This is a genomic window from Roseobacter sp. TSBP12 (genome assembly GCF_009129705.1).
Taxonomy (GTDB): domain Bacteria; phylum Pseudomonadota; class Alphaproteobacteria; order Rhodobacterales; family Rhodobacteraceae; genus Celeribacter; species Celeribacter baekdonensis_A.
The window spans coordinates 1-98,402 of sequence record NZ_PYIB01000014.1 but is presented as its reverse complement, the minus strand read 5'-3'; the positions used below and the strand labels follow the sequence as shown (position 1 = coordinate 98,402).

The window sequence follows — 98,402 nt, the reverse complement described above, 5'->3', positions numbered from 1 at the left end:
CAGCCCGAAGCCGCCCAGCCGGGTGCCCCCGTGCCACCGCCGGTCTATATCATCGGCACCGAAGTCCCGGTTCCCGGTGGCGCGATGGAGGCTCTCGACACGCTCGAAATTACCTCCCCCGCCGCCGCCCGCACCACCGTCGACATACACCGGGCGGCCTTTGCCCAGGCGGGTCTTACCGCCATTTTCAATCGGGTCATCGGCCTCGTGGTGCAACCCGGCGTGGAATTCGGCAATCACAATGTGATCGACTACGCCTCCCCCGCCGCCCGCGCCCTGAGCGCCGCGCGCGCCGACTTGCCCGGCATGGTTTTCGAGGCCCACTCGACGGACTATCAAACTCCCGCGGCCCTGACCGCCCTTGTGCGCGATGGATTCGCGATCCTGAAAGTCGGTCCCGGCCTGACCTTTGCTCTGCGCGAGGCCCTATACGGGCTTGACCTGATCGCCGAAGAACTCCATCCCGGCGTCCGACCGATCTGCCTGCGCGCCACTCTGGAGCAGGTTCTGCTCGACCACCCGGCGTATTGGCTGTCCTATTATGAGGGCACCCCGGAGGAGCAACGCCTGCTGCGGCATTTTTCGCTCAGCGACCGCATCCGCTATGTCTGGCCAGACCCAAGGGCCGACGCCGCTGTGACCACCCTGCTTGAAATGCTCGGTGCGGATGCAATCCCGGAGCCGCTGATCAGCCAATATCTGGGCCAGATTGCCGCCAGAGTTCGCGCAGGCCACCTTGCCGCCGACGCAAACACCCTGTTGCTGGCGAGCATTGAAACCGCCCTCGCCCCCTATATCGCCGCAACGCAGGAGCTGCAGGGCAGATGAAACGCCTTTTCATCGCCTCACACGCTCCACTCTCGTCACCTTGACCTTATTTGGCGCACATGCAGATGGCGGCAAATATGGGACACACCTTTGAAGGCCAACACGCCATATGCGGCTGGAGAAACACCGCGCAAACGGTCACTTCCATCCCCCCTCCTCGCGCACCTCACGCATGATTTCGACGATCAGGCCCCCAATCGTGCGCACCGCGCCTTTGCGCCGCTGTTCACGGCTTGTCGCGACACATTAGGGCCATGTCACCTCTGGGTCGGTGACCGGGCGCGCATCGAGTGTCCCCTGATGTTTTTCGACGATCAAAAAGCGGAATGCCCAGATCCCGTTCAAGGCCGGCGATCTGGCGGCTGAGCGGGGGGTTGGGCAATACGCAACCGGCCCGCAGCCTTGGAAAAGCTTTGTTCCTCGGTCACACAGACGAAATGGCACAAAGCGCGCTTCGTCAGAGGCCAGGAACAACGCGGCATTGGCGGTGTCGCACCCGTCGCCCATCCAGCCCATCGGGTTGCGTTTGAGGCGGCTTTCCAAAAGCTTATCGACATCCCCTGGAGGAGCCGCCGACATTGTTGACGAGGATGCCAACGGTGCCAAAACGAACGGTCCACACAGGCGGTCACCATGGCCTCAACCGCTTTTCTGTCGGTGACATCACACAGGTAAGGTTCGACCTCGCCCGCCACGGCTTTGACCCGCTCAAGGGTTTCGACCATCGTGTCGGATTTGAGATCAACGGCAAAGATTTTTGCGCCTTCCTCTGCAAACGGCACGCAAGCCGCACGACCGTTGCCCCAGCCCTGACCAACACAGCCCGCGCCGGTGATGAGTGCGATTTTTCCTACGAGACGACCAGCCATCAAATATTCTCCTTGAAACCGTAAAGTTGAGCAGGGTTGTCGACCATCAGCGTGTTCAAAAACGTATCGGTCGGCGCGATGTCCGCGAGCAGATCAAACAGATCACCATCATCTGGCGGATCTGCGAGAAAGTTCGGGTGCGGCCAATCGGTGCCCCAACCGGTGCGGTCCGGAAACCATTCAACGATGGTGCGCGCGAAGGGGATTGCATCCGCATGGGGCGGATCTTGGCGTGAGATGCGTTCAGAGCCGGAGACTTTCGATCAGATATGATCATGGTCCAACAGCCGGCAATCCCCATCTGGTCATGCAGGCGGAACAAATCTTCGGCCACCGCCTCAGCGGGTTTGAATTTGCCGGCCCGGAGTGGTCAGGACTTGACCTTCCTAAAAATTTGATCATATTTTTGCACAAGTTCTCGTCCACGCTCGGAGTTGCGCACAAACTGCCGTGCTGGCTCCTTTTATGTGTGGCGATACTGTGGCCGCATGCCACCACCGCATTCCGACCCGGCCTGAGTGTTCGGGCGTGATCATCAAAGGACATTGATCGCATGAGTGACAATCATTTGCCCACCGCAGAGCTTCAGGCGCTCGACGCCGCCCATCATATGCACCCGTTCACCGACAGCGCGGAACTGGCCAGGAAAGGGGCGCGGATCATCACCTCCGCCAAGGGCGTGTGGCTGACCGACAGCGACGGCGAAGTGATCCTTGATGCGATGGCTGGTCTTTGGTGCGTCAATATTGGATACGGGCGTCAGGAATTGGTCGACGTCGCCGCCCGCCAGATGTTGCAATTGCCGTTCTACAACACCTTTTTCCAAACCTCGACCGTGCCCGCGATCATGTTGGCCAAACGTCTGGCCGAGCTTGCGCCGGGGGATTTGAACCATGTGTTTTTCAACGGCTCTGGTTCGGATTCCAACGACACAAACCTGCGCATGGTGCGCCATTATTGGGCCGCCAAGGGCCAGCCGGAGCGTTCCATCGTCATCTCGCGTTGGAATGGCTATCATGGCTCGACCATGGGGGCGGCCTCTTTGGGCGGGATGAAGGGCATGCATGCCCAAGGCGGTTTGCCGATCCCCGGCATCGTGCACATTGATCAGCCCGATTGGTGGTCCGAAGGTGGCGATATGACACCCGAAGATTTCGGGCTGGAACGGGCCCGTCAACTGGAGACGAAAATCCTTGAGCTTGGCGCGGATAAGATCGCAGCCTTTATCGCGGAACCGGTGCAGGGCGCAGGCGGTGTGATCGTGCCCCCCGTCACCTACTGGCCTGAAATTCAAAGGATTTGTAAGCAATATGGCATCCCGTTGATCGCCGACGAAGTGATCACCGGCTTTGGCCGCACCGGCAACTGGTTCGGCTGTCAAACCATGGGCTTCACCCCCGACATCATGACCTGCGCCAAGGGCATCACCTCGGGCTATATCCCCTTGGGCGCGTCCATTGTCTCGAACGAGATTTTCAACACGCTCGATGCCGCCGACGAATTCGCCCATGGCTATACCTATGCAGGACATCCGGTCGCCTGCGCCGTGGCACTCGAAAACCTGCGACTGTTGGATGAGGACGGCATTGTTGAACGCGCCGGGTCTGAGATCGCGCCCTATCTGAAAGAAAAATGGGAAAGCCTGACCGATCACCCGCTGGTCGGAGAGGCGAAAATCGTCGGTCTCATGGGCTCCATCGCCCTGACGCCAAACAAAGCCACCCGCGCCAAATTCGCAAGCCCCACAGGCACTGTCGGCTATTACTGTCGCGAGCGCTGTTTTGCCAATAATCTGGTGATGCGCCATGTTGGCGACCGGATGATCATCTCGCCGCCATTGATCATCACCAAGGCGGAAATCGACATCCTGATCGACCGCGCGCGGCTCTCACTGGACGAAACTCTGGCCTATCTCAACGCGGAGGGGCTGAACGTTTCAGCATAACTTTATGGACATTCTCACCATCAACGACACGCCCGGCCAACACCCCCGCTCCTTTTACGCCGCCACAGCCGAAGCGCCCGGTCCTTACCCTGCGGCCGAAGGCGCGATCAAGGCCGATGTCTGCGTCGTTGGCGGCGGCTACGGCGGGCTGTCTGCGGCGCTGCATTTGGCACGTCAGGGCTTGGATGTGGTGCTTTTGGAGGCCTCGCGGGTCGGCTCCGGCGCCTCTGGCCGCAATGGTGGTCAGGTCTCCACCGGGCAGCGGTTGGAACAGGGCGATCTTGAGACGCTCGTCGGTCTCGACACGGCGCGTGTGCTTTGGGACATGGGATCTGAGGCGGTCGATCTGGTCAAGGCGTTGATCCATGAGGATGGCGATGGCTGTGGCTGGACCGATGGCGTCATTCACGCCAATCACCGCGCCCGCTATGGCGCCCATTCCAAGGCGCATGTCGAGCATCTCAACAGCACCTATGGCTATGACAAAATCCGCTTTCTCTCGCGCGACGAGATCCGTCATGAGGTCGGCAGCCCGGGCTATCATTCCGGGTCGCTGGACATGGGATCGGGGCATTTACACCCGCTGCGCTACGCCTTTGCCCTGGCGCGTTTGGCCGAGGCGGCAGGCGTGCGGATGTTTGAAACCTCGCGCGTCACCAAGGTGGACACAGCGGCGAAACCACGGGTTCACACCGGGTCTGCCATGATCGAGGCCGATCATCTGATCGTGGCGCTCAACGGCTATCACAACAACCTGTTGCCCACGGTCAGCCGTCGGGTGATGCCGATCAATAATTTTATCGCGGTGACGGACCCCCTGCCCCAAGATCTCGCCAACAGCTTGATCCCAAACCGCTATGCCGTGGCCGACTCGCGCTTTGTGATCAATTATTTCCGGCTCTCCGAGGACAATCGGATGATTTTCGGCGGTGGCGAAAGCTACGGCTATAAATTCCCATCTGACCTGCGTGCCAAGGTGCGCGGGCCAATGTTGGAGGTATTTCCTCAACTCAAATCGGCCAAAATCGACTATGCTTGGGGCGGCACTTTGGGCATCACCATGTCGCGCCTGCCGCATTTTGACCGGCTTGGCCCCTCTGCCCTCTCCATTGCCGGATTTTCCGGTCAGGGCGTGGCGCTGGCAACTCTCGCAGGTAAAATCGCCGCCGAGGCCATCGCCGGTCAGGCCGCGCGGTTCGATGTCATCAACCACCTGCCGACGCCGCGGTTTCCGGGCGGTCCAAAGCTGCGCACACCGCTTTTGGTTGCGGCGATGACGTGGTATGCTCTGCGTGACAAGTTTTAAGAAATTCAAACAGATATGAGGCTCACATGACGGAATTGAAAACGGATCGCTTCTATATCGGCGGGCAATGGGTCGTACCTCAGGGGGGTGAGACGCTTGATGTGATCAACCCGGCGACAGAGGAAATCTTTGCCTCTGTCGCCATGGGCACCACCGCTGATGTGGACGCCGCCGTGGCCGCGGCCAAAGCCGCCTTCCCAGCCTTTTCACGCACCACGAAAGCGGAGCGTCTGGAGCTTTTGGCCGCAATCCGCAGCGCCTACCAAGCGCGGTATGACGAAATGGCCCAAGCGATTTCCGAAGAAATGGGCGCGCCGATTTCGCTCTCGGACCGGGCGCAGGCTGCGGTTGGCATTGGCCATTTGGACGGTGTGGTCAAGGCGCTTGAATCCTTTGAGTTTGACCACAAAAACGCCGTGGGCGATATGATCCTGCATGAGCCGATTGGTGTTTGCGGGTTCATCACGCCATGGAACTGGCCGATCAATCAAATCGCGCTCAAGGTTATTCCAGCCCTTGCGGCGGGTTGCACGATGGTGCTCAAACCCTCCGAGTTGACGCCGATGAGCGCGCTTTTATACGCGGAGATTTTGGCAGACGCCGGTGTGCCCGCAGGCGTGTTCAACCTTGTGAACGGTGACGGCCCGACTGTCGGGGCGGCGATTTCCAGCCACCCGGATGTGGCGATGATCTCCTTTACCGGCTCGACCCGGGCTGGCGTGGAAATTTCCAAAGCCGCCGCCGCCACGGTCAAACGTGTGACGTTGGAATTGGGCGGCAAATCCCCCAACATCCTGTTGGACGATTGTGATCTGGACGCGGCGGTCAAACGCGGCGTGCGCCATTGTTTCCAAAACACTGGCCAAAGCTGCAACGCGCCCACGCGGATGTTGGTGCCCGCAAGCCAATATGAGACCGCGATGGAGATTGCCAAAGAGGCCGCGGAGGCCACCACTGTGGGGCTGCCGTCCCTGCCCGGCTCCCACATCGGTCCGCTGGTGTCACAGATGCAATATGACCGGGTGCAAAGCCTGATTCAGGTCGGGATTGAGGACGGTGCGCGCGTGGTTGCGGGTGGCCTTGGCCGTCCCGAGGGATTTAACCGTGGCTATTTCTGCCGTCCCACCGTGTTTGGCGATGTGACCAATGACATGCGCATCGCCCAAGAAGAGGTGTTTGGTCCGGTTTTGGTGATGATCGCCTATCAGGACGACGCGGACGCCGTGCGCATCGCCAATGACACGCCTTACGGGTTGGCCGCCTATATCCAGACCGGCGACGAGTCCCGCGGGTTGGCCATGGCGCGCGACATTCGTGCGGGTATGGTGCATCTCAATGGCTCGGACATTTCTTATGGCTCGCCTTTTGGGGGCTATAAACTGTCAGGAAATGGGCGTGAAGGCGGCGTCTACGGAATCGAAGATTTCTGTGAAATCAAGGCAATATCCGTCTAAGCTCAGGTTTCGCCCAAACTGCACCTACACCAATGACGCGCCGTCCGAAAGGATGGCGCGGACGTTTTCCATCCCCTGCAACACATCAGCCCGGATTGCCTCCGCCGCCGCATCCGCGTCGCGCATCCGCAGCGCGGCAATGGCGGCCATATGCATATCCGGCAGGTTTTGTGTGCCAAACCGCGTACACATCACCCGCAGCGCCGGGGCCGAACGCAGCCACAACGCATCGACAATGGGTCCAATCACTTCGGCCTGTGCCGGGGCGTACAGGGCCATGTGAAACCGGTGGTTGTGGATCATGTATCCACGGGTGTCACCCGCGCGCATCGACTCGTCAATCGCCTCATCTATCTCTTCCAAGGCTGTTATGTCCTCCGCGGAAATGCACATCGCCGCACGCCGCGCCAATTCGGGTTCCAGGCCACAACGGGCGAGGATCAACTCGTCCACTTGCGCCAGAGTCAGTACGGGCACCGTCACCCGGCGGTTGCCATGGAAAATCAAAGCGCCCTCAGAAGTCAGCCGACGAATGGCCTCACGCACGGGCGTCATGCCGGAGCCGAGTTGGTCAATCAGCCCCTGGATGGTGACAGGTTGGCCGGGCACCAGATCGCCAGAAAGGATCAGATCACGAATCCCGCGATAGGTGCGCAGGTGGGCAGGTTCCTTTACTTGGATGGCCGTCATCATCGTCTTGATCCTTCGCGGTGCATCTGTCTCTCATTTGATCCCATAAAGGGTTTCGTGAAAAACGTGAATCAAAACTTTGCCGTCACCGGCGAAGAACGGCGGGGTGTTGCCAGTCTTTGCATCAAGTGATGCCATGCGCGGCACGTCGCCAGAGCACACGCCCCTCAAGACAAAAACACCGCCCCTTTGCTGAAGGGCGGTGTGTGTTTATTTTGCAAGAACGGGGGGCTTAGCCGAGCGCGTACCCTGCCCCACGCACGGTGCGCACCGGGTCGATGCCGCCATATTGGCACAACGCCTTGCGCAAACGGCCGATATGGACATCGACGGTGCGGGTGTCGACGTAGATGTCGCGGCCCCAGACCCGATCCAATAGCTGTTCGCGCGACCAGACACGGCCCGGTTTTTCCATGAAAGTGGACAACAGGCGGAATTCGGTCGGCCCAAGTTTCAAAGAGCTTTCGCCACGCGTCACCCGATGGGTTTCGGAATCAAGGCGGATGTCTTCGAATTCCAACACCTGCCCCGCCGCCGCCGGACGCACGCGCCGCAATTGCGTGCGCACACGTGCCATCAGTTCGATCACCGAATAGGGTTTGACGACATAGTCGTCCGCGCCGGTCTCTAACCCCCGCACCCGGTCCACTTCTTCAGAACGGGCCGACAGCATGATGACCGGAATGTCGCGGGTGTCCGCACGGGTTTTCAAACGGCGGCAAATCTCGATGCCGGACACGCCAGGGAGCATCCAATCAAGCACGATGATGTCGGGCTGATCTTCGTCGACAAACAACAGGGCATCATCGCCATTCTCGGCTTTCGAGACGACAAATCCTTCGGCTTCGAGGTTATAGGCCAAAACCTCTCTCTGGGCAGGTTCGTCTTCGACCACCAGAACGCGGGGTTGATCAGCGGCCATTATTCGCCCTCCACATCCATCATTTTCTGTGAGGTGATGTCGCCTTTCGGACGCGCATCCTCGGGCAATTCGCCGGTGGTGAGGTAGATCACCTGTTCCGCGATCGAGGTGGCATGATCGCCCATGCGTTCGATGTTTTTGGCGATGAAATGCAGGTGCATACAGGCGGTGATGTTGCGCGGATCTTCCATCATATAGGTGAGGAATTCGCGGAACAGCGCATTGTACATCTGATCGACATCGAGGTCGCGGTGACGGACTTCGTTGGCCATGCCGACATCGCGTTGGATATAGGCATCAAGCGCCAGTTTGAGCATTTCCTCGACCTCGCGCGCCATACGACGGATCGAGGTGGCGGCCCCCGTGATCGGGTTCATATTGACCAAAACCCCGGTGCGTTTGGCGAGGTTTTTGGCGTAATCGCCACAGCGTTCAAGGTTGGTGGAGATTTTCATCACCGTCAACACCGTGCGCAAATCGCTTGCCGTCGGAGAGCGCAAGGCGATGAGGCGCGCGGCCTCCTCGTTCACTTCCTCTTCCAGCTTGTCGATGGCCTTGTCGGATTTGTGAACCTTTTCGGCCAGCTCAACATCGCGCTCTTCAAGCGCTTGAGCTGCGTCTTTGATGCTGGCTTCAACCAGTCCGCCCATTTTCATGATCAGGGCCTGAATGGCCTCCAGATCACGATCAAAAGCAGAGGCAATATGTTTGTTATCGTTATGCATTTCTATCTCCCTTAGCCGATCCGGCCGGTGATGTAGCTTTCAGTGCGCTCATCTTTCGGGTTGGTGAAAATTTGTTGGGTATCGCCGTATTCAACAAGGTTGCCGAGGTGGAAAAACGCGGTCTTTTGGCTGACGCGCGCGGCTTGTTGCATCGAGTGGGTCACAATCACCACAGAGAAGTTTTCGCGCAGCTCGTCAATCAATTCCTCGACTTGCAGCGTGGCAATCGGGTCAAGGGCGGAACAGGGTTCGTCCATCAACAGCACTTCGGGTTCGGTCGCCACGGCGCGGGCAATGCACAGACGCTGTTGTTGCCCACCCGAAAGGCCGGTGCCGGGGGCCTGAAGACGATCTTTGACCTCGTCCCAAATCGCCGCACGACGCAGGGATTTTTCAACGATCACGTCCAAATCCGCCTTTGATCCGGCCAGCCCGTGAATGCGCGGGCCATAGGCGACGTTGTCATAGATGGATTTCGGGAACGGGTTGGGCTTTTGGAACACCATGCCCACTTTCGCGCGCAATTGCACCGGATCGACGCGTTTGTCGTAAATGTCCTCTTGGTCGAGCAAAATCTTGCCCTCCACCCGACAGACATCAATCGTGTCGTTCATCCGGTTCAAACAGCGCAGGAAGGTGGACTTGCCACAGCCCGACGGACCGATAAAGGCGGTGACGGTTTTATCTTTGATCTCGACGTCCACGTCTTTGATCGCGTGGGTGTCGCCGTAAAAAACCTGTACGCCTTTGGCCGAGATTTTGGTGTCGTTCATGTCCACGTCTCTTTTCACAATTCGCATATCGTTCATGGCTCAGACCTCATTACCAGCGACGCTCAAAGCGGCGGCGCAGAATGACGGCGATGATGTTCATCGTCATCAGGAACAAAAGAAGGATGATGATGCCGCCCCATGCCCGTTCATAATAGGCGGGATCGGCACGTTTGGCCCATTCGTAAATCTGGGCCGGCATCGCGGAGTTCGGATCAAGAAAGCCGGAGGCGATCCCGTCGGGCATGTTGGAGGCGATAAAGCCCACCATCCCGATCAACAGCAAAGGTGCGGTTTCGCCCAAAGCCTGAGCCAGACCGATGATGGTCCCGGTCAAGATTCCCGGCATCGCCAAGGGCAGCACATGGTGGAACACCGATTGCATTTTCGAGGCCCCAACCCCCAAAGCGGCATCGCGGATCGAGGGCGGCACAGCTTTCAATGAGGCGCGGGTCGAAATGATGATCGTTGGCAGGGTCATCAGCGTCAACACCAAACCACCGACCAAAGGCGCGGATTGCGGCAGGTGTACGAACTGGATGAACACGGCCAGACCAAGGATACCGAAGACGATCGAAGGCACGGCCGCGAGGTTCGAGATATTGACCTCAATGAGATCGGTAAAGCGGTTTTGCGGCGCGAATTCTTCGAGGTAGATCGAGGTGGCCACACCGATGGGCAGCGACAGCAAAAGCACCACGATCATCATAAACAGAGAGCCCATCATCGAGACCCCGATCCCGGCCTGTTCCGGGCGGCTTTCGGAGGCATCGGAGCCAAAGATGAAATCAGCGTTAAAGGTGGTTGCCATCAACCCGGCCTTTGCCATCGCATCAGCGATGTCGAGATGTTCGGCATCGAGGTTTTTGTCGCGGATCAAAGCATCGCGGGTCACGCGGCCTTTGAAATAGCCATCAACCCGCGAGGAGGCCAAAAGGCGGAACTCGACCGATGTGCCGACGAGCGAGGGATCGGCCAAAACCGTATCGCGCACCTGGGCAGCCACAGAGGAGGACAGGAGTTTTTCAACATCCTTTTCCTTTTTGAACGGGATGGCGATCCCCGCGTCTTTCAATGCCGTGACCAAAGCGTTGGTCACCACCGGCTTGTAGCCAAAGGTGGAGACTTTCGACATTTCAGCGACATCGCGGTTGCCGGTTTTGTCCAAAGCAGACTCGGTCAACTCCACCGGAATGGTGATGAAGGTCTGTTTGAACGCCGGAATACCGTTGGAGAAAATCGCGACAAGCAAAGCGATAAGGAAGAACAAGCCAACCGCAATCGCGGCCACGCCATAGGCTTTGAACCGGACCTCGGATTGGTTGCGCCGTTTGGTGCGTTTGGTTTCGTCATAGAGCGAGGAGGTGCTCTTTTGCGGGGTCGGTTGCGTATTTGCGGTCATATCGGACATTAGTCATACTGCTCCCGGTATTTGCGCACGATATAGAGCGCGAAGATGTTAAGCGCGAGGGTGATCACAAACAACGTCATCCCCAAGGCAAAGGCCACGAGGGCTTCGGGCGAGGAGAAATCGGCGTCCCCCGTGAGCTGCGACACGATTTTGGCGGTCACGGTGGTCATCGCCTCAAACGGGTTGGCGGACAGGCGCGCGGCGGCCCCTGCCCCAAGCACCACGATCATGGTTTCCCCGATGGCGCGCGAGGCGGCCAAAAGGATCGCACCGACGATACCCGGCAAAGCGGCCGGCAGGATCACCTGTTTCACCGTTTCGGATTTGGTCGCACCAAGGCCTAAGGAGCCATCGCGCATCGCCTGAGGCACGGCGTTGATGATGTCATCAGACAGCGAGGAGACGAAGGGGATCAACATCACCCCCATCACCAGACCTGCGGTCATCACGGCGGTGCCGCCCTTCATCCAATCAACGCCAAGCGCGCCACCGTCACCGAACAGATTGACCAAAAGCGGCCCGACCGTCAGCAAAGCGAAGAGACCGTAAACGATGGTCGGGATGCCTGCGAGCACTTCGAGCAAAGGTTTGGCGATCGCACGCACTTTCGGACCGGCGTATTCCGACAGGTACACCGCGGCGAAAAGCCCGATCGGAACCGCCACCGCCAGCGCGATGAAGGAAATGTAGAACGTGCCCCAGAACAGCGGCAGGATACCAAGCTCGGAACCGCCGCCAAAGGAGGGCGACCATGTCAGCCCGAAAAAGAAATCCTTGGCCGGATAGAGTTTGAAAAACTCGATGGTATTGGAAAACAGCGACAGCACGATGCCAAGCGTGGTGAGGATGGCGATGGAGGCTGCGCCGATCAACAACGCCAGAACCACTCTTTCGACCGAATTGCGCGAGCGTTGCTCTTTGTTGGTGCGCAGATAGGACAGCACAAAACCCAGCACAGCCGCGCCCAAGACCAGCGCAGTCATCAACCAGAGACCGCCATTGGACAGGGTGCGATATTTCTGTGCGGCTTGCAAAACATAGGGTTCCACATTCGACCCAAGCGCCACACCGACCGCGCCCAGACGCGCACGCACATCGGTGAACTCGGAGCGAATATCGCGGGCTTGCTCATGGGTCATCGCCCCTTCGGCGACCGCCACATCAAGCCCCTCCGCCACCCGGCGCACATCCGACATCACAAGATTCAAAGAGCCAGCGTCCGTATAGGCGCGCTCAGGGATCAAAGAGGTCACCTGGCTTTGAATGACCATCGGTTGCGCGATCAACCAGATCACCATGACGGCAAAGCCGGGGATCAAAGTCGCGAACAAAACGTTGGCACCATAATAATTGGGCAAAGAATGCAACTGACGGATATCGCCATGTGCATCTTTGAGCGCACGCATGCGCCCCAGTACAAATCCGATAAGGCCAAGGGCCAGAACCAGAACGAAAAGCCACAGAATGGGCATAAGGCGCTTCCTTGCAGATTTTGCAGAACAGGTCAGAGCGGGCAAACGGACGGAGTGTAACGCCCGTTCGGATGAAAAGCGGCGCGAGGAGTCCCGCGCCGCTCCAATGTCAGATCAAAGCCACAAGGCTTAGTTCATGGTTGCTTCGTCGGATACAGCCGCTTGAACCGCAGCCAATTCCGGGTCAGACACGAGACCGTATTCGGCGAGCGGGCCGGACGGGCCAGCCATGTCGTCGGAGACGAAGAACTCAGCATATTCTTTTACGCCAGGGATCACGCCGATGTGGGCTTTCTTCACGTAGAAGTACAGCGGGCGGGACACAGGGTATTCACCGGTCGCGATGGATTCGGTGGACGGAACCACACCGGACATGGTCGCAACTTTGAGTTTGTCGGTGTTGTTTTCGTAGAATGCGAGACCGAACACGCCGATGCCATTGGTGTTGGCGTCGATGCGAGCGAGCGTTTCGGTGTAGTCACCGTCGATGTCGGTGGACACGCCATCGGTGCGCACTTTGAGGCACTCATCGCCTGCGTCCATGCCAGCAGCTTCGAGCAAAGCCGCAGCGCCAGTGGCTTCACAACCCTCGGCAAGAACTTTCTCTTCGAACACTTCACGGGTGCCGTGTTTGGTGCCCGGAATGAAGGTTGCAATTTCAACAGCCGGGAGATCGGCGTTGAATTCATTCCACATTTTGTAGGGGTTGTCGACCAGCGCGCCGTCTACGACCACTTTCGGAGCCAAAGCGTTGAACCAATCGGACGGGGTAAAGGCGGTGAAGGCCGGGCCGTTCAGCTGGGAGGCGAACACGATGCCGTCATAACCGATGCGGACTTCCATGATGTCGGTCACGCCAGCTTCAGCACAAGCAGCAATTTCTTTTTCGCGGATTTTGCGCGATGCGTTGGCAATGTCGATGGTGTTTTCGCCAACGCCTTCACAGAAGCGTTTGAGGCCAGCGGAAGAGCCGCCGGATTCAATGACCGGTGTCGGGAAATCAAAGTTTTCGCCAAAGGCTTCGGCTACGATCGAGGCGTAGGGAAGAACGGTGGAGGAACCGGCGACTTGCACCTGGTCACGAGCGGCGGCAGCAGTGGCCGAAACGGCAGCGATCGCGATCGCAGAGGCGGTCAGTTTCACAAAGGACATCATTTGCTCCTGAATTTGCTTTATGTCCGAGAGCGACATTGCTCCCTCAACGGCGGGTTTAGGGGGGTCTCGCAATGGTTTTGTGAAACTAATGTAACAGTTTGATGACAGATGCCGGGAAATTCCTAGACATCTTGGCAATTAGCTAGGTAAAGCCGTAAAAAACACCGCCAATGTGACAGTGCGTTAGGAATTGTGACAGCCTGTTCACCCCTGATTTGCGGGGAAAATCCATAGATTTGGCTTACTGATAGGGCAAAATGACCGAAAAACAGCTGCCCCGCCCGGTGTGGCTTTCGATCCTGAGCCGTCCGCGGTGGCGGTTTAGAATATGTTTTACAATCGCCAAACCCAGCCCGGTTCCGCCCATTTCACGCGAGCGATGCGAATCTACCCGGTAGAACCGTTCGGTCAGGCGGGGGATATGTTGCGAGGCGATGCCATCGCCTTGGTCCGACACATCCACCCGCACCGCTTGCGAACGCATCGTCGGTTCGACCGCATGTGAGGTCAAACAGATGTGCACCTCTTTGCCCGCACCGCCATATTTGATCGCGTTCTCGATCAGATTGGTGAACACTTGCGTCAATTGGTCAAAATCGCCGGGCACCTCTTCGACCCCCTCCACACCCTCAAGCGTCAAGGTCACATTGCGTGCCCGCGCCACAGGGTGCAAGGTCAGGACCACAGAGCGCAACAGTGCCGAAATATCCACCCGATCCGTCGGACGCACACGGCGTTCGGCCTCAACCCGGCTCAGCGACAATAAATCGCCGACAATCCGGTTCATCCGCTTGGCTTCGCGGTCCATGATCTCCAAAAACCGGGTGCGCGCAGCGCTGTCATCGGCGGCCGGGCCCAGCAGAGTTTCGATAAACCCGAGCACCGCTGTCAATGGCGTGCGCAGTTCGTGGCTGACATTGGCCACAAAATCGCGGCGCATGTGGCCAGCCTCCTGGACTTCGGTCTTGTCCTCAAAGGCGACCGTCACACAGGCAAAATCGCCGACAATCACCGGGCGCACAAACACGTCATAGACCAAATCGCGCTGACTTTCCGTCACGCGATACACCGCCTCGGCGGGTTCTGAGAGGCGCAAGACGTTTTCAATCGCGTCCAACAACATGGGTTGACGCAACACCGTGATGTAATGCCGCCCGACCATGGCGTCGGAAAACAGGGTGGCAGCGAGGGCATTGGCGGCCAAAACCCGTTCGTCGCGCCCAATCACCACCACAGGCAGGGGCATCGCGCGCGCCATTTCGGTCACCACATCTTCCCCAAAGGCCATTTCTTTTATCACGCTGCGCATGGGATCACTTTCATTGTCTGCGTGGGCCTACCCACATCATGTAACCTGTCTGTGACAACGGGGGCTGTCAAACGGGTGCTTGCTCAAATTCCGTCTCTCAAATTCCCATTTTGCGAATTATTTCGGTTTTGATAAAAAGATTGTTGCAATTTCGATACTTTACCCGTTTGCTCGAAGAGGACATGAGAGCGTAAACATACAGGACCCCTGCCATATGGGTACCGTTCGACAGAACATTTTTGGCGACATTATCGCTCTGAACCGGGACACACACCTGAACTCTTCAGGCATGGTCTTGATGGTGGGCGAGCCACTGCTGATGCAAACCCTCAAAAAGCATTTCCCTGAACGGTCCGGCGTCTTCTTTATCGAATTTGCTGATCTGTCTCGTGAAATCTTAACTGCAATCAACCCGGATAGCGTCGTGGCCCCGGCCATTTCGGCGCATTTTGATTGTCTGGAATTGGCGGCGTTCCTCAGTTCCGTCGATTACAAAGGCCTGTTGCGCGTCATTGCCAAAGACCTGCCGAGGCCGGAGATTGTGCGCAACGAAGTGCGGCAGCATTACCCGCATTTGGACTTTGACATCATCATCCCGGTGCGCCCCGTGCCGCGCAATGCCAAGGTGATGCACTAACAGGGTGATGCGTCAAAAGACCCTATGAAAGGGCGGAAAAGCCAAACCACCCAGACGAATCTGGATCACGGGCTCAGCCAATCGCGACCAATCCGTCCCGAAACCGGCGGGCATTTTGTTGATAATGCAGCGCAGAGGCGCGCAGACCGGCGATCTGTGCCTCTGTCAGCATCCGCACAACCTTGCCCGGCGCGCCCATGACCAGCGATCCATCCGGGATCTCTTTGCCCTCGGTGATCAAGGCCCCTGCCCCGATCAAACAGTTTTTGCCAATCCGAGCCCCGTTCAACACGGTGGCCCCCATCCCGATCAGGGAATTTTCGCCGATCACACAGCCATGCAACATCGCCTTATGGCCAATGGTACAGCCCGCGCCGATCACAAGCGGATAGCCCATGTCGGTGTGCAACACGCAGTTCTCCTGGATGTTGCTGCCCGCGCCGACCTCAATCGCCTCATTGTCGCCGCGCAAAGTGGCGCCGAACCAAATATTGGCACCCTCTGCCAAAATCACCTTACCGATGACATTGGCGTCGGGCGCGACCCAGTAGTCGCCATTTTCCGGCAACACCGGCGCGTGATCCTCAAGTGTATAGAGTGTCATCCTTCGACCTCCTGAAATTCGGACTGAAGATGGCGAACGAAATTCATCAGCCCCGGTTGTTGTGCTCGACGCAGCCGTTCGGCGGTGATGATGGTTTTCAGACGCTCAAACGTGGTCGTCAGATCGTCATTGACCAACACATAATCATAGCCATCCCAATGGCTGATCTCATCCCAGCTTTTTTCCATCCGTTTGGCAATCACCTCGTCGCTGTCCTGGCCACGGGTTTCGAGGCGGCGACGCAATTCGCGGATGGAGGGCGGCAGCACGAAGATCGACAGCACATGATCGCGTAAAACGGAATTGGCGATCTGTTGCGCGCCTTGCCAATCGACATCGAACAACACATCGCGGCCGGTCTCGATCGCGGCGCGGACGGGGGCCGACGGGGAACCGTAGAAATTGCCGAACACATGGGCGTGTTCCAACATCTCGCCGTCGTTGACCATGTCTTTGAACGTGGCCTCATCGACGAAATGGTAATCGACCCCGTCCACCTCTCCTGGTCGCGGCGCGCGCGTTGTGGCGGAGATGGAAAATCGCAACGAGTTGTCCCACTCCATCAAGGCCCGCGCGAGCGTGGATTTTCCCGCCCCTGAGGGAGAGGATAAGATGATGAGAAGACCGCGCCGCTCCGCTTCCATGAAATGCTCCTTTTGTCGTCGCTCTTCCTATATCGGGCGGAGCGCGGCTTGGCTACTGCTTGGCGATTGTGACGCAATCATGTCGGAATGCGCCAAACTGAGTCTCAAATGCTGCAACTGCACGCCATAATCTTGCCCATATTCCCGATCTTGCGCCCCGCGATCTGTCAGCTTTAGCAATAAATTGTGGCAGGGCCGTTGTGCTAAACTGGCGATACATACAATTTTACAGAAGTGATTGGCGCGCGGATCGAACTCTGGACGCCCCAAAGTTATACTTTTCAACAGTATGTTTTTGAACGATTTTTCATAATTTTATCCATAGAATCCACATGCAGACGTTAAACTTTTGGTCACCATGCCCGCGTTCTCTTCTGCGGATGTTAACCATTGGTTAGCTTTTTACACCAAATCGGGCAAACTCGTGGCATATTCAGGTCAAGCCAGCGGTGAAACACTGCAGGCAATGAAATCAGGCGGGACGGTGCCAGAAGAGACCGAACGGCAAGGCACGGCCCGCAGTGGAACGTACAATCGGTGGCGCGATCTGAGCGCTCGCGAGAATAGGTGATGAGATGAAAATCGAATATGTCAGCGGCTCCAATGTTGTATCTCTTATGCCGCGTCGTAACGACATGCATTTCCCGGCCCTCAAAACGGTCGAAGCCTATTGGGACGGCCTGCGCAATGGCCGCCCCGTCCCCGCCCGTTCCGAAATTGATCCGCGCGGCATGCAATCGGCGCTCGAATACGCCTTTATCCTGGAACGGATCGCTCTGGGCGTGGCGCGGTTCCGCTTGGCCGGGATGCATCTGACCGATCTGATGGGCATGGAAGTGCGCGGGATGCCGTTGACGGCAATGTTTGTCCCCGAAAGCCGGGCCAAGATTTCCGAAGCTTTGGAAGCGGTGTTTGAAACCCCGCAAATCACCGTTATCACGCTGAAAGCCGAACGTGGCATTGGTCGCGGCGCGATGGATGCACAGCTTTTGCTCTGCCCGCTCAAATCCGATCTTGGCGATGTGAACCGCGTCTTGGGCTGTATCCAGTCCAAAGGCGACATTGGCCGTCAACCGCGCCGCTTTGAAGTGGTCGATGTGCAAAGCCGCCCCCTGCTCTCGGACAACCCGACCGAGCAAAGCTTTGCCACCACCCCGGCAGGCACCCCGGTGCCGGCAGGTTTTGCCGAGGCGAAAAAGGCCTATGACGATCATACCGCGAAAGGCACAGATAAAAAAACCGACCATCCCCAAGCCTCGATCCCGCAGCGTCCGAAAGGCAAACCGGTTTTGCGCCTGATCAAGGCCGAAGAGTGAAGAAATCCAGTCATCGTGGGGGTGATCGGCGCGGCACATCGGTGTCGCGCCTTTTTATTTGCGTGGCGCTGTGCTTGGGTGGGGCATCTGCCTTGGAGTGCCGCATGACCCACATCACCTATGCCATCGAGCCCGACCTGTCCTCAGAGGATTTTCTCGCCGTGCTGTACGGCTCAACCTTGGCCGAGCGGCGTCCGGTCGATGACCCGGCGCGGATTGCCGGGATGTTGGCCGGGGCGGATCTGATTGTCACCGCGCGCGACGAGTCTGGGCGCTTGGTCGGTGTGGCGCGTTCGATCACCGATTGGCACTTTTGCCTCTATTGTTCCGATCTGGCCGTGCTCACCGACATGCAGGGCCATGGCATTGGCAAGGCGCTTTTGGCGGAAACGGTCAAAGCCGCGCCCAAGGTCAAAACCCACCTGCTGCTCTCGGCGCCGAAAGCGATGAGCTTTTATCAAGCGGCGGGCTATGAGGCGATTGAAAACGGCTTTGTGTTTCATCGCGGCTGAGGAATTTCAGGCCGTTCAAAAGCAAAAAGCCGGACATGAAGTCCGGCTTTCAACGTATTGATTTTAAAAGAGTTACGCGGAAACGGCGATTTCTTCCGGCGCTTGACCTTTTTGCAGCTCTTCGGCCACAAGGAACGCCAATTCCAGCGCTTGCGAGGCGTTCAGGCGCGGATCGCAGGCGGTGTGGTAACGGTCCGCGAGGTTCTCGTCAGTCACCGCGCGCAAACCGCCGGTGCATTCGGTCACGTCCTTGCCGGTCATCTCGAAATGCACACCACCGGGAATGGTGCCATGATCACGGTGCACGGCAAAGAACTCCTGCACCTCGGCCAGAACCATATCAAACGGGCGGGTTTTATATCCGCTGTCAGATTTGATCGTGTTGCCATGCATCGGGTCACAGGACCACACCACCTTGGCACCTTCGGCTTTGACCGTCTCGATGAGACGCGGCAGATGGTCCGCGACTTTGCCCGCCCCAAACCGCGCGATTAGGGTCAAACGGCCCGCCTCGTTTTCCGGGTTCAGCTTAGACATCAAGACCTTAAGGTCTTCGGCGGTGGTAGTGGGGCCACATTTCAACCCGATCGGGTTTTGCACACCGCGGCAGAATTCCACATGCGCACCGTCCGGCTGACGGGTCCGATCACCGATCCAGATCATGTGACCCGAGCCCGCAATCGTTGCCCCCGTGGTGCTGTCCACACGGGTCAGCGCCTCTTCATATTCCAACAAAAGCGCCTCATGCGAGGTGTAGAAATCCACCGTATGCAGGTCGTGATTGTTCTCGGATGTGATCCCCGCCGCCTTCATGAAATCCAGGGAATCTTGGATGCGATTGGCCATATCGCGGTATTTCTCGGCTTCGTCGGCCTCCGTGAAGCCCAGAGTCCAAGCATGCACCCGGTGAATATCGGCAAACCCGCCTTTGGAAAAGGCGCGCAGCAGGTTCAGCGAAGCGGCGGCTTGGGTGTAGGCCTGCAACATCCGGTTCGGATCGGGGATGCGCGCTTCGGGTGTGAAGTCAAAGCCGTTGATGATGTCACCGCGGTAGCTCGGCAATTCGACGCCATTGGACGTTTCTGTCGCGGCCGAGCGCGGCTTGGCAAATTGCCCCGCCATGCGACCGACCTTGATCACCGGCACTTTCGCGCCAAAGGTCAGCACCATCGCCATTTGCAACATGACTTTGAACGTGTCGCGAATCTGATCGCCGCCAAATTCGGCAAAGCTTTCGGCGCAATCGCCGCCCTGCAACAAAAACGCCTCGCCGCGAGAGGCTTTCGCCAGATCGCGTTTCAGTGTGCGCGCCTCCCCCGCAAAAACGAGCGGCGGATATTTGGCAAGCTGAGCCTCAACAGCATTCAGCGCGGCCTCGTCCGTATAGTCGGGCATTTGCACACGCGGTTTGTTGCGCCATGCGGTTTTCACCCAATCCGTCATCGTTTTTACTCCAGGTGGTGCCTGCGCGACTTTGCGCAGGGGCAATTTCATCCTCCAACGCGCGCGGGCCCTGTTAGCGCCCACAGCGTTTGAGCTTTATAAACTTTCTGGCCTGTGGATGGAAACCAAAAACGACAGGATTTTATGCGTCATTCTGCGGCTGTTGGTCAAAAAACAGGCAACGTACCCCAGCAGGGCTACGGCATTTGGGGTGACAACAGCGCAATGAGTCGCCTTATCTCCCGCCTTTCCCCTAAATCCTTGCCAAAAGCGGACGATTTTTTCGCGACATCACGTCTTTTTGGGCATTGGCTTGATTTCTGATCCTCAAACCCAACGGCATATCTTTCCAATTGGTAAAAGCCGTTCTAGTCTTCGCCCCAGACTACGAAAAAACAGGGAGTATACCATATGAAGAAGCTGCTTTTGGCGTCCACCGCCGCAACCCTTTTCTCCGCTGCGGCCTTCGCAGAAGAGGTCAAGGTCGGCGTGATCCTTGGCTACACGGGCCCGATTGAATCGCTGACCCCCGACATGGCCGCAAGTGCGGAATTGGCCTTTAAAGAAATCAGCGACAGCGGGATGTTTCTGGACGGTTCGACCATCACCCCCGTGCGCGCCGACAGCACCTGTGTGGACGCCGCCGCGGCTTCTGCGGCTGCCGAGCGTTTGATCACCTCTGACGGTATCGTGGCCATCATGGGTGCGGATTGTTCCGGCGTGACCGGCGCGGTCTTGTCCAACGTGGCTGTGCCGAATGGCGTGGTGATGATCTCTCCCTCTGCCACCTCGCCGGGTCTGACCACGGTCGAAGACAATGACCTGTTCTTCCGCACCTCGCCGTCTGACGCGCGCCAAGGCGCTGTTTTGGCAGATGTTTTGGAAGAAAAAGGCATCACATCGGTGGCGGTGACCTACACCAACTCCGATTACGGCAAAGGCCTCTCCGATGCGTTCGAGGCCTCTTATGATGGCGAAATCACCATCAACACCTCGCATGAAGACGGCAAAGCCGACTATTCCGCCGAAATCGCCGCACTGGCCTCTGCTGGTGGCGAAATGCTTGTCGTGTTGGGCTATGTCGACCAAGGCGGCAAAGGCATCATCCAAGCCTCCGCTGACACCGGCGCGTTTGACATGTTCCTTTTGGGCGACGGCATGTACGGCGACAGCCTGATCGCGGATCTGGGTGACGTGGTCGAAGGCTCCATCGGGATCGTGCCATGGGCCGAAGGTGCGGGCACCGACGCATTCAACGCTTTGGGTGAAGCGGCGGGCATCAACGTCTCCTCCGCTTACACCCGCGAATCCTATGACGCGGGCGCTTTGATCGCTTTGGCCATGGCCAAAGGCGGTGCGGCAACCAAAGAAGCCGTGGCGGCCAACGTCTTGGACGTGGCCAACGCACCGGGCGAGCCGATCTTGCCGGGCGAATTGGACAAGGCGCTCAAAATCCTCTCCGAGGGTGGCGACATCAACTATGTCGGCGCAACCAATGTGGAATTGATCGGACCGGGCGAGGCCGCTGGCTCCTACCGCTATTACACGATCAAAGACGGCGGGTTTGAAACCGTTTCGATCCGCTAAACGCAACATCTGATATGGCCCGGAGATCTGTCACTTGACGCTCCGGGCCATATTTCTTATCCGGTCCCATTCGCTTAACAGCCGGATCAAAAACGGGGATACACCATATGATCGAAGTGCGTGATCTGCACATGCATTTCGGCGGTTTTCGTGCAGTGGACGGGGCTTCGCTTACGCTTGAGCAAGGCACGATCACCGGGCTCATCGGGCCCAATGGCGCGGGAAAAACGTCGCTTTTCAATTGCATCGCCGGGGTTTTGACCCCCACCTCTGGACAGGTTTTGTTTGACGGTGAGGACATCACCGGGCTCAAACCGCACCACCTTTTTGCCAAGGGCATTTTGCGCACGTTCCAGATCGCGCATGAGTTCTCAAGCATGACGGTGCGCGAGAACCTGATGATGGTGCCTGCGGGGCAAACCGGCGAGACGCTGGTCAATGCGTGGTTTAAGCGCAAACAGATCGCCGCCGAGGAACGCGCCCTGCGCGAAAAGGCCGATGAAGTCCTTGAGTTTCTGACCATTTCCCATATCGCGGATTTGAAAGCGGGCGAGATTTCCGGCGGTCAGAAAAAGCTTTTGGAGCTGGGCCGCACGATGATGGTTGATGCCAAAATGGTGTTTCTCGATGAGGTCGGCGCGGGCGTCAACCGTACGCTGTTGTACACCATTGGCGATGCGATCAAACGGCTCAACGTGGAGCGCGGTTATACATTTTGCATGATTGAGCACGACATGGAGTTCATCAAACAGCTTTGCGATCCTGTCATTGTGATGGCCGAGGGTAAAGTGATGGCGACGGGCACGGCAAGCGAGATCATGAGCGATGAGGCGGTGATCGAGGCCTATTTGGGCACCGGCGTGAAAAACAAGAAACCGGAGGGCGCGCAATGACATTCCTCCACGCAAGCGAGATGCGCGGCGGCTATGGCTCCGGCGCGGATATTCTGCACGGCTGTACCCTGACCGTGCAAAAAGGCGAGATTGCCGTCATCGTTGGCCCTAATGGCGCGGGCAAATCCACCGCAATGAAGGCGGTGTTTGGCATGTTGAACCTGCGCGAGGGCCATGTGCATCTGGGCGGCGAAGACATCACCCAATTGTCCCCCCAAGAGCGCGTCTACAAAGGCATGGGCTTTGTGCCACAGACCCACAATATTTTCCCGACCATGACGGTACGCGAGAATTTGGAAATGGGCGCGTTCATTCGCAATGATGACATCGAAGAGACGATTGAACAGGTCTATGAGCTGTTTCCGGCGGTGAAAGACAAGCGCAACCAGAACGCAGGCGAACTCTCTGGTGGTCAACGCCAACAGGTCGCTGTCGGTCGTGCGCTGATGACCCAACCGAAATTGTTGATGCTCGATGAACCGACCGCAGGCGTGTCCCCCATCGTGATGGACGAGCTGTTTGATCGGATCATCGAGGTCGCCCGCACCGGGATTTCCATCCTCATGGTCGAACAAAACGCCCGCCAAGCGCTTGAAATCGCGGATAAAGGCTATGTCCTTGTCCAAGGCGCCAATGCTTATACCGACACGGGGGCCGCCCTTTTGGCCAACCCCGAAGTCCGCCGCACATTCTTGGGGGGCTAACAGATGGATATCCTCAACGCCCTCGTGGCCTTCGCCAATTTTGTCCTTATCCCTGCCACAGCTTACGGCGCGCAGCTTGCGCTGGGGGCTTTGGGCGTGACGCTGATCTACGGCGTGCTGCGGTTCTCAAACTTTGCCCATGGCGAAACCATGTCCTTTGGCGCGATGGTGGTTGTGCTGGTCACGGCGCTGTTCCAAAGCTGGGGCATTTCTCTTGGGCCGCTGCCAACCGCCCTTCTCGCCCTGCCCTTTGGCATAGCGGTCACGGCGCTGTTGCTTTTGACCACCGACCGCGTGGTCTACAAGTTCTACCGTAAAGTCAAAGCCGCCCCGGTCATGTTGGTGATCGTCTCCACCGGGGTGATGTTTGTCATGAACGGCGTCGTGCGCATGGTCGTGGGCACAGAAGACCGCCGCTTTGCCGATGGCGCACGCTTCTTGGTAAATGCCCGCGATTTCAAGGCCTGGTCGGGCTTGGACGAAGGTCTTGCGATCAAAACCACCCAAGTGATCACCGTCGTCGTCGCCCTGATCACTGTGGCCGCGTTGTTTTGGTTTTTGAACAAAACCCGCACCGGGAAATCCATGCGCGCCTTCTCGGATAACGAAGATTTGGCGCTTTTGTCGGGCATCAACCCGGAGCGCGTGGTGACGATCACATGGCTCTTGGTCGCAGCTCTCGCCACCATCGCGGGTGCGCTTTACGGTTTGGACAAATCGTTCAAACCCTTTATTTATCAACAGCTTCTCTTGCCGGTCTTCGCCGCCGCCATCGTCGGTGGCATCGGCAATCCACTGGGCGCGATTGCGGGCGGGTTTGTCATTGCCTTTTCCGAGGTGACCCTGACCTACGCCTTCAAAAAGGTGATCACCTATCTCAGCCCGGACAGTTGGAGCCCAGACGGTTTGGTGCAGCTTCTGTCGACAGATTACAAATTCGCCGTCTCCTTCGCCATCCTGATCATCGTGCTGTTGTTCAAACCCACGGGTCTCTTTAAGGGGCAATCGATATGACAAAACCCGACATGAAAAAATCGAGAGCACCCCAGTATTTCTTGGCGATGGCGCTGCTGATCTCGGCGGTTGGCCTGTTGCAATCGTGGAACTCCGCGCTGTCCATCCTCAACATGGGGCTGATCTCGGCGATCATGGCCTTGGGGGTGAACCTGCAATGGGGCTATGCGGGGCTGTTTAACGTCGGCGTCATGGGCTTTGTCGCCTTGGGTGGCTTGGCCGTTGTGCTGACCTCGATGCCCCCGGTCCCGGCCGCGTGGTCTGCGGGCGGCGGACGCATCGTCGCCGCGCTTGTGGTCGGTGTCGCGATCATCGCGGGTGCTGCCGTGTTGTGGAAAAAGATGCCAAAGGGCCGGACGCGCGGTTTGGTTTTGACCGCCTTTTTGGTGGCTGGTTTCTTCCTGTTCCGCTTCCTGTTGGACCCGGCGGTTGCCGCGATTGAAGCGGTTGATCCGGCGGTCTCCGGCTATCTTGGCGGGCTGGGCTTGCCTGTCATGCTGGCCTGGCCTGTGGGCGGGATCTTGGCGGCGGGCGCGGCTTGGCTTGTGGCCAAAACCGCACTGGGACTGCGCTCTGATTATCTGGCCATCGCCACATTGGGCATCGCGAGATTATCCTTGCGGTGATGAAAAACGAAGATTGGCTGTCGCGCGGCGTCAAAAACGTCAACGGGTTGCCCCGTCCTGTCCCGAATGAAATCGACCTGCAAAACGCGCAATGGTTTTTGGACATGATGACCCGGTTCGGCATGGACCCAACCACAGGCTCGTCGATTTTCGTCAAACTTCTCTATGCCTTGCTGTTTCTGGCCGTGATCATTCTGATCGTCACGGCAATGGAATTGGCGCTCAAAAGCCCCTGGGGGCGGATGATGCGCGCGATCCGTGACAACGAGGTCGCCGCCGAAGCCATGGGCAAAAACGTCACCGGGAGGCACTTGCAAATCTTCGTGCTGGGGGCCGCGATCATCGGCGTTGCGGGCGCGATGATGACCACGCTCGACGGTCAGCTCACCCCCACCACCTACCAACCGCTGCGCTACACCTTCCTCGTTTGGGTCATGGTGATTGTCGGCGGATCGGGCAACAATTGGGGCGCGGTTTTGGGCGGCATGTTGATTTGGTTCCTGTGGATCGAGGTCGAGCCAATTGGTGCATGGATCGTTAATGTGATCACCTCGGGTATGGACGATGGCTCGGCGTTTAAGGCTGGATTGATCGAACGCGTGGCCTATATGCGCTATTTGACCATGGGCGTGATCCTTTTGGTCGTGCTGCGGTTTTCACCGCGCGGGTTGTTGCCAGAAAAATAGGTCGGCCAAAATAGGGGCTCAAAATGCGCTTGCTTGCGGGACTTTGTGCGGCTGGGAATTCATCTCGGATGGGGTTTGACAAGCTGTCGACCCCGCCGTCCCTACATGCCCCCGACACGCTTTTGCGCCGGGCCATCACGGCGGCGAAGGGTCATGATATTTTGGTCGCTTTGCCGCCCGACTCCCATCCGTATTTTAACGCGCGCCGGGCGATCTTGCGCCCGAGCGATGATTTTATCTGTGTGGAACAGGCCAATGAGGGCCTGTCCGCCACGCTCAAATCTCTGGCCCAAGCGGCGATTTCGGGTGGCTATAACGGGTTGATAGTGATGCTGGCCGATCTGCCCTTTATCACCGCTGCGCATTTGGAAACCTTGGTTGTGCTCTTTGAAACCTTTGAGGGTACGCAGATTGTGCGCGCGATGAGCCAAAGCGGGCGCGATGGTCATCCGGTGATCTTTCCGACGTCCCTTTTGCCCAAATTTGAGGCCCTCACGGGCGATCATGGCGCGCAGGATTTGATTGCAAAATACGGTGCCAAACGGGTGGAAATGCCGTCCGAGGCGGCGACTTGGGACATGAATACGCTGGAAGATTGGCGTCAGATGTGAGGTCTGGCGCAGTTTTTTTAAATCAATTTGGCCCCCCAATGACCTTTCGCCCGCTCCATCGCTTTATCCTCGCCAGTGGCCTGACCAATTTGGCCGATGGCATTGCGACGGTGGCTTGGGCTTGGCTCGCGTCACTGTTGACCCGTGATCCGGTCTGGATCGCCTTGGTGCCCGTGGCCCTGCGCTTGCCTTGGGCGCTCTGTGCCATTCCGGCGGGGATCATCACCGATCGCGCCGATCGGCGGGTGTTGATTTTACAGATGGACGCACTGCGCGCGCTGGCATTTTTGGCGGTGGGCGTGGCGATTGTCTTCGCCCTCCCCCTTGCGCCCGCACCCGTCAACGGCATCTCCAACCTTTGGCTGTTCTGTGCGCTTCTGTGCGGGGCCAGCGTGGTCGGTGTCGCCGAAGTGTTTCGCGACAATGCGGCCCAAACCATGTTGCCGACGCTCGTGCCACATGCCGAACTTGAAACCGCAAACGGCCGACTTTGGAGTGTGGAACTGATTGGCAATGCGTTGATTGGGCCAGCTTTGGGCGCGATGTTGATTGGCTTTGCCCTGCCCGCGCCGTTTCTTTTGAATGCGATCAGCTATTTTGCCGCCATTTTTCTTATGTTGAGGATCAAGGGAGCGTTTCGCGCGGCGGGCACGCGCGCCCGCGATTGGCGCGCGGAGTTCAAAGAAGGCGTGGCCTTTTTGCGCGCCGCCCCGCTGTTGCGCACGCTTGCGTGGATCACCGGGTTTTGGAATTTGCTGTTTCATATGATGATGATTGCGCTGGTGCTGCATGTTCAGGACAACCTGGGCTTAAACGCACAGGTTTACGGGCTGATTTTGGCCTCGGGGGCCGTGGGCGGCATCTTGGGCGGGTGGCTTGGAGGTCCGATCATCCGCCTGTTTGGGCCAAGCCGGTCGGCACAATTGGCGTTGTTGGCCTCTGCCCCGATCTTTCTCGCCATCGCATACGTGCCCGGTCCGGTGAGTTTGGGTCTGACATTGGCACTCTTTGAATTTTTCGGACTGATTTGGAACACGGTCTCCGTGTCCTATCGACAGCGCGCCATTCCTGACGCGCTTTTGGGCCGGGTCAACAGTCTCTATCGGTTGTTCGCCTGGGGCATGATGCCGATTGGGCTGATTTTGTCGGGATTGATTGCGCGTGGCGTGCAGAGCGTTGTGGCCCGTGACACGGCTGTCATGATGCCGATTTTGGTCGCCGCTCTGGGCGCGTTTATGCTTGCTTTTGTCGGATGGAAAGCGCTCGGGCGTGGTTTTGGTGCGGAGTGAGGCCGTGAAACCGGAAAAGCGTTGATGTGATACGCAAGACAACGCAGATCAGCCAAGGCTATAGATAATCCTCTGGTGGCCCAGCCCCTGTGGCCACCGAGGTTCCCGGCGCAGGTGAACGTGTCACCAACGCCGGGAGAGCGTTTTTTAAGCGTCACGCCTTTCCCCTGCCTCAGGTTAAAGGCGTGACGCTTTAAATTTGGATCAGGAGACCAAAAGTTCGGCTTCGTGTTTGCGAAGAATGCGACGCGCAGCGGTAAATCCACCGCGGGCCGACACGTCTTGCAATTCCGGGAAGAGTGCAAAGATTTCCTGACGGGCCTCTTCGCCAATTCCGGCAAGGGTGTAATCGCCCGGCTGGAAGCTTTCCGACCATGTCCCGTCCGAGAGGACCACTTCGTGGCGCTCGAACATGACGTGGATATAGGTCACCTCAGCCGCGTCGATCACCTCGACACCGTCCAAGCGGGTCAGGTGTTTGGCCGCCACGAGAACTTCGTGCTCGTCAAACAAAAGCGCGGCTTTTTCATTGGAAACCAACATGCGGTGGTTTGGAGACACCATCATGTCGCGCTCCGGCAGACCGGCACCAAGTGCGCCCTGACGGATCATCACTGGCATCAATGCACGACGGGCCGCCAGATCGGCACCGGACAGGGATTTCTTGCCGATCCACTGGATCGCCTGAAGACCGTTGTCGCGGGTGATGACTTTGTCGCCCACTGTGAGGGTTTCCACCGCGACTTCGCCTTTGGGTGTCGCAAGCAGCGTCCCCGGCGTGAAGCAAGGGATGATTTCCTCGATGTTGGTGTAGTTGATGTTGGCGTAGGAGTCCGTACCGGCATTGTAGAGTTGGATCTGGCCGTCAAAGCCGTTGCCATCGGAGTCCGGGTTTTGCACGTCGTGGGTGATCACCCATCCATCGGACAACAAGGCAGACAGATCAAGCGTATCCCAATCGACACCGCCATCGCCACCATGCACCGTGGTGTTGTAAACGCCAGATGTGACATCATCAAAAGTGACATAGATCGTATCTTCGTCATCGCCGCCGGAGAGGACGTCATTGTCACCACCGCCGTAGATCGTATCCTGATCTGCGCCACCATCGACAATGTCATGGCCCGCGCCAGCATGGATGGTGTCGTCGTCAATGCCGCCATAGATGGTGTCGTCACCCGCATCGCCATAGATCAGGTCATCGTCGTCTTGACCGTAGATCGTGTCGTTGCCCGCACCGCCATGGATCACGTCCTGGCCGTTGTCGGTGACAAGATCGCCTTCGTCATCGGGGATGTTCAGGCTGTCCGGGAAGCCGGGTGCAAGACCACCATAGATGATGTCATTGCCCTCGCCGCCGTCGATCGTATCGGAGCCTTCGCCACCGACGATAAAGTCGTCACCGGAGCCACCCAAAATGGTGTCATCGTCAAAGCCGCCGTCGATGGTGTCATTGTCGGCACCGCCGTCAATGTAATCATTGTCATCGCCACCCGAAATCGTGTCATTGCCCGCGCCGCCCAGCAGCGTGTCCATGTCATTGGTGGTGTCAGAATCGCCCGGGAAAACGCCCGGGTAGCCGCGATCCGGGCTGCCGATGTCGCCGCCGACGATGATGTCGTCGCCGTCGCCGCCTTCGATATGATCAACGCCGTCGCCCCCATCGAGGTAGTCGTCGCCGCCACCGCCGGAGATGGTATCATCGCCACCCATGCCCCAGAATTCATTGGTATATGTGTCGGACGGATCGGTGCCCTGATGATCAAAGCCGGTCAGGGTGTCGTCATAGTCAGAGCCGATCACGCCGTCGATACCGCTGGAAACGGTGTCGTTTTCAGCGTCACCACCAGAGAGCGTCGAGGTCGACAGGTCGACATTCACCGCCGCGTCTGAACCGGAATAATCAATGTTGTCCTGACCTGCACCGCCGGTGAACGTGTCCGCACCGGCGCCACCGATAAAGGTGTCGTCGCCTGCGCCGCCGTCCAGCGTGTTGGTGCCTTCGTCGCCTTGCAACGTGTCATTGCCACCTTGGCCAAAGATCACGTCATCGCCTGCGCCGCCAATCAAGGTGTCGTCGCCTGCCCCTTCGGTCAGCTCGGTGCCGGAAACGGCATCAAAGGTCACGTCAGAAATATGAATGCCCGACACGCCCGTGCCCGGATTGGTGTGGATGATCTGAAGCGAGGCCACCGGGCCCGCGATGCTCACCGTAACGGTGTTGCTGTCGGCGGAAGGTGACACGTTGTCGGTGTCCTCGGCGGTGACCGTATTGCCCGAGAGGATCAGGTCAGAGCCGATGTCAAACGTGACCGGGATTTCATTGCCGTCCGCGTCATAGGCGATCACGGTCACCTGACCGAGATTGGCGTCGATGTCGGAGATGTTGAAGGTGACGTTTTGCACATCGTCAGAGAAGGACATGTCATAGGTGCCGACTTCTCCCGCCGCCGCGTTGGACGCGAGGGAGGAGTGAGCGTCTGCGCCATCGACCCCATCGACGTTGACCGTGTTGGTGGAGAAATTCGAATCCACGCCAATGTTGCTGGCGTGCCATGTGTCATAGGTGTCCGGGGTGGTGACCGTCACTGTGACATTGCCGGTGTTTTGGGTCAGCGTCAGACCTTCGAGGTCATCGCCATTGTCGACGGTGCCAAGGCCACACCAATCCTGATCTTTGATGTCAGCCCAAGAGAATGTTTCGGTGGATGTGGTGGTTGTTACGCCTGTGTCACCATAAATGGTGTCATTGCCTTCGCCACCCAGCACGGTGTCATCACCGCCGCCCGCATAGACAATATCATTCAGGCCATCTGCCCCATCAATAACATCGCCTTCAGGATCTCCAGTGTAAGCGACGTCGATATAATCGTCACCTGCGGTCCCATCAACAGTCCCTGCAATCGGGGTCGGCGTTGTCGGAGTTGGATCTTTTGGATCGCAATCGTCATGCGTATATGTCATCTTCTCATTCCTTCACCACCGCTCGACAAGAACGGAAAAATAACGCGACCGGTTGCCCGGATGAGTCCCATAAACACAAGACCAAAGCGTCTGCATTAATGCTGTAAAGGTCGAGAAGACATAGCCATCACTTCGATGGCAAAACTCGCAATCGTCACACGCAGCAGCAGATCGAATGAACGATCCATGTACCACATCGGACACGCAAGCCGATGCCCTTCCCGGACTTCGAAACTTAACGCAGCCGCCCCCGTGGCCTTATGTTGCCCCCCAGTTGGGCCTCTTATGGATATGTCAAAAAGGTGGCTGTGCAAACGGGGAAAATGGGCGAAAAATTGTCCTGTCTTGGAAAAGTGCCGCAAATCACGCGGCGAAATTGGCCTATTCTCACGCGAGTTGGGCATGGATTTAGCTGCGGTTTTTGCGCGAAATTGATTTTTTTATTATTTATATTCAATGTTCTAAATTCGTTATTGCCCTACAAGATGTAGCCCGTCTGACGCTGATTAACCTTAAGTCAACATCCCCAACGGACACCGCCTTTATCCTGCCTCAATTTTAACCCATTTCTAGATCGCCAGTCTCGAAATGGAACCAATGGTCGCGATTGCTTTGAAATAGGGCAAAAGTGAAAACAATAACATTGAACCTCTTCGAATCACTGTGACGAAAGCCTGGCGGCAACAGCGGCTTAACATCTTGGTAAATGCTACAAATCTCCGACTCGCCTGGAGCAGAAGGCATTTAGATCACGATTTCGGACGGTTCGATGATGGCCTCCATCGCCACATGGGTTGAGGTCGAATTGACAAAGGGCAGCGCCGAAATTTTATCTCCCATCACTTGACGATAATGGTTTATATCATGGGCGCGCACTTTGACGAGATAATCAAACCCTCCCGCGATCATGTAGCATTCCTCGATTTCGGGCACGAGTTTGACCGCCTCATTGAATTTCTTGAGCGCAGATTCACGGGTGTCGGACATGCGCACCTCGACAAATGTGACATGGCTCAACCCGAGTTTGAGTGGCGAGACAACGGCGCGGTAGGCCGAGATCAGCCCCGCCTCTTCCATGTTCTTGATCCGCGCGGCCACGGGTGTTTTCGAAAGTCCAACCCGTTTGGCCAATTCTGTCACTGGAATCCGGGCGTTGTGTTGCAATTCGCGCAGGATTTTGCGGTCAGCGTCGTCGATAATCATTATTCGTCCTTTTTGTGGGGTGTTTTTGTCCGATTTACCTGCATCAATACCCTCTTTTGGACGCAACGACCAGAGGAACGCAGATATTCAGGGTGAAACAAATTCCGGAGTGGACCATGTTCGATCATAAATTCGACACGTTTTCAGGGCACGCCAAAATTGCTCCTGAACAGGATGTTTTGAAAGACCTCATGCAACAGGGCGCCCTGACGGAGCCGGAACGCGTGGCGATTTCGAACCGGGCGGCAGGTTACATTCGCCGCATTCGGGCCGAGGCCAACCCCGGCTTGATGGAAAAATTCCTCGCGGAATATGGCCTCTCAACCCAGGAGGGCGTGGCGTTGATGTGTCTGGCCGAAGCGATGTTGCGCGTGCCGGATGCCACAACCATCGACGCGCTGATCGAGGATAAAATTGCCCCCTCCGATTGGTCGAAACACATTGGCGAAGCCTCCTCTCCGCTGGTCAATGCCTCGACATGGGCTTTGATGCTCACCGGCCGGGTGTTGGACGAACGCGATCCGGGCGTGGCGCGTGTGTTGCGCGCGGCGATCAAACGTGTGGGCGAGCCGGTGATCCGCGTCGCCGTGGGTCAGGCAATGAAACAGATGGGCCGTCAGTTCGTTTTGGGTCAGACCATCGACAAGGCGCTGGAGCGCGCCCGTGAGCGTGAAAAACAGGGCTACACCTATAGCTACGACATGTTGGGCGAGGCCGCGATGACGAAAGCCGACGCCACGCGCTATGCCAAATCCTACAGCGATGCGATCAAAAGCATTGCCAAGGCCGCCACTCACGGCTCGGTTGAAACCAATCCCGGCATCTCGATCAAACTCTCCGCCTTGCACCCGCGCTATCAGGTCGCCCAAGAGCCGCGCGTGATGGCCGAGCTGGTGCCGATCGTGCATGATCTCTCGGTGCAGGCGAAACAGGCCGGGATCGGCCTGAACATCGACGCCGAAGAACAGGACCGTTTGGTCCTCTCGCTCAAAGTGATCGAAGCGGTGCTGATGAGCGACGATCTCGCGGGCTGGAATGGCTTTGGCGTGGTTGTGCAAGCCTATGGCAAACGCGCCGGTCAGACGATTGACTGGCTCAACGCGCTGGCCACGCATCTGGATCGCAAAATCATGGTCCGTCTGGTCAAAGGCGCCTATTGGGACACCGAAATGAAACGGGCGCAGGTCGAAGGTCTCGACGATTTCCCGCTGTTCACCAACAAGACCGCGACCGATGTCAGCTACATCGCCAATGCGCGCAAATTGTTTGGTTATTCGGATCGGATCTATCCGCAATTCGCCACCCATAACGCCCATTCCGTCGCGGCGATTTTGGACATGGCCGAGGGCCGTCCGTTTGAATTCCAGCGGCTGCATGGTATGGGCGAGCAGCTACATGATGTTGTCATCAAGGACGAAAAAAACCGCTGCCGGATCTACGCCCCGGTTGGCGCGCATCGCGATTTGTTGGCCTATCTCGTCCGCCGCCTGCTTGAAAACGGCGCGAACTCGTCCTTTGTGAACCAATTGGTGGACGAAGACGTCAGCCCGGAAGAGATCGCCGCCGATCCGTTCGCCGCGCTGGCCACCGCCACCGCCCCGTCCGGTCTGCGCGCTCCGAGGGACTTGTTTGCCACCGAAGGCCGGACCAATTCCAAGGGCTTTGATCTCTCGGATGAGGCCACTCTGGCGGAGATTGACGCCGCCCGTAATGTGCCCCTGCCCGAGGCCGGGCCGATCACCCTGCGCCCGGCCACAGGCACGACTTGCGATGTTGTGAATCCGGCCACGGGTGAGGTTGTGAGTACGGTTTTGGAGGCCGACGAGGCCACCGCCCTGTGCGCCATCGAGGATGCGACGACCTGGGACGCGCCCGTATCTGAGCGTGCGCAGGTGCTGCGCCGCGCCGCCGATCTCTATGAGGCCAATGCCGGTTTGATCTTTGCCACTTTGGCGCGTGAGGCGGGCAAAACCTTGGCCGATTGCGTTGGCGAACTGCGCGAAGCGGTTGATTTCCTGCGCTATTACGCCGGTCAGGCCGAAATGCGCGGCGACAGGATGGATGCACGCGGGATTTTCACCGCGATCAGCCCGTGGAACTTCCCTCTGGCGATTTTCTCCGGTCAAATTGGCGCGGCTTTGGCGGTTGGCAATGGCGTCATCGCCAAACCCGCCGAAGCCACACCCGTGATTGCCAGCATCGCCGTGTCATTGCTGCATGAGGCGGGCGTGCCGAAAGCCGCTCTGCAACTGATCACCGGGCTGGGTTCCACCGTGGGGCGCACGCTGACCTCGGATGCGCGCGTGGGCGGCGTGGTGTTCACCGGCTCGACCGCCACCGCCCAATCCATCCGCCGCGCCATGGCGACCCATATGGACCCGGGCGCACCGTTGATCGCGGAAACCGGCGGGTTGAATGCCATGCTGGTCGACTCGACCGCCCTGCCGGAACAAGCCGTGCGCGACATCGTGGCCTCGGCGTTCCAATCGGCGGGCCAACGCTGTTCGGCGTTGCGCTGTCTCTATGTCCAAGAGGACATCGCCCCGCATTTCATCGACATGCTCAAAGGCGCGATGGACGAGCTTTGCATCGGCAATCCCTGGGCATTGACCACCGATGTTGGCCCCGTCATCAACCAAGCTGCCTATGACAGCATCAATGCCTATATTGCCGCAAACGAGGCCAAGGGCGCACTGCTCCATCGCGTCGATGCGCCGACCTCTGGGCTGTTCGTTGCCCCGACCCTGTTGAAGGTCAGCGGCATTGCCGATCTGGAGCGGGAGATTTTTGGGCCCGTGCTGCATGTCGCCACCTTTAAGGCGCATGAGTTGAACAAGGTGATTGCGGATGTAAACGCGCGCGGTTTTGGTCTGACCTTTGGTCTGCACACGCGGATCGACACGCGGGTGCAAGAGATTGCGGATGGCATTCATGTCGGCAATCTTTATGTGAACCGCAACCAAATCGGTGCCATCGTTGGCAGCCAACCCTTTGGCGGCGAAGGGCTTTCGGGCACCGGACCGAAAGCGGGCGGGCCGAGCTACCTGACCCGATTTATCAAACCACAGGCCGCGCCCGAGGCGGGTGTTTGGGAAACGCCCTGTGATCTGGAGGCGCTTAAAGCGGCGCTGGCCAAGACTTCACTTGCCAAAACTCATGGCGGCGCGCTCTTGTCGGCCACCGAGATGCCGGGGCCGACCGGCGAGGCCAACACCCTGCGCACCTATGCGCGCGCACCGATCCTGTGCATGGGACCGGGACAGGCGGCCGTTGACGCACAAATCGCCGCCGTTGAGGCCTTGGGCGGGGTTGCCGTTGCGGTCAAGGGCACGATAGACCCCGCCGCTTTGACCACAGTTTCGGGCTTTGACGGCGCGATCTATTGGGGCGACGATCCCCGCGCCTATGCCGAGGCGCTGTCTCTGCGCGACGGGGCAATTTTGCCGCTGATCACCGCCCTGCCCGACGCGGCCCATGTCGTCCATGAACGGCACATGTGCGTCGACACCACGGCGGCGGGCGGCAACGCCGCCCTTTTGGCCGGATAAGAACCGCAGCACTCCGCCGCAGCACCAAACACGTTTCCCCCGCGCCCGAACCACGGTGCGGGGTTATATTTAGTTACATCTCACGCACGAAAAAACCGCCGCTCCTGTGTAAGGAACGGCGGTTTTTTGGCTGTGCGATCTGAGGCGATTAGCCGATGGTCGAGAGGAACCGTTGCAGATCGGGGTCTTGGGGATTGTTCATCACATCTTCCGGCGCACCGATTTCGGCCAAAACGCCTTTCTTGAAAAAAGCAACGCGATCAGAAACATCTCGGGCAAAGCTCATCTCATGGGTCACAACAATCATCGTCATCCCCTCAGAGGCCAGCATCCGCATGATGTCGAGCACCTCGCCCACCAACTCCGGGTCAAGCGCCGAGGTGGCCTCGTCAAACAACATGTAGGTCGGTTCCATCGCCAGCGCACGGGCAATCGCCAAACGCTGTTGCTGACCGCCCGAAAGCTGCGACGGGTAGTGGTTGAGCTTGTCGCCGAGACCAACATGGGTGAGTTGCTTGGCGGCGATCTCCTGCGCGTCTTTACGGCTGAATTTCGACACCACACGCGGCGCGAGGGCGACGTTTTCAAGTGCGGTCAGATGCGGGAACGAGTTCCATTGCTGAAACACCGTGCCCAATTTCTGGCGCAGCTTGTTGATGTCGGTGCCTTTGGCATGCACATCCACCCCATCGACGGTGACCTTGCCGCCATCAATGGTTTCAAGCGCGTTGATGCAATAAAGCAGCGTGGACTTGCCCGATCCAGACGCGCCGATCAGTGAAACGACCTCGCCCTTGTCCACGGTCAGGTTGATGCCTTTGAGAACTTCCAGAGGGCCAAAGGATTTGTGCAGGTTTTCCAGTACGATCATGATTTTTGCCTCTGTTCGTAACGTGCGCCCAATCGCGACAGCGGGTAGGAGATGATAAAGTAGATCAGGCCGACCAGCAGCATGATTTTGACCGACTCTTGGGTGCGGGTGTTGAGGATTTGCGAGGCGCGCAGCAATTCGACATAGCCGATGGCCGAGACCAGAGCGGAGTCTTTGATGGTCGCCAGTGCCACTCCAAGCCAGGACGGAAACGCCGTGCGCAGGCCCACGGGCGTGGTCACATGGCGCATTTCCTGCCAATAACTCATCCCCAAACACCGCGCGGCGGCGCGCAGACCCGGAGGCACGGCGTCGATGCCCGAGTGTACAACCACAGCCACAAGCGAGGCGGTGTAGATGATCAACACGATCGTACCCGACCAAAATGCCGGCAACGGAAAGCCCGCGATCGCCACGAAACTGTCAAACAGGATCAATTGGATCAGCAAAGGCACCGAGCGGAACACGTCCAGCACGGCCATGACCGCGAAGGTGATCAACTTGTTGTTCAGCGACATCAGCCAGCCGAAGACCATACCCAACAGGGTGCCCAAAAGGATGGAGACGACAGAAATTTGGATGGTTTTCCAAGCCCCTTCCAGCAGGAAGATCAGATCGCTCCATTGCAGCGTGGTAAAGACATCGGTCATGACTTTGCCCTTTCCGCTTTGAACAAGGGCCGTCCAAGAAGGGCCATCAACAGAAGCGCCATTTTGGCGATCAGATAGTAGATCACGGCGGTGGCGGCGAAGAATTCAAAGGTGCGGAAGGTGCGTGAGTTGAAATATTGCGTCTCGCCCGACAATTCGCGCAGACCCGCCAGCATCCCCAAAGAGGAGGCCAGAATGACCCAAGTGAACTGGTTGGTCATCGGCCCGTAAATCGCACGCAACACCTGCGGCAACACCACATAGCGCATGGATTGAAACCGGGTCATCCCCAACGTGCGCGCGGCTTTGTCTTGACCGGGGTTCACGGCATTAAAGCCGCCGCGATAGGTCTCGGCCATATAGCCCGCACAGTTGAAGGTCAGCGCGGCAACCACCGCCGTATAGGAGCTGAGAAAAATACCGAATTCGCCAAGGCCCCAATAAAACACGAAAATCTGGAACAGAGAGGGCGTGTTGCGCGCAATTTCGACCCAGGTGGAGCCAAACCCGCGCAGAACGCGCAGTTGGCTGGCCCGAAAGAAATAGAGCACAAGGCCGATCATCAGGCCAAGTGCCATCGCGATAAGAGAGACCTGAAGTGTGACCAGAGAGGCTTTCAGAAGATCGGGAAGAGCCTGAATAACTGGTCGCCAGTGGAATTGATAATCCATCCAAATGACCCATAAGTTGGACGGCGACAGGGGGTGCCTGCCGCCGCCAAGGTTAAACGTACTTCAGGGTTTAATAATAAACGCCAACGGTCGTCAGGTCAGGCATTTCGCCGCCGATATGTGTCTCATAGAGATCACCGAGCGTGCCGTCGCGGTACGCATGGTTGATGTAGAGGTTCAGGTAGTTGATCCAGCCAAATTCGTTACGCTCGGTCATAAAGCCAACGATATCCGCGCCAAAGGGGGCCACGGGACCGGCTTTGAGGTTGGAAAAGCTGTCCGATTGCAGAATGTTGGCGATGGCGGTGTCTGTGGCAATGCCCGCTTCGACGCGGCCTTGGGACACGGCAAGATAGGTGTCGTTTTCGGCTTGGAAGGTGGTGATCTTGCCTTTGCCATCCGGCCAGTTGGCGGCGCTGTAATCGGTCAGTTCGGATTCATAGGTTGTGCCAACCGCGACACCGACATTGGCGTCTTTCAACTGGTCCCATTCGGTGATCTCGGAATCTGCGGGCAGCAGGGATTGGAACTGGAACACCATGTAGGGGATGGTGAAACCCACGGTCTGGGCGCGCTCAAGCGAGTCCGAAGAGGAGGCAATCGCCACATCGGTGCGGCCAGAGATCAGCGACGGAATACGTTCGGCCCAGGTGACGCCGACGACTTCGGCATCAACGCCCATGCGGCTTGCGAGATCTTTACAGATGTCCACATCCATGCCGGCCGGTTCGTTGTTGGCGTCACGGTAGCCCATGGGCGGGAAGTCGAGCACAACGGCGCAGCGCAGCTTGCCCGAGCCCAAAACGTCATCGAGTTTATCGGCGGCGGCTGGCGTGGCCAAAGTGGCGCCCAAAAGGGCCAAAGCGCCAAATGCGCCGAGAACTGTGGTGTTTTTCATGAGAGATCCCTGAAGTTTTGTTTGGTTATAAAGCCAGAATACAGGAGTGATTGCAGTCATATTGCCCTAAAGGCGCAACCTTGTGGTCAATATGGCTGAATTGAAGGTCAAATATGGGCAATAGTATCACCCCAACCCCCAAGGTCTCGATTCGCAGCTCACTGAACTCAGCCTAACGCCCGTGGCTCGGTTTGGGAACCTTTGGCCTGTTTTGGGCACTGTTTGCGGGTTTGGCAGGAATCAGAATCGGCACCGGGGCGCGTTTCCAGTGATGAAAGGGCACCGCCCGCCTCCAATCCGGACGCAAACAGAATGCGGTTTGTCCTGCTACACGCAAAGGCGTGTCATCCCGGAGCGATACACAAAATGACATTTGTGGCTTGGGAGCGGGGAGAGGGATTAAACTGGTTTGATCACTGTCTGCTAAAAGAGGACTTGGTAGTCACCTCTTTTAATAATGGTACCCGTGGGCGGACTCGAACCGCCAAGCCTGTTACAGCGGGGGATTTTGAATCCCCTGTGTCTACCAATTCCACCACACGGGCAAAAGTTCCGCGCACATCGTCGCGGTAAAGGGCATTTATCGAAGCTCGCGGGCGACGACAAGAGGGATTTGTCAGATTTATAACCGATCGGCAGAAAAAGTGTCACAAGAGGCCAAATCCCCGGTTTTATAGCCGGTCGCAAACCAGGTTTGGCGCTGCTCGGAGGTGCCATGAGTAAAGGTGTGCGGCTGCGGCACGCGTCCGGCATTCTTTTGCAATGTGTCATCACCGATTTGTTTGGCCGCATTCAACGCCTCGCGAATGTCGCCATGCTCAATCGACCCAAAGGCCTCATCGGCCTTTTTCGCCCAAATCCCTGAATAGCAATCGGCCTGAAGTTCAATCATCACCGAGACGGCGTTGCTTTTGTCCTCCGAGACTTGCGCACGGTAGGCATTGGCCTGTCCCAAAATGCCCAATTCGTTCTGGACATGATGCGCCACTTCATGCGCGACCACGTAAGCGGCGGCAAAATCGCCCTTCGCGCCCAGTGTGCGGCTCATCGTGGTGAAGAAATCTGTGTCGAGGTAGACTTTTTGATCCGAGGGGCAATAAAACGGCCCGGTCGCCCCAGAGGCAGAGCCACAGGGGCTTTGGGTCACGCCTTTATAGAGCACCAGAATCGGCGGCTCATAGCGCGCGTTCAATTGATCGGCAAAGACTCCGGTCCAAATCTCTTCGGTGTCGGCCAAGGTGACGGAGACGAATTGCGCCGCCTCTTCATCGGCGGCGGTGATTTGGGTGCTCTGGGTTTGGGGACTGATGCCCCCTGCCCCTTCGAGCAGCGGCGTGACGTCGATGCCGAGGAAATAGCCGATCACCACAACCGCGATCAGGCCCAAGCCGCCGATCCCGCCCACGGCCTTGCCGCCACTCATGGACCGCCGATCCTCAATGTTGCGCGACCCGCGCCGTCCTTGCCATTTCATCACTCACCCTCGGCCAAAATCAAAACTGTGCTCACAATAACGTCACCCGTCCGTCCGACAAGCCGAAAGCACCCGGCATATGCTTGACCCTTGGGGCAGAATGAGGCCTATAGACCGAGAACAAGCGGGGATTTTCGGCGCATGCTAAAGCGGTTGTACAATTGGACGATGTCTTTGGCGGAAAGCCGCATGCGCTTTGGGCTTTGGCCGTCGTTGCCTTTGTCGAGAGCTCGGTCTTTCCAATCCCACCAGATATTTTGATGATTCCGCTGATCGTGGCGCGCCCAAAAGATGCGTTCAAAATCGCCGGGATCGCCACTTTGGCCTCGGTTTTGGGTGGGATGTTGGGCTATTGGATCGGCTTTGGCGCCTTTGAAACCATTGGTCGCCCGGTGTTGGAATTCTATGGCAAAGACGCCTATTTCGACGAATTCGCCGTCAAATACAATGAATGGGGCGCATGGGCCGTGTTGATCGCGGGCGTCACCCCCTTCCCCTATAAGGTGATCACCATCTTGTCGGGCACCACCCAACTGTCCTTGCCGGTGTTTATCGTCGCCTCGATTGTCGCACGTTCATTCCGGTTTTTCGTCGTCGCCGCCCTGTTGTGGAAATTTGGCGATCCGATCCGCGACTTTATCGAGCGGCGATTGGGAGCGGTGTTCACCGTGCTCATCCTCCTGCTTGTGGGCGGTTTTTACGCGGTGAAATTCCTATGATAGCTTTGATTTCCCGCCTCACCCGCCTGCATTTGGCCCTTTTGGCCGCGCTGGGATCGCTGTCGATCCTTTTGGGGGCGTTTGTGTTTCAGGCCATGGGCTATGCGCCCTGCGCGATGTGCCTGTGGCAACGCTGGCCCCATGCCATTGTCATTGTCATCGGCGCGCTGTTTCTGGCGACCCGCCTGCGGCTTTTGCTGGTTTTGGGCGCGCTGGTGATGGTGGTCTCCTCAGGCCTTGGCCTGTTTCACGCCGGTGTCGAACAGGGCTGGTGGCCCGGTCCAAGCTCCTGCACCTCGTCTGGCCCAGGCCTGTCTGGCCTCTCCGGTATGGATCTTTTGCCCTCTGCGGGGGCGGCGAAACTTGTGCTTTGTGACGAGATCGTTTGGGACACATGGGGGCTTGGCATCACCATGGCGGGCTGGAATTTCTTGTTCTCGCTGGTGTTTATGGCGCTTTGGATCATGGCGTGGACAAAGCCGCGCTGAGTGGTGGTCTGGCGCGGCGGCAGGTTAAACCCGGCTTTCACACGGATGCAGTTTTAACCGTCCCGCCATTTTTTGCCGAAACAGCGCTCACAAATGCGTTTTCAGGATTGAAATCGCCGCGCTTTGTGCAAATCTTGGGATCATGAAACAGACAAAGCCCCTTCGTCCCTCTGTGGTCCCCTTTCCCACCGCGCGCCGCAGTCGCAAGCGGGTGGGTGGGCCTTTGGCCGATCTGCGCGCCGAAGCGCTGCGGGATCGGTTTCGTCAGGTGTCAGAAGCCTCCTACACCGGCGATGCCACCACACCGCTTAAAAAGCTGTTGAAGCGGTTTTGAGCCGCGACGGATCGTGCCCCGCCGCGCGCGGTTTTTCAATGAACCTCATTCAATGAATGGTAAATTCACCGACGCAATTGCGCCATTCGCCCGGTGAGATCAATTTGCGATGGGTAAAACGCACATGGTGTAACGGGCCCTCGATGGTCTCATGCCAAAACGCGATGAATTTGAACAATTTCGGATAATCCGGCGCAAGATCGTAAAGCTGCCACGAAAACGTATTCAACACACTTTGGTGATCCGGCATTCGGTAGGTGAATTCCGCCAAAGTCAGGCCATATCCCGTGAGCATCATCTCGGTGTCGCTCATCTGGTTTTGCTGCGCTGTTGCCATCAAGGTCTCTCCTGTTGCTTGGGTGTTTCCTGTGTTTTTTCTCCCTGAGACTCAGCTTGTCACAAATTGCTTAATTGTCTATAAAAACAATATGTTGTCACTCCTTTTATCTGGCTGCCAAGGACGCGGCCTCAGATGGGCCTCTACGAGCGAAATCCTCGCCGGTTCCCCCATTGCACCCCACATCCCGTATGATGTAAGATAGGTAACGACATTATATAGATCGCACCAAACAACAGGCGGACACCGTGAGCGACACTCCAGAAACCCCTGAAAACGAAGAAGAAACCCCACGCGTGCCGATGGCATGGGACGGGCCGAAGATTTCCATCACCCAGGAGATGAAAAGCTCCTACCTCGATTACGCGATGAGCGTGATCGTCAGTCGCGCGATCCCGGATTTGCGCGACGGGTTGAAGCCCGTTCACCGCCGCATCCTGTTTGCGATGCATGAGGCGGGCAACACCCACGACAAATCTTATCGTAAATCGGCGCGGTCTGTCGGCGATACGATGGGGAAATATCACCCGCATGGTGATAGCGCGATCTATGACGCCCTTGTGCGGATGGCACAGCCGTTTTCGATGTCCCTGCCCTTGCTCGATGGTCAGGGGAACTTTGGCTCGATGGATGGCGATGCCGCCGCGGCGATGCGCTACACCGAAGTGCGGATGGACAAACCGGCCGCCTATCTTTTGGCCGATATTGACAAAGACACCGTCGATTTCACCCTGAACTATGACGGCAAAGACCGCGAACCCACTGTGCTTCCGGCGCGGTTCCCGAACATGCTGGTCAATGGTGCGGGCGGGATCGCCGTCGGCATGGCCACCAACATCCCGCCGCACAACCTGGGCGAAGTGATCGACGCCACCTTGGCCTTGATCGAAAACCCTGACGTGTCCTCCGAGCGGTTGATGGAAATCGTGCCTGCGCCCGATTTCCCGACGGGCGCGATGATTTTGGGCCGCTCTGGCGCGCGCAAAGCCTATCTTGAGGGCCGTGGCTCCGTAGTGATCCGCGCCAAGACCCGCGTCGAAGAGATCCGCAAAGACCGCTACGCCATCATCGTCGATGAGATCCCCTATCAGGTCAACAAGGCGACGATGATCGAAAAAATCGCCGAGCTGGTGCGGGACAAGCGCGTCGAAGGCATCGCCCATGTCCAAGACGAATCCGACCGTGTCGGTGTGCGGGTTGTGGTCGAGCTGAAACGCGATGCGACGCCGGAGGTGGTGCTGAACCAATTGTTCCGCTTTACCCCGCTGCAAACCTCGTTTGGCTGTAACATGCTGGCGCTCAATGGTGGCCGCCCGGAACAAATGACCCTGCGCCAGTTCTTGGAGCATTTCATCACCTTCCGCGAAGAAGTGGTGGCGCGCCGCACCGCGTTTGAACTGCGCAAAGCCCGCGACCGCGCCCATATCCTCTGTGGTTTGGCCGTGGCTGTGACCAATGTCGACGAAGTCGTCGCCACCATCCGATCCTCTGCAGATGCGGCTGAGGCGCGGGCGAAATTGATGGAACGTCGCTGGCCCGCGATGGACATCGCTGATTACATCCGCTTGATCGACGATCCGAGCCATAAGATGAACGACGATGGCACCTATAACCTGTCCGAGACCCAGGCCCGCGCGATCCTCGATCTGCGGCTGCAACGCCTGACCCAGATCGGTGTCAAAGAGGTCACCGACGAGTTGCAAGAGCTCGCCGGCAAGATCAAAGATTTCCTCGCCATCCTCGCCTCGCGTGAGCGGATCATGGAGATCATTTCCAACGAGTTGATTGAGGTGAAAACCCTATTCGCCGTGCCGCGCCGCACCGAGATTGTCGATTGGTCGGGCGATATGGAAGACGAAGACCTGATCGAAAAAGAGGATATGGTGGTCACCATCACCGCCTCCGGTTGGGCCAAACGCACGCCTCTGGCCGATTACCGCGCGCAAAAACGCGGTGGCAAGGGCCTGTCTGGCATGGCGACCAAGGACGAAGACGTGATCACCACGCTGTTTGTCGCCAACACCCACACCCAGTTGCTGTTCTTCACCGATGACGGCATGGCCTATAAGTTGAAAACTTGGCGCTTGCCGCTGGGTGGCCGGACGGCCAAGGGCAAACCGATCGTCAACATCCTGCCGATCCCGACGGGTGTGGGCATTGCGGCAATCATGCCGGTGGACCGCGACGAGTTGGATTGGGATGGGCTTCAGATCGTCTTTGCCACCTCGAAAGGATCAGTGCGTCGCAACCGCCTGTCGGACTTCACCAATGTGAAATCCAACGGCAAGATCGCGATGAAATTCGAAGGCGAAGACGAGGGCACCCGCCTGATCAACGCCCGGATTTGCGATGAAAATGATGACGTGATGCTGGTGACCTCCTCCGGCCGTGCGATCCGGTTCCCGGTCACGGATGTGCGGGTGTTCAACTCGCGCGCCTCGACCGGTGTGCGCGGGATCAAGCTGGGCACGGACGATGAGGTCGTCTCGATGTCGGTGATCAAACACTTTGATGCCGAGGCCTCTGAACGGGCCGCTTACCTCAAAATGCGTCGCCAAATGGCCGGTGCCGATGAGGTAGAGGCGACCGACGATGAGGAAGAGGCTGAAGAAGGCTCGATCTCCATGGAACGGTTCGAGGAAATGAAGGCGGCCGAGGAGCTGCTTGTGACCATCACGCAAAATGGCACGGGCAAACTCAGCTCTTCGCATGGGTATCCGGTTCGCGGACGCGGCGGCATGGGGGTGACAGCGATGGACAAAGCCATGCGCGGCGGGGCACTTGTGGCCTCCTTCCCGGTCGGCATCGAAGACCAAATCATGCTCGCCACCTCGAAAGGCCAATCCATCCGCTGCCCGGTCGAAGGTATCTCCTTCCGCTCGCGCTCGGCGGGTGGTGTGAAAGTGTTCAACACCGGCAAAGGCGAAGAGGTCGTGTCGGTGGCCTGGATCGCCGAAAGTGATGACGAAGAGGACGGTGCTGCGGAGGAATAAAGCGCAAGAGCCCCTCACATAAATGTGAGGACATCTCCCTATCCCACTCATAAAATAGGCAAAAAGCCGCTTGAACTGACGGTTCTTGCGGCTTTTTCTATGCGATTTTTGTCGAGTAACATGTGCGATTTTGTGGTATATGTAGCCAAATACACACATATTTTCACACAGATTATAAAAGTGAACGCCCCCTCTAAAATTCACCTGATGAGAGGGCTAAATGCAGCTCATAATTTTCCATGAGGTTGAAAATGAGCAACGTACAAAAACTTTCACTCGCCTTGGCATTGGTTTCGACAGCAGGCGCAGCCGCCGCTGACGCCTGACCTACAGCAATGTAGAGGCGGTCTACGGCAATATCGAAGAGCTGGACGTCACCCGCCTGAACGGCGAAGCTGACTACATCATGGGTCAGTACTCCTTCACCGGCTCTGCGGGCCTTGTGTCTGCTGAAGGTGATGACGCCTCCATCCTGCGCGGCACTGCGGGCTACGCGATCATCCCCGGCCTGAACGTCTACGGCCTTCTCAGCTATAGCCAGGCCGAAGGCGGCAACGACGAAACCTCCTATGGTTTGGGCGCAGAATTCCAAAACAACGACTATGGCGTTGCACTGGAATACGAAAAATTTGACGACGCTGATATCGACAGCGTAACCCTTGCTGGTTTCTATGGCTTTGGCGCATCCACCGTCTACGGCATTGCCAATGAGACGGACAATTTCGGCTCCTATGGTCTCGGCTATAAATATGACGCCGCAGCTTTCGAAGCCAACATCGCCAGCCTTTGGGATGAAGACGGGTTTGACGCAGGGGCAACCGCATTCAGCGGCGCATATGACGTCAATGCGAAATTCACCGTTTTGGCCTCTGTCCTCACCACCAATGACAATTTCCTCGACAACGGCATCTACACCGTTGGCGGCAGCTACAACCTGACGGATACAACATCCGTGGAAGCCAACTATGGTCAGTCCTTCGGCAGCGATATCGTTGACGGCGACGGCTTCACCCTCGCCCTCTCTTTCGAAACCGGCGCTCGTCGTGTTCGCGTGACCGATCAGGTGACCAACTACGTCACAGATACAACGCCGCTCTACGATCTCCTCGACTTCTAAATCCTACTCAGGATCAAGACGATCAAACCTGCCCCACACGTCAGCCTGATGTGTGGGGTTTTTGATGGGCGAGCCGCTTTAAAGCTCTGACATAGGCGCGCGCCCTCTCTTTTCTTTCTCCCAGCTTTGAACTACATCCCGAGCCATGACAGATAAAACACTCCACATCGTCGGCGGCGGCATGGCCGGGTCCGAAGCGGCATGGCAGGCGGCTCATATGGGCCTCAAAGTTGTGCTTCATGAAATGCGTCCCGAAGTGGGCACATTCGCCCATCACACCGGGAATTTTGGCGAGATGGTCTGTTCCAACTCGTTCCGCTCGGATGATGACGAACAAAACGCCGTCGGCCTGTTGCATTGGGAAATGCGCGCGGCCAATGGCTTGATCATGGCGATGGCGCACAAGCATCGCCTGCCCGCAGGCGGCGCCTTGGCCGTGGACCGCGATCCCTTTTCTGAGAGCGTCACAGCCGCGCTCAAAGCCCTGCCCAACGTCTCGGTCGAATATGGTGAAATCACCGAATTGCCCACCGAGGGTACATGGATTTTTGCCACAGGCCCGCTGACCTCACCCGCGCTTGGCGAGGCGATTGCGCGCGAGACCGGCACGGATCGTTTGGCGTTTTTCGACGCCATCGCCCCCATCGTCTATGCCGAGAGCATCAATATGGATGTGGCCTGGATGCAGTCGCGCTATGACAAGGGCGAGACCGAGGAAGAGCAAAAAGCCTATCTCAATTGCCCGATGACCAAGGACCAATACGAGGCCTTTATCGACGCGCTTTTGGCGGCGGAAAAGACCGAGTTTCATGAAAATGAAACGGCCGGGTATTTCGACGGCTGTCTGCCGATCGAGGTCATGGCCGAACGCGGTCGCGAGACGCTTCGGTTTGGGCCGATGAAGCCGATTGGCCTGACCAATGCGCATCAGCCGGATGTGAAACCCTACGCGGTGGTGCAGCTGCGCCGCGACAACAAACTCGGCACGCTTTTGAATATCGTCGGCTTTCAAACTAAGATGAAATACGGCACGCAAACCGCTGTTTTAAAAATGATTCCCGGTTTGGAAGATGCCAGTTTTGCCCGTTTGGGTGGTATTCACCGCAACACGTTTTTGAACTCTCCGACGCTATTGGATGATCAAATGCGGCTCAAATCCCGGCCCAATATCCGCTTTGCCGGACAGGTCACAGGCGTGGAGGGCTATGTGGAATCCGCTGCCATGGGGTTGCTCGCTGGCCGTTTGGCCGCAGCCGAACTTTTGGGCCATGAGATGGGTCCGCCGCCCGGCACCACCGCCATGGGTGCGCTCATTCATCACATCACCGGCGGGGCTGAGGCCAAGAGCTTTCAGCCGATGAATGTGAACTTTGGCCTGTTCCCGCCGTTGGACGGGATGCGCGGCGGTCGCAAAGGCCGCAAAGAGCGCTATAAAGGCTATACAGACCGCGCCAAAGACGCGTTCACAGCCTGGTTGGGCGCGGCGGAGAGTTAGGAGGCTTGCCTTGAATTACATCCTCGCGATTTTCCTGCCGCCCCTGTCGATCCTGCTGACAGGGCGGCCCTTTGTGGCCGTTTTCACCTTTTTGATCTGGGTGCCCGCGCTGATCTTTTCGGGCGGATTGACCCATCCAATGTTTATCCTCCTGGCGTGGTTTCTGATCTTTCAAGCCCGCGAGGATCGGCGTGACCGCGGACGTCGCCGGTAATGCCCCCTTCGACGCGCTACGTCACCCGGTTTGCCCCAAGCCCCACAGGGCCTTTGCATCTGGGGCACGCCTATTCGGCGCTGACGGCCTATGAGCGTGCGCGCCGCCATGACGGACTATTTCTATTGCGGATCGAGGATGGTGACATCACCCGCTGTCGCCCGGAATGGGAGGCCTTGATCTATGCCGATCTGCGCTGGCTCGGCCTGTCCTGGCCTGAACCGGTTTTGCACGTCACGGCACGCGAAGACATCTACGCAAGTACCTTGAGCGGCCTCGAAGAATTGGACCTGATCTACCCCTGTTCCTGCACCCGCCGCGACGTGATGAATGCGCTCTCCGCCCCGCAAGAAGGCGCGCCGATGGGGCCGGATGGTGTAATCTATCCCGGCACCTGTCGTCACCGTGCGATGGCCTCGTTTCGCCATGGCGAGGCGGTGCGGCTTAACATGCAAAAAGCCGTGGAATATCTGGGAGATGTGACACGTTTTTCATGGGTTGAAACCGGCCCGGACGTCCCTGGAGCTCATCGTTTGAGCGCCCATCAATTGATCCATCATGTTGGGGACATCGTGCTGGCCCGTAAAGAGATCGGCACCGCCGCCTATCATCTCTCGGTGGTGTTGGATGATGCCCATCAGGGCGTGACCGAGGCCGTACGCGGCGCGGATTTAAGAGAGGCGACCCAGATTCACCGGCTGTTGCAAGCGCTGTTGGATTTGCCCGAAATCGCCTATCACCACCACGCTTTGATCCGGGATTCCAAAGGTATACGCCTTGCCAAACGCGCCGATGCCAAGGCGATTTCGAAGTTTCGCGAAGAAGGGTTGTCCCCGGATGACGTCAAAGAAATGATCGGGTTAGTATAATTCTTTCATGTCTTTATGAGGCAAACCTCATGCCATGGGTGACATCAACTCAACCACATCCCCATCCCGCACCGCGCGGTAAAAACACGACCGGCGATTGGTGTGGCAGGCAGGCCCGGTCTGGGCCACCGTCACAAGGATGCAATCGCTGTCGCAATCATAACGAAAATCGACCAGCTCCTGCACATGGCCCGAGGTCTCGCCCTTGATCCAAAACGCCTGACGTGAGCGCGACCAATAGGTCACCCGCCCCGTCTCCAGAGTCTTTTGCACCGCCGCCTCATTCATCCACGCCATCATCAAAACATCGCCGCTCTCGGCGTCTTGGGCGATGGCCGGGATCAGCCCTTTGTCATCATATTTGAGCGAAGCCGGGTCAAAGCGCATGGCAGGTCCTTTCCATAGGCGGGTCTGTGACCTATCTAAGAGAGCAGTTGATGAAAGGCAAACCATGTCCACTCAAACCACGGGTCCAACAACGGCGCAAAACACCGTCGAACTGGCCAAGCTCTACTCCGGTAAACTCTTGGCTCTGGCTGCCGATATTCCGCTAACCGGGCGGCTTGAGACGCCACAGGCCAGCGTGCGCGAGCGCGCGCCGCTCTGTGGCTCGACCGTGACCGTGGATTTGGATGTGGCGGACGGAAAAGTCCTGCGCTTTGCCCAAGACGTCAAAGCCTGTGCGCTGGGTCAGGCGGCAGCATCCGTGCTGGGTGCGCAGGTCATCGGGCGGACCGGAGCCGAACTGGCGCAGGCGCGTGATGAGCTTGAGGCGTTTTTGAAACAGAACGGCCCGGTGCCCTCCGCGCCCTTTGACGGATATGAGGCGCTTTTGCCCGCGCGCGACTATAAAAATCGCCATGCTTCGATCCTTTTGGCCCTCACTGCGGCCAAAAATGCCTTTGAATTGGCCGAGAAGGCTCAGAATTTAACGAACTCGTAAGAGGCGTGGTCCATTGTCCTCCTGCAATTGGAGGCCTCAATGATTCCGAATCCTGACTTTGAAAACGCAACATCTGCGGATCACAGAATGAGCTTGTTGGCCAAATATGCCGGTCGACTTGGCTTTGAAGTTGTGGACATCGCGGGATTTCTGGACAGCGTCGATGAACAATCCAAAAGTCAGATCGCGGTTCTGGCGGATGTGCAATCCTCCGCCGCAGACGTGATGACCGCCAATGGTGCGGTGCGTGACGCTTTGACGACGGTGACCAGCATCACCGATCAAACCCTCAATCGCGTTGAGGGGTCGGTGGGATTTGTGCGCGAAAGCGGCCAAAAATCTCAACATGTGGCCTCATGGGTGAAAGATCTGTCGGAGCGTATGGAACGGGTCGCAAGTTCACTGAGTGCCGTTGAGGCGGACAACACCAATATCGCCGACATTGCCCGTCAGGTGAATATTCTCGCCATCAATGCCAAAATCGAGGCGGCGCGCGCCGGTGACAGCGGGCGTGGCTTTGGCGTGGTGGCCGAAGCCATCAACGAATTGTCGCGCAAAACCGCCCGCGCCGCCGCCGGGATCGAAGAGAACATTGCCACCCTGTCCGAATGGGTCGGACGGCTGCGCGAGGAGGCGACAGGTGTCTCCACTGACGCGGGCCATGTGATTTCCTCGGCCTCGGAAACGGATCTGGCGCTCACAGAAATCGCCCAAGGTGTACGTCAAACCCACGACGCCACCCGGATCATGGTCACAGAGGCCGACAAGGTTCGAGACGCTGTCGCGCGGTTCCAACCCGCCTTTGACCAAATCGGCAAAGCCGCCAATGCCACCGCTGAGGGCATCCATGTTGCGCATGAGCGCGTCGATAAGTTGATCGACACCTCTGAAACCATTTTCCAAACCACCGTTGCTCTGGGCGGTGCCAGCGAAGATTTGGTCTTTATCAACAAGGTGCAAGAGGCCGCCTTTCGGATTTCAGAACTTTTTGCTGATGGCATGAGTTCGGGACGCATCAGTCACTCAGACCTTTTTGACCGAAGCTACGTTGAACTCGCCAACACCGATCCGCAACAATATGTGGCGCGGTTCACGGCCTTTACGGATGAGGTCTTGCCCGCGGTTCAAGAGCCTATGCTTGAGTTTAACCCCAAGGTCGTCTTTTGTGCGGCGCTTGATCCAAACGGCTATTTGCCAACCCACAATGTTAAATTCTCCGCACCGCAAGGTCATGATCCGGCCTGGAACGCCGCCAATTCCCGCAATCGGCGCATTTTTAGCGATCGGGTGGGCCTGAAAGCCGGGCGAAACACCCAACCCTTCCTGCTCCAAGTCTATCGTCGCGATATGGGAGCGGGCAAATTCATGATGATGAAAGATCTCTCTGCCCCGATTTTCGTGGATGGCAAACACTGGGGCGGCTTGCGTTTGGGATATACGTTCTGACGCATCACCTTAACCTGAGCGCCCTAAAAAAAATCCGCCGCACTTCAGAAGAAGGCGGCGGGAAGTACGATCTGAGACCCGCGGGGTTGATGGGATGAGGGACCATCACTGACGGGAACAGGTATGTCAGACCCAAGAGTGGGCTGCGGGTTGGGGATCAGATCTGAGGCAAACGAAGATGGGCGTTACACCAAGGCCGGTAGGCTCAACCCACCCAAGAGGATGACCAAAAGTGCGATCGCACCGATCATGTCTTGTACCAGTGTTCCTTGCGACCGGGTGGCAACGGATTTGAGGTCCTTGATCATGTGAGCATCCTTTGAGACAGGTTGGTTAATGATGTGTTGCCACTTTGTTCTCATTTTCAAAGATCCATGTAAAGAACTTTTTAAGAACATTCGCGAACAAAATGAAATCCACCTGCGTTAAAATCTACTAACCCACTGAAATCAAACGGATTGCCTCATCCTTCCCCATCAACCAAAGAAGAACACGCACGGCCTGCCCGCGGTCGCTTGAAAGCGTCGGATCATCATGCATCAGCTTGCGCGCATCACTTTGCGCCAAAGCCATCAGCGCCGATTGCCGCTCCAAATCCGCCACCCGAAAGCGTGGTAGCCCGGATTGAGCCGTGCCCAACACGTCGCCCGCGCCGCGCATTGCCAAATCTTCCTCGGCAATGCGAAACCCATCTTCGGTCTCGCGCAAAATCTCCAACCTGCGCCGACCGGTCTCGGTCAGAGGCGGCTGATAGAGCAGCAAACAGGTCGAGGCGACATCGCCGCGCCCAACCCGTCCGCGTAATTGGTGCAACTGTGCCAGGCCAAAATGCTCCGCCCGCTCAATCACCATGATCGACGCATTGGGCACATTGACCCCCACTTCGATCACCGTTGTGGCCACCAAAACCGCAATCTCGCCCGCCGCGAACTGTGCCATGGTCCGGTCTTTGTCCTCAGGTGGCATTTGTCCATGCACAAGCCCAACATGCCCCTCGCCCAAAACCGCGCGCAGATGTTTGAACCGTTCCTCGGCGGCCATCATATCGACCAGCTCGCTTTCCTCGACCAGCGGACAAACCCAATAGGCCTGCCGTCCCTTCTCAATCGCACCCCGTAAATGTGCCACAACCTCGTCGATCCGATCCGTCGCACTTAGGGCCGTTTTGATCGGCGTGCGCCCAGGGGGCTTTTCGTCCAAAATCGACAGGTCCATATCGCCGTAATGGGCCAGGGAGAGCGAGCGAGGGATCGGCGTCGCCGTCATCACCAAAACATCCACCGCCTGCCCCTTTTGCGCCAAAGCCAAACGTTGCGTGACCCCAAACCGGTGCTGCTCGTCAATGATCGAGAGGCGTAAATCGTGAAATACCACCTCGTCTTGGAACACCGCATGGGTGCCGACAAGGATGTGAATGTCACCACGGGCAAGCGCATCGAGTTTGGCTTTGCGCTCTCGCCCTTTGTCGCGCCCGGTCAAAAGCTCAATCACAACACCCGCCGCCTCAGCCATGGGTTTGAGCCCCTCAAGATGTTGACGCGCAAGGATTTCTGTCGGCGCCATCATCACGCCCTGCCCGCCCGCCTCGACCGCGACCAAAAGTGCATCCAAGGCCACAAGCGTTTTCCCAGAGCCGACATCGCCCATCAAAAGCCGGTTCATCCGCGCAGGTTGCGCCATGTCTTCGGCGATTTCCGCCATCGCCCGCGCCTGTGCTCCGGTGGGCCTAAACGGCAAAGCGGCCAACATTTTTGCACGCAAATGACCATCGCCCACATTGATCCGGCCCTTGCCGCGACGCACCCGGGCGCGAGCCAAAGCCAAGGTCACTTGATGGGCAAAAAGTTCGTCGTAGGCCAATCGTTGCCGTGCGGGGGCGGTCGCCGCCACCTCATGAAGCGACAAAGGTCGGTGCGCCTGGGCCAAAGCGGAGTGAAACTCCGGCCAGCCTTCGCGCGCCCGCAAGGCCGGATCAATCCACTCCGCCATCTCCGGCACGCGCTCCAAAGCGCTTGCACTGGCCTTGGCCATGGTTTTTTGCGTCACCCCGGCGGTCAGCGGATAGACGGGTTCAAACTGCCCTAACTCCCCCGCCTCATCCGGCTCCAAAATGTGATCGGGATGCGGCATTTGATATTGATTGTCGTATAGCTCAACCTTGCCGGACAAAAGCCTGCGTTCGCCAATCGGCAATTGCGCCTCGATCCATTTCGGCGCGCCGCGAAAGAACACCACTTGAAAGGCGATCTCTGCATCTTCAACGATCACCCGATACGGCAGGCCTTTGCGCGTGGGCGGTTGATGGCGCAGCACCGTCACCTCGACCGTGGCGATCTCACCGGGCGCAATCTCGCGCAAACTGTCGCGCCGCCGCCGATCCACCACCGTATGGGGCAGCGTGAACAACAGATCACGCGGTCGCTCGATACCCATCGCCGGCAGCGCTTTTGCTGTCTTCGGCCCAACCCCCGCGAGGGTTTCAAGCCCGGCAAACAGCGGAAACAGGATATCCGGCCGCCCCGCGCTCATGCGGTGCCGATCAGGGCCAGCCAGCCGTCCTCGTCAAGCGTTTCGATGCCCAACTCGCGGGCTTTTTTCTCTTTTGACCCGGCACCCGGCCCCGCGACCAACAGGTCGGTTTTGGCGGAAACTGATCCTGAAACTTTCGCGCCCAAAGATTCGGCGCGGGCCTTGGCCTCGGCCCGGGTCATTTTTTCGAGCGTGCCGGTGAAAACCACGGTTTTGCCGCTCACCGGACTGTCATTTTTGGGTTTTGCCGCCTCAACGACGGTCAAATGCGCGACCAATCGGTCGATCGAGGCACGTTCTGCCTCTTGGTGGAAGGCAGTGATCACCGAGGTGGCCATGACCGCACCAACACCATCGACGGCCAAAAGATCCTCCCATTGCGTGCCAACACCGATCTGCGCCTCGGTCATCGCCGCCTCAAATGCGTCCCATGTACCGTAGGTTGTGGCCAAAAGGCTGGCGGAACTGTCGCCGACATGGCGGATACCGAGGGCAAAGATGAGTTTGGCCAAGGGGATGGTTTTGCGCACATCAATCGCGTCAAACAGGCTGTTGGCGGATTTTTCCCCCCAGCCTTCACGGTTTTTGAGCTGTTGCAGGCCCGTAGAGAATCGATCTCGCAGGGTGAAAATATCGGCAGGCTCTTTGATCCAGCCGTCTTTATAGAATTGTTCGACCTGTTTCGCCCCGAGCCCGTCTATGTCAAACGCGCCACGAGAGACAAAATGTTTCAATTTCTCAACGGCTTGCGCGGGGCAAATGAGACCGCCTGAGCAACGGCGCACCGCGTCGCCCTCTTCGCGGATCGCCTCGGAGCCGCATTCGGGACAGACGGTGGGATAGAGGAAAGGCACAGCATCATCAGGGCGTTTGCTCAGATCAACGTCGGCAATTTTGGGGATCACGTCTCCGGCGCGATAGACCTCAACCCAGTCGCCAACACGGATGTCTTTGCCGCCGCGAATTTCGCCACCTTTGCTGTCGCGTCCCGCGATGTAATCTTCGTTGTGCAGGGTCGCGTTGGAGACGACGACCCCACCCACAGTGACAGGAGTCAGGCGAGCAACGGGAGACAAAGCGCCGGTGCGGCCGACCTGAATGTCGATGGCTTCCAACCTGGTCCAAGCCAGTTCGGCGGGGAATTTATGGGCGATGGCCCATCGCGGCGTGGTGGAGCGAAAGCCAAGGCGGCGTTGCAGCGCGAGGTCATCAACCTTATAGACGACGCCATCAATGTCATAGCCTAACGTCGCCCGCTGGGCCTCGATGTTGTGATAATGCGCAATGAGATCGGTGATCTCTGTGAAGCGCCGGGTCAGCGGATTGATTTGAAAGCCAAGGGCCTGCAGGCGTCGGGTCGCGGCGGTTTGGGTATCGGCCAAGGGCGCGGACAACTCGCCCCAGGAGTAGGCGAAAAATTTCAGCGGCCTCGCACGGGTGATTTCGGGGTCGAGTTGGCGCAAGGACCCTGCGGCGGCGTTGCGCGGATTGGCGAATGTTTTGCCACCGCGTTCGGCGTGGCGGGCATTGAGCGCCGCAAAATCGGCATGGCTCATATAGACTTCACCGCGCACCTCAAGCACATCGGGGGCACCGTCCAGCGTTTGGGGAATATCCGCGATGGTTAGGGCATTGGCGGTGACATTTTCGCCAATCTCGCCATCACCACGCGTTGCGGCATGGATGATCTGGCCCATCTCGTAGCGGATGGACAGCGACAATCCGTCGATTTTGGGCTCCGCCGTATAGGCAATTTCGCCCGGCGCACCGAGATATTTGCGCACGGATTGGTCGAATTCCACCACGTCCTCATCGTCAAACGCATTGGACAGCGACATCATCCGCACGGCATGAGTGATTTTGCCAAAGCCCTCAGAGGGGGCTGCGCCGACCTGTTCACTGGGGCTGTCACTGCGTTTGAGATGTGGAAATCGCATCTCGATTTCGGCGTTTCGGCGTTTGAGCGCATCATATTCTGCGTCATCAAAGACCGGAGCGTCTTCGCGATGATAGGCGGCATTGGCCTGGGCCAAGAGATCGGCCAAACGCGCCAATCGGCGCGCGCCTGCGCCTCATCAAGCTGATCTATGGCGATGTCTGCCGACATAAAAAAACCTCCCCGGAATGCGCCTGCCCTATGGTTTAGGAGAGGTGCGCGGGGAGGTCCAGTCTGATAGATCCACGAAGAGAGAGAAAACGCCAAAGCCACTCATCACATTCAGGCAGCACCCACCATCACACAGAGGCCTGAGCTGAGAACTGGTCGGGGGTTATGCGCCCATGGCCAGTTGTTCATCCATACCGCCTGCAGAGGGTTCCGGGTCGCGCAGAACATAGCCACGGCCCCAAACGGTTTCGATGTAATTGTCGCCATCGGTGGCATTGGCCAGTTTTTTGCGCAATTTACAGATAAAGACGTCGATGATTTTGAGTTCCGGCTCATCCATACCGCCGTAAAGGTGGTTGAGAAACATTTCCTTGGTGAGCGTAGTGCCTTTGCGCAACGACAGCAATTCGAGCATTTGATACTCTTTGCCGGTCAGATGCACGGGTTTACCGCCGACAGACACGGTTTTCGCATCGAGATTGACCTCGATTTTACCGGTGCGGATGATGGATTGCGAATGGCCTTTGGAGCGGCGGATGATCGCATGGATACGGGCGACCAATTCTTCGCGGTGGAACGGTTTGGTGAGGTAATCGTCGGCCCCAAATCCGAATCCCTTGATCTTATTTTCGGTGTCATCGGCACCAGAGAGGATCAAGATCGGCGTATCAACACGGGCCAAGCGCAATTGACGTAGCACGTCGTGACCGTTCATATCCGGCAGGCCGAGATCCAAAAGGATCAAATCGTAATCATAAAGTTTGGCGAGATCGATGCCTCTTCACCCAAATCGGTCGTGTAGACGTTTAGATTCGCATGCGACAACATCAGTTCGATGCTTTTCGAGGTGGTGGGGTCGTCTTCAACCAGCAAAATACGCATACCCTAAATCTCCGTTGCTATCTTCTCATAAGCGTTCTTGTTGCGTTCGCTCCTTAGGAAGATGGTCAAAAATGGTTAACTACACGTTACCAATTTTAACCTTTTCGCATTTTCAACTCAGGGTTGTCTATATTTTTGTACCGCAGTGGCCTTTAGCGCCGCTTCCCCATACTCAGAAATGGCATTTTTCCAGGAATTGAACTCTTCTTCGGACAATCCATAGAGTTTCAGCGCCTCGGTTTGGGGAATCAACCCAAACACAACACCTTTGACAACCGAAGCCTTGCGCGACGCCACCCAGCGGCGCGTTTCTGCCGGAGGCAGGTCAGCACGGGTCATAATCGACCCATCCGGCAGGGTCACCGCGCGCGGTCCATCGACTTTTTTCAGATACATGGGCTCACCCTTCGTTAAATTGCACCCCTCTTTTGCAACAACTCCCTTAATGGGGGGTGAAACCGCCTCTTGAGAATAGGTCGTATTTTCCTATATTATGCTCCTATTCCCGAAAGGATTTGTTCATGTCTCATGACGGCGCTCTCCCGCTGAACTCTTTAGGCTTTGCCAAAGCCCCCCAAGACACCCGCGTCGTTGTGGCGATGTCGGGCGGTGTCGATAGCTCTGTGGTGGCCGCGCAGCTGGCCGAAGAGGGCTATGATGTCATCGGTGTCACGCTTCAGCTTTATGATCATGGCGCCGCTTTGGCCAAGAAAGGCGCGTGTTGCGCGGGGCGCGACATTCATGACGCGCGGCGTGTGGCCGAAGAAATGGGCTTTCCCCACTATGTGCTCGACTATGAAAACGTGTTCAAAGACGCGGTGATTGACGAGTTTGCCGACAGCTATCTGGCCGGGGCCACGCCTGTGCCCTGCATCCGCTGCAACGAGCGGGTGAAGTTCAAGGACCTGTTGGAAACCGCCAAGGATCTGGATGCCGATTGCATGGCAACGGGTCATTATATCCAACGCGTGATGGGGGCAAACGGACCAGAGCTGCATTCGGCGGCGGATGCGAACCGCGATCAGAGCTATTTCCTGTTCTCGACCAAGCCCGAACAGCTCGACTATTTGCGCTTCCCGCTGGGCCATTTGCCCTCAAAGGATGCGACCCGCGCCTTGGCGGCGAAATACGGGTTGAGCGTGGCGGACAAGCCCGACAGCCAAGACATTTGTTTTGTGCCAAACGGCAATTACGCGCAGGTGATCGAAAAACTGCGCCCCGGTGCCGCCGATCCCGGCGACATTGTCGATCCCGAGGGCAATGTGTTGGGCAGCCATAATGGGGTGATTCATTACACCATCGGGCAACGCCGCGGGCTGGGCATCGGCGGCTTGGCCGATCCGCTCTATGTGGTCAAACTCGATGTCGACAAAAAACAGGTCGTCGTTGGGCCAAAAGACATGCTCGCCACCCGCAAAATTCCGGTGCGCGAAATCAATTGGCTGGGTGATGAGCCCTTTACCTCACGCGCCGAATGGCATGTGGCGGTGCGCGTGCGCTCGACCCGGCCACCGCGTGATGCAATCATCCGGCCGATCTCGGACACCGAAGCCGAGGTCGAATTGTTTGTCGCCGAAGAAGGCGTCTCGCCCGGTCAGGCCTGCGTGTTCTACGACACCGACAGCCCGCGCATCTTTGGCGGTGGCTGGATTTGGCGGGGCTATTGAGATGCGAGCGCTGGCGCTGGCTTTGATGGCGGCTTTTCCAACAGCGGCGCTGTCTGATCCGGTGGGCGAATGCGGGGGCGGCTCTCAGGTTGAGATCGCCGACTGCCTTGCCCTGCAAGAGGACGCGGCGGAGCAGTCGATGCAAACCATCCTCGGCTTTGCCCGCGCCTCAGCGGCAGAGTTGGACGAGATCACCGAACGTTCTGTTGCCCTGCCTGCCTTGGAGGCGGCACAAACGGCGTGGGAGACCTACCGCGCTGCGCAATGTGACTTTATCGGCAGCACCTATGGCGGTGGGTCGGGCACGGGAATCGCGATCCGGTCCTGCCGGATTGAACTGACTCGCGCGCGTGAGACGGAGCTGCGCCACACTATTCGCTGAGGTCTTCAGGGGGCGACTGAGGCAAAAGATAGGCGACCAAATCCGCCCGATCCTGATCCGACCGCGTGCGGTGACGGGTCAGAAAAAGCGTCAAATCCTCTGGCGTCGCCTGCGATAAATCAAGCTGGGCCACATCGCGATGGCAGCGGGCGCAGGATTGGGTATAGATCATCGCCCCCTGCTCCGCATCGCCCAGTGGATCGGCGTAAAGCGGCAGGGTCATCAGCATCATCAGGGCAATAAAACGGATCATATCGGACCTCCAGTAAACAGTATAGCGCAGGGCGGGCCATCTGTCGTTGATCCAGAGCTACCCTGCGATGCCGTCCAAAATCGCCCGCGCCGCGCGCAGACCGGGGGCGTCGCCGCCGCGACCCAGCCGCTCCATCGTCACCGAGAGCGCATCGGTTTGCGCCTCGGGGTGCAGCAAGATGACGCTGAGCGCCGGGGCGATTTTTTCGGGGGTACAATTCTGCGCCAAAAACTCCGGCACAACCCGCGTTTCGGACACGAGATTGACCAAGGTCACCGTGTCGATCAGCAATTTGCGCTCGACAATCTTTTGGGTCAGCCAATTCATTTTATAGGCGATAACCATCGGCGTATCATTCGCCGCCAATTCCAAGGACACCGTGCCAGAGGCCGCCAGCGCCATATCGGCGGCTTTGAAGGCGGCGCGTTTCCCGGCGCGGTCGGAGGCCTCGATCAGGATCGGCGTCGCCGCCCAGTTCGAGGTCAGCTCGCGCACCAGATCCTCGACGCCCTGCGCCATTGGCAAAACGATCCTGGCGCTGGGGTGGGTTTGGGCGAACAAAGCCAAGGTCGCGCCAAAGGTCTCCGAAAGCCGCGTGACTTCGCCTTTGCGCGAGCCCGGCAGGACCAGGACCAAGGGCGCATCACCGACCTGATGTCGCTCGCGAAAGGCCGTCACCTCGGCCTCTGTGGCGATCTCATCGGTCACAACAGGGTGGCCGACAAAATCACAGCGCAATCCAACGCCGGTGAAATACGGCGGTTCAAACGGGAACAGCGCCAACACTTGATCGACCCGCGCGGCCATTTTCGCCGCCCGTTCGGGCCGCCACGCCCAGACTGTGGGCGCAACGTAATGACAGACGCGAATGTCGGAACGGGCTTTGATGATGTCGGCCACGCGCAGGCAGAAATCCGGGCTATCAATGGTCAAAACCACATCGGGTTGCCAGTCTAAAATGGCCTCGGCGACCTCGCGAATGCGGCGTTTGAGGTGGAAATATTTCGGCAGGATTTCCATGATCCCCATCAGGGAAAGCTCTGACATCGGGAATTGGCTGACCAGCCCCGCCTCCGCCATCATCGCGCCGCCGACACCGCGAAACTCCACATCACAGAGCGTTTTCAGCGCATCCATACAGGACGCGCCAAGCTTGTCGCCCGAGGCCTCGCCGGCAATGACAAAGACTTTCAGGCTCATAACGCTTTCAAGAACATGCCCGCCTCCGCAATCCGCGCTTTGACCGCATCCGCGTCCAAAACAATCACCTGCCCGGCTGGGATCACAACCCCGCCGATGCCCGCATTATGTGCCGCCGTGATCGTGTCCGGGCCGATGGTCGGCATGTCGATGCGCAGGTCCTGACCACGTTTCGGGCCTTTGACAAACACCCCCGGCGCGCGGCGCAGCGGATCGGGGGTTTGCGCGACATAGGCCAACATCGCATCCGTGCCTTGCACCGTCTCGATGCCCAACATCTGCCCCCCGGCGCAGACCGCACCCTGACCGACATCCAAGGGTGACAGCGCGTCCAAAACCGCCTTTGCCCGTGCCGCATCCGCCTCATCCTGCGCGGTCGGTTTACGACCCCAAATCGTGCCTTTTTCCAACACCAGATCCGGGCAAATCTCGGTGGCGGAGCGGATCATGAAGCCTTGGGTTTCAAACACAGAGATCACCTCGCGCAGCAGACCATCATCGCCCTTGCCCAAAGACATGGCAAGTTTGAGCGCATGGCGATCCATCAGCACCGGATTTATTTTGGGCCGCGCCATGGCACCCGCAAACGTGACCGCCACAACATCGCGCGCTTTCAAGTCCTTGAAGAGTTTACCGAGTTTTTCGACCCGCGCCGCAACATGTTCCGCGCCCTCGGGCACCGGAATATCGGAGAAGGTGACATAGACCGGATGGACCAACGCGTTCGCCAGTGTCACAGGCAAGCTGCCCGATCCGGCGATGATGGCGGTGCGTTTGACCGGACGCGTATCTGTGCGCCTTTCCGGGGGGGTCATCGGCACACCCTCATTTCGGCGTCAAAAATCCGCGGTCGCTGTCGCCCATGACAAAGGCCACCATGCGGGCGACATAATCGCTGTCGAAATCTTCGGACAGTCGCTGGGCCCGATCTTTGAACGCGCCTTCGCCCTGTTTGAGCATCTGAAACGCCGCGCGCAACTGGTTGATGTCGTCGCGGGCCACGCCTTTGCGTTTGAGCCCCACAAGGTTGAGCCCATCGAGTTCGGCACGCGGGCCTTGGACCAACGCATGCGGCAAAACGTCGGCGGTGACCATGGACAGCGCGCCAATGATGGCACCCTGCCCGATCCGCACCCATTGATGAATGCCCGACAGGCCGCCGACGATCACATCGTCTTCGATCACACAATGCCCGGCTACGGCGACGGAATTGACCAAAATCACCCGATCGCCGATCTGGGCGTCATGGGCAACATGGGCGCAGGCCATGAACAAGCCATCGTCGCCCACGCGCGTCACCCCGCCACCGCCCTCGGTGCCAAGGTTCATCGTCACATATTCGCGGATGCGGTTGCGTTTGCCGATCACAAGGCGGGTCTCTTCGCCTTTGAATTTCAAATCCTGCGGGATCGCCCCGATCGAGGCGAATTGAAACACCGTGGTCTCATCGCCGATCTCGGTCATGCCCTCGATCACCACATGGGATTTGATCACCACCCCTGCGCCCAACCGCACCTTAGGCCCGATCATACAGAACGGGCCAATCTGGCAGCCCGCGCCAATCACGGCCCCCTCTTCAATCACAGAAGAAGGATGGATTTTGGCGCTTGGGTCGATGAGGCTCATGAGATCGCTCCTGATCAGGTGTTGGACGCAGACAGGTCCATCATCGCGGTAAACGAGGCCTCACAGGCCACCTCGCCATCGACTTCGGCGCGGCCATCGAATTTCCACACTTTGCCACCGCCGCGTTTGACCGTGACATGCATCTTAAGCTGATCACCCGGCACCACTTTGCGGCGGAATTTACAGCCGTCGATGTTCATGAAAAACACGTTAAACACCTTATCGGCCAGGTCCATATGCACACCGACCAACACAGCCGCCGTTTGCGCCATCGCCTCGACAATCATCACGCCGGGCATCACCGGCATGCCCGGAAAATGCCCGGTGAAATGCGGTTCATTGAAGGTGACGTTTTTGATGCCGGTGCAGCCGGTGCTGGTGTCGATGTCGATCACCCGATCCACCAACAAAAACGGATAGCGATGCGGCAAAATCCGTTGAATCAAATCAATATCGGCGGTTTTCAGGTGGTCCGTCATATCTCTTCCCTCGGCCTTTGATCTTATCTTTATCTATGTCACGCGACGCCGGGTCCAAGCATACGGGCCAGATCGGTCCCATGTGCCAGTCTGGCATAAAATTCGTCCCGTTTTCTACCAACAGCGCCCCGCGGTGACAAGCGGTGTGGACGCCTCAGGCCTAGTCAGCGGTTTTGGGTTGGGTGTCTTGCGTTTCTGCGTCTTCTGCGGGCGGCTCTTTGGGCGCTGTGGCCGTGGCGGCGTCACGCTGGGCCTGAATCGCATCCAGCCGATCAATGACAACTTTTGTGACATCAATCGAACCGGACATCAAATACACCTGTTGCCGTTCAAACACCACCACCGCCCCAAGATCGCGCGCGACACGGGTCAGGACCGTGTTCATCTCGGTCTCCATCTCTTCCAACGCGCTGTCATAGAGGCGTTGCACCGCTTGCGCCTTTTCGTCCTGTTGCGCGCGCACCTCGGTGACTTTGGCGTCAAACTCGGCAGCGCGGGCGCGAAAGGCCTCTTCGCTCATCATCTTGCGTTGGTCGGAGATTTCCTGCTCTTCGGCTTCCAGATCGGCGTAGATTTGGTCGTTCTCCGCCAAAAGAGCGGCGCGTTCCGACTCGATCTGGGCTTCGAGCGCCACGCCCATCTGACTTTGCGCTATGATCCGGGCCCGGTCAAAGGCCAAAATCGGAAAGATCTGCTCGGCCTGAATCTGCTGGGCCTGAGGCTGCTCAGACTGAACCGGTGGTGTTGCACGGCTCGGGGCCTCTTGGGCCAAAGCTGGGGGCGCGCCCGTCACAACGGCCAGCCCTGCCCCCAGCATTGCCAAAGACCACAGCCGCAGACCCGACATCAGAAGCTCGTGGAGATGGTCAGGTCGAAGCTCTGCTCTTTGTCATAGTCTTCCTTATCCAACGCCTTGGTAAAGTTGAACCGCAGCGGCCCCAAAGGTGTGGTCCAGAAGATCGACGCACCAATCACTGAGCGCCAGTTCGGATCATCACTCCCGGCAATAATGGCGGTTGTGTCGTCAAGACCCCAGACGGAGCCATAGTCAAAGAATACGCCACCTGTGAGGCCGTATTCTTCCGGCAAGCCCAACGGGAAATCGGCCTCAAGACGCGCCACAGCGTAATAATTGCCGCCCAAAGCCAGATCATTGGTGGTTGACCGCGGGCCAATGCCGCCCGTTTCAAAGCCACGGATGATCGACGGGCTATTGAAATAGCGGTTGGACACGCGCGTGCCATCGTCGCTTTCAATGATCCCGCCCTCAACGGTGGCGCGCAGGGTCACCTCTTCGTTCAGGACTTTCATTTCGCCGGTCAGTTCCGCCGAGGTGCGGGTGAAATCAACGTCGCCACCGATCACACCAGCATAATCCTGACCAAATTTAAACAGCAAGCCCGCATTCGGGTTAAGCCCGGTGCGGCGGGTGTCATAACTATAGCTGTAGCCCAGAGAATGCGTCACCAGCCCGCCCGCGTCGATGTCGGCTTGGATCTGAGACGGCAGATCGGCGTAATTGCTGTCAACCTCGCGGACTTCGCTCCACTCGCTACGGTAATTCAGCGTCAAAACACCGTTTTGCGAGATCGGGAAGGACAGGCGCGGCGAAAGATACGCCCGGCGCACGTCATGGTCGGCGTAGCCGGTTGCGAGCTGCTGATCCCGGCACCAAAGCCAAAACCGACATCACGCCCGAGGAATGCAGGTTCGAAAAAGTTGAACGACAGATTACCATCGTCAAGTTTCGTGGTCAGGTTGAAAGACAGGCTTTGCCCCCGACCCAGGAAATTTGCCTCGCTGAAAGAGGCCACAAGATTGGCCCCGTCCGAAACCGAGAAGTTGGCCCCAAAGGTGAAAGAGCCGGTCGGTTTTTCGGTGACATTGACATCGACCACGACCTGCTCGCCAGAGGAGCCTTCGCGGGTGTTCACATCGGCGTTGGAGAAAAAGCCAAGGGCGCGGATGCGGTCCGCCGCTTCGCGAATTTCGCGCGGGTTGAACGGGTCGCCTTCGACCACTTTGAACTGATGGCGAACCACGCGGTCCAATGTGGTGGCATTGCCTTCGATGTCGATGCGTTCGACAAAGACGCGCGGGCCACGCACAAGGGCAAATTCGATGTCCAGCGTCTGGGCGCGGTCATTGCGGGTGACACGCGGCTCGACCCGCAGGAAATCAATCCCCTTCTTCGTCGCCAGCGTTTCCATCCGGGCGATCACATTGTCCACGGCAAGCGGCGAATAGGTCTGGCCACTGCGGATATTGACGACCTTTTGGAACTCTTCCGCGTCGGCCTCATCAAGCCCGGAGACTGTGGAGATCGTGCCAAATTCGTATTTCTGGCCTTCGCGCACGTTGAAGGTCAGGAAATAGGCGTTGCGTTCGCGCGAAAATTCGGCGGCGACGTTCAACACCTGAAAATCGACATAGCCGCGCGAGGTGTAGAAATCCATCAACACCCGTTTGTCGAATTCGATGCGGTCTTCGGCATAGGTGTCTTTGCCGATGATAAAGCGGAAAATCCCCGCCTGTTTGGTTTCCAGCACGCGACGCAGACGCGAGTCTGAAAATTCACGGTTGCCGACAAAGCTCAGCCGTTCAATCTCAACGCCTTTGCCCTCGGTCACCTCAAACACCACATCCACGCGGTTGTCATTGCGGCGAATGATTTTCGGGGTCACGGTGGCGACAAGCTGACCTTTGACCTCATAGGCCTGTGTCAAAGCGGCGGCGTCTGCTTCGGCGTTGGCGGGCGAATAGACCCGGCGCACTTGCGTCGACAACATCGGCATCAACGCATCGTCAGAGATTTTGCGGTTGCCCTCAATCGAAATGCGCGACACCACCGGGTATTCGCTGACTTTGATCACCAAAGTCGATCCGCTTGGGATAAATTCAACGGTTTCAAACAGGCCGGAGGCCAAAACCTTTTGATAAGCGTCATTCAACTCAGCAGCGGAGACGCTCTGACCCCGAGCGATTCCCGCGTAGGACAGGATGGTGTCCGCCGAGACCCGCTGTGCGCCCTCAATCGAGACGTTGGAAAAGCGATAGCTCTGCGCCTGTGCCGCCGTGGGGAATACGGCATAAGACACTGATGTTGCTGCAAAAGCTGCAAAAGAGAGGGCAAAGGCACGCGCGGCAATGCGCTGTTTGCGACGGGTCGACTTTTGAATGATGGACACCATGACAGCTTTCTCGAAATTCCACAAAACGTTGTAGCTGAGTACCGGGATTACGGCCTCTTGTCAAAAGCCTAGCCCGCAGCACAGGCACCTTAACGCTGTGGCATTTACGCGAGGGGGTCATGCGCAAAACAAAAGGACCATCGCGATGCGAAAGCCCCTGCTTTGAAATCATAGAGATGCAGCTTTGTACTCGGGGGACATCCCCCACATGTTCAGCTCCCGTTCAGAGGAAAAACTGGCCAAAAAACGCTCCGGCGACCAGCGCCACGGTGATCGTTGCCGCGTACAAAAGACGATCCCAATTGAGATCGGCCAATTGCGAAAGGCTGCGATAGCTTGCACGAATTGCGGTCATCTCAGTCCCATCCTCTCTGTCACAGGCTCAAATCCTGGACCTTTTCAGGTATTTCACGCGTCGCATCGGCGCTCTGACAGAGGGATACATTTCGAATATGGCAAGAGTTGGGCCGTTTTCTCAATCACCTTGAAAAAACAGCTCCTCAATCGCGCAGAGACCGTCTGTTTTGATCACACACAGAACAGATCCGCAGACAGCCCAAGCACCATAAAGCTCAGGATCACCACAAGACCCACGGTCATCATCACGCCCACGGCCCGATCCGGCAAAGGTTTGCCGCGCACCGCCTCATAGGCGTAAAATACCAGATGCCCGCCATCGAGCACCGGGATCGGGAACAGGTTCATCAGGCCGATGGCCGTCGACAGGGTCGCAATGGTCAAAAAGAACGAGGACACACTCACGGAAGCCGCCGAGGACACGACCTGTGCGATCCCCACGGGGCCTGACAGGTTACAGGCCGAAATCGCGCCGATCGACATGTTGTAAATCGCCGACAAGGACAATGAAATCACCGCCCACACTTGGCCCACCCCGGCGCTGACCGCCTCGCCAAAGGACACAGGCACCGAGCCGATGGTGAAATAGGTGCCGCCCGCGATGCCAATCATGTAGCGGGTCTCAAATCCGCCTTCGGGCAGCGGCAGATCGCGTTGGCGCGGCGTCATTTTGGCTTCAAAGGTTTGACCATCACGCAGCACGGTCAGGGTTGCTTCGCCGCCTTTGAAATTGCTGAAATAGGCCAAAAGATCGCCAAAGGTCGCAACCTCCACCCCGTCAATCGCGGTGATCATATCGCCGGTTTCCAGCCCCGCGTCTTTGGCGGCGGATTTCATGCTAAACTCGTCGATCCGCGCCGGAAACGGATGCGGCGCTTCGACCGTTTGTTCAACGCCATCGCGCAGCACGGTATAGGGCAAACTCATCTCATGCGGCAGGCTGGCGATAAAATCGCTATAGCCTTCAAGACCTTCGGGCACCGGGGTCCCGGCAATCGCCACGATTTCATCACCCGGTTCGATGCCCACCTCGATCGGCATTTTGGAAATCTCATCAACGATCAACACATCGCCGGATTTGCCCATGGTGAACAGCACAGCGACAAACACCAGCGCCGAAAAGATAAAGTTGAACACCGGCCCCGCCGCGACCGTCAGTGTGCGCGCCCATAGCGGTGCCCCCGGCATGGTGTGGCGGGCCTCATCCGGGCTCAGGCCCTCGACCGCATGGGCGTCGGGAGCGGAGGCGGCATTGGCGTCGCCGGCGAATTTCACATAGCCCCCAAAAGGCAGCGCAGCGAGTTGCCACACCGTGCCGCGTTTGTCCTTGCGCGACCAGATCACTTTGCCAAAGCCCAGCGAGAACACATCCGCCTTGATCCCGGACCAGCGCCCGACGATGTAATGGCCGTATTCATGCACGGTGACGATGATCGACAAGGCAATGATAAACACGATGACCGTATAGGCGGTGTTGCCAAAGCTCATCAGAAGCGTGGTGAAATCCATGGGCTGTCGATCCTCTGATCTCTTTAAATTTCTGTGGCGGTTTCCGCCTTAGAGTGTTTTTTGCACCGAGAACGCGCGGGCTCTCGCCTCTTTATCCGCTTCCAGCACATTATCCAAGCTCAAGGCGTTGACCCGCAGGCTCACACCCGATGACATGTCTTTGAGGACCGTTTCCACGATCCGCGCCATGTCCAAAAATCCAATTTTTTCGGCGATAAAAAGGTCCAAAGCCGCCTCTTTTGCGGCGTTGAACACGGCCCCGGCCACGCCGCCAATCGCCATCACCTCACGCGCCAATCTGAGCGCCGGGAACCGGACCTCATCGGGCGCTTCGAACTGTAGCGTGCCGATTTTGGCCAGATCCAACCGCGCCACCGGCAAATCGCGCCGCTCTGGCCAATGCAGCGCATAGCCTATGGCGTGGCGCATATCGGGTGCGCCCAGATGCGCCATCAGCGCCCCGTCGCGAAACCCGACCAGCGCATGCACGTAGGAGCCGGGATGCACCAACACCTCGATCTGTTCCGGCGCAAAGCCGAAATATTCCCGCGTTTCAATCAGTTCCAGCGCCTTGTTAAACATCGAGGCGGAATCAATCGTGATCCTCTGCCCCATATCCCAAGACGGATGTGTGCAGGCCTCGGCCAAGCGCGCGGTTTTCAGACGCTCCAGAGACCAGTCGCGAAACGGCCCGCCCGAGGCGGTGATGATCACCCGCTCGACCTCGGATTGATCCTCGCCCACCAGCGCCTGAAACACCGCCGAATGTTCGGAATCCACCGGCAAAATCCGCGCGCCGTGGCTGTGCGCCGAGCGCATCAACAAAGGCCCGGCTGTCACAAGACTTTCTTTGTTCGCCAGCGCCAAGGTCGTGCCGTGGCGCAGCGCATGAAGGCCGGGAGCCAACCCCGCAGCACCGACAATTGCCGACATGGTCCAATCGACCTCGCGCTCCGCCGCTTCAAGCAGCGCATGTGCGCCCGCCGTGGCCTGAATGCCAGTGCCAGACAGCGCCTCGCGCAGCGCCGGAAGACAATCGTCATAGGCGGTCACCGCGACTTCGGCTCCAAGCGCTCGCGCGTCATGCGCCAAAAGATCGACATTGCGCCCGCCGGTCAGCGCGACCACGTCATAGGCCTCGCGGTCACGTCGGATCAGGTCAATCGTGGACTGGCCAATGGAGCCGGTCGCGCCGAAAATGGAAATACGTCGCATGACCTATCCAAACAGCAGGTTGAGCAAAAAAGCCAGTGCGCCGAGCGCCAAAAGCGCGTCAAACCGGTCCAAAACCCCGCCATGGCCGGGGATGATATTGGAGCTGTCCTTGATCCCCATCCGGCGCTTCAACCCGCTCTCCAAAATATCGCCAAGCTGTGAGGCGAAGGCCAGGATCACCGAGGAGGTGATGAAAAACCAATAGCGCACGAAACCTTCGGGCATGAATTGATGCGCATAGGCTGCCAAAATGGCCACACCAATCCAGCCGCCCAAAATACCGGACCACGTTTTTTTCGGACTGATGCGGGGCCAGAATTTTGGCCCGCCCAAGGTTTTGCCAACCAAATAGCCCATACTGTCGGCAACGATCACCAAGCCGATGATGTAAAGCAACAGAGTGCGCCCGCCTTGGGAGGACAGTTGCAACAGACCCAGACAGCCAAAGACCAGTATGACGAAATAGCCGACAAGCGCTGCGACATCGCCGGGGGCAAAGCCACCCTGCCCGCCTTTGTGGCGCGCCATGCGCACCAGTTCCCACGCCCCGATCACTCCCGCCAATATCACCAGTGCACGAAACGCCCCATGCCCGGACAGCACCGCGCCCAAACCGAGCGCGACCATCACAATCGCCGACAAAATCCGCGGTCGTAAATCGCGCCAGTTGCCTTTGGTCAGAAAGCGGGGGCCAGATTTTGATGGGGATTTTGGCTTAGTTGGGCGATCCGTCACGATTTGACCCCGCCAAAGCGGCGATCCCGATGGGCAAACCGCGCCATGCAATCGGCAAAGACCTCTGCGGTGAAATCCGGCCAGAGCGTGTCGATGAACTCATATTCCGAATAGGCCGATTGCCACAAAAGAAAGTTGGAAATGCGCGCCTCGCCCGAGGTGCGGATCACCAGATCGGGGTCGGGCAAGACCCGCGTGTCGAGGTAGCGCGTCAACGTGGTTTCATCGACCGTTTCCGGGTCCAACACGCCGGTTTTGACATCGCGCGCCATCTCTTTGATCGCGCGGGACACCTCGTCGCGACCGCCATAATTGATCGCAATGGTCAGATGCACCTTGCTGTTCTCGCAGGTCACCGATTCAAGCTCGTCCATCAGCGCAATCAGTTTGTTGTCCAACCTTGGCCGATCGCCAATAAAGCGCACCCGCACGCCTTCGGCGACCAAGCCTTTGAGTTCGCTCTGAATATAGCGGCGAAACAGCGACATCAGACCCGAAACCTCGGTTTGGGTGCGTTTCCAGTTCTCGGTCGAGAAGGCAAAGATGGTCAGGTATTTGACCCCCAGATCGGGACAGGCGCGCACGATCTCTTTGACCCGTTTGGCCCCCGCATGATGACCAAAAAGACGCGGTTTGCCGCGCGATTGCGCCCAACGGCCATTGCCATCCATAATCACGGCCACATGGGTGGCGCGTTCTGCATTCGGCTCAGATTGAGCGCCAGAGGCACAGGTCTCTGTGCTCTCGGCTGTGCCTTCCGGCGTCTGGTCTGGCCTTATTTTGGGCATCATGCCTCTCTGTCTGAACTGTGGTCCTCAATACGACCACAGTCTCGTCTCTACACTCAAAGCGCCCCCGAGGGGAGCGCTTCTCATTGAATTCAGCGCATTTTTGAGCGCAGTGGCGGGGTTTTGCCGAAAGATTGATGCCACCGCGCGCGCAAGGACGTCTTGGAAAAAGACGCCATAGAAAAGGCGCCTTAGACCTGCATGATCTCTTCTTGCTTGTGCTCAAGCATTTCGTCGATGCGTTTGATATGAGCGTTGGTGAGATCCTGAACTTCGGATTCCCAAATCTTCTGGTCATCCTCTGACATGCCGTCGCCTTTGGCGCGTTTGATTTGCTCCATGCCATCGCGGCGCACGTTGCGCACAGCGACGCGGGCGTGTTCGGCATACCCGCCCGCCACTTTGGTCAATTCGCGGCGGCGCTCTTCGTTCAACTCGGGGATCGGCAACATGATGATCGTGCCATTCAGTTGTGGGTTGATGCCAAGGCCGCTTTCGCGAATGGCTTTTTCAACCTTGTTGACCAGACCTTTGTCCCAGACGTTGATCGTCACCATCCGGGGTTCGGGCACGTTAACTGTGCCCACTTGGTTGATCGGGGTCATCGAGCCATAGGCATCCACCATGATCGGTTCCAACATCGAGCCAGAGGCACGGCCTGTGCGCAGGGAGGCAAATTCCGTACGCAGATTGGCCAAAGCGCCATCCATACGTTTGGACAGGTCATCTGTATCGAGCATAAAATCTTCAGACATTGGGTGTTTCCCCTTATTTCTCGCATCTTCCACCCCAAAAGACAGGGCGGGTCGCAGCGCTTATAGCCGGATCAATTGATGACTGTATAGGTCTCGCCGCACGCAAATGTCATCAGCGGGGCGAAACCAGTGATTGACCGCCCCCTGTTTGCGGGGCGGCCCTATGGCATCAGCTGACGGTGGTATAAGTCCCCTCGCCCGCCAAAATCGAGCGAAAGCCCCCCGGCGCATCGAGCGGGAACACGATCAGCGGCAGGTCATTGTCGCGCGCCAGGGCAATGGCCGAGGCATCCATGACCTTGAGGTTCTTGCGCAGCACCTCGTCATAGCTGACGTGATCATAGCGTTTCGCATCCGGGTTGGTTTTGGGGTCTTTGTCATAAACGCCATCGACGCCGTTCTTGCCCATGAAAATCGCCTCGCAGCTCATTTCATTGGCCCGCAGCGTCGCCGCCGTGTCGGTGGTGAAATAGGGGTTGCCGGTGCCGGCGGCGAAAATGCAAATCCGGCCTTTCTCAAGGTGGCGCACGGCGCGGCGGCGAATGTAGGGCTCTGCGACTTCGTTCATGGTGATGGCTGAAATCACCCGCGTGTTGATGCCGAGGCCCTCAAGGGCGGCCTGCATCCCAAGCGCGTTCATCACAGTGGCGAGCATGCCCATGTAATCGGCCGTGGTGCGTTCCATCCCCTGCGCCGAGCCTTGTAGCCCGCGAAAGATGTTGCCGCCGCCGATGACCATGCAAATCTCGACACCCAGATCATGCACCGTTTTCACTTCGTTGGCGATCCGTTCGACCGTCGGCGGGTGCAGACCAAAGCCCTGCGTGCCCATCAGCGCCTCGCCTGAAATTTTCAACAGCACACGTTTGTATTTCGTGGCAGGATGACCCTGTTCCGCGTTGCTCATCTGATGTCCCCGGCGTTATGTCTGTGATCATGTCTGAAATCGGTGCCAAAATGAGCCAAAATCGGCAAAGGTTCAATGCAGCATCTGAGATATTTTTCCCGCTCCCCCTCTGGACAAGCCGCGCACAGAATGTCACCCGAAACCTCATGACCCTGCCCTTTGACATATCGCCGGATCAGCCGGTGCTCATCGCCGGTCCGACCGCCGCCGGGAAATCCGCGCTCGCCCTTGAGATTGCGACCACCCAAGGCGGCGTGATCGTCAATGCCGATGCGCTGCAAGTGTTTGACAACTGGCGGGTTTTAACCGCAAGGCCGGGGCCGGAAGACACTGCACTGGCCCCGCATGCGCTCTATGGCCATGTGCCCGGAGACAGCGCCTATTCGGTCGGTCATTGGCTGCGCGATGTCACCCCCTATCTGCACGGTCAGGCGCGGCCCATCATCGTTGGCGGCACAGGGCTTTATTTTTCAGCACTGACTGAAGGCTTGGTCGAAATTCCCGCCACACCGCCGGAGCTGCGCGCCGAGGCCGATCAACGGCGCGCAAATGAGGGAGGACATACCGGGCTTTTGACCGAACTGGACGCCGAAGATCCGCGCACAGCCGCTAAAATAGACCGGCTGAACCCGATGCGGGTACAGCGGGCGTGGGAGGTGTTGCGCGCCACCGGGCGAGGTCTGGCCGATTGGCAGGCCGACACACCACCACCGCTGTTGCCGCTCTCCGCCTGTTGCCCCCTCGTCTTGGACGCGGATCGCGATTGGCTGGCGGAACGGATCGCACGGCGATTCGCATTGATGCTCGATCAGGGGGCTTTGGACGAAGCACGGGCCAATTTGGCCACATGGGACCCCGCCGCCCCGTCATCCAAGGCCATCGGCGCGCCGGAATTGATCACATATCTGCGCGGCGAGATGACACTTGCAGCGGCAAAACAGGCCGCAACCATCGCGACCCGGCAATATGCCAAGCGTCAACGCACTTGGTTTAGGGCGCGCATGGGGGCATTCCACAAGATATCGCTACCGTAACCAGCCCTAGGATAACATCCAGACACACATGTCATTGAAATGCCTTCATATTTCCTTTGACAGCGGAGATGTGACGCTTAGTGTGGCAAAAGTTATACAAATCGAACACGTCGGATCACCATGGCCGTTTCTGAGACACGCAAAATCTTCAAAACCCTTCCGCTGGGTGAAATGACCGCCTCCGCGACCTCTACGCGCGAACCAACGGAACCGGTCTCCGCATCCCGTCCACGCAAGGCATCGGTGGCCAGAATCCCCGAAATACCCACCCCGCCCGCCTACCGGGTTCACCCGTTGGGCCGGGGCAGCGCCTCGTTGTCGGCCAGTGCAAAATGGCGCACCGAAGCCATGCGCAGCCATCGCAGCCCGACGCTGTTGTGGTTCACACGCGGTCAGGGGCGGATCACTGTTTCGGGCGTGACCCGTGGCTTTGGACCGCACAATCTGATCTTTTTGCCCACCCGCACCATGTATGGGTTTGAACCGATCGGACAGGTGATGGGCCATGCCGTGCATCTGCCCGAGGACCCCGCTTTGGCACTGCCGCAAGAGCCGCTGCACATGCGGTTTCGTGAGGTGATCCAACAAAATGAGATCACCGGGATGATCGAGACTCTTCAGCGCGAGATTGATCAATCTCAGCCGGGTCGCGAACGCGCCATGGCGCTTCAGGCCGGAATGATTTCTGTCTGGCTGGAACGGCAAATGAGCATCATGCCCGAATATAACCTCACGCCTGACGCCTCGCGCCGATTGGCGGCTGCCTATACATCCCTGGTTGAAAATGAACTCTATGACGGCCGCACGGTGACACATTTTGCCGCTGAACTGGGTGTCACACCCGGCCATCTGTCGCGGGCGTGCAACATCGCCTGTGGTCGGTCCGCCTCTGCGATTTTAGCCGATCGGGTGCATTTCGAAGCGCGCCGGATGTTGGCCGAAACCGACCTGCCGATCAAAACGATTGCGGAGAAATTAGGGTTTCATTCAGCGGCCTATTTCAGCCGGGCATTTCACAAACACACCGGGCACACGCCGCGCGATTTTCGTCAAAACAGTTGATCAACACGTCACTGGCGTGGTTTTGGGGATCATTGTCTTGAGGCCACGCCAGTCCCAAAGGTATAAACGCTCCCCCAGAGCATTTATAAAGAGGCGTCAGGACCCCCAAATCACCCGAACGTAATTCATCGTTTCTTTATAGGGCGGCACGCCGTTGTATTTGGTCACCGCCTCAGGCCCCGCATTATAGGCTGCAAGGGCAAGGCGCCAATTGCCAAATCGGTTGTACATCTGACGCAGGTAACGCGCGCCACCTTCGAGGTTTTGCGCCGGATCGTTGATATTGACTCCCAACCGACGCGCCGTTTCCGGCATCAATTGCGCCAATCCGGTTGCGCCCACCGGGCTTTTGGCGCGCGGGTTCCAGCCACTTTCCTGTTGCACGAGACGCAGGAACAAATCGGTCGGCACCCCATGTTTGCGCGCGGCATTTGTCGCCACGGGCAACCATTCGCCCTTATAGGTTCCCATAAACGGCAGGCCAACAGTGGCGCCGCCGAACCGTTCGGGCTGAAGGGTGACGGAATTGGAATATTGATCCGCCGCACGGCCATCCAAAACGTCCAGTTGCGAACCGAAAATCGCCAAACGGTTTTTGGTCGAAAAAATATCTTCGGCCCCGGCTGCGCTGACAAAACCCGTCGCGCAAAGAACCCCAAAGAGGCCAACCCGAAGAGCCGCTCCGCGACCACATCCCGTCACACCCATCACACTCGTTCCAATTCTTGTGATCACTCGCGCGCAATATAGGCACAAAGCCCCGCCTTTCCAAGCGCCTCGGTGCCGCAGGCGGATTTTGGCCCTTTCCTTGCGCGCCCGGGTTTGGTGTAAGGTGCCTCTAACGTAAGATTCTGTAAAACATCTCTGGGAGTAGATCGCATGGCCGGTTCGGTGAACAAAGTCATCCTCATAGGCAACCTTGGACGCGACCCTGAAGTGCGGACATTCCAAAATGGCGGCAAAGTGTGCAATCTGCGCATTGCCACCTCTGAAACTTGGAAAGACCGTACCACGGGCGAACGCAAAGAGCGCACCGAATGGCATTCCGTTGCAATTTTCCAAGAGGGCCTTGTACGCATTGCCGAGCAGTATTTGCGCAAGGGCTCGAAAGTCTACATCGAGGGCAAACTCCAGACCCGCAAATGGCAGGACCAGTCCGGTCAAGACAGATACACCACCGAAATCGTGCTTCAGGGCTTTGACGGCGTGTTGACCATGCTCGATGGCCGAGGCGAAGGTGGCGGTCAAGGTGGTGGTGGCCAAGGCGGTGGTTACGGCGGTGGCTCTGGTGGCTACGATCAAGGCGGCGGTTACGATCAAGGCCCCTCTGGCGGCTATGACCAAGGCCCGTCCTCGGGTGGCGGCGGTGGCCGTCCGGCAATGGATGACGACGAAATTCCATTCTGATCCCGTTTCAAACCCCGCCCTCGTGGCGGGGTTTTTCGTTTCCCGACCAAAGGTTGAAAAGATGAAAAAAGTCCCGAAACCCACCACGGATGATGCCCTGATCCAAGAGTTCTTGGCCAAGGGCGGCAAGGTCAGCGTTGGCAAAACCAAACCCATGCCGCATGACATCGGGTTGAGCAAAAACGTCTGGGGGGCGAAACTCACCAAAGAGGAAAAAGCCGCCAGAGATGGCGCGTTGCCAGAGCCGCCCAAGACCAGGGCGCGCAAAAAATAACAACAGAATCCGGGCTGTGCGGGCTGGGTTACGGCGTGGACGAGATGTGGCGCGGGTTCATCACCCGATTGCGTCCAGCCTGTTTGGCCATGTAAAGATGATCGTCGGCCCGGCGCAGTGCAGCGCCCAAATCGGCATGGGCGCTGTAGCGCTCGACCCCAATTGACACCGTGACCCGTGCCTGAGCGGGCATCGCGGCATCGCTGATCACCCGGCGGATGCGTTCGGCCACCCGCATCCCCATGTCTTCGGGCAGGTTCAGCAACACAATGGCAAATTCTTCACCACCGATGCGAAACAACATGCTGCCGTCATGTAAAACGTCGCGCATCTGCGCCGCCACGCAACGCAATATGTCATCGCCCGCAAAATGGCCGTAGCGGTCATTGATCTCTTTGAAATGATCAATATCGACAAACAACAACACCCCGCCCGAACCAAGCCCGCCTTTTTGCTCCAGGGCCATAAAGGCGCGCCGATTGCGGCATCCGGTCAAGGCGTCATAATTCAGCGTGTCTTTTAATTGCGCCTGTAGACGACCGATGGTCACCAAGGCGTAGCGCATGAACAGGATCGTGGTGATCAACGCCATGCCAAGACGAAACGAGAACCAAAAATCCTGTGCCGCCCAATAGGACACCGCGACGTCCAGCACCACAACCACAGCCCCCAACATCAGTGCCGTCCGATGGGCACAGAAAAAGAACCCCGCGATGGTGATGGGAAAGGCCCAAAAAGCCGAAGAAACCCCGTGGCCAGCGACCAAGATCAAGTCACCGAAATAGACCGCGCTCAAGACCATGACCGCGTTGATCGGCAGGGATCTGGATTTCATATGGGCCCAAAGATCAAGAGCGATAATCGCGCTCAAAACCACAAAATAGGCGGACAGCCCATAATTGCCTTTGATCGCGTATTTCACAATCGCGACCGGCAGGATGAACAATGTGATCGTCGTGATATATTTAGCAATCAAAGGCGCTCCAAGAGCACCCGGCGCTTTGAACCCGTTGATAAATCCCGATTTAACCGCCATTTAACCACCATTGGTGCGCACTCACATTTACGCTAGGTAAACTCTGTGGTAGGGTTTGATACTACCAAAAATTTTACCGGCTTGTGCGCAAATATACGTCAAATTGCGTCTTTTCAGCCCTCGCCACTTTTTGTCTGATACGTTGAGGGGGGAGCTCTTTTCCTGCCACAGAGAGGCCCAAGACCTCTGTCCAAATGGCGCGCGGGCTGGTCAAAAAGACCAATCAAAGCGGCGCGGGAGGGAGCGAATTTGTCGCAGTCACAAGACGGACAAAACCATCGAAACGGATCGGACAGCCCTCAAAAACCAGACTGGTGCTTCCTACATAAAAATGGATGGGTGCATCAAAAGTGCCACCCTCGCTGACATTTGAGGAGGATTTAATGAAGCGTATTCTGGTGACCACCGATCTTTCGATCCGTTCAGACCGCGCCATCGAGCGCGCAGCACAGTTGGCAGAACAACATGGGGCGAAACTCATCGTGCTCCATGTGATTGACGAGGACCTTCCCGCCACTGTGGCGACAAGAATGCGCGATGCAGCAAAAGAGACGCTTGCTGCGGTCCTCGCGTCGCAACATGTGCCCGACAGCGCCGAGGTCATGATTGAAACCGGCGATCCGGTTCAAACCATCATTGAAGTAGCCGATGTCATCGACGCCGATCTTGTGGTGGTGGGGGTGCACAAGCCGCGCCCGTTCTGGGACATGTTCTCAGGTACGACGATGGAACGGATCGTGCGTGCCCTCACCCGTCCGGCGTTGCTTGTGACATCTCCGGTCGCCGGGCCTTACGCTTCGATTCTGTGTGGGATCGACCTGTCACCGTCCTGCCTGGCCGCGGCGCAGACCGCGCGCACCCTTGCGCCTGACGCCCCGATCACAAGTTTCCATGCCATCCATGTGCCCTATCGCGGTATGATCGCGCGTGATGCGAGCGAGAAACAGCTTGCCCCGTTTGTCAACGATGCCACCAGCCGATTGGAGGACTGGTGGAACAGGTCTGAGATTCCCGAAGGGATGCAAAAACCTGTGGTGAGCGTCGGCAGTCTTCACACCGAGTTCCAAGCAGCGCTGGACAGGTCTCACGCAGATCTTTTCGCGCTGGGGGCACATGGCAGAACACCGCTGTCGCCATCGCTTTTGGGTGGGTTCACCGAAGAGCAGCTGCGCAATCCCGTGATGGATGTCTTGGTCGTGCGCGGCTGATCCAAAGCAAATGGCGCGGGACCACCGCGCCATTTTCGTCCGCGTTAGCGTGCGGCCAGCCCGTCCGCCACGACCTTGACCACCGCGTCGCGCGGCACATCTGCGGTCACGAAACTGTCGCCAATGCCGCGCGCCAAGATGAAGCGCAATTGACCATCCACGACCTTTTTATCCTGTCCCATCAGGTCCACCAAAGCCTCGGCCGAAGGCAATGCGCCTTCGATGTCGCTCAGATCGCATTTGGTGCCCATGGCCTTAAGATGCGCGCGCACCCGGCTGGGCACTTCTTGCGAACACAGCCCCAGACGCGCCGACAATTCAAAGGCCAAAGCGCAACCAATGGCCACGCCTTCGCCATGCAACAGCCGATCCGAATATCCGGTCGCCGATTCCAAAGCGTGACAAAACGTGTGCCCCAGGTTGAGCAAGGCCCGATCCCCCTGCTCCGTTTCATCGCGCACCACGATGTCGGCTTTCATCTGCACCGACCACCGCACCGCCTCGGCGCGTTTGACCATATCGCCCGCCGCCAAATCCGGTCCGTTGACTTCAAGCCAGTCAAAAAACGTCTCATCGCCCAAAAGCCCGTATTTCTGGACCTCACCGTAGCCCGCCAAAAAATCGCGCGCCGTAAGCGTGCCCAAAAGCGCAATATCAGCCAAGACCAGAGACGGTTGATGAAACGCACCGATCAGATTTTTGCCGTGGCTGGAATTGATCCCGGTCTTGCCGCCGACCGAACTGTCGACCTGCGCCAACAGCGTGGTTGGGATTTGCACGAACCGCACGCCCCGGCGCAGCACGGAGGCGGCAAACCCGGCCAAATCGCCAATCACACCACCGCCAAAGGCCACGACAATATCGCGGCGTTCGCATTTTTTCGCCAAAAGCCATTCGACCGCGCGGGTGAAATGTGGCCAGGCTTTGGTGCTTTCCCCGGCGGGCAGCGCAAGTGACACCATCTCGATACCAGAGGCCGCCAATCCGGCCTCAAGGGTTTGCAGATGCAGCCCGGCGACGGTTTCATCCGTGATGACAAAGACCTTTTTCTTTGTGCCCAACAGCGGTGCAATATGCGCGCCCGCCTGCGCCACAAGCCCCGCCCCGATGCGCACATCATAGGCGCGATCGCCCAGAGGCACATGCACGGTTTGAAAGGGTACAGATCCGTATATCATTGGTCTTCCTTCAAAATTCCACCATGCCGCGCGAGCGCGTCAATCACTTTGTCGGCCATGGCTTCGATGCTCAGATTCGGTTCGGCGTCCACGATGATCCCGGCTTTGGCATAAAACGGCTCGCGCGCTTTGACCAAGGATTTGAGTGTCTCGTAAGGGTTTTCCGTACGCAGCAAAGGCCGTGTCGATTTATGTCGCACCCGGTTCCACAGAATGTTCAAATCGGCCTTGAGCCAAACTGCCACGCCATTTTTCGCGATGATATTGCGGTTGACCTCGGCCAAAAACGCCCCGCCGCCAGTCGACAAAACCGCCTGTTGCGTCTCAAGCAGGCGCGCGATCACTTCCGCCTCGCGTTGGCGGAAAAACGCCTCACCATCGCGGCTGAAAATTTCCGCCACGCTCATCGCCGCCGCTTTTTCGATCTCCGCATCCGAATCGAGAAACGGCACGGACAGGCGCGCGGCCATGGCTTTGCCGACCGCAGTTTTGCCCGCCCCCATCATGCCGACCAAGGCGACCGTTTTTTTTAGCCCTTTTGCCATCGTCTCTCCCACAAGAGCGTGTACAGTGGTGTCAGGCAGAGCATGAAGGCTCTTGTGCGTCTTGGCGTCGTCACCATGGCGTCCCCCTGATCCTCATGGCAACATCTTGCCGACAAAAATTTAGCCCCTTCAATGGCGTGATCTTGCCGGAAATACCATATATAAAACGGATAAAACCAGCCTGGGTCGGTAATCAGCCGCGAAACCCTGACAAATGCAAACAAAAATACAGGCCATATCAACTCGGGCATATAAATGGGACTGATCGTCCTGTCATCGCCCACCACCCTGAACGGAGCAGACAGCAGTGCGCAAATTCCTTTTTCGTCTTTTGGCCGTCATCATCTTACTTGGGATTTTGGGCTTCATCGGATTCGCCTATGTCGGCGATCTCTCGCCGGAGCGGGTTGAACATTCGGTCCCCGTGCCGATTGATGCCAAGTGAGGGAGGTTTCTCCGTGATCCCCTCCTCCCTCAGCGCCCGGTCCAGTGCCTCTTTTGGATGTGGTCTTTGCCTGCTGGTTGCGCTTGCGGGGGCCGCACAGGCACAAACGCCAACTGTGCCCGCCGCCGACAAGCCGATCTCCGCCATCGACTGGCTCTCGGACACGTTGGACGCCCCGCGCGCGCCTGTGGCAACCGTGCCACAGCCCAGCGACATCGCAGAAAATGCCCTGCCCGAGGATGTCAGCGTTGCCCCGCTTGACACCCCCGGCCCCGATGCGGCGGGGCTTTTGCCAAGTGCCGTGACCGGACTGCCGCGCGATCTATGGGGCGCCTCGACCGCCACCGATCTGGCGCGACGGATCACCACGATTTCCGCCCGTCCCGATCTTTTGCCGGCCTCGCGCCGCTTGCTCAACACGCTGGTTTTGGCCGAATTGAACCCGCCGCTGCAATCGCAAGCGGACGGTCGGCTGTTTCTGGCGCGCATTGACGCGCTGCTGAGCCAGGGTCTGTTGGACGAGGCCGACGCGTTGATGGAGCTTGCCGGGCTCTCTTCTCCGGCGATTTTCCGACGGGCTTTTGATACAAAGCTACTGCTGGGCACCGAAGACGAAGCCTGCGCCCGGCTCACCCACACGCCTGGCCTCTCGCCCACCCTTCAGGCGCGGATTTTCTGTTTGGCACGCGGCGGCGATTGGGGGGCGGCGGCGTTGACGCTTGAAACCGGTGAGGCTTTGGGCCTCATCCGCAAAGATCAAGGCACGCTTTTGGCGCGGTTTCTTGATCCCGAATTGTTTGAGGGCGAGCCGCCCCTGGCGATCCCGGATCACCCGACGCCTTTGACCTTTCGTCTGATGGAAGCGATCGGTGAGCCGCTGGCAACCTCGTCGTTGCCTTTGGCCTTTGCCCAATCCGATCTGCGTGCCACCACCGGGTGGAAAGCCCGCGCCACCGCCGCCGAACGGCTGGCCCGTGTCGGCGCGTTGTCTCCCAACCGCTGGCTGGGGATTTGGTCCGAACATCTGCCCGCCGCCTCTGGTGGGATTTGGGACCGGATCGAAGCCTTGCAACGGTTTGAAACCGCACTAAGCACCAATGATCCGGGGGCCGTGTCTCATGCGCTGCCGCCCGCGTGGTCGGCGATGCGGGTGTCCGGGCTGCAACCGGTCTTTGCCGAATTGTTCGCGGCCCGCTTGGCGCTTTTGCCGCTCAATGGCGAGGCTGCCAACATCGCCTTTGAGGTCGCACTTTTGTCGCCCGACTATGAAGAGATCGCGACGAAATGGGCCCCGGCGCTGACTCGCGATCAGGCATTTTTGAAAGGCATCGCATTGGGCGATCTGCCGACACAGCGCCCGAGCACCGACATGGCCCGTGCCATTGCATCCGGCTTTCGAGGCACGGGAGTCCCGGTCCGTTTGACCAGTTTGGTCAGTGAAAAGCGGCTGGGCGAGGCCATTTTGCGCGCCATTGAGGTGTTGGAAGGCGGGGCGGCGGGGGACCTTGATGAGCTCTCTGATGCGCTCCAGTTTTTCCGCGCGGTCGGTCTTGAGGCCACCGCCCGGCGCGCGGCTTTGGATCTGATGCTATTGGAGCGGCGAGGATGAGTGTTGCGCCAAAAGATGCGCGGTGGATTTCAGGATTTGCCGAGGCGCAGATGGCGGAACTGGGCGCGGCCGAGAACACACAGCTCTCTTATGGTCGCGATTTGATTGGGTTTTCTGACTGGCTGTCCGGGCAGGGGCAATCGTTTGAAACGGCCGAGCGCGCCGATATTGAGGCCTATTTGATCTCCTGCGAGGCCGAAGGTCTGGCGCAATCGACCCGTGCGCGACGGCTGTCCTCGATCAAGCAACTCTACCGATTTGCCTATGAGGAAGGCTGGCGCGCGGACAATCCGGCGATCCAGATCAAAGGACCCGGACGCGCGAAACGTCTGCCGAAAACCCTCTCTGAAGACGAGGTTGGCGCGCTTTTGGCAGCCTCGCGCGAGATCGGTCGCGCCCCCGCAGATCGGCTGCGCAACATCTGTTTGATGGAGCTTTTATATGCCACCGGGATGCGGGTGTCCGAACTGGTGTCCCTGCCCGTCTCAGCGGCGCGCGGTGATCCGCGGATGCTGTTGATCCGTGGCAAAGGTGGCAAAGAGCGGATGGTGCCCCTGTCCGAACCGGCCCGCACGGCGCTGACAGCTTGGCTTGTGGCGCGCGATCAGGCCGAAGACCTTGCCAAGATCGAGAAGGGCAAAAAACCCTCGGGGTTTGTCTTTCCCTCGCGCGGCAAACTCGGCCATTTGACCCGCATCGGCTTTTATCACCTGATCAAAGACATCGCGGTTCAGGCCGGGATCAGCCCGGACAAGGTCACGCCACACACCCTGCGCCATGCCTTTGCCACCCATCTTTTGGCGCATGGGGCCGATCTGCGCGCGATCCAAACGCTTTTGGGCCACGCCGACCTGTCCACCACCGAAATTTACACCCATGTCCTGGACGAACGGCTCAAAGATCTGGTGCTCACAAGGCATCCTTTGGCGGGGAAATAACGGCACCTGTGGCACATCCGCTTCAGTCGGCCTCTGGCGATCAGGACACGGCGGGGGTGGTGACGATATGATCGGGATATTTCATGTCGCTTGAGCGCGAATAATGCACGTTCAACAGCGCGATCATCGGGGTGGGTTGGGTGAGAAACAAATCGAACCGGGAGCCCAACTGGATACGCATGATCAATGTCCTAAACGGGGCAACGGCACCAAGACGGTAGCCATGTCAATTGGAACAGGCGATTTGGACCCATTTTCTCAAGTCTTCATCGTAAATCTTTGGCCGATCAGATTTTTTTTGAGAAACCTATTTTGCGTGATCTTATTTTCGCTTCGGATTGAACCGTGTCCAGGCCTTGCGCAGCTCCGCGCCGACCGGAGCATAAGATTCATCGAAAATCGAATGGCGCACCGGCGTTTGTGCCTGTTTTTCTGGCGATGCTGTGGGCGCGGGAACAGCTTTCGCTGCGCGTTTGGGCGTTTCGGGCTCAGATTTCAACGTACTCATGTGACAGATGTCCTATTGGGGAAAGGAAGTAGGATAGAAACAGGGAGAGGAAGAGGTCTTGAAAAAGAGAAAAGCGGTGCTTCGCTGTCGATGACAAGGGACGCACACGGCACAAAACAAGCAAACGGGACGGAAAAGCGCACAGGTGAGGCGCGCCAAAACAGGCCCATGTCAGGCCTTATTGCGCCAACCATACGCCTATCGGCGCGCAATAGCGAGCGTGTCGTTTGACAAAGATGCGCGGTGACTGTCCAATCGCATAAACTACGCCAAATTCCTCCTCCGCCCCCTTGCGCGGCCCCCGGACGCTCCCCATAACCATCACATGACCGATATGACCGACCCCACCCCGCTTCTTGATGCCGCCTTTTGGATCACCGCCGCCGCGATTGCGGCGCTTTTGGTGATGTCGGCGTTTTTCTCCGGCTCCGAAACTGCGCTGACCGCCGCGTCGCGCGGCAAATTGCGCAGCCAGGCCGATAAGGGAGAAAAAGGCGCCGAGCGCGCTTTGAAAGTGACCGAGGACAGCGAACGTCTGATCGGCTCTGTGTTGCTGGGCAACAACCTTGTGAACATCCTGGCCACCTCTTTGGCCACCGCTTTGTTCACCAAAGTGTTTGGCCAAAACGGCGTGGCTTTGGCGACCTTGATCATGACGCTTTTGGTGCTGATCTTTGCCGAGGTGCTGCCGAAAACCTATGCCATCACCAACCCGGAATCTGCCGCCGCCCGCGTCGCCGCCCCGATTGCATTGATCGTGACGATCTTTGCCCCGGTGGTCGGTTTCGTGCGGCTTTTGGTGCGCGGCATGTTGCGGATGTTTGGGGTTGAGACCGACCCGGAGGCCGATGTTTTGGCGGTCAAAGATGAGATCGCCGGGGCCATTGCGCTGGGCCATGTCGAGGGTGTGGTGCAAAAGGAAGACCGCGACCGGATTTTGGGCGCGCTTGATTTGGGCGAACGCACGGTCGAGGAGATCATGTTGCATCGCTCACAAATCGAAATGATCGACGCCGATTTGCCCCCCGCCGAAGTGCTCGCGCGCAGCCTCAAAAGCCCCCACACCCGTTTGCCGATTTATCGCGATGATCCCGAAAACATCATCGGCGTCATTCATGCCAAAGACCTGTTGCGCGCCATGCATGCCGAACGCGAAGTGCATGAACGTCAAGGCCGCGAAAGCCAATCGCTTGACGGTGACACGCCGCTTGTGTTGATGGATTTCAGCGGTTTCGACGTGTTGGCCGTGGCGATGAAACCCTATTTCGTGCCCGAAACCACGACGCTCGATGACCAAATGCGGCAGTTTTTGCACCGCCATACTCATTTTGCCCTCGTGGTCGATGAATATGGCGCGCTTCAGGGCCTGATCACGCTTGAGGATATTTTGGAAGAGATCGTTGGCGAGATCACCGATGAGTTTGACCGCTCAGAGGCCAGCCCCGTGCGCTCGAAAGACACCGGCGATTGGGTGGTGGATGGCGGCATGACGATCCGCGATTTCAACCGCTCGACCGAATGCAACTTGCCCGACGAAGAGGCCAACACCATCGCCGGGCTGGTGATCCATGAGGCGCAAATGATCCCCAATCCGGGTCAGGTGTTTTCCTTTCATGGTTACCGTTTCGAGGTCGCCAGTCGCAAAGACAATCGCATCACCAAACTTAAAATCCGCCCTTTGGGAGACAGCTGAATGCTCTCTTATCAACACGGCTTTCACGCCGGAAATCTCGCGGATGTTCAAAAACATGCGCTCCTTGCCGTTATGCTCGACTATATGACGCGCAAGGACAAACCGATCTCATACATCGAAACCCATGCCGGTCGCGGTCTCTATGACCTGACCAGTGCGCAATCACAAAAGACCAAAGAGGCCGCACAAGGCATTGAAAAGGTGGGGAGTTGGTTCAAACCGGATCACCCCTATGCCCGCGCGCGCAAGATCATTGCCGAGGCCCATGGCGCCACCACCTACCCCGGCTCTCCGGCGATTGCGCAGGCTTTGTTGCGCGCCAGCGATGCGATCCATCTGGCCGAATTGCACCCGGCCGAATTTGCCGCCCTTGATGAAAACACCAAAGCCAGCCCCGGCCAATCGGTGCTCAACGTCAAACAGATCGACGGGATGCAATTTGCCCAATCCATCTGCCCGCCCGATCCCAAACGCGGGCTCATGTTGATTGATCCGTCCTACGAGATCAAAACCGAATTTGAGACCCTGCCGAGCGCGATCTACAAGCTGCACCGCAAATGGAACGTCGGTATCATTGCGCTGTGGTATCCAGTGTTGAAAACCGGACAGCACATGCCGCTGGTCAATGGCATGCTTTATGCCAATTTCCCCGGTTGCTTGCATCACGAGGTGCGCTTTCGCCCGGCGCAAAAGAACCATGGCATGATCGGCTCTGGCCTGTTCGTGATCAACGCGCCCTTTGGTCTCAATGAGGAAGCGGCGCGACTGACACGGTTGTTCAACGCGCTGTGAGCCCAGGATCGGGCGGAAGCCTGTGACCCGCCTCAAGGTCGTCGACCTCATCCTCGCGGCCGAACCTACAAAGGCATAGGTTTCCTGATCTGCATCATGAGACAGGTTTGGCGGGAGGGGTGGACCCCTTCCCGCCCAATCGCCATTGTGCCCAAATCCGTGCTTGATATTTCACCTCAGCGCGCTTTGAAAATACCGCCCAAAATACCACGCACGATGCGTTTGCCGGTGGTGCCTTTGAGTTCCTGAATCACCATTTTCGTCACCGTCTCGCCAATGCTGTTGGACTTTGAGGCGCGGCGCGAGGATGTGCTGCGCTCATAGTTCTTGCCGTCATAGCGTCGGGCTTTGGCAAATTCGCGCTCCAATTTGGCGCGTTGGGTCTCTTCGGCTTTTTGCGCTTTTTGAGCGGCCTTCTCGGCCTCCAATTTGCGCTTGGCTTCCTCTTCGGCGCGCTCTGCCGCCTCGGCTTCCTCTGTCGCCGCATTGGCGCGTTTCAACAGGATTTCATAGGCGCTTTCGCGGTCCAGAATCGTCTCGTATTTGCCGGCAATCGGCGAGGTGGTGATGACCTCTGTGCGCTCAGCCACCGTGATCGGCCCAAGCTGCGAACTGGGCGGGCGGATCAGCGTGCGCTCGGAAATGCCCGGCACGCCTTTGGCCTGCAAGAACGAGGTCACCGCCTCACCGGTGCCGACCTGTTTGATCGCTTCTTCGATGTCAAAGCGCGGGTTGGGGCGATAGGTTTCCGCCGCCCGCACCAAGGCCTTTTGATCGCGCGCGGTAAAGGCGCGCAGGGCGTGTTGGACGCGGTTGCCCAATTGGCCGAGGATGTCTTCGGGGATGTCATCGGGGTTTTGGGTGACGAAATAAACGCCGACACCTTTGGAGCGAATAAGGCGCGCGACCTGTTCGACCTTATCGACCAGTGCTTTCGGCGCATCGTCAAACAACAGATGCGCCTCGTCGAAAAAGAACACCAATTTCGGCTTGTCCGGGTTGCCGATCTCCGGCAGCTCCTCGAACAGCTCGGACAACAGCCACAACAGGAACGTGGCATAAAGCCCCGGCGCGGACATCAAGGTGTCGGCGGCCAAGATATTGATCCGCCCACGCCCATCCACATCGGTGCGCATCATGTCGGACAGTTCCAGTGCCGGTTCGCCAAACAGGTTCGCCCCGCCTTGGTTTTCCAACACCAACAGATCGCGTTGAATCGCACCGATCGAGGATTTGGAAATATTGCCGTAGCGCAGGGTCAGTTCGTCGGCATGTTCGCCGCACCAGACCAACAACGCCTGAAGGTCTTTGAGGTCCAAAAGCGGCAGGCCCTGTTCATCCGAGACGCGGAAAGCGACGTTGATCACGCCCTCTTGCGCCTCGGACAGTCCCAACAGGCGCGACAGTAACAACGGCCCCATTTCCGCCACCGTAGTGCGGATCGGGTGGCCCTGTTCGCCGAACAAATCCCAAAACGTGACCGGGAACCGATCATAGACCAGATCAAGCCCGATGGTCTCGGCGCGCGATGTGAAGGCCCCGTGCAATTTGCCCTCGGCGCTGCCGGATTTGGCCAGCCCGGACAAATCGCCTTTGACATCCGAGAGAAACACCGGCACGCCCGCGTTGGAAAAGCCTTCGGCGAGGATTTGCAGCGTGACGGTTTTGCCCGTCCCCGTGGCCCCCGCAATCAACCCGTGGCGGTTGCCGTATTTCAACAGCAAATCCTGCGCCTCGCCATAGGCCTCGCCGCCGCCGCCGGTGAAAATGCGGTCCACAATACCTTCGCTCATACCCAATGTTCCCCTTAGATGCGTGTTTCTCCCAAGGTTTAGGAGAAACACCTGACGTTTCAAAGCCGTATGATAAAGCGGCACAGTAAAAACCCAAATCAGGGTCTCGTTGAGTGGCCCCCCCTTTATCTGTCACGCAGAGTTTTCACTCACACCGGCCTCAGTTCAAGGAAACGCACTTTAGAACAATACAATTTTAACCTTTTCCTGCCAGTCTCTCCTGTATTCGAACCCTTTCCTCTTCGGTTCGAATTGACTTCCTCCCTGTCAGACTGGCCGCCCGGGTGCGTTTTTGCCCCGGTGCGGCCTCTTTTCTGTCAGGTCGGTCTGTCTGGCCACAAAATCAGGGCCCCTTCCCCAAAATCGGCCGGGATGAGCCCATCACATCCCTGTGAAAATTCTCGTTGACGAGGCCGATTCTCTGTCATACCGTTGTCGCAATAAGTCGGCCAAGTCCGACAGGGAGTGATAAGATCGCGAGATCTCTGGATCAACAGATCACAAAAGCCTCGGTTTTGCCGGGGCTTTTGTTTTGACCAATCTGCCCGGCTGTCTGCCCCGACTGTCTGACCGATGTCTCTGCGGAATTCCGCCGCCCTGTGCATCCCTCCCCGTCTTCACACGAATTTTTGCCAATCACGCCTGACAGCTCCTCAGCGACGTGTTAAAGCAGGGGCGAATTTGCAAATAACATATGGACAGATAATGCCTTCCATCGCCCGCAAGACCGCCGCCTTCGCCACCGCTGCCCTGATTGCCTGCGGCGCCGCTCTGCCCGTCCTGGCACAAGACGCAGCCCCCTCCCTCTCTGCCGGCACGCCGATTGACCCCGAAAGCAACATCGGGCGGCCCTACACGCTTGAAACACAGGGCGATTGGGAAATCCGTTGCGTCAAAGCGCCCGAAGGTCGGTTGATCCGTGTTCCATGTACCAGTTGTTGAAAGACGACGAGGGCAACGAAGTCGCGGAAGTCACCATGTTCTATGTCGGCTCTGACACGGTCGAAGCCGCCGCGACCTTCACCACACCGCTTGAGACGCTTTTGACCGCGCAATTGGCGTTTTTCGTCGATGGCGAAAACGGTCGGCGCTACCCTTATTCGTTTTGCACCAAAGTCGGATGTTTCGTGCGCGCGGGCATGAGTGCCGCCGAAGTTGAGCAATTGAAAAAGGGCGTTGAGGGTCTGGTTGGCATCGTGCCCGTCGGGCGCCCCGATGAGCCGGTGAAATTGAAACTCTCGCTCAAAGGTTTCACCGCCGCCTACACGAAAGTGACCGAATTGAACATTGCGGCGAAGGATGGCAAAGGCCCCGAGGCGCCGGCCGAGTAAGCTCAGACCTATTTCAATACCAAACGCCGCGTAGATAAAACTCTACGCGGCGTTTTTGTGTGTGATAACAGGGATTAAGGCGCTTTTCGCAGCGCAAGCACCGCGTTCAGCCCGCCAAAGGCAAAGGCATTGGACAGCGCCACATCGACCTTCGCATCGCGTGCCTCGTTGGGCACGACATCGAGGGCACATTCGGGATCAGGTTCCTCATAGTTGATCGTCGGTGCGATGATCCCGTCCTTGAGCGCCATGATACAGGCCAAAAGCTCCACAGCCCCGGTGCCGCCGATCAGGTGGCCGTGCATGGATTTGGTCGAGGAGATCATGATATTGTCGGCATGGGCCCCAAGCGCATCCGCCACGGCAGCGCATTCGGTTTTGTCATTGGCTGCCGTGCCGGTGCCATGGGCGTTGATATAGCCGATCTCATCTTTGTTGAGCCGCGCATCGGTGATGGCCCCGGAAATGGCCCGCGCCGCGCCCTGTTTCGAGGGCATCACAATGTCGGACGCGTCCGAGGTCATGGCAAAGCCGATCACCTCGGCCAAAATTTCGGCCCCGCGTTTTTGCGCATGTTCCATCTCTTCAAAGACAAACACCGCAGCACCTTCGCCCTGCACCATGCCGTTGCGATTGAGCGAGAACGGACGACAGGCGTCTTTCGACATCACCCGCAGCCCTTCCCATGCCTTCACCCCGCCAAAACACAGCATCGACTCGGAGCCGCCAGTGATCATCGCCGTGGACATGCCACAGCGGATCATGTTGAACGCTTGCCCCATGGCGTGATTGGACGAAGCGCAGGCGGTGGCGACCGTATAACATGGGCCTTTGATGTTATATTCCATCGACACATGGCTACAGGCGGCGTTGTTCATCAGCTTGGGCACAACAAAGGGATGCACCCGGTTTTTGCCCTCTTCATAGACCATGCGGTAATTGTCGTCCTGGGTGGTCAGACCACCGCCTGAAGTGCCCAAAATCACCCCGGAACGCAGCGCCAGTTCCCCGGCAAACTCAAGCCCGGATTGGCCAATCGCCTGTTGGGCGGCGACCAGTGTAAATTGAGTAAACCGGTCATAGAGCGCCATTTGTTGGCGGTTGAATTGGCCTTCTGCGTCCCATGCATGGATCTGGCCGCCGATTTTGATCGCCAGCCGGTCCACATCGCGGAAATTGAGGTCGCCAATGCCACATTTCCCCTCGGCCATCGCGGCCAAGGTTGAGGGCACATCAAGGCCGAGCGCATTGACGGTCCCGGCACCGGTGATGACAACCCGTTTCATGCTTTTTGATCTTCGATCAGCCCTTGCACCGCTTTGACAATGGCGGCGACAGACGAAATATCGAACTCCGACTGGTCGGGTTCGTTGGCATTGAACGGCACGGTGATGTCAAAGGCTTCTTCGATGGCGAAAATGCTTTCGACCAGACCCAGACTGTCGATCCCCAGCGCCTCCAGCGTTTGATCCAGCGACACATCGGAGGGGTCAAGCACCGCTTGCTCCGCGATGATCTCGATGATCTTGTCTTTCACATCCAATGCCATGTCGCTCTCCTCACCTTGCCCCGTATCGGTGGAAATGATCGGTTTCTCTATGCCACAAACCTGCGGCTGTCTGCGCACCGATTTAGTCTGAATTGCCCGGCTTTGAAACAGGTTTTTGTGACAATTGCATATCGTTTGCGCCCCAACCCCCTGTTCCGTTACGCCAAATTCACCCGTCGCCGCGCAGTTTGCCGATCCACCGCGGCAGGCGTCGCAGGGCTTTATACATCTCGACATGGGTCTGCATCGCCACCGCCGGATAACCCATCATCGCTTTGCCCTTGGGCACATTGGACAAAACGCCCGTGCCCGCACCGATGATTGCGCCCGCACCGATGGTCAGATTGTCGGCCGCGCCCGCCTGACCGCCCATGACGCAGAAATCGCCGATCACGGTGGAGCCGGCGATTCCAACCTGACCGCAGAGCAAACAATGCCGCCCGACCACAACGTTATGGCCAATGTGGACCTGGTTATCGAGTTTGCAGCCATCTCCGATCCGTGTGGCCCGGATCGTCCCCTGGTCAATCGTGACATTGGCCCCGAGTTCGACATCATCACCAATGACGACAGAGCCGACCGAGGCAATGCGCATCCATGGCTGACCGGCCGCCTCGACCGTTTCGCCCAGGCTTTCGCGGGCTTCTTCGACGGCGGATTTTTCCTGAGTGACAAAGGAAAACCCATCCGCGCCGATCACACCACCGGGTTGGGCAATCAAGCGGTCACCAATGGTCGCGCGCGCACCGATTTTGACGCCGGGATGGATCAGGGCGTCATCGCCAATCGTCACCTCCGCACCAATGGACACTTGGGCGGCGATCCGGGCGTTTTTGCCAATGCGTGCACCCGCACCGATCACGGTCAGCGGGCCGATGGCCGCGCCAATGCCGATCTGCGCACTCGGATCAATCACCGCCGTGGGGTGAATGCCCGGCGTCAGTCCAAGGCCGGGATCAAAGGTTGCCGTCACCCCGGCCATGGCCAATCGCCCACGCGAGACCAGAATGGCGGCTTTTAACCCGAAGCTCTGCCAATCCGCCCCCTGCCAGAGCACAGCGGCCAAGGCGCGGGTCTGCGCCAGTGCGGGCGCGAATTTCGGGCTCATCGCCAGCGCCAGATCGCCCTCGCCCGCGTCCTGCGGCTCAGCGGCCTTGGAGACGATCACATCGCCCTGCCCCTCAAACGGTGCGCCAAGGCGGGCGGCAAGATCGGCGATGGTGATGGCGGTGCCGGGGATGGGATTACGCATGGGGCCTCCGAAAGATTGCTTTGATGGACATAAGCGCTTTGTGAGGATTTGCAAAGCAAAGGGCGCCCAAAGATCAAACCAAGGACGCCCGAAACCGATGAAAGTCTTGTCTCAGAGATCAGCCACCAACCGCGCGCAGTTGCACACCTTTCTTCTGAAGTGCGGCCCAGATTTTGGCATCACGGCCGTAGATGTCGCGGCGGTATTCCATCCCGCCTTTCGGCAGGGTCACAGCCGTGCGGTAGACCAAATGCACCGGAACATGGTGTTCGAGTTCCACCACGTTCTCGGCACCCGTGGCCAAACGCGCCTTGAAGAATCCTTCGGGATCGGAGGTCTGTTTGGACAAAAGTGCATAGGCAAAGTCAAACGGCTGTTGCAGGCGGATACAGCCATGCGAAAACGCGCGGACCTCACGGCCAAACAGGCTTTTGGAGGGCGTGTCATGCAGGTAGATGTTGTATTTGTTCGGGAACATGAACTTCACAAGCCCAAGCGCATTGCCATCCGAGGGTGGCTGTTTGAGGTTAAACGGGAAGGTCTTGGTGGTGTATTGGCTAAAATCGACATTGGCGCGGCTCACGGTGCGGCCCCGGCTGTCGACCAGTTTCAAATGACCCGCCGCATTCGGGTTGCGCTGCATCATCGGCAAGTATTCTTTGACGGCAATCGACCGCGGCACGTTCCATGTCGGATTGATGACCATATGCTCCATTTCGTCGGAGAATTCCGGGCTACGACGGTCGCCGGTGTTCTGACCGACCACGGAGCGGGTTTCAAAACTCACCTTGCCATGATCAATGATCTTGGCAGTGAAATCGGTCAGGTTGACCCAGATATGGCGATCGCCGCGATCAAAATTGGTCCAGCGTTCGCGCTCCAAAGCCACAAGGATGGAGGCCAGACGGCTTTCGGGCGCGACGTTGATCTCTTCAATCGTCGCGGCCCCGGCCACACCGTCCGGGCTGAGCCCATGTTGCATCTGAAACAGTTGAACCGCTTTTTGCAGGCTGGCGTCATAGCTGGTTGCGGCCGAGCGCGGCAGATAGCCCATCGCCATCAACCGATTGCGCAAAATGATCACGCCATTGCCGGTTTGACCGGGTTCATATTTCGATCCGGGCACGGTCTGGCCCCAACCACCCTGCCCGCCACTTTGCCCCAAGACACGCTCCAAATTGGCTTTTTCTTTCAAAAGCCGTGCGTATTCCGGCGAGGTTGGTTCGAGTTTTCTCAAATAAGCCTGCGGCGATGATTTGACGAAATTGGTCAACACCGACACGCCATCGCGATAGGGCACCTGCCGAACAATGCCGCTGTCGATGCGCGAGGGGACCAATTGGCCGGTTTGGATGTCGCGGGCGTATTCAAGGAACAATTGCGCCATCGCCACTTCGGCCCGCCCCAGATCGCGATCCGATGTGATGGCGCGCAAATTGGCCTCCAACACCGTGGTGTCATAGGGTGCAAGCCCGTGGTTCGGAGCGGCCTGAACGGCGCGCAACAAGGCTTGGCGACGGGCTTTGGCGCGTGATGAATTCTCTGCAAAAATGGGTTTGTACCCGGTCGAACGGTAGAATTCCGACAGGTCCTTCGAGGCAGATGCGGCCTCGGCGATGGATTGCATCAAGGCGCTGACCTGTTGCGCGTGCAAGGGTGCGGGCACCACCGTGATCACCGACGCGGCGGTCAGCGACAAAGCGGTGGCCATCGCGACAGACCGCACGCCACGGCGCAGGTGGACCATCGCCACAGAGGGGGTGGAAAACCGGGAAAACGGGAAACGCGTCATGTCTGTCCTCGAACTTTGTCAGCAGTCAGTCGGACGAAGATAGCGTATTTTTTGACCGGTGTGAGGGGGGAATGAACCGCCAATGCCCTCCTGTGCCCAAAGCACAACAGTCGGCACCAAAGGGGAACGGGTCGTATTTTTCCCCTTAATTGACGGATTTTAGCACACACCCCTCACCTCCTGCACTCCGATTTTGCGCGCGTCTGACACCCGCAGCCTGCCTGCCCCGAGATCGCCCAGATGGGGCGCTAACAGGCAAATAAGTAAGGTTCTCCTTACTGATTTGCGCAAAAACCCGCCGATTTCACCCCTCCTCCCCCCTTCGATCGAATCCAAGGCTTGGCCCAAGAATCACATTGTGCCATAAGGTTTTCAGATCATTCATGAGGGGATGATTTGAGTATTTTTGGCGTCCGAAAAGATGGTCAAACGGTGCTTCTGCTCGCTAAAATGTGACTATAACCACATGGTCCATGGCGAAAAGGGGCGAGATTAAGTCTGATTTTTCTAGGCTTCGTCTGATTTTGATCAAAGTGTCGTCGAAAAAATGGTTAAGAATGCCGCAATAAGCGGCGCATGACAACGAAAGCCGCGTGAGGCGGGAACAGATCAGCGACGGGACGCTTTGAGAGAATGACCAACACTGCATCAAGCGGATTAACGCGCCGAGGACTTTTGCGCGGTTTCGCAGCTATCACATTGAGCGCCACCCCGGTGTATGCCAATGCCGCAGGTTTTTTGCGCGGCGCGGGCGACATTCGACGCATCAATATGTATTCGGGTCGGACCGGCGAAAGCATCGACACGATTTATTGGATCGAAGGCGAATATATCCCTGAGGCTCTCAAAGAAATCACCTATTTCTTCCGCGACTGGCGCAACTCTAAAATCAAAGCTGTAGATGCCCGCACCGTTGACATCCTCGCCGCATCGCATGGCTTGATGGACGTGGACGAACCTTACATGCTTTTGTCCGGCTATCGTTCGCCGGAAACCAATGCCATGTTGCGCTCGCGCTCCAGAGGAGTGGCCAAAAATTCCCTGCATTTGCAAGCCCAAGCTGCGGATTTGCGTCTGAAATCGCGCTCGATCCAGCAAATGGCGGCGGCGGCGAAATCCTGTTCGGCTGGCGGCGTTGGCACCTATCGCGGCTCCAACTTTGTCCATATGGATTGCGGCCCGGTGCGCACATGGAACGGCTAAACAGGCCTGATGCAGCGGGTCAATCTGACCAGTGGCGCATCCGGTGATGTCATAGAAAAGGCCGCCCTTTGGCGGCTTTTTTCATGCGCGAACGTCTGACGTAAAGGCGCGCAAAAGCCATCTGTCGAAAGGCCCGGTGCTTTTTGAGACGCGATCTCTTCACATTTTCTGTGAAGGCGCAAAATTTCTTGCGAGAAGCGCGTGACAGTCCCCTCCCTCTGGCGTCATAAGACGCAAAACAAAAGGACGGCCCCGGATGCATCGCCTCTCAGATAAAACCCGCGCCCTTTTGCGCCGGAGCGTGCCGCTGATTTTGGGACTGGCCCTGTTTGGTCTCGGCATTGCGGCGCTGTCGCATCTGTTGCATTCGGTCCATCCCAAGGATGTGATCGCACAGGCCCGCTCGATCCCGCTGTCCACCTTGCTCCTGGCCGTGCTGTCAACCTTTGTCGGCTACGGCGCCTTGACGGGCTATGACTGGTGGGCCTTGCGTTTTATTGATCGCCGGTTGCCGCTGCGCGCCGTCGCCATGGGTAGTTTTTTGGGTTCGGCCTTTGGCAACACCGTTGGCGTCAGCATCGTCTCGGGCGGTGCTGTGCGCTATCGCATCTATGCCGCTTTGGGGTTGGACGCGTTTGAGGTGGCAACCGTCTCAACCTATATCGCCGTCTCGGTCGGCATGGGGCTGACCTTCATCGGCCTTGGTGCCTTGGCGCTGCATCCCAGCGTGATCGGTGGCACGGTGTTGTCGCCGGATGTGATCCGCTGGGGGGCGACCGCACTGGTGGGTCTTGCACTCGCAACGCTGATGACCCTCTCGATCGGTCGCAAAACCCTCAAAATCCGGCGGTTTGAAATCACCATGCCGCCGCCCGCCGCCATCCTTGGCCAGCTCGGCTTTAGCCTGATTGATGTTTTGGCCGCCGCCCTGTGCCTGTGGCTGTTACTGCCCGAAGGCCGACCCGATTTTACCACTTTCACCGCCATTTTTGCCGGTGCGATGATGTTGGGCGTGATCAGCCATGTGCCCGGCGGCATTGGGGTGTTTGAAACCGCGATCATCGCCGCCCTGCCCGGAGACACCCCGGTTGGCCATATCGCCGCCGCCTTGCTGTTGTTTCGCGCGATCTATTACCTTTTGCCCTTCGCGCTGGCCTTTCTCATTGTCTCGCTCAACGAATTGCGCATCGCGGGCGGCGCTTTGTCAAAACTCTTTTCCGCTCCCCGCGCCGATCTGCGACCGGCCTATAACGCGCTCTCGGGCATCGTGCCCTCGCTCGTGGCCGTCACCGCCTTTGGCTATGGCGTGTTCTTGCTGGCCGTGGCTTTTGTCCCGTCGTTTCAGACCGGGGCTTTGAATGAGGGCGATCTGAGTGCCGCACTTTTGCTTGAGATTGGGGTTTTGGGCACCGCCGTGATGGGGGTGGTGTTGTTGATCTTGTCGCATGCGCTGTTGCGGCGGGTGTCGGCGGCGTTTTGGTTGATGATCCTCGCCATGGCCATGGGAATCCTTGCCGCCATGTTCAACAATTTCGACTTTGAGAGCATGGATATTTTGGCCGTGGGCTTATTGGCCATGCTGCCGTTTCGCCGCGCTTTTTATCGTCAGGCCAAGTTGACCGATGGGGTATTCACCCCCGCCTGGATCGCTTTGGTTCTGGCCTCCTTGCTGGCCGGTGCGGCATTTTTCTTTTTCCTGCACCGCGCCACGCCCTATTCCTTGAGCCTGTGGACCGAGTTTTCCGCCAATGCCAACACGCCGCGCTCCTTGCGCGCGGGCGTTGCGGCCTCGACGCTGTTGCTGGTCTTCACGGTGATCCAGGCGCTGCGCCCGGCGCATACCCACAAAGCGGACGCGGATCGCGATGGCTCCATTGCCCGCACCAATGCTGTTTTGGCTCAGGCCTCTGATCCACAGGGGTGTTTGGCGCTTTCGGGCGACAAGAGATTGATGTTTTCTGACCAAAACAGCGCCTATCTGATGTATGGTGTGCAACGCTCGGCCTGGGTGGCGCTTGGCGATCCAGTTGGCCCGGCCTCCGAGGCACATGATCTGGCTTGGGAGTTTTTCGAACAGGCCCAACGCGCCAATGGCCGCCCGGTGTTTTACGAGGTCAGCGAGATCTATTTGCCCTTGTGGATCGAAATGGGGCTGTCGCTGCACAAGATCGGCGAAGAGGCCGTGGTGGTGTTGAAAGACTTTTCCTTGTCGGGTTCGAAATTCAAAACCATGCGTGCCGCCTACAACAAAAAACAACGCGAGGGCTTGGCCCTAGAGATGCTGTCGCCGCCGCATTCTGACGCGGTCTTTGCCGAAATTGAGGCGATTTCCACCGCGTGGCTTGGTGGCAAGACCGGTCGGGAAAAGGGCTTTTCGGTGGGTCGGTTTGACCGCGCCTATTTGGATCATTTCCCCCTGGCTGTGATCCGACGCGAGGGTCGCATTGTCGCCTTTGCCAATGTCTTGGCCCCCGGCGACGGCAAACGCGTGGCAATTGATTTGATGCGCTATTTGCCCGCTGAGGCCTCTGGCATGATGGAGTTTCTGTTCCTCTCGCTCATTGAGCATATGCGCGAGGCGGGGGCGGAAGAATTCAGCCTTGGCGTCGCACCTCTCTCCGGCCTGTCACCGCGCCCGACCGCGCGGATGTGGAACAGCCTTGGCCGGATGATGTTTGAACATGGCGGCGCGTTTTACAATTTCGAAGGCCTGCGCAGTTTCAAACAAAAATTCCGCCCCGATTGGCGTCCGCGCTACATCGCCGTGCCGCCAGGCTATGCGCCGATGCGCGCAATGGCGAATGTAGCCTTGTTGATCTCCGGCGGCCGCGGGGGTTGATTGGCAAGTGAGACTTGGCAAAGGGTCAGTTGCTCTCGATGTTTAAAAAACCCCTGCCGCTTGGCACCGTTATTGAATTTGGAGAGTTCGTCATTCCTTTTTTCTTCGAAAAAAAGGAATTTGACCAAATTGGCCTCAAGTAGCGAAGCGGTAGGCTAAATAAAAATGGTGCACCCGACTGGATTCGAACCAGTGGCCTCTGCCTTCGGAGGGCAGCGCTCTATCCAGCTGAGCTACGGGTGCCTGTGGGGGACCGTATAGGCGATGAAAAAAGGTGGCGCAATCTGTTTTCGCGCCGCCTTGTGCAATTGAGTTCAGGCGAAAAATTCGTGGCACAATTCCAGCGCCTCGACCAAACGATCCACCTCTTCAAAACTGTTGTACATGGCAAAAGACGCGCGGCAGGTGGCGGTTTGGCCAAGGTGCTCCATCAAAGGCATGGCGCAATGCGACCCGGCGCGCACGGCGACACCTTTTTTGTCCAAGACGGTGGACAGATCATGGGCGTGCGCGCCTTCCATGGTAAAGGAAAAGATCGCCCCCTTCCCCGGTGCCGTGCCTTGTACCGTCAGCCAATTGAGATTCTGCAACCGCTCGGCGGCATAGGCGCCCAGTTTGGCCTCATGGGCGGCAATCTTGTCCATGCCGATCGACATCAGGTACTCCAACGCCACACCCATGCCGATGGTTTGCACGATGCCGGGGGTGCCCGCCTCGAATTTCAGCGGCGGTTTGGCATAGGTGATCGTGTCTTTCGTCACTGTGTCAATCATATCGCCGCCGCCCATAAAGGGGCGCATTTCGGCCTGACGCTCGGCGCGGATATAGATCGCGCCGGAGCCTGACGGACCATAGAGTTTATGGCCGGTGATCGGATAGAAATCGCAACCAATGTCCTGCACATCGACTGGGCCATGCACCGCGCCCTGAGAGCCATCGACCAGCGTGGCGACACCGCGCGCGCGGGCGGCGTGACAGATGGTTTTGACATCGACGCGGGTGCCGGTGACATTGGACATTTGGGTGATGGCGATGAGTTTGGTTTTGGGACCAATGGCGTCGATCACGGCTTGCGGATCAAGGCTACCGTCCATGGCGCAATCGACCCATTTGATCACCACGCCCATGCGGTCGCGCAGGAAATGCCAGGGCACGATATTGGCGTGGTGTTCGAGCACGGATAGGATGATTTCATCGCCGGGTTTGAGCATCTCCGCGCCCCAAGCGTAGGAGACCAGATTGATCCCCTCGGTGGTGCCGGAGGTAAAGACGATCTCATCCTCTGAGCCCGCGTTCAGGAAGGTCTGAACAACCCCGCGCACGCTTTCATAGCGCTCCGTCGACAGGTTAGACAGAAAGTGCAACCCCCTGTGAACGTTGGAATATTCCTCAGAGTAGGCCCGCGTGATCGCGTCGATCACCACCTGCGGTTTTTGCGCCGAAGCGCCATTGTCGAGATAGGTCAAAGGCGCGCCATTGACTGTTCGGGACAGGATCGGAAAGTCGCGGCGGATCGCCTCTACATCATACATTTTTTGTCTCTTTCGAAAAGGCAACCTCAGACAGGCCCATGCCCCAGAAATACATCAACGCCACCAGAGCAATCACCCCGACCAGACTGGTCGCCGCGCCCGGTCCAACAAACCCCGCCGTCAGCCCCCACAGGAGCCACAAGG

91 protein-coding genes, 2 tRNA genes and 4 pseudogenes are annotated in these 98,402 nt (G+C 58.0%); 41 read left to right on the top strand and 56 right to left on the bottom strand.

All coding sequences use genetic code 11. The features are described from left to right. Positions 1-828: class II D-tagatose-bisphosphate aldolase non-catalytic subunit (locus tag C8029_RS04845; RefSeq protein WP_193217590.1), on the top strand; the 828-nt coding region annotated here is incomplete at its 5' end. A gap of 341 nt (positions 829-1,169) precedes the next feature. Here the strand turns inward: C8029_RS04845 and C8029_RS04840 are convergent. Both C8029_RS04840 and C8029_RS04835 read right to left on the bottom strand, forming a co-directional pair. Continuing rightward, a complete protein-coding gene (locus tag C8029_RS04840; protein WP_009571939.1) occupies positions 1,170-1,697 on the bottom strand; it encodes an SDR family NAD(P)-dependent oxidoreductase in 528 nt (175 codons plus the stop codon). Next, positions 1,697-1,945: pseudogene (locus tag C8029_RS04835) on the bottom strand (amidohydrolase family protein); the annotation flags it as partial. The pseudogene C8029_RS04835 and the gene C8029_RS04840, both read right to left, overlap by 1 nt. A 305-nt stretch (positions 1,946-2,250) precedes the next feature. Between C8029_RS04835 and C8029_RS04830 the strand changes: the two are divergent. From C8029_RS04830 to C8029_RS04820, 3 genes are read left to right on the top strand one after another with little or no spacing between them, the layout of a single operon-like run. Next, positions 2,251-3,642, top strand: coding sequence for an aspartate aminotransferase family protein (locus C8029_RS04830; RefSeq protein WP_152002383.1), 1,392 nt, complete (start codon positions 2,251-2,253; stop codon positions 3,640-3,642). Positions 3,643-3,646: 4 nt separating this feature from the next. Then, positions 3,647-4,948 carry an NAD(P)/FAD-dependent oxidoreductase gene (locus C8029_RS04825; RefSeq protein WP_152002382.1) on the top strand — a complete coding sequence of 434 codons (1,302 nt, stop codon included), beginning with the start codon at positions 3,647-3,649 and terminating at the stop codon, positions 4,946-4,948. 26 nt (positions 4,949-4,974) lie between these two features. Further along, the gene (locus C8029_RS04820) at positions 4,975-6,402 is read left to right on the top strand and encodes an aldehyde dehydrogenase family protein (RefSeq protein WP_152002381.1); all 1,428 of its coding nucleotides are present in this window, start codon (positions 4,975-4,977) and stop codon (positions 6,400-6,402) included. Between the two features lie 24 nt (positions 6,403-6,426). Here C8029_RS04820 and C8029_RS04815 read toward each other — a convergent pair whose 3' ends face one another. From C8029_RS04815 to C8029_RS04780, 8 genes are all read right to left on the bottom strand, one after another. Next, the gene (locus C8029_RS04815; protein ID WP_009571934.1) at positions 6,427-7,095 is read right to left on the bottom strand and encodes a GntR family transcriptional regulator; all 669 of its coding nucleotides are present in this window, start codon (positions 7,093-7,095) and stop codon (positions 6,427-6,429) included. Positions 7,096-7,324: 229 nt separating this feature from the next. Then, on the bottom strand, positions 7,325-8,014 hold the full coding sequence (gene phoB, locus C8029_RS04810) for a phosphate regulon transcriptional regulator PhoB (protein WP_009571933.1): 690 nt from the start codon (positions 8,012-8,014) through the stop codon (positions 7,325-7,327). Next, complete coding sequence (gene phoU / locus C8029_RS04805; protein WP_009571932.1) at positions 8,014-8,739, bottom strand: phosphate signaling complex protein PhoU; 726 nt, start codon at positions 8,737-8,739, stop codon at positions 8,014-8,016. The genes phoB and phoU overlap by 1 nt, the downstream gene beginning before the upstream one ends. 11 nt (positions 8,740-8,750) lie before the next feature. Continuing rightward, positions 8,751-9,548 (bottom strand): phosphate ABC transporter ATP-binding protein PstB, encoded by a 798-nt coding sequence (pstB, locus tag C8029_RS04800; RefSeq protein WP_040402121.1) that lies wholly within the window; start codon positions 9,546-9,548, stop codon positions 8,751-8,753. 13 nt (positions 9,549-9,561) lie between these two features. Further along, positions 9,562-10,920: a phosphate ABC transporter permease PstA gene (gene pstA, locus C8029_RS04795; RefSeq protein ID WP_009571930.1), complete on the bottom strand. Its 1,359-nt coding sequence runs from the start codon at positions 10,918-10,920 to the stop codon at positions 9,562-9,564. Beyond that, the gene (gene pstC / locus C8029_RS04790; protein WP_009571929.1) at positions 10,920-12,392 is read right to left on the bottom strand and encodes a phosphate ABC transporter permease subunit PstC; all 1,473 of its coding nucleotides are present in this window, start codon (positions 12,390-12,392) and stop codon (positions 10,920-10,922) included. The genes pstA and pstC overlap by 1 nt, the downstream gene beginning before the upstream one ends. Positions 12,393-12,521: 129 nt before the next feature. Next, positions 12,522-13,544, bottom strand: coding sequence for a substrate-binding domain-containing protein (locus tag C8029_RS04785; protein WP_040402120.1), 1,023 nt, complete (start codon positions 13,542-13,544; stop codon positions 12,522-12,524). A 244-nt stretch (positions 13,545-13,788) separates the two neighbouring features. Beyond that, positions 13,789-14,856: a sensor histidine kinase gene (locus tag C8029_RS04780; protein WP_152002380.1), complete on the bottom strand. Its 1,068-nt coding sequence runs from the start codon at positions 14,854-14,856 to the stop codon at positions 13,789-13,791. Between the two features lie 214 nt (positions 14,857-15,070). Here C8029_RS04780 and C8029_RS04775 point away from each other — a divergent pair, with 214 nt between their 5' ends. After that, on the top strand, positions 15,071-15,493 hold the full coding sequence (locus C8029_RS04775) for a hypothetical protein (RefSeq protein WP_009571926.1): 423 nt from the start codon (positions 15,071-15,073) through the stop codon (positions 15,491-15,493). 73 nt (positions 15,494-15,566) lie between these two features. Here C8029_RS04775 and C8029_RS04770 read toward each other — a convergent pair whose 3' ends face one another. Next, entirely contained in the window at positions 15,567-16,097 is a 531-nt protein-coding gene (locus tag C8029_RS04770; RefSeq protein ID WP_009571925.1) for a gamma carbonic anhydrase family protein, read from the bottom strand. Continuing rightward, the gene (gene gmk / locus C8029_RS04765; RefSeq protein ID WP_009571924.1) at positions 16,094-16,741 is read right to left on the bottom strand and encodes a guanylate kinase; all 648 of its coding nucleotides are present in this window, start codon (positions 16,739-16,741) and stop codon (positions 16,094-16,096) included. Before gmk ends, C8029_RS04770 begins: the two co-directional genes overlap by 4 nt. A gap of 575 nt (positions 16,742-17,316) precedes the next feature. On the opposite strand from gmk, the gene C8029_RS04760 reads away from it, so the two are divergent. Further along, positions 17,317-18,057, top strand: a complete 741-nt coding sequence (locus tag C8029_RS04760) for a PAS domain-containing protein (protein ID WP_152002379.1) — start codon at positions 17,317-17,319, stop codon at positions 18,055-18,057. Positions 18,058-18,161: 104 nt separating this feature from the next. Then, positions 18,162-18,569, top strand: a complete 408-nt coding sequence (locus C8029_RS04755; RefSeq protein ID WP_009571922.1) for a GNAT family N-acetyltransferase — start codon at positions 18,162-18,164, stop codon at positions 18,567-18,569. A gap of 72 nt (positions 18,570-18,641) precedes the next feature. Here the strand turns inward: C8029_RS04755 and C8029_RS04750 are convergent, their stop codons facing one another. Continuing rightward, positions 18,642-20,012, bottom strand: a complete 1,371-nt coding sequence (locus C8029_RS04750) for a class II 3-deoxy-7-phosphoheptulonate synthase (protein WP_040402234.1) — start codon at positions 20,010-20,012, stop codon at positions 18,642-18,644. A 411-nt stretch (positions 20,013-20,423) separates the two neighbouring features. Between C8029_RS04750 and C8029_RS04745 the strand changes: the two genes are divergently transcribed. The 7 genes and pseudogenes from C8029_RS04745 (at position 20,424) to C8029_RS04715 (ending at position 27,422) form a co-directional block, all read left to right on the top strand. Continuing rightward, complete coding sequence (locus C8029_RS04745; RefSeq protein ID WP_152002378.1) at positions 20,424-21,599, top strand: ABC transporter substrate-binding protein; 1,176 nt, start codon at positions 20,424-20,426, stop codon at positions 21,597-21,599. A gap of 107 nt (positions 21,600-21,706) precedes the next feature. Further along, positions 21,707-22,492 (top strand): ABC transporter ATP-binding protein, encoded by a 786-nt coding sequence (locus C8029_RS04740; protein ID WP_009571919.1) that lies wholly within the window; start codon positions 21,707-21,709, stop codon positions 22,490-22,492. Beyond that, positions 22,489-23,196 carry an ABC transporter ATP-binding protein gene (locus C8029_RS04735; RefSeq protein ID WP_009571918.1) on the top strand — a complete coding sequence of 236 codons (708 nt, stop codon included), beginning with the start codon at positions 22,489-22,491 and terminating at the stop codon, positions 23,194-23,196. The genes C8029_RS04740 and C8029_RS04735 overlap by 4 nt, the downstream gene beginning before the upstream one ends. Positions 23,197-23,199: 3 nt before the next feature. Beyond that, a complete protein-coding gene (locus tag C8029_RS04730) occupies positions 23,200-24,210 on the top strand; it encodes a branched-chain amino acid ABC transporter permease (protein ID WP_009571917.1) in 1,011 nt (336 codons plus the stop codon). A gap of 11 nt (positions 24,211-24,221) precedes the next feature. Further along, positions 24,222-25,522, top strand: a pseudogene (locus tag C8029_RS04725) (branched-chain amino acid ABC transporter permease). Between the two features lie 23 nt (positions 25,523-25,545). Then, a complete protein-coding gene (locus C8029_RS04720) occupies positions 25,546-26,133 on the top strand; it encodes a nucleotidyltransferase family protein (RefSeq protein WP_040402118.1) in 588 nt (195 codons plus the stop codon). 38 nt (positions 26,134-26,171) lie between these two features. Beyond that, a complete protein-coding gene (locus C8029_RS04715) occupies positions 26,172-27,422 on the top strand; it encodes an MFS transporter (protein ID WP_152002377.1) in 1,251 nt (416 codons plus the stop codon). Between the two features lie 204 nt (positions 27,423-27,626). Here the strand turns inward: C8029_RS04715 and C8029_RS04710 are convergent, their stop codons facing one another. Together C8029_RS04710 and C8029_RS04705 are read right to left on the bottom strand one after the other, a co-directional pair. Next, positions 27,627-30,386, bottom strand: coding sequence for a Hint domain-containing protein (locus C8029_RS04710; RefSeq protein ID WP_152002376.1), 2,760 nt, complete (start codon positions 30,384-30,386; stop codon positions 27,627-27,629). A gap of 744 nt (positions 30,387-31,130) precedes the next feature. Continuing rightward, positions 31,131-31,589: an Lrp/AsnC family transcriptional regulator gene (locus C8029_RS04705; protein ID WP_009571912.1), complete on the bottom strand. Its 459-nt coding sequence runs from the start codon at positions 31,587-31,589 to the stop codon at positions 31,131-31,133. A 116-nt stretch (positions 31,590-31,705) separates the two neighbouring features. On the opposite strand from C8029_RS04705, the gene putA reads away from it, so the two are divergent. Continuing rightward, on the top strand, positions 31,706-35,137 hold the full coding sequence (gene putA, locus C8029_RS04700; protein ID WP_193217589.1) for a bifunctional proline dehydrogenase/L-glutamate gamma-semialdehyde dehydrogenase PutA: 3,432 nt from the start codon (positions 31,706-31,708) through the stop codon (positions 35,135-35,137). A gap of 148 nt (positions 35,138-35,285) precedes the next feature. Here putA and C8029_RS04695 read toward each other — a convergent pair whose 3' ends face one another. The 6 genes from C8029_RS04695 to ypfJ form a co-directional block, all read right to left on the bottom strand. Continuing rightward, positions 35,286-36,008 (bottom strand): amino acid ABC transporter ATP-binding protein, encoded by a 723-nt coding sequence (locus tag C8029_RS04695; protein WP_009571910.1) that lies wholly within the window; start codon positions 36,006-36,008, stop codon positions 35,286-35,288. Next, positions 36,005-36,658, bottom strand: coding sequence for an amino acid ABC transporter permease (locus tag C8029_RS04690; protein WP_009571909.1), 654 nt, complete (start codon positions 36,656-36,658; stop codon positions 36,005-36,007). The genes C8029_RS04695 and C8029_RS04690 overlap by 4 nt, the downstream gene beginning before the upstream one ends. Beyond that, positions 36,655-37,329 (bottom strand): amino acid ABC transporter permease, encoded by a 675-nt coding sequence (locus C8029_RS04685; RefSeq protein ID WP_009571908.1) that lies wholly within the window; start codon positions 37,327-37,329, stop codon positions 36,655-36,657. The genes C8029_RS04690 and C8029_RS04685 overlap by 4 nt, the downstream gene beginning before the upstream one ends. 70 nt (positions 37,330-37,399) lie before the next feature. Beyond that, the gene (locus tag C8029_RS04680; protein WP_009571907.1) at positions 37,400-38,227 is read right to left on the bottom strand and encodes a transporter substrate-binding domain-containing protein; all 828 of its coding nucleotides are present in this window, start codon (positions 38,225-38,227) and stop codon (positions 37,400-37,402) included. 458 nt (positions 38,228-38,685) lie between these two features. Beyond that, a tRNA-Leu gene (locus tag C8029_RS04675) sits at positions 38,686-38,772 on the bottom strand. A 77-nt stretch (positions 38,773-38,849) separates the two neighbouring features. Further along, entirely contained in the window at positions 38,850-39,701 is an 852-nt protein-coding gene (gene ypfJ / locus C8029_RS04670) for a KPN_02809 family neutral zinc metallopeptidase (RefSeq protein ID WP_152002374.1), read from the bottom strand. A 141-nt stretch (positions 39,702-39,842) separates the two neighbouring features. Here ypfJ and C8029_RS04665 point away from each other — a divergent pair. From C8029_RS04665 to C8029_RS04655, 3 genes and pseudogenes are all read left to right on the top strand, one after another. Further along, positions 39,843-40,420: pseudogene (locus C8029_RS04665) on the top strand (YqaA family protein). After that, on the top strand, positions 40,417-40,908 hold the full coding sequence (locus C8029_RS04660) for a disulfide bond formation protein B (protein WP_009571904.1): 492 nt from the start codon (positions 40,417-40,419) through the stop codon (positions 40,906-40,908). Before C8029_RS04665 ends, C8029_RS04660 begins: the two are co-directional and overlap by 4 nt. A gap of 142 nt (positions 40,909-41,050) precedes the next feature. Beyond that, positions 41,051-41,242 carry a hypothetical protein gene (locus C8029_RS04655; RefSeq protein ID WP_009571903.1) on the top strand — a complete coding sequence of 64 codons (192 nt, stop codon included), beginning with the start codon at positions 41,051-41,053 and terminating at the stop codon, positions 41,240-41,242. 49 nt (positions 41,243-41,291) lie between these two features. Here the strand turns inward: C8029_RS04655 and C8029_RS04650 are convergent, their stop codons facing one another. Continuing rightward, the gene (locus C8029_RS04650) at positions 41,292-41,579 is read right to left on the bottom strand and encodes an usg protein (RefSeq protein WP_009571902.1); all 288 of its coding nucleotides are present in this window, start codon (positions 41,577-41,579) and stop codon (positions 41,292-41,294) included. Between the two features lie 248 nt (positions 41,580-41,827). Between C8029_RS04650 and gyrA the strand changes: the two genes are divergently transcribed. The 5 genes from gyrA (at position 41,828) to gluQRS (ending at position 48,267) form a co-directional block, all read left to right on the top strand. After that, the gene (gene gyrA, locus C8029_RS04645) at positions 41,828-44,572 is read left to right on the top strand and encodes a DNA gyrase subunit A (RefSeq protein ID WP_009571901.1); all 2,745 of its coding nucleotides are present in this window, start codon (positions 41,828-41,830) and stop codon (positions 44,570-44,572) included. Positions 44,573-44,978: 406 nt separating this feature from the next. Further along, complete coding sequence (locus C8029_RS04640; RefSeq protein ID WP_152002373.1) at positions 44,979-45,689, top strand: hypothetical protein; 711 nt, start codon at positions 44,979-44,981, stop codon at positions 45,687-45,689. A 145-nt stretch (positions 45,690-45,834) separates the two neighbouring features. Continuing rightward, positions 45,835-47,184 (top strand): methylenetetrahydrofolate--tRNA-(uracil(54)-C(5))-methyltransferase (FADH(2)-oxidizing) TrmFO, encoded by a 1,350-nt coding sequence (gene trmFO, locus C8029_RS04635; RefSeq protein WP_152002372.1) that lies wholly within the window; start codon positions 45,835-45,837, stop codon positions 47,182-47,184. A gap of 10 nt (positions 47,185-47,194) precedes the next feature. Then, positions 47,195-47,398: a hypothetical protein gene (locus tag C8029_RS04630; RefSeq protein ID WP_152002371.1), complete on the top strand. Its 204-nt coding sequence runs from the start codon at positions 47,195-47,197 to the stop codon at positions 47,396-47,398. Continuing rightward, entirely contained in the window at positions 47,398-48,267 is an 870-nt protein-coding gene (gene gluQRS / locus C8029_RS04625; protein ID WP_152002370.1) for a tRNA glutamyl-Q(34) synthetase GluQRS, read from the top strand. The genes C8029_RS04630 and gluQRS overlap by 1 nt, the downstream gene beginning before the upstream one ends. Positions 48,268-48,294: 27 nt before the next feature. Here the strand turns inward: gluQRS and hisI are convergent, their stop codons facing one another. Then, positions 48,295-48,654 (bottom strand): phosphoribosyl-AMP cyclohydrolase, encoded by a 360-nt coding sequence (hisI, locus tag C8029_RS04620; RefSeq protein WP_152002369.1) that lies wholly within the window; start codon positions 48,652-48,654, stop codon positions 48,295-48,297. A gap of 64 nt (positions 48,655-48,718) precedes the next feature. On the opposite strand from hisI, the gene C8029_RS04615 reads away from it, so the two are divergent. Together C8029_RS04615 and C8029_RS04610 are read left to right on the top strand one after the other, a co-directional pair. Further along, positions 48,719-49,210 carry an iron-sulfur cluster assembly scaffold protein gene (locus tag C8029_RS04615; protein WP_152002368.1) on the top strand — a complete coding sequence of 164 codons (492 nt, stop codon included), beginning with the start codon at positions 48,719-48,721 and terminating at the stop codon, positions 49,208-49,210. Between the two features lie 87 nt (positions 49,211-49,297). Then, positions 49,298-50,656 (top strand): methyl-accepting chemotaxis protein, encoded by a 1,359-nt coding sequence (locus C8029_RS04610; RefSeq protein WP_226946229.1) that lies wholly within the window; start codon positions 49,298-49,300, stop codon positions 50,654-50,656. 185 nt (positions 50,657-50,841) lie between these two features. Here C8029_RS04610 and C8029_RS22660 read toward each other — a convergent pair whose 3' ends face one another. From C8029_RS22660 to sciP, 5 genes and pseudogenes are all read right to left on the bottom strand, one after another. Further along, positions 50,842-50,964 carry a hypothetical protein gene (locus C8029_RS22660; RefSeq protein WP_269771043.1) on the bottom strand — a complete coding sequence of 41 codons (123 nt, stop codon included), beginning with the start codon at positions 50,962-50,964 and terminating at the stop codon, positions 50,842-50,844. Between the two features lie 127 nt (positions 50,965-51,091). Continuing rightward, positions 51,092-53,185 (bottom strand): ATP-dependent DNA helicase RecG, encoded by a 2,094-nt coding sequence (gene recG / locus C8029_RS04605; protein ID WP_009571893.1) that lies wholly within the window; start codon positions 53,183-53,185, stop codon positions 51,092-51,094. Further along, entirely contained in the window at positions 53,182-55,230 is a 2,049-nt protein-coding gene (ligA, locus tag C8029_RS04600) for an NAD-dependent DNA ligase LigA (protein ID WP_152002385.1), read from the bottom strand. The genes recG and ligA overlap by 4 nt, the downstream gene beginning before the upstream one ends. Before the next feature lie 225 nt (positions 55,231-55,455). Continuing rightward, positions 55,456-56,174 (bottom strand): annotated as a pseudogene (ctrA, locus tag C8029_RS04595) (response regulator transcription factor CtrA). A gap of 117 nt (positions 56,175-56,291) precedes the next feature. Continuing rightward, positions 56,292-56,570 (bottom strand): CtrA inhibitor SciP, encoded by a 279-nt coding sequence (gene sciP, locus C8029_RS04590; RefSeq protein ID WP_009571890.1) that lies wholly within the window; start codon positions 56,568-56,570, stop codon positions 56,292-56,294. A gap of 125 nt (positions 56,571-56,695) precedes the next feature. Between sciP and mnmA the strand changes: the two genes are divergently transcribed. Together mnmA and C8029_RS04580 are read left to right on the top strand one after the other, a co-directional pair. Next, a complete protein-coding gene (mnmA, locus tag C8029_RS04585; protein WP_009571889.1) occupies positions 56,696-57,841 on the top strand; it encodes a tRNA 2-thiouridine(34) synthase MnmA in 1,146 nt (381 codons plus the stop codon). Position 57,842: 1 nt separating this feature from the next. Then, positions 57,843-58,223, top strand: a complete 381-nt coding sequence (locus C8029_RS04580) for a lysozyme inhibitor LprI family protein (protein WP_009571888.1) — start codon at positions 57,843-57,845, stop codon at positions 58,221-58,223. On the opposite strand, the gene C8029_RS04575 is transcribed toward C8029_RS04580, so the two are convergent. The 15 genes from C8029_RS04575 to pyrH form a co-directional block, all read right to left on the bottom strand. Then, positions 58,213-58,476, bottom strand: a complete 264-nt coding sequence (locus tag C8029_RS04575; protein ID WP_009571887.1) for a c-type cytochrome — start codon at positions 58,474-58,476, stop codon at positions 58,213-58,215. The genes C8029_RS04580 and C8029_RS04575 overlap by 11 nt on opposite strands. 57 nt (positions 58,477-58,533) lie before the next feature. Next, positions 58,534-59,676: a lipid-A-disaccharide synthase gene (lpxB, locus tag C8029_RS04570; protein WP_152002366.1), complete on the bottom strand. Its 1,143-nt coding sequence runs from the start codon at positions 59,674-59,676 to the stop codon at positions 58,534-58,536. Then, entirely contained in the window at positions 59,673-60,491 is an 819-nt protein-coding gene (locus C8029_RS04565) for an LpxI family protein (protein WP_152002365.1), read from the bottom strand. Before C8029_RS04565 ends, lpxB begins: the two co-directional genes overlap by 4 nt. A 10-nt stretch (positions 60,492-60,501) precedes the next feature. Continuing rightward, complete coding sequence (gene lpxA / locus C8029_RS04560; RefSeq protein WP_152002364.1) at positions 60,502-61,302, bottom strand: acyl-ACP--UDP-N-acetylglucosamine O-acyltransferase; 801 nt, start codon at positions 61,300-61,302, stop codon at positions 60,502-60,504. Positions 61,303-61,316: 14 nt separating this feature from the next. Continuing rightward, positions 61,317-61,781, bottom strand: a complete 465-nt coding sequence (fabZ, locus tag C8029_RS04555) for a 3-hydroxyacyl-ACP dehydratase FabZ (protein ID WP_009571883.1) — start codon at positions 61,779-61,781, stop codon at positions 61,317-61,319. Between the two features lie 160 nt (positions 61,782-61,941). Continuing rightward, positions 61,942-62,628 carry an OmpH/Skp family outer membrane protein gene (locus C8029_RS04550; RefSeq protein WP_152002363.1) on the bottom strand — a complete coding sequence of 229 codons (687 nt, stop codon included), beginning with the start codon at positions 62,626-62,628 and terminating at the stop codon, positions 61,942-61,944. Beyond that, the gene (locus C8029_RS22245; RefSeq protein WP_226946228.1) at positions 62,628-63,410 is read right to left on the bottom strand and encodes a BamA/TamA family outer membrane protein; all 783 of its coding nucleotides are present in this window, start codon (positions 63,408-63,410) and stop codon (positions 62,628-62,630) included. The genes C8029_RS04550 and C8029_RS22245 overlap by 1 nt, the downstream gene beginning before the upstream one ends. Beyond that, positions 63,350-64,972 (bottom strand): outer membrane protein assembly factor BamA, encoded by a 1,623-nt coding sequence (gene bamA, locus C8029_RS04545; RefSeq protein WP_226946227.1) that lies wholly within the window; start codon positions 64,970-64,972, stop codon positions 63,350-63,352. The genes C8029_RS22245 and bamA overlap by 61 nt, the downstream gene beginning before the upstream one ends. 223 nt (positions 64,973-65,195) lie before the next feature. Then, positions 65,196-65,327, bottom strand: coding sequence for a hypothetical protein (locus C8029_RS22655; RefSeq protein WP_269771042.1), 132 nt, complete (start codon positions 65,325-65,327; stop codon positions 65,196-65,198). 173 nt (positions 65,328-65,500) lie between these two features. Further along, positions 65,501-66,838: an RIP metalloprotease RseP gene (rseP, locus tag C8029_RS04540; protein ID WP_152002362.1), complete on the bottom strand. Its 1,338-nt coding sequence runs from the start codon at positions 66,836-66,838 to the stop codon at positions 65,501-65,503. A gap of 48 nt (positions 66,839-66,886) precedes the next feature. Next, the gene (dxr, locus tag C8029_RS04535) at positions 66,887-68,053 is read right to left on the bottom strand and encodes a 1-deoxy-D-xylulose-5-phosphate reductoisomerase (RefSeq protein ID WP_152002361.1); all 1,167 of its coding nucleotides are present in this window, start codon (positions 68,051-68,053) and stop codon (positions 66,887-66,889) included. Between the two features lie 3 nt (positions 68,054-68,056). Beyond that, positions 68,057-68,788: a phosphatidate cytidylyltransferase gene (locus tag C8029_RS04530; RefSeq protein WP_009571878.1), complete on the bottom strand. Its 732-nt coding sequence runs from the start codon at positions 68,786-68,788 to the stop codon at positions 68,057-68,059. Further along, positions 68,785-69,576 (bottom strand): undecaprenyl pyrophosphate synthase, encoded by a 792-nt coding sequence (uppS, locus tag C8029_RS04525; RefSeq protein ID WP_100220084.1) that lies wholly within the window; start codon positions 69,574-69,576, stop codon positions 68,785-68,787. Before uppS ends, C8029_RS04530 begins: the two co-directional genes overlap by 4 nt. A 191-nt stretch (positions 69,577-69,767) precedes the next feature. Further along, positions 69,768-70,331 (bottom strand): ribosome recycling factor, encoded by a 564-nt coding sequence (frr, locus tag C8029_RS04520; RefSeq protein WP_009571876.1) that lies wholly within the window; start codon positions 70,329-70,331, stop codon positions 69,768-69,770. Between the two features lie 169 nt (positions 70,332-70,500). Next, positions 70,501-71,238 (bottom strand): UMP kinase, encoded by a 738-nt coding sequence (gene pyrH / locus C8029_RS04515; protein ID WP_152002360.1) that lies wholly within the window; start codon positions 71,236-71,238, stop codon positions 70,501-70,503. 146 nt (positions 71,239-71,384) lie between these two features. On the opposite strand from pyrH, the gene miaA reads away from it, so the two are divergent. After that, positions 71,385-72,272, top strand: coding sequence for a tRNA (adenosine(37)-N6)-dimethylallyltransferase MiaA (gene miaA, locus C8029_RS04510; RefSeq protein WP_152002359.1), 888 nt, complete (start codon positions 71,385-71,387; stop codon positions 72,270-72,272). A 120-nt stretch (positions 72,273-72,392) separates the two neighbouring features. After that, positions 72,393-73,334: an AraC family transcriptional regulator gene (locus tag C8029_RS04505; RefSeq protein ID WP_152002358.1), complete on the top strand. Its 942-nt coding sequence runs from the start codon at positions 72,393-72,395 to the stop codon at positions 73,332-73,334. A gap of 96 nt (positions 73,335-73,430) precedes the next feature. On the opposite strand, the gene C8029_RS04500 is transcribed toward C8029_RS04505, so the two are convergent. Beyond that, the gene (locus tag C8029_RS04500; protein WP_152002357.1) at positions 73,431-74,042 is read right to left on the bottom strand and encodes a lytic transglycosylase domain-containing protein; all 612 of its coding nucleotides are present in this window, start codon (positions 74,040-74,042) and stop codon (positions 73,431-73,433) included. Between the two features lie 171 nt (positions 74,043-74,213). Between C8029_RS04500 and ssb the strand changes: the two genes are divergently transcribed. Together ssb and C8029_RS04490 are read left to right on the top strand one after the other, a co-directional pair. After that, the gene (ssb, locus tag C8029_RS04495; RefSeq protein WP_009571871.1) at positions 74,214-74,741 is read left to right on the top strand and encodes a single-stranded DNA-binding protein; all 528 of its coding nucleotides are present in this window, start codon (positions 74,214-74,216) and stop codon (positions 74,739-74,741) included. 61 nt (positions 74,742-74,802) lie between these two features. Next, complete coding sequence (locus C8029_RS04490; protein ID WP_152002356.1) at positions 74,803-75,015, top strand: hypothetical protein; 213 nt, start codon at positions 74,803-74,805, stop codon at positions 75,013-75,015. A gap of 28 nt (positions 75,016-75,043) precedes the next feature. Here the strand turns inward: C8029_RS04490 and C8029_RS04485 are convergent, their stop codons facing one another. Then, on the bottom strand, positions 75,044-76,051 hold the full coding sequence (locus tag C8029_RS04485; protein WP_152002355.1) for a GGDEF domain-containing protein: 1,008 nt from the start codon (positions 76,049-76,051) through the stop codon (positions 75,044-75,046). Positions 76,052-76,434: 383 nt separating this feature from the next. On the opposite strand from C8029_RS04485, the gene C8029_RS04480 reads away from it, so the two are divergent. Further along, the gene (locus C8029_RS04480; protein ID WP_009571868.1) at positions 76,435-77,259 is read left to right on the top strand and encodes a universal stress protein; all 825 of its coding nucleotides are present in this window, start codon (positions 76,435-76,437) and stop codon (positions 77,257-77,259) included. Positions 77,260-77,303: 44 nt separating this feature from the next. On the opposite strand, the gene aroB is transcribed toward C8029_RS04480, so the two are convergent. Both aroB and C8029_RS04470 read right to left on the bottom strand, forming a co-directional pair. After that, positions 77,304-78,437, bottom strand: coding sequence for a 3-dehydroquinate synthase (gene aroB, locus C8029_RS04475; protein WP_009571867.1), 1,134 nt, complete (start codon positions 78,435-78,437; stop codon positions 77,304-77,306). Continuing rightward, positions 78,434-79,021: a shikimate kinase gene (locus C8029_RS04470; protein WP_269771045.1), complete on the bottom strand. Its 588-nt coding sequence runs from the start codon at positions 79,019-79,021 to the stop codon at positions 78,434-78,436. Before C8029_RS04470 ends, aroB begins: the two co-directional genes overlap by 4 nt. A 268-nt stretch (positions 79,022-79,289) precedes the next feature. Between C8029_RS04470 and C8029_RS21955 the strand changes: the two genes are divergently transcribed. Genes C8029_RS21955 through C8029_RS04460 form a run of 3 tightly spaced genes read left to right on the top strand, consistent with a single transcriptional unit; the run spans position 79,290 to position 81,974 of the window. Then, positions 79,290-79,427 carry a hypothetical protein gene (locus tag C8029_RS21955; RefSeq protein WP_085952027.1) on the top strand — a complete coding sequence of 46 codons (138 nt, stop codon included), beginning with the start codon at positions 79,290-79,292 and terminating at the stop codon, positions 79,425-79,427. A gap of 13 nt (positions 79,428-79,440) precedes the next feature. Further along, positions 79,441-81,036, top strand: a complete 1,596-nt coding sequence (locus C8029_RS04465) for a hypothetical protein (RefSeq protein ID WP_226946226.1) — start codon at positions 79,441-79,443, stop codon at positions 81,034-81,036. Continuing rightward, positions 81,033-81,974 (top strand): site-specific tyrosine recombinase XerD, encoded by a 942-nt coding sequence (locus C8029_RS04460; protein WP_009571864.1) that lies wholly within the window; start codon positions 81,033-81,035, stop codon positions 81,972-81,974. Before C8029_RS04465 ends, C8029_RS04460 begins: the two co-directional genes overlap by 4 nt. Before the next feature lie 40 nt (positions 81,975-82,014). On the opposite strand, the gene C8029_RS21950 is transcribed toward C8029_RS04460, so the two are convergent. Together C8029_RS21950 and C8029_RS04455 are read right to left on the bottom strand one after the other, a co-directional pair. Continuing rightward, on the bottom strand, positions 82,015-82,155 hold the full coding sequence (locus tag C8029_RS21950) for a hypothetical protein (RefSeq protein ID WP_009571863.1): 141 nt from the start codon (positions 82,153-82,155) through the stop codon (positions 82,015-82,017). A 141-nt stretch (positions 82,156-82,296) separates the two neighbouring features. Continuing rightward, positions 82,297-82,482 carry a hypothetical protein gene (locus C8029_RS04455; protein ID WP_009571862.1) on the bottom strand — a complete coding sequence of 62 codons (186 nt, stop codon included), beginning with the start codon at positions 82,480-82,482 and terminating at the stop codon, positions 82,297-82,299. 325 nt (positions 82,483-82,807) lie between these two features. On the opposite strand from C8029_RS04455, the gene C8029_RS04450 reads away from it, so the two are divergent. Both C8029_RS04450 and rlmJ read left to right on the top strand, forming a co-directional pair. Then, positions 82,808-84,175 (top strand): HlyC/CorC family transporter, encoded by a 1,368-nt coding sequence (locus tag C8029_RS04450; protein WP_193217588.1) that lies wholly within the window; start codon positions 82,808-82,810, stop codon positions 84,173-84,175. Next, the gene (gene rlmJ / locus C8029_RS04445) at positions 84,176-84,967 is read left to right on the top strand and encodes a 23S rRNA (adenine(2030)-N(6))-methyltransferase RlmJ (RefSeq protein WP_152002353.1); all 792 of its coding nucleotides are present in this window, start codon (positions 84,176-84,178) and stop codon (positions 84,965-84,967) included. A 176-nt stretch (positions 84,968-85,143) separates the two neighbouring features. On the opposite strand, the gene C8029_RS04440 is transcribed toward rlmJ, so the two are convergent. Beyond that, positions 85,144-86,760 carry a helicase HerA-like domain-containing protein gene (locus tag C8029_RS04440; RefSeq protein ID WP_152002352.1) on the bottom strand — a complete coding sequence of 539 codons (1,617 nt, stop codon included), beginning with the start codon at positions 86,758-86,760 and terminating at the stop codon, positions 85,144-85,146. A gap of 705 nt (positions 86,761-87,465) precedes the next feature. On the opposite strand from C8029_RS04440, the gene C8029_RS04435 reads away from it, so the two are divergent. Together C8029_RS04435 and C8029_RS04430 are read left to right on the top strand one after the other, a co-directional pair. Then, entirely contained in the window at positions 87,466-87,702 is a 237-nt protein-coding gene (locus tag C8029_RS04435) for an invasion associated locus B family protein (RefSeq protein WP_152002351.1), read from the top strand. Next, complete coding sequence (locus C8029_RS04430) at positions 87,687-88,091, top strand: invasion associated locus B family protein (protein ID WP_152002350.1); 405 nt, start codon at positions 87,687-87,689, stop codon at positions 88,089-88,091. Before C8029_RS04435 ends, C8029_RS04430 begins: the two co-directional genes overlap by 16 nt. A gap of 74 nt (positions 88,092-88,165) precedes the next feature. On the opposite strand, the gene C8029_RS04425 is transcribed toward C8029_RS04430, so the two are convergent. The 4 genes from C8029_RS04425 to C8029_RS04410 form a co-directional block, all read right to left on the bottom strand. Then, on the bottom strand, positions 88,166-89,377 hold the full coding sequence (locus tag C8029_RS04425) for a beta-ketoacyl-[acyl-carrier-protein] synthase family protein (RefSeq protein WP_009571857.1): 1,212 nt from the start codon (positions 89,375-89,377) through the stop codon (positions 88,166-88,168). After that, complete coding sequence (locus tag C8029_RS04420) at positions 89,374-89,640, bottom strand: acyl carrier protein (protein WP_009571856.1); 267 nt, start codon at positions 89,638-89,640, stop codon at positions 89,374-89,376. Before C8029_RS04420 ends, C8029_RS04425 begins: the two co-directional genes overlap by 4 nt. A gap of 169 nt (positions 89,641-89,809) precedes the next feature. Continuing rightward, positions 89,810-90,892: a UDP-3-O-(3-hydroxymyristoyl)glucosamine N-acyltransferase gene (gene lpxD / locus C8029_RS04415; protein WP_009571855.1), complete on the bottom strand. Its 1,083-nt coding sequence runs from the start codon at positions 90,890-90,892 to the stop codon at positions 89,810-89,812. Between the two features lie 118 nt (positions 90,893-91,010). Next, entirely contained in the window at positions 91,011-92,639 is a 1,629-nt protein-coding gene (locus C8029_RS04410; RefSeq protein ID WP_463075519.1) for a L,D-transpeptidase family protein, read from the bottom strand. A 678-nt stretch (positions 92,640-93,317) separates the two neighbouring features. Here C8029_RS04410 and mepK point away from each other — a divergent pair. Together mepK and mprF are read left to right on the top strand one after the other, a co-directional pair. Then, the gene (gene mepK / locus C8029_RS04405) at positions 93,318-93,887 is read left to right on the top strand and encodes a peptidoglycan L,D-endopeptidase MepK (protein WP_040402111.1); all 570 of its coding nucleotides are present in this window, start codon (positions 93,318-93,320) and stop codon (positions 93,885-93,887) included. A 256-nt stretch (positions 93,888-94,143) separates the two neighbouring features. Continuing rightward, positions 94,144-96,726, top strand: coding sequence for a bifunctional lysylphosphatidylglycerol flippase/synthetase MprF (gene mprF / locus C8029_RS04400; RefSeq protein WP_152002349.1), 2,583 nt, complete (start codon positions 94,144-94,146; stop codon positions 96,724-96,726). 166 nt (positions 96,727-96,892) lie between these two features. On the opposite strand, the gene C8029_RS04395 is transcribed toward mprF, so the two are convergent. Both C8029_RS04395 and C8029_RS04390 read right to left on the bottom strand, forming a co-directional pair. Then, positions 96,893-96,969: transfer RNA gene (locus C8029_RS04395), tRNA-Arg, on the bottom strand. A gap of 71 nt (positions 96,970-97,040) precedes the next feature. Continuing rightward, positions 97,041-98,258, bottom strand: a complete 1,218-nt coding sequence (locus C8029_RS04390; protein WP_152002348.1) for a cysteine desulfurase — start codon at positions 98,256-98,258, stop codon at positions 97,041-97,043. Positions 98,259-98,402: the final 144 nt, after the last annotated feature.

Excerpts from the sequence above, each read along its gene's own strand:
- C8029_RS04615 (WP_152002368.1), top strand. The coding sequence starts at position 48,719 with ATGTCCACTCAAACCACGGGTCCAACAACGGCGCAAAACACCGTCGAA.
- C8029_RS04785 (WP_040402120.1), bottom strand. The coding sequence starts at position 13,544 with ATGTCCTTTGTGAAACTGACCGCCTCTGCGATCGCGATCGCTGCCGTT.
- putA (WP_193217589.1), top strand. The coding sequence starts at position 31,706 with ATGTTCGATCATAAATTCGACACGTTTTCAGGGCACGCCAAAATTGCT.
- gluQRS (WP_152002370.1), top strand. The coding sequence starts at position 47,398 with ATGCCCCCTTCGACGCGCTACGTCACCCGGTTTGCCCCAAGCCCCACA.
- C8029_RS21950 (WP_009571863.1), bottom strand. The coding sequence starts at position 82,155 with ATGCGTATCCAGTTGGGCTCCCGGTTCGATTTGTTTCTCACCCAACCC.
- C8029_RS04690 (WP_009571909.1), bottom strand. The coding sequence starts at position 36,658 with ATGACCGATGTCTTTACCACGCTGCAATGGAGCGATCTGATCTTCCTG.
- C8029_RS04550 (WP_152002363.1), bottom strand. The coding sequence starts at position 62,628 with ATGTCGGGTCTGCGGCTGTGGTCTTTGGCAATGCTGGGGGCAGGGCTG.
- C8029_RS04610 (WP_226946229.1), top strand. The coding sequence starts at position 49,298 with ATGAGCTTGTTGGCCAAATATGCCGGTCGACTTGGCTTTGAAGTTGTG.
- rseP (WP_152002362.1), bottom strand. The coding sequence starts at position 66,838 with ATGGATTTCACCACGCTTCTGATGAGCTTTGGCAACACCGCCTATACG.
- C8029_RS04460 (WP_009571864.1), top strand. The coding sequence starts at position 81,033 with ATGAGTGTTGCGCCAAAAGATGCGCGGTGGATTTCAGGATTTGCCGAG.
- C8029_RS04695 (WP_009571910.1), bottom strand. The coding sequence starts at position 36,008 with ATGATCGTACTGGAAAACCTGCACAAATCCTTTGGCCCTCTGGAAGTT.
- mprF (WP_152002349.1), top strand. The coding sequence starts at position 94,144 with ATGCATCGCCTCTCAGATAAAACCCGCGCCCTTTTGCGCCGGAGCGTG.
- C8029_RS04480 (WP_009571868.1), top strand. The coding sequence starts at position 76,435 with ATGAAGCGTATTCTGGTGACCACCGATCTTTCGATCCGTTCAGACCGC.
- C8029_RS04440 (WP_152002352.1), bottom strand. The coding sequence starts at position 86,760 with ATGAGCGAAGGTATTGTGGACCGCATTTTCACCGGCGGCGGCGGCGAG.
- lpxD (WP_009571855.1), bottom strand. The coding sequence starts at position 90,892 with ATGCGTAATCCCATCCCCGGCACCGCCATCACCATCGCCGATCTTGCC.
- C8029_RS04500 (WP_152002357.1), bottom strand. The coding sequence starts at position 74,042 with ATGGGTGTGACGGGATGTGGTCGCGGAGCGGCTCTTCGGGTTGGCCTC.
- rlmJ (WP_152002353.1), top strand. The coding sequence starts at position 84,176 with ATGCTCTCTTATCAACACGGCTTTCACGCCGGAAATCTCGCGGATGTT.
- C8029_RS04425 (WP_009571857.1), bottom strand. The coding sequence starts at position 89,377 with ATGAAACGGGTTGTCATCACCGGTGCCGGGACCGTCAATGCGCTCGGC.
- C8029_RS04485 (WP_152002355.1), bottom strand. The coding sequence starts at position 76,051 with ATGGCGGTTAAATCGGGATTTATCAACGGGTTCAAAGCGCCGGGTGCT.
- C8029_RS04565 (WP_152002365.1), bottom strand. The coding sequence starts at position 60,491 with ATGACCCCCCCGGAAAGGCGCACAGATACGCGTCCGGTCAAACGCACC.
- C8029_RS04780 (WP_152002380.1), bottom strand. The coding sequence starts at position 14,856 with ATGCGCAGCGTGATAAAAGAAATGGCCTTTGGGGAAGATGTGGTGACC.
- frr (WP_009571876.1), bottom strand. The coding sequence starts at position 70,331 with ATGTCTGAAGATTTTATGCTCGATACAGATGACCTGTCCAAACGTATG.
- C8029_RS04815 (WP_009571934.1), bottom strand. The coding sequence starts at position 7,095 with ATGATGACGGCCATCCAAGTAAAGGAACCTGCCCACCTGCGCACCTAT.
- pstA (WP_009571930.1), bottom strand. The coding sequence starts at position 10,920 with ATGTCCGATATGACCGCAAATACGCAACCGACCCCGCAAAAGAGCACC.
- C8029_RS04655 (WP_009571903.1), top strand. The coding sequence starts at position 41,051 with ATGAAACAGACAAAGCCCCTTCGTCCCTCTGTGGTCCCCTTTCCCACC.
- aroB (WP_009571867.1), bottom strand. The coding sequence starts at position 78,437 with ATGATATACGGATCTGTACCCTTTCAAACCGTGCATGTGCCTCTGGGC.
- hisI (WP_152002369.1), bottom strand. The coding sequence starts at position 48,654 with ATGCGCTTTGACCCGGCTTCGCTCAAATATGATGACAAAGGGCTGATC.
- C8029_RS04455 (WP_009571862.1), bottom strand. The coding sequence starts at position 82,482 with ATGAGTACGTTGAAATCTGAGCCCGAAACGCCCAAACGCGCAGCGAAA.
- C8029_RS04430 (WP_152002350.1), top strand. The coding sequence starts at position 87,687 with ATGTACCAGTTGTTGAAAGACGACGAGGGCAACGAAGTCGCGGAAGTC.
- C8029_RS04640 (WP_152002373.1), top strand. The coding sequence starts at position 44,979 with ATGGGTCAGTACTCCTTCACCGGCTCTGCGGGCCTTGTGTCTGCTGAA.
- C8029_RS04685 (WP_009571908.1), bottom strand. The coding sequence starts at position 37,329 with ATGGATTATCAATTCCACTGGCGACCAGTTATTCAGGCTCTTCCCGAT.
- C8029_RS04745 (WP_152002378.1), top strand. The coding sequence starts at position 20,424 with ATGAAGAAGCTGCTTTTGGCGTCCACCGCCGCAACCCTTTTCTCCGCT.
- C8029_RS04490 (WP_152002356.1), top strand. The coding sequence starts at position 74,803 with ATGAAAAAAGTCCCGAAACCCACCACGGATGATGCCCTGATCCAAGAG.
- pstC (WP_009571929.1), bottom strand. The coding sequence starts at position 12,392 with ATGCCCATTCTGTGGCTTTTCGTTCTGGTTCTGGCCCTTGGCCTTATC.
- lpxA (WP_152002364.1), bottom strand. The coding sequence starts at position 61,302 with ATGAGCCTCATCGACCCAAGCGCCAAAATCCATCCTTCTTCTGTGATT.
- C8029_RS04660 (WP_009571904.1), top strand. The coding sequence starts at position 40,417 with ATGATAGCTTTGATTTCCCGCCTCACCCGCCTGCATTTGGCCCTTTTG.
- fabZ (WP_009571883.1), bottom strand. The coding sequence starts at position 61,781 with ATGACGGACCACCTGAAAACCGCCGATATTGATTTGATTCAACGGATT.
- C8029_RS04450 (WP_193217588.1), top strand. The coding sequence starts at position 82,808 with ATGACCGATATGACCGACCCCACCCCGCTTCTTGATGCCGCCTTTTGG.
- pstB (WP_040402121.1), bottom strand. The coding sequence starts at position 9,548 with ATGAACGATATGCGAATTGTGAAAAGAGACGTGGACATGAACGACACC.
- C8029_RS04820 (WP_152002381.1), top strand. The coding sequence starts at position 4,975 with ATGACGGAATTGAAAACGGATCGCTTCTATATCGGCGGGCAATGGGTC.
- ssb (WP_009571871.1), top strand. The coding sequence starts at position 74,214 with ATGGCCGGTTCGGTGAACAAAGTCATCCTCATAGGCAACCTTGGACGC.
- C8029_RS04710 (WP_152002376.1), bottom strand. The coding sequence starts at position 30,386 with ATGACATATACGCATGACGATTGCGATCCAAAAGATCCAACTCCGACA.
- C8029_RS04770 (WP_009571925.1), bottom strand. The coding sequence starts at position 16,097 with ATGACACTCTATACACTTGAGGATCACGCGCCGGTGTTGCCGGAAAAT.
- trmFO (WP_152002372.1), top strand. The coding sequence starts at position 45,835 with ATGACAGATAAAACACTCCACATCGTCGGCGGCGGCATGGCCGGGTCC.
- C8029_RS04775 (WP_009571926.1), top strand. The coding sequence starts at position 15,071 with ATGGGTACCGTTCGACAGAACATTTTTGGCGACATTATCGCTCTGAAC.
- C8029_RS04505 (WP_152002358.1), top strand. The coding sequence starts at position 72,393 with ATGGCCGTTTCTGAGACACGCAAAATCTTCAAAACCCTTCCGCTGGGT.
- C8029_RS04410 (WP_463075519.1), bottom strand. The coding sequence starts at position 92,639 with ATGGTCCACCTGCGCCGTGGCGTGCGGTCTGTCGCGATGGCCACCGCT.
- pyrH (WP_152002360.1), bottom strand. The coding sequence starts at position 71,238 with ATGAGCAACGCGGAACAGGGTCATCCTGCCACGAAATACAAACGTGTG.
- mnmA (WP_009571889.1), top strand. The coding sequence starts at position 56,696 with ATGTCTCATGACGGCGCTCTCCCGCTGAACTCTTTAGGCTTTGCCAAA.
- C8029_RS04760 (WP_152002379.1), top strand. The coding sequence starts at position 17,317 with ATGAAAATCGAATATGTCAGCGGCTCCAATGTTGTATCTCTTATGCCG.
- uppS (WP_100220084.1), bottom strand. The coding sequence starts at position 69,576 with ATGCCCAAAATAAGGCCAGACCAGACGCCGGAAGGCACAGCCGAGAGC.
- mepK (WP_040402111.1), top strand. The coding sequence starts at position 93,318 with ATGACCAACACTGCATCAAGCGGATTAACGCGCCGAGGACTTTTGCGC.
- miaA (WP_152002359.1), top strand. The coding sequence starts at position 71,385 with ATGACCCTGCCCTTTGACATATCGCCGGATCAGCCGGTGCTCATCGCC.
- sciP (WP_009571890.1), bottom strand. The coding sequence starts at position 56,570 with ATGTATCTGAAAAAAGTCGATGGACCGCGCGCGGTGACCCTGCCGGAT.
- phoB (WP_009571933.1), bottom strand. The coding sequence starts at position 8,014 with ATGGCCGCTGATCAACCCCGCGTTCTGGTGGTCGAAGACGAACCTGCC.
- C8029_RS04680 (WP_009571907.1), bottom strand. The coding sequence starts at position 38,227 with ATGAAAAACACCACAGTTCTCGGCGCATTTGGCGCTTTGGCCCTTTTG.
- C8029_RS04435 (WP_152002351.1), top strand. The coding sequence starts at position 87,466 with ATGCCTTCCATCGCCCGCAAGACCGCCGCCTTCGCCACCGCTGCCCTG.
- C8029_RS04730 (WP_009571917.1), top strand. The coding sequence starts at position 23,200 with ATGGATATCCTCAACGCCCTCGTGGCCTTCGCCAATTTTGTCCTTATC.
- lpxB (WP_152002366.1), bottom strand. The coding sequence starts at position 59,676 with ATGAGCCTGAAAGTCTTTGTCATTGCCGGCGAGGCCTCGGGCGACAAG.
- C8029_RS22655 (WP_269771042.1), bottom strand. The coding sequence starts at position 65,327 with ATGACCGCAATTCGTGCAAGCTATCGCAGCCTTTCGCAATTGGCCGAT.
- C8029_RS04755 (WP_009571922.1), top strand. The coding sequence starts at position 18,162 with ATGACCCACATCACCTATGCCATCGAGCCCGACCTGTCCTCAGAGGAT.
- C8029_RS04825 (WP_152002382.1), top strand. The coding sequence starts at position 3,647 with ATGGACATTCTCACCATCAACGACACGCCCGGCCAACACCCCCGCTCC.
- C8029_RS04715 (WP_152002377.1), top strand. The coding sequence starts at position 26,172 with ATGACCTTTCGCCCGCTCCATCGCTTTATCCTCGCCAGTGGCCTGACC.
- C8029_RS04390 (WP_152002348.1), bottom strand. The coding sequence starts at position 98,258 with ATGTATGATGTAGAGGCGATCCGCCGCGACTTTCCGATCCTGTCCCGA.
- C8029_RS04650 (WP_009571902.1), bottom strand. The coding sequence starts at position 41,579 with ATGGCAACAGCGCAGCAAAACCAGATGAGCGACACCGAGATGATGCTC.
- bamA (WP_226946227.1), bottom strand. The coding sequence starts at position 64,972 with ATGGTGTCCATCATTCAAAAGTCGACCCGTCGCAAACAGCGCATTGCC.
- dxr (WP_152002361.1), bottom strand. The coding sequence starts at position 68,053 with ATGCGACGTATTTCCATTTTCGGCGCGACCGGCTCCATTGGCCAGTCC.
- C8029_RS04420 (WP_009571856.1), bottom strand. The coding sequence starts at position 89,640 with ATGGCATTGGATGTGAAAGACAAGATCATCGAGATCATCGCGGAGCAA.
- C8029_RS04740 (WP_009571919.1), top strand. The coding sequence starts at position 21,707 with ATGATCGAAGTGCGTGATCTGCACATGCATTTCGGCGGTTTTCGTGCA.
- C8029_RS04580 (WP_009571888.1), top strand. The coding sequence starts at position 57,843 with ATGCGAGCGCTGGCGCTGGCTTTGATGGCGGCTTTTCCAACAGCGGCG.
- C8029_RS04830 (WP_152002383.1), top strand. The coding sequence starts at position 2,251 with ATGAGTGACAATCATTTGCCCACCGCAGAGCTTCAGGCGCTCGACGCC.
- ypfJ (WP_152002374.1), bottom strand. The coding sequence starts at position 39,701 with ATGAAATGGCAAGGACGGCGCGGGTCGCGCAACATTGAGGATCGGCGG.
- gmk (WP_009571924.1), bottom strand. The coding sequence starts at position 16,741 with ATGGAAGCGGAGCGGCGCGGTCTTCTCATCATCTTATCCTCTCCCTCA.
- C8029_RS04750 (WP_040402234.1), bottom strand. The coding sequence starts at position 20,012 with ATGACGGATTGGGTGAAAACCGCATGGCGCAACAAACCGCGTGTGCAA.
- C8029_RS04575 (WP_009571887.1), bottom strand. The coding sequence starts at position 58,476 with ATGATCCGTTTTATTGCCCTGATGATGCTGATGACCCTGCCGCTTTAC.
- C8029_RS22660 (WP_269771043.1), bottom strand. The coding sequence starts at position 50,964 with ATGATCAAGGACCTCAAATCCGTTGCCACCCGGTCGCAAGGAACACTG.
- C8029_RS04720 (WP_040402118.1), top strand. The coding sequence starts at position 25,546 with ATGCGCTTGCTTGCGGGACTTTGTGCGGCTGGGAATTCATCTCGGATG.
- phoU (WP_009571932.1), bottom strand. The coding sequence starts at position 8,739 with ATGCATAACGATAACAAACATATTGCCTCTGCTTTTGATCGTGATCTG.
- C8029_RS04840 (WP_009571939.1), bottom strand. The coding sequence starts at position 1,697 with ATGGCTGGTCGTCTCGTAGGAAAAATCGCACTCATCACCGGCGCGGGC.
- recG (WP_009571893.1), bottom strand. The coding sequence starts at position 53,185 with ATGAGCGCGGGGCGGCCGGATATCCTGTTTCCGCTGTTTGCCGGGCTT.
- C8029_RS04705 (WP_009571912.1), bottom strand. The coding sequence starts at position 31,589 with ATGATTATCGACGACGCTGACCGCAAAATCCTGCGCGAATTGCAACAC.
- C8029_RS04735 (WP_009571918.1), top strand. The coding sequence starts at position 22,489 with ATGACATTCCTCCACGCAAGCGAGATGCGCGGCGGCTATGGCTCCGGC.